General features: G+C 40.7%; 118 protein-coding genes and 1 tRNA gene (2 of these 119 only partly in view). 79 read left to right on the top strand and 40 right to left on the bottom strand.

Annotated elements, in window-relative coordinates; translation table 11 throughout:
* Positions 1 to 542, top strand: partial view of an adenosylmethionine--8-amino-7-oxononanoate transaminase gene (gene bioA, locus AC6JAD_RS04485; protein WP_461302337.1) — the 3' end only. The gene continues 724 nt to the left of window position 1, outside the view; 542 of the gene's 1266 nt are visible here — the last part of the coding sequence; its start codon lies beyond the left edge, outside the window; the stop codon is at positions 540 to 542.
* On the opposite strand, the gene AC6JAD_RS04480 is transcribed toward bioA, so the two are convergent.
* Entirely contained in the window at positions 539 to 973 is a 435-nt protein-coding gene (locus tag AC6JAD_RS04480) for a cytochrome c oxidase assembly factor Coa1 family protein (RefSeq protein ID WP_461302338.1), read from the bottom strand. The two genes, bioA and AC6JAD_RS04480, sit on opposite strands and share 4 nt — an antisense overlap.
* A gap of 67 nt (positions 974 to 1040) precedes the next feature.
* Between AC6JAD_RS04480 and AC6JAD_RS04475 the strand changes: the two genes are divergently transcribed.
* From AC6JAD_RS04475 to AC6JAD_RS04450, 6 genes are all read left to right on the top strand, one after another.
* Complete coding sequence (locus AC6JAD_RS04475) at positions 1041 to 2192, top strand: beta-ketoacyl synthase N-terminal-like domain-containing protein (RefSeq protein WP_461302339.1); 1152 nt, start codon at positions 1041 to 1043, stop codon at positions 2190 to 2192.
* Positions 2193 to 2257: 65 nt separating this feature from the next.
* Positions 2258 to 2833, top strand: coding sequence for a hypothetical protein (locus tag AC6JAD_RS04470; RefSeq protein WP_461302340.1), 576 nt, complete (start codon positions 2258 to 2260; stop codon positions 2831 to 2833).
* Between the two features lies 1 nt (position 2834).
* Complete coding sequence (locus tag AC6JAD_RS04465; RefSeq protein ID WP_461302341.1) at positions 2835 to 4235, top strand: flotillin family protein; 1401 nt, start codon at positions 2835 to 2837, stop codon at positions 4233 to 4235.
* Between the two features lie 69 nt (positions 4236 to 4304).
* Positions 4305 to 5396 (top strand): biotin synthase BioB, encoded by a 1092-nt coding sequence (bioB, locus tag AC6JAD_RS04460; RefSeq protein WP_461302342.1) that lies wholly within the window; start codon positions 4305 to 4307, stop codon positions 5394 to 5396.
* Positions 5397 to 5502: 106 nt separating this feature from the next.
* Positions 5503 to 6144: a fibronectin type III domain-containing protein gene (locus tag AC6JAD_RS04455; RefSeq protein ID WP_461302343.1), complete on the top strand. Its 642-nt coding sequence runs from the start codon at positions 5503 to 5505 to the stop codon at positions 6142 to 6144.
* 124 nt (positions 6145 to 6268) lie between these two features.
* A complete protein-coding gene (locus AC6JAD_RS04450; RefSeq protein ID WP_461302344.1) occupies positions 6269 to 7132 on the top strand; it encodes a cupin-like domain-containing protein in 864 nt (287 codons plus the stop codon).
* 18 nt (positions 7133 to 7150) lie between these two features.
* Here the strand turns inward: AC6JAD_RS04450 and AC6JAD_RS04445 are convergent, their stop codons facing one another.
* From AC6JAD_RS04445 to AC6JAD_RS04425, 5 genes are all read right to left on the bottom strand, one after another.
* Positions 7151 to 8125: a T9SS type A sorting domain-containing protein gene (locus AC6JAD_RS04445; protein WP_461302345.1), complete on the bottom strand. Its 975-nt coding sequence runs from the start codon at positions 8123 to 8125 to the stop codon at positions 7151 to 7153.
* A gap of 10 nt (positions 8126 to 8135) precedes the next feature.
* Entirely contained in the window at positions 8136 to 9110 is a 975-nt protein-coding gene (locus AC6JAD_RS04440) for a T9SS type A sorting domain-containing protein (protein ID WP_461302346.1), read from the bottom strand.
* 11 nt (positions 9111 to 9121) lie between these two features.
* The gene (locus AC6JAD_RS04435) at positions 9122 to 10123 is read right to left on the bottom strand and encodes a T9SS type A sorting domain-containing protein (protein WP_461302347.1); all 1002 of its coding nucleotides are present in this window, start codon (positions 10121 to 10123) and stop codon (positions 9122 to 9124) included.
* 10 nt (positions 10124 to 10133) lie between these two features.
* Positions 10134 to 11603, bottom strand: a complete 1470-nt coding sequence (locus AC6JAD_RS04430) for a M43 family zinc metalloprotease (protein WP_461302348.1) — start codon at positions 11601 to 11603, stop codon at positions 10134 to 10136.
* A 355-nt stretch (positions 11604 to 11958) separates the two neighbouring features.
* Positions 11959 to 12432: a regulatory protein RecX gene (locus AC6JAD_RS04425; RefSeq protein WP_461302349.1), complete on the bottom strand. Its 474-nt coding sequence runs from the start codon at positions 12430 to 12432 to the stop codon at positions 11959 to 11961.
* Between the two features lie 218 nt (positions 12433 to 12650).
* Between AC6JAD_RS04425 and AC6JAD_RS04420 the strand changes: the two genes are divergently transcribed.
* Positions 12651 to 13388, top strand: coding sequence for an energy transducer TonB (locus AC6JAD_RS04420; RefSeq protein ID WP_461302350.1), 738 nt, complete (start codon positions 12651 to 12653; stop codon positions 13386 to 13388).
* A gap of 82 nt (positions 13389 to 13470) precedes the next feature.
* Here AC6JAD_RS04420 and AC6JAD_RS04415 read toward each other — a convergent pair whose 3' ends face one another.
* Both AC6JAD_RS04415 and AC6JAD_RS04410 read right to left on the bottom strand, forming a co-directional pair.
* A complete protein-coding gene (locus AC6JAD_RS04415) occupies positions 13471 to 15015 on the bottom strand; it encodes an Rne/Rng family ribonuclease (protein ID WP_461302351.1) in 1545 nt (514 codons plus the stop codon).
* A 330-nt stretch (positions 15016 to 15345) separates the two neighbouring features.
* Positions 15346 to 15636 (bottom strand): HU family DNA-binding protein, encoded by a 291-nt coding sequence (locus AC6JAD_RS04410; RefSeq protein WP_461302352.1) that lies wholly within the window; start codon positions 15634 to 15636, stop codon positions 15346 to 15348.
* A gap of 136 nt (positions 15637 to 15772) precedes the next feature.
* On the opposite strand from AC6JAD_RS04410, the gene mutY reads away from it, so the two are divergent.
* The 9 genes from mutY to AC6JAD_RS04365 all read left to right on the top strand — a co-directional run bounded on the left by mutY (position 15773) and on the right by AC6JAD_RS04365 (position 22975).
* Positions 15773 to 16831 carry an A/G-specific adenine glycosylase gene (mutY, locus tag AC6JAD_RS04405; RefSeq protein ID WP_461302353.1) on the top strand — a complete coding sequence of 353 codons (1059 nt, stop codon included), beginning with the start codon at positions 15773 to 15775 and terminating at the stop codon, positions 16829 to 16831.
* Positions 16832 to 16896: 65 nt separating this feature from the next.
* Complete coding sequence (locus AC6JAD_RS04400) at positions 16897 to 17376, top strand: single-stranded DNA-binding protein (protein WP_461302354.1); 480 nt, start codon at positions 16897 to 16899, stop codon at positions 17374 to 17376.
* A 21-nt stretch (positions 17377 to 17397) separates the two neighbouring features.
* Positions 17398 to 18702, top strand: a complete 1305-nt coding sequence (locus tag AC6JAD_RS04395; RefSeq protein WP_461302355.1) for a gliding motility-associated protein GldE — start codon at positions 17398 to 17400, stop codon at positions 18700 to 18702.
* Positions 18703 to 18709: 7 nt separating this feature from the next.
* Positions 18710 to 19285: a gliding motility lipoprotein GldD gene (gldD, locus tag AC6JAD_RS04390; protein WP_461302356.1), complete on the top strand. Its 576-nt coding sequence runs from the start codon at positions 18710 to 18712 to the stop codon at positions 19283 to 19285.
* Between the two features lie 119 nt (positions 19286 to 19404).
* Complete coding sequence (locus tag AC6JAD_RS04385) at positions 19405 to 20307, top strand: DMT family transporter (RefSeq protein WP_461302357.1); 903 nt, start codon at positions 19405 to 19407, stop codon at positions 20305 to 20307.
* Positions 20308 to 20373: 66 nt separating this feature from the next.
* Positions 20374 to 20811 carry a DUF4199 domain-containing protein gene (locus tag AC6JAD_RS04380; RefSeq protein ID WP_461302358.1) on the top strand — a complete coding sequence of 146 codons (438 nt, stop codon included), beginning with the start codon at positions 20374 to 20376 and terminating at the stop codon, positions 20809 to 20811.
* A 122-nt stretch (positions 20812 to 20933) separates the two neighbouring features.
* Positions 20934 to 21638 carry a 50S ribosomal protein L21 gene (gene rplU / locus AC6JAD_RS04375; RefSeq protein ID WP_461302359.1) on the top strand — a complete coding sequence of 235 codons (705 nt, stop codon included), beginning with the start codon at positions 20934 to 20936 and terminating at the stop codon, positions 21636 to 21638.
* Between the two features lie 37 nt (positions 21639 to 21675).
* Positions 21676 to 21939 carry a 50S ribosomal protein L27 gene (rpmA, locus tag AC6JAD_RS04370; protein ID WP_461302360.1) on the top strand — a complete coding sequence of 88 codons (264 nt, stop codon included), beginning with the start codon at positions 21676 to 21678 and terminating at the stop codon, positions 21937 to 21939.
* A 154-nt stretch (positions 21940 to 22093) separates the two neighbouring features.
* Positions 22094 to 22975 carry a hypothetical protein gene (locus AC6JAD_RS04365; protein ID WP_461302361.1) on the top strand — a complete coding sequence of 294 codons (882 nt, stop codon included), beginning with the start codon at positions 22094 to 22096 and terminating at the stop codon, positions 22973 to 22975.
* On the opposite strand, the gene AC6JAD_RS04360 is transcribed toward AC6JAD_RS04365, so the two are convergent.
* The 3 genes from AC6JAD_RS04360 to AC6JAD_RS04350 form a co-directional block, all read right to left on the bottom strand.
* Positions 22976 to 23524: a DUF1569 domain-containing protein gene (locus AC6JAD_RS04360; RefSeq protein WP_461302362.1), complete on the bottom strand. Its 549-nt coding sequence runs from the start codon at positions 23522 to 23524 to the stop codon at positions 22976 to 22978.
* Between the two features lie 249 nt (positions 23525 to 23773).
* A complete protein-coding gene (locus AC6JAD_RS04355) occupies positions 23774 to 24340 on the bottom strand; it encodes an SDR family NAD(P)-dependent oxidoreductase (protein ID WP_461302364.1) in 567 nt (188 codons plus the stop codon).
* Between the two features lie 10 nt (positions 24341 to 24350).
* Positions 24351 to 26729, bottom strand: a complete 2379-nt coding sequence (locus tag AC6JAD_RS04350) for a TonB-dependent receptor (RefSeq protein WP_461302365.1) — start codon at positions 26727 to 26729, stop codon at positions 24351 to 24353.
* Positions 26730 to 26978: 249 nt separating this feature from the next.
* Here AC6JAD_RS04350 and AC6JAD_RS04345 point away from each other — a divergent pair, with 249 nt between their 5' ends.
* The 3 genes from AC6JAD_RS04345 to AC6JAD_RS04335 are packed head-to-tail and all read left to right on the top strand — an operon-like array spanning position 26979 to position 29618.
* Positions 26979 to 28049 (top strand): sensor histidine kinase, encoded by a 1071-nt coding sequence (locus tag AC6JAD_RS04345; RefSeq protein ID WP_461302366.1) that lies wholly within the window; start codon positions 26979 to 26981, stop codon positions 28047 to 28049.
* The gene (locus AC6JAD_RS04340) at positions 28050 to 28802 is read left to right on the top strand and encodes a LytR/AlgR family response regulator transcription factor (protein ID WP_461302367.1); all 753 of its coding nucleotides are present in this window, start codon (positions 28050 to 28052) and stop codon (positions 28800 to 28802) included.
* A 48-nt stretch (positions 28803 to 28850) separates the two neighbouring features.
* Positions 28851 to 29618: a hypothetical protein gene (locus AC6JAD_RS04335; RefSeq protein WP_461302368.1), complete on the top strand. Its 768-nt coding sequence runs from the start codon at positions 28851 to 28853 to the stop codon at positions 29616 to 29618.
* On the opposite strand, the gene AC6JAD_RS04330 is transcribed toward AC6JAD_RS04335, so the two are convergent.
* Positions 29615 to 31618: an endo-beta-N-acetylglucosaminidase gene (locus AC6JAD_RS04330; protein WP_461302369.1), complete on the bottom strand. Its 2004-nt coding sequence runs from the start codon at positions 31616 to 31618 to the stop codon at positions 29615 to 29617. The two genes, AC6JAD_RS04335 and AC6JAD_RS04330, sit on opposite strands and share 4 nt — an antisense overlap.
* Positions 31619 to 31737: 119 nt before the next feature.
* Complete coding sequence (gene ahcY / locus AC6JAD_RS04325) at positions 31738 to 33048, bottom strand: adenosylhomocysteinase (RefSeq protein WP_461302370.1); 1311 nt, start codon at positions 33046 to 33048, stop codon at positions 31738 to 31740.
* A 74-nt stretch (positions 33049 to 33122) separates the two neighbouring features.
* Between ahcY and AC6JAD_RS04320 the strand changes: the two genes are divergently transcribed.
* The 10 genes from AC6JAD_RS04320 to AC6JAD_RS04275 all read left to right on the top strand — a co-directional run bounded on the left by AC6JAD_RS04320 (position 33123) and on the right by AC6JAD_RS04275 (position 40401).
* Positions 33123 to 33764 carry a 4'-phosphopantetheinyl transferase superfamily protein gene (locus AC6JAD_RS04320; protein ID WP_461302371.1) on the top strand — a complete coding sequence of 214 codons (642 nt, stop codon included), beginning with the start codon at positions 33123 to 33125 and terminating at the stop codon, positions 33762 to 33764.
* Positions 33764 to 34378: an HD domain-containing protein gene (locus AC6JAD_RS04315; protein WP_461302372.1), complete on the top strand. Its 615-nt coding sequence runs from the start codon at positions 33764 to 33766 to the stop codon at positions 34376 to 34378. The genes AC6JAD_RS04320 and AC6JAD_RS04315 overlap by 1 nt, the downstream gene beginning before the upstream one ends.
* The gene (locus tag AC6JAD_RS04310) at positions 34378 to 35073 is read left to right on the top strand and encodes a geranylgeranylglyceryl/heptaprenylglyceryl phosphate synthase (protein WP_461302373.1); all 696 of its coding nucleotides are present in this window, start codon (positions 34378 to 34380) and stop codon (positions 35071 to 35073) included. Before AC6JAD_RS04315 ends, AC6JAD_RS04310 begins: the two co-directional genes overlap by 1 nt.
* A gap of 1 nt (position 35074) precedes the next feature.
* The gene (locus tag AC6JAD_RS04305; protein ID WP_461302374.1) at positions 35075 to 35335 is read left to right on the top strand and encodes a hypothetical protein; all 261 of its coding nucleotides are present in this window, start codon (positions 35075 to 35077) and stop codon (positions 35333 to 35335) included.
* Positions 35319 to 35951, top strand: coding sequence for a nicotinamide riboside transporter PnuC (pnuC, locus tag AC6JAD_RS04300; RefSeq protein WP_461302375.1), 633 nt, complete (start codon positions 35319 to 35321; stop codon positions 35949 to 35951). The genes AC6JAD_RS04305 and pnuC overlap by 17 nt, the downstream gene beginning before the upstream one ends.
* Positions 35912 to 36472 (top strand): AAA family ATPase, encoded by a 561-nt coding sequence (locus tag AC6JAD_RS04295; protein WP_461302376.1) that lies wholly within the window; start codon positions 35912 to 35914, stop codon positions 36470 to 36472. The genes pnuC and AC6JAD_RS04295 overlap by 40 nt, the downstream gene beginning before the upstream one ends.
* Before the next feature lie 4 nt (positions 36473 to 36476).
* Positions 36477 to 38003, top strand: coding sequence for a DUF4301 family protein (locus tag AC6JAD_RS04290; RefSeq protein ID WP_461302377.1), 1527 nt, complete (start codon positions 36477 to 36479; stop codon positions 38001 to 38003).
* Positions 38003 to 38407 carry an alternative ribosome rescue aminoacyl-tRNA hydrolase ArfB gene (gene arfB / locus AC6JAD_RS04285; RefSeq protein ID WP_461302378.1) on the top strand — a complete coding sequence of 135 codons (405 nt, stop codon included), beginning with the start codon at positions 38003 to 38005 and terminating at the stop codon, positions 38405 to 38407. The genes AC6JAD_RS04290 and arfB overlap by 1 nt, the downstream gene beginning before the upstream one ends.
* 217 nt (positions 38408 to 38624) lie before the next feature.
* Positions 38625 to 38933 (top strand): hypothetical protein, encoded by a 309-nt coding sequence (locus tag AC6JAD_RS04280; RefSeq protein ID WP_497866047.1) that lies wholly within the window; start codon positions 38625 to 38627, stop codon positions 38931 to 38933.
* A 121-nt stretch (positions 38934 to 39054) separates the two neighbouring features.
* The gene (locus AC6JAD_RS04275; RefSeq protein ID WP_461302380.1) at positions 39055 to 40401 is read left to right on the top strand and encodes a sigma-54-dependent transcriptional regulator; all 1347 of its coding nucleotides are present in this window, start codon (positions 39055 to 39057) and stop codon (positions 40399 to 40401) included.
* Here AC6JAD_RS04275 and AC6JAD_RS04270 read toward each other — a convergent pair.
* Positions 40391 to 42850, bottom strand: a complete 2460-nt coding sequence (locus AC6JAD_RS04270) for a hybrid sensor histidine kinase/response regulator (protein WP_461302381.1) — start codon at positions 42848 to 42850, stop codon at positions 40391 to 40393. The two genes, AC6JAD_RS04275 and AC6JAD_RS04270, sit on opposite strands and share 11 nt — an antisense overlap.
* Before the next feature lie 382 nt (positions 42851 to 43232).
* Between AC6JAD_RS04270 and AC6JAD_RS04265 the strand changes: the two genes are divergently transcribed.
* Positions 43233 to 45623: a TonB-dependent receptor gene (locus AC6JAD_RS04265; protein ID WP_461302382.1), complete on the top strand. Its 2391-nt coding sequence runs from the start codon at positions 43233 to 43235 to the stop codon at positions 45621 to 45623.
* Positions 45624 to 45685: 62 nt separating this feature from the next.
* Here the strand turns inward: AC6JAD_RS04265 and AC6JAD_RS04260 are convergent, their stop codons facing one another.
* Positions 45686 to 46129, bottom strand: a complete 444-nt coding sequence (locus AC6JAD_RS04260) for a hypothetical protein (RefSeq protein ID WP_461302383.1) — start codon at positions 46127 to 46129, stop codon at positions 45686 to 45688.
* 178 nt (positions 46130 to 46307) lie between these two features.
* Between AC6JAD_RS04260 and greA the strand changes: the two genes are divergently transcribed.
* Both greA and AC6JAD_RS04250 read left to right on the top strand, forming a co-directional pair.
* Positions 46308 to 46784, top strand: a complete 477-nt coding sequence (gene greA / locus AC6JAD_RS04255; protein ID WP_461302384.1) for a transcription elongation factor GreA — start codon at positions 46308 to 46310, stop codon at positions 46782 to 46784.
* Positions 46785 to 47174: an HIT family protein gene (locus AC6JAD_RS04250; protein WP_461302385.1), complete on the top strand. Its 390-nt coding sequence runs from the start codon at positions 46785 to 46787 to the stop codon at positions 47172 to 47174.
* Here the strand turns inward: AC6JAD_RS04250 and AC6JAD_RS04245 are convergent, their stop codons facing one another.
* Positions 47175 to 47513 (bottom strand): hypothetical protein, encoded by a 339-nt coding sequence (locus AC6JAD_RS04245; RefSeq protein WP_461302386.1) that lies wholly within the window; start codon positions 47511 to 47513, stop codon positions 47175 to 47177.
* Between the two features lie 2 nt (positions 47514 to 47515).
* On the bottom strand, positions 47516 to 48673 hold the full coding sequence (locus AC6JAD_RS04240; protein WP_461302387.1) for a sensor histidine kinase: 1158 nt from the start codon (positions 48671 to 48673) through the stop codon (positions 47516 to 47518).
* Positions 48674 to 48772: 99 nt separating this feature from the next.
* On the opposite strand from AC6JAD_RS04240, the gene AC6JAD_RS04235 reads away from it, so the two are divergent.
* The 6 genes from AC6JAD_RS04235 to AC6JAD_RS04210 all read left to right on the top strand — a co-directional run bounded on the left by AC6JAD_RS04235 (position 48773) and on the right by AC6JAD_RS04210 (position 54396).
* Positions 48773 to 49612: a flavin reductase family protein gene (locus AC6JAD_RS04235; protein ID WP_461302388.1), complete on the top strand. Its 840-nt coding sequence runs from the start codon at positions 48773 to 48775 to the stop codon at positions 49610 to 49612.
* A gap of 20 nt (positions 49613 to 49632) precedes the next feature.
* On the top strand, positions 49633 to 50010 hold the full coding sequence (locus AC6JAD_RS04230) for a DUF3127 domain-containing protein (RefSeq protein ID WP_461302389.1): 378 nt from the start codon (positions 49633 to 49635) through the stop codon (positions 50008 to 50010).
* A 181-nt stretch (positions 50011 to 50191) separates the two neighbouring features.
* Complete coding sequence (locus AC6JAD_RS04225) at positions 50192 to 51646, top strand: zinc metalloprotease (RefSeq protein WP_461302390.1); 1455 nt, start codon at positions 50192 to 50194, stop codon at positions 51644 to 51646.
* A 67-nt stretch (positions 51647 to 51713) separates the two neighbouring features.
* Positions 51714 to 53087 carry a short-chain fatty acid transporter gene (locus AC6JAD_RS04220; RefSeq protein WP_461302391.1) on the top strand — a complete coding sequence of 458 codons (1374 nt, stop codon included), beginning with the start codon at positions 51714 to 51716 and terminating at the stop codon, positions 53085 to 53087.
* A gap of 199 nt (positions 53088 to 53286) precedes the next feature.
* Positions 53287 to 53931 (top strand): leucyl/phenylalanyl-tRNA--protein transferase, encoded by a 645-nt coding sequence (gene aat, locus AC6JAD_RS04215; RefSeq protein ID WP_461302392.1) that lies wholly within the window; start codon positions 53287 to 53289, stop codon positions 53929 to 53931.
* 123 nt (positions 53932 to 54054) lie between these two features.
* Entirely contained in the window at positions 54055 to 54396 is a 342-nt protein-coding gene (locus AC6JAD_RS04210) for a hypothetical protein (RefSeq protein WP_461302393.1), read from the top strand.
* Here AC6JAD_RS04210 and AC6JAD_RS04205 read toward each other — a convergent pair.
* On the bottom strand, positions 54393 to 54953 hold the full coding sequence (locus AC6JAD_RS04205) for a DNA-3-methyladenine glycosylase I (RefSeq protein ID WP_461302394.1): 561 nt from the start codon (positions 54951 to 54953) through the stop codon (positions 54393 to 54395). The genes AC6JAD_RS04210 and AC6JAD_RS04205 overlap by 4 nt on opposite strands.
* Before the next feature lie 77 nt (positions 54954 to 55030).
* On the opposite strand from AC6JAD_RS04205, the gene AC6JAD_RS04200 reads away from it, so the two are divergent.
* Complete coding sequence (locus tag AC6JAD_RS04200; RefSeq protein WP_461302395.1) at positions 55031 to 55642, top strand: thioredoxin family protein; 612 nt, start codon at positions 55031 to 55033, stop codon at positions 55640 to 55642.
* Here AC6JAD_RS04200 and AC6JAD_RS04195 read toward each other — a convergent pair.
* From AC6JAD_RS04195 to AC6JAD_RS04170, 6 genes are read right to left on the bottom strand one after another with little or no spacing between them, the layout of a single operon-like run.
* Entirely contained in the window at positions 55639 to 56346 is a 708-nt protein-coding gene (locus AC6JAD_RS04195) for a hypothetical protein (RefSeq protein WP_461302396.1), read from the bottom strand. The genes AC6JAD_RS04200 and AC6JAD_RS04195 overlap by 4 nt on opposite strands.
* Before the next feature lie 56 nt (positions 56347 to 56402).
* On the bottom strand, positions 56403 to 57095 hold the full coding sequence (gene truB, locus AC6JAD_RS04190; RefSeq protein WP_461302397.1) for a tRNA pseudouridine(55) synthase TruB: 693 nt from the start codon (positions 57093 to 57095) through the stop codon (positions 56403 to 56405).
* Positions 57092 to 57886, bottom strand: a complete 795-nt coding sequence (locus tag AC6JAD_RS04185) for an undecaprenyl-diphosphate phosphatase (RefSeq protein ID WP_461302398.1) — start codon at positions 57884 to 57886, stop codon at positions 57092 to 57094. Before AC6JAD_RS04185 ends, truB begins: the two co-directional genes overlap by 4 nt.
* A 3-nt stretch (positions 57887 to 57889) precedes the next feature.
* A complete protein-coding gene (locus AC6JAD_RS04180) occupies positions 57890 to 58150 on the bottom strand; it encodes a DUF3098 domain-containing protein (RefSeq protein ID WP_461302399.1) in 261 nt (86 codons plus the stop codon).
* 2 nt (positions 58151 to 58152) lie between these two features.
* Entirely contained in the window at positions 58153 to 58506 is a 354-nt protein-coding gene (locus AC6JAD_RS04175) for a hypothetical protein (RefSeq protein ID WP_461302400.1), read from the bottom strand.
* Between the two features lie 11 nt (positions 58507 to 58517).
* Complete coding sequence (locus AC6JAD_RS04170; protein ID WP_461302401.1) at positions 58518 to 59396, bottom strand: cell division protein FtsX; 879 nt, start codon at positions 59394 to 59396, stop codon at positions 58518 to 58520.
* Between the two features lie 110 nt (positions 59397 to 59506).
* Between AC6JAD_RS04170 and leuS the strand changes: the two genes are divergently transcribed.
* The 3 genes from leuS to AC6JAD_RS04155 all read left to right on the top strand — a co-directional run bounded on the left by leuS (position 59507) and on the right by AC6JAD_RS04155 (position 63406).
* Positions 59507 to 62362 (top strand): leucine--tRNA ligase, encoded by a 2856-nt coding sequence (leuS, locus tag AC6JAD_RS04165; protein WP_461302402.1) that lies wholly within the window; start codon positions 59507 to 59509, stop codon positions 62360 to 62362.
* Positions 62362 to 62628: a SemiSWEET family sugar transporter gene (locus tag AC6JAD_RS04160; protein WP_461302403.1), complete on the top strand. Its 267-nt coding sequence runs from the start codon at positions 62362 to 62364 to the stop codon at positions 62626 to 62628. Before leuS ends, AC6JAD_RS04160 begins: the two co-directional genes overlap by 1 nt.
* Before the next feature lie 88 nt (positions 62629 to 62716).
* Positions 62717 to 63406 carry a zinc metallopeptidase gene (locus tag AC6JAD_RS04155; protein WP_461302404.1) on the top strand — a complete coding sequence of 230 codons (690 nt, stop codon included), beginning with the start codon at positions 62717 to 62719 and terminating at the stop codon, positions 63404 to 63406.
* An 87-nt stretch (positions 63407 to 63493) separates the two neighbouring features.
* On the opposite strand, the gene AC6JAD_RS04150 is transcribed toward AC6JAD_RS04155, so the two are convergent.
* A complete protein-coding gene (locus tag AC6JAD_RS04150) occupies positions 63494 to 64864 on the bottom strand; it encodes a saccharopine dehydrogenase family protein (protein ID WP_461302405.1) in 1371 nt (456 codons plus the stop codon).
* A 69-nt stretch (positions 64865 to 64933) separates the two neighbouring features.
* Here AC6JAD_RS04150 and AC6JAD_RS04145 point away from each other — a divergent pair, with 69 nt between their 5' ends.
* Complete coding sequence (locus tag AC6JAD_RS04145) at positions 64934 to 65329, top strand: DUF423 domain-containing protein (protein WP_461302406.1); 396 nt, start codon at positions 64934 to 64936, stop codon at positions 65327 to 65329.
* A gap of 71 nt (positions 65330 to 65400) precedes the next feature.
* Positions 65401 to 67008 (top strand): phosphoenolpyruvate carboxykinase (ATP), encoded by a 1608-nt coding sequence (pckA, locus tag AC6JAD_RS04140; RefSeq protein ID WP_461302407.1) that lies wholly within the window; start codon positions 65401 to 65403, stop codon positions 67006 to 67008.
* Positions 67009 to 67087: 79 nt separating this feature from the next.
* Here the strand turns inward: pckA and AC6JAD_RS04135 are convergent, their stop codons facing one another.
* A complete protein-coding gene (locus AC6JAD_RS04135; RefSeq protein ID WP_461302408.1) occupies positions 67088 to 67837 on the bottom strand; it encodes a uroporphyrinogen-III synthase in 750 nt (249 codons plus the stop codon).
* 28 nt (positions 67838 to 67865) lie between these two features.
* Complete coding sequence (locus AC6JAD_RS04130; RefSeq protein ID WP_461302409.1) at positions 67866 to 68519, bottom strand: DUF4271 domain-containing protein; 654 nt, start codon at positions 68517 to 68519, stop codon at positions 67866 to 67868.
* Between the two features lie 139 nt (positions 68520 to 68658).
* Between AC6JAD_RS04130 and AC6JAD_RS04125 the strand changes: the two genes are divergently transcribed.
* From AC6JAD_RS04125 to AC6JAD_RS04115, 3 genes are read left to right on the top strand one after another with little or no spacing between them, the layout of a single operon-like run.
* Positions 68659 to 69390 (top strand): polyprenol monophosphomannose synthase, encoded by a 732-nt coding sequence (locus tag AC6JAD_RS04125; protein WP_461302410.1) that lies wholly within the window; start codon positions 68659 to 68661, stop codon positions 69388 to 69390.
* Positions 69387 to 70733: a dihydroorotase gene (locus AC6JAD_RS04120; protein WP_461302411.1), complete on the top strand. Its 1347-nt coding sequence runs from the start codon at positions 69387 to 69389 to the stop codon at positions 70731 to 70733. The genes AC6JAD_RS04125 and AC6JAD_RS04120 overlap by 4 nt, the downstream gene beginning before the upstream one ends.
* Positions 70730 to 71185, top strand: coding sequence for a DUF4296 domain-containing protein (locus AC6JAD_RS04115; RefSeq protein WP_461302412.1), 456 nt, complete (start codon positions 70730 to 70732; stop codon positions 71183 to 71185). The genes AC6JAD_RS04120 and AC6JAD_RS04115 overlap by 4 nt, the downstream gene beginning before the upstream one ends.
* Here AC6JAD_RS04115 and AC6JAD_RS04110 read toward each other — a convergent pair.
* Together AC6JAD_RS04110 and AC6JAD_RS04105 are read right to left on the bottom strand one after the other, a co-directional pair.
* Positions 71167 to 72174 carry an NAD-dependent epimerase/dehydratase family protein gene (locus AC6JAD_RS04110; RefSeq protein WP_461302413.1) on the bottom strand — a complete coding sequence of 336 codons (1008 nt, stop codon included), beginning with the start codon at positions 72172 to 72174 and terminating at the stop codon, positions 71167 to 71169. The genes AC6JAD_RS04115 and AC6JAD_RS04110 overlap by 19 nt on opposite strands.
* Before the next feature lie 37 nt (positions 72175 to 72211).
* Positions 72212 to 72862 (bottom strand): DUF2459 domain-containing protein, encoded by a 651-nt coding sequence (locus AC6JAD_RS04105; RefSeq protein ID WP_461302414.1) that lies wholly within the window; start codon positions 72860 to 72862, stop codon positions 72212 to 72214.
* A 152-nt stretch (positions 72863 to 73014) separates the two neighbouring features.
* Between AC6JAD_RS04105 and AC6JAD_RS04100 the strand changes: the two genes are divergently transcribed.
* Together AC6JAD_RS04100 and tyrS are read left to right on the top strand one after the other, a co-directional pair.
* Positions 73015 to 74166 (top strand): T9SS type A sorting domain-containing protein, encoded by a 1152-nt coding sequence (locus AC6JAD_RS04100; RefSeq protein WP_461302415.1) that lies wholly within the window; start codon positions 73015 to 73017, stop codon positions 74164 to 74166.
* Between the two features lie 64 nt (positions 74167 to 74230).
* Positions 74231 to 75526 carry a tyrosine--tRNA ligase gene (tyrS, locus tag AC6JAD_RS04095; protein ID WP_461302416.1) on the top strand — a complete coding sequence of 432 codons (1296 nt, stop codon included), beginning with the start codon at positions 74231 to 74233 and terminating at the stop codon, positions 75524 to 75526.
* A 124-nt stretch (positions 75527 to 75650) separates the two neighbouring features.
* Here the strand turns inward: tyrS and AC6JAD_RS04090 are convergent, their stop codons facing one another.
* From AC6JAD_RS04090 to AC6JAD_RS04075, 4 genes are all read right to left on the bottom strand, one after another.
* Positions 75651 to 76166, bottom strand: a complete 516-nt coding sequence (locus AC6JAD_RS04090; RefSeq protein ID WP_461302417.1) for a DUF350 domain-containing protein — start codon at positions 76164 to 76166, stop codon at positions 75651 to 75653.
* Positions 76167 to 76172: 6 nt separating this feature from the next.
* Positions 76173 to 77204 carry a hypothetical protein gene (locus AC6JAD_RS04085; RefSeq protein ID WP_461302418.1) on the bottom strand — a complete coding sequence of 344 codons (1032 nt, stop codon included), beginning with the start codon at positions 77202 to 77204 and terminating at the stop codon, positions 76173 to 76175.
* Positions 77201 to 78178, bottom strand: coding sequence for a LuxE/PaaK family acyltransferase (locus AC6JAD_RS04080; RefSeq protein WP_461302419.1), 978 nt, complete (start codon positions 78176 to 78178; stop codon positions 77201 to 77203). Before AC6JAD_RS04080 ends, AC6JAD_RS04085 begins: the two co-directional genes overlap by 4 nt.
* A gap of 88 nt (positions 78179 to 78266) precedes the next feature.
* Positions 78267 to 79967, bottom strand: a complete 1701-nt coding sequence (locus tag AC6JAD_RS04075; protein WP_461302420.1) for a T9SS type A sorting domain-containing protein — start codon at positions 79965 to 79967, stop codon at positions 78267 to 78269.
* Between the two features lie 209 nt (positions 79968 to 80176).
* On the opposite strand from AC6JAD_RS04075, the gene AC6JAD_RS04070 reads away from it, so the two are divergent.
* A complete protein-coding gene (locus tag AC6JAD_RS04070) occupies positions 80177 to 80860 on the top strand; it encodes a response regulator transcription factor (protein ID WP_461302421.1) in 684 nt (227 codons plus the stop codon).
* On the top strand, positions 80860 to 81903 hold the full coding sequence (locus AC6JAD_RS04065) for a sensor histidine kinase (protein ID WP_461302422.1): 1044 nt from the start codon (positions 80860 to 80862) through the stop codon (positions 81901 to 81903). Before AC6JAD_RS04070 ends, AC6JAD_RS04065 begins: the two co-directional genes overlap by 1 nt.
* Here AC6JAD_RS04065 and AC6JAD_RS04060 read toward each other — a convergent pair.
* Complete coding sequence (locus AC6JAD_RS04060; RefSeq protein WP_461302423.1) at positions 81877 to 82938, bottom strand: glycosyltransferase; 1062 nt, start codon at positions 82936 to 82938, stop codon at positions 81877 to 81879. The genes AC6JAD_RS04065 and AC6JAD_RS04060 overlap by 27 nt on opposite strands.
* Positions 82939 to 83052: 114 nt before the next feature.
* Between AC6JAD_RS04060 and trmB the strand changes: the two genes are divergently transcribed.
* From trmB to AC6JAD_RS03990, 14 genes are all read left to right on the top strand, one after another.
* Positions 83053 to 83733, top strand: coding sequence for a tRNA (guanosine(46)-N7)-methyltransferase TrmB (gene trmB, locus AC6JAD_RS04055; protein ID WP_461302424.1), 681 nt, complete (start codon positions 83053 to 83055; stop codon positions 83731 to 83733).
* Between the two features lie 31 nt (positions 83734 to 83764).
* Entirely contained in the window at positions 83765 to 84391 is a 627-nt protein-coding gene (locus AC6JAD_RS04050; protein ID WP_461302425.1) for a LysE family transporter, read from the top strand.
* Complete coding sequence (locus AC6JAD_RS04045; RefSeq protein ID WP_461302426.1) at positions 84391 to 84720, top strand: MGMT family protein; 330 nt, start codon at positions 84391 to 84393, stop codon at positions 84718 to 84720. The genes AC6JAD_RS04050 and AC6JAD_RS04045 overlap by 1 nt, the downstream gene beginning before the upstream one ends.
* An 83-nt stretch (positions 84721 to 84803) precedes the next feature.
* Positions 84804 to 85295: a T9SS type A sorting domain-containing protein gene (locus AC6JAD_RS04040; RefSeq protein WP_461302427.1), complete on the top strand. Its 492-nt coding sequence runs from the start codon at positions 84804 to 84806 to the stop codon at positions 85293 to 85295.
* A gap of 8 nt (positions 85296 to 85303) precedes the next feature.
* Positions 85304 to 85969: a hypothetical protein gene (locus AC6JAD_RS04035; RefSeq protein WP_461302428.1), complete on the top strand. Its 666-nt coding sequence runs from the start codon at positions 85304 to 85306 to the stop codon at positions 85967 to 85969.
* A 5-nt stretch (positions 85970 to 85974) separates the two neighbouring features.
* Positions 85975 to 88182: an autotransporter outer membrane beta-barrel domain-containing protein gene (locus tag AC6JAD_RS04030; protein ID WP_461302429.1), complete on the top strand. Its 2208-nt coding sequence runs from the start codon at positions 85975 to 85977 to the stop codon at positions 88180 to 88182.
* Positions 88183 to 88357: 175 nt separating this feature from the next.
* Complete coding sequence (locus AC6JAD_RS04025; protein ID WP_461302430.1) at positions 88358 to 89494, top strand: Mrp/NBP35 family ATP-binding protein; 1137 nt, start codon at positions 88358 to 88360, stop codon at positions 89492 to 89494.
* Between the two features lie 4 nt (positions 89495 to 89498).
* A complete protein-coding gene (locus AC6JAD_RS04020) occupies positions 89499 to 89741 on the top strand; it encodes a NifU family protein (protein WP_461302431.1) in 243 nt (80 codons plus the stop codon).
* Between the two features lie 65 nt (positions 89742 to 89806).
* Entirely contained in the window at positions 89807 to 90859 is a 1053-nt protein-coding gene (locus AC6JAD_RS04015) for an NAD(P)/FAD-dependent oxidoreductase (RefSeq protein WP_461302432.1), read from the top strand.
* 17 nt (positions 90860 to 90876) lie between these two features.
* Positions 90877 to 91206 (top strand): 2Fe-2S iron-sulfur cluster-binding family protein, encoded by a 330-nt coding sequence (locus AC6JAD_RS04010; RefSeq protein WP_461302433.1) that lies wholly within the window; start codon positions 90877 to 90879, stop codon positions 91204 to 91206.
* A 57-nt stretch (positions 91207 to 91263) separates the two neighbouring features.
* Complete coding sequence (locus AC6JAD_RS04005; protein WP_461302434.1) at positions 91264 to 92397, top strand: tetratricopeptide repeat protein; 1134 nt, start codon at positions 91264 to 91266, stop codon at positions 92395 to 92397.
* A gap of 62 nt (positions 92398 to 92459) precedes the next feature.
* On the top strand, positions 92460 to 93653 hold the full coding sequence (locus AC6JAD_RS04000) for a helix-turn-helix domain-containing protein (RefSeq protein WP_497866035.1): 1194 nt from the start codon (positions 92460 to 92462) through the stop codon (positions 93651 to 93653).
* Between the two features lie 114 nt (positions 93654 to 93767).
* Positions 93768 to 94262, top strand: a complete 495-nt coding sequence (locus tag AC6JAD_RS03995) for a DoxX family protein (protein WP_461302436.1) — start codon at positions 93768 to 93770, stop codon at positions 94260 to 94262.
* 11 nt (positions 94263 to 94273) lie between these two features.
* Positions 94274 to 95161, top strand: a complete 888-nt coding sequence (locus tag AC6JAD_RS03990; RefSeq protein ID WP_461302437.1) for a GIN domain-containing protein — start codon at positions 94274 to 94276, stop codon at positions 95159 to 95161.
* On the opposite strand, the gene AC6JAD_RS03985 is transcribed toward AC6JAD_RS03990, so the two are convergent.
* The 3 genes from AC6JAD_RS03985 to AC6JAD_RS03975 form a co-directional block, all read right to left on the bottom strand.
* Complete coding sequence (locus tag AC6JAD_RS03985) at positions 95154 to 96050, bottom strand: metallophosphoesterase family protein (protein ID WP_461302438.1); 897 nt, start codon at positions 96048 to 96050, stop codon at positions 95154 to 95156. The two genes, AC6JAD_RS03990 and AC6JAD_RS03985, sit on opposite strands and share 8 nt — an antisense overlap.
* 95 nt (positions 96051 to 96145) lie before the next feature.
* Positions 96146 to 97324 carry an acyl-CoA dehydrogenase family protein gene (locus AC6JAD_RS03980; RefSeq protein ID WP_461302439.1) on the bottom strand — a complete coding sequence of 393 codons (1179 nt, stop codon included), beginning with the start codon at positions 97322 to 97324 and terminating at the stop codon, positions 96146 to 96148.
* Between the two features lie 85 nt (positions 97325 to 97409).
* Positions 97410 to 98492 (bottom strand): aromatic ring-hydroxylating oxygenase subunit alpha, encoded by a 1083-nt coding sequence (locus tag AC6JAD_RS03975; RefSeq protein ID WP_461302440.1) that lies wholly within the window; start codon positions 98490 to 98492, stop codon positions 97410 to 97412.
* A gap of 80 nt (positions 98493 to 98572) precedes the next feature.
* Here AC6JAD_RS03975 and AC6JAD_RS03970 point away from each other — a divergent pair, with 80 nt between their 5' ends.
* Positions 98573 to 99877, top strand: a complete 1305-nt coding sequence (locus AC6JAD_RS03970; RefSeq protein WP_461302441.1) for an amino acid permease — start codon at positions 98573 to 98575, stop codon at positions 99875 to 99877.
* A gap of 3 nt (positions 99878 to 99880) precedes the next feature.
* A complete protein-coding gene (locus tag AC6JAD_RS03965) occupies positions 99881 to 100759 on the top strand; it encodes a dimethylarginine dimethylaminohydrolase family protein (protein ID WP_461302442.1) in 879 nt (292 codons plus the stop codon).
* Here AC6JAD_RS03965 and AC6JAD_RS03960 read toward each other — a convergent pair whose 3' ends face one another.
* The 3 genes from AC6JAD_RS03960 to AC6JAD_RS03950 are packed head-to-tail and all read right to left on the bottom strand — an operon-like array spanning position 100760 to position 102619.
* The gene (locus AC6JAD_RS03960) at positions 100760 to 101473 is read right to left on the bottom strand and encodes a tRNA1(Val) (adenine(37)-N6)-methyltransferase (protein WP_461302443.1); all 714 of its coding nucleotides are present in this window, start codon (positions 101471 to 101473) and stop codon (positions 100760 to 100762) included.
* Positions 101473 to 101997 carry a ribosome maturation factor RimM gene (gene rimM / locus AC6JAD_RS03955; protein WP_461302444.1) on the bottom strand — a complete coding sequence of 175 codons (525 nt, stop codon included), beginning with the start codon at positions 101995 to 101997 and terminating at the stop codon, positions 101473 to 101475. Before rimM ends, AC6JAD_RS03960 begins: the two co-directional genes overlap by 1 nt.
* A 10-nt stretch (positions 101998 to 102007) precedes the next feature.
* Positions 102008 to 102619, bottom strand: a complete 612-nt coding sequence (locus AC6JAD_RS03950; RefSeq protein ID WP_461302445.1) for a 30S ribosomal protein S16 — start codon at positions 102617 to 102619, stop codon at positions 102008 to 102010.
* A gap of 130 nt (positions 102620 to 102749) precedes the next feature.
* Here AC6JAD_RS03950 and AC6JAD_RS03945 point away from each other — a divergent pair, with 130 nt between their 5' ends.
* The 11 genes from AC6JAD_RS03945 to AC6JAD_RS03895 form a co-directional block, all read left to right on the top strand.
* Positions 102750 to 103562 carry a DUF6252 domain-containing protein gene (locus tag AC6JAD_RS03945; RefSeq protein WP_461302446.1) on the top strand — a complete coding sequence of 271 codons (813 nt, stop codon included), beginning with the start codon at positions 102750 to 102752 and terminating at the stop codon, positions 103560 to 103562.
* A 135-nt stretch (positions 103563 to 103697) separates the two neighbouring features.
* On the top strand, positions 103698 to 108050 hold the full coding sequence (gene dnaE / locus AC6JAD_RS03940; RefSeq protein WP_461302447.1) for a DNA polymerase III subunit alpha: 4353 nt from the start codon (positions 103698 to 103700) through the stop codon (positions 108048 to 108050).
* Positions 108051 to 108126: 76 nt separating this feature from the next.
* A complete protein-coding gene (locus tag AC6JAD_RS03935) occupies positions 108127 to 108825 on the top strand; it encodes a T9SS type A sorting domain-containing protein (protein WP_461302448.1) in 699 nt (232 codons plus the stop codon).
* A 321-nt stretch (positions 108826 to 109146) separates the two neighbouring features.
* Positions 109147 to 109467 carry a thioredoxin gene (gene trxA, locus AC6JAD_RS03930; protein ID WP_461302449.1) on the top strand — a complete coding sequence of 107 codons (321 nt, stop codon included), beginning with the start codon at positions 109147 to 109149 and terminating at the stop codon, positions 109465 to 109467.
* Between the two features lie 145 nt (positions 109468 to 109612).
* A complete protein-coding gene (locus AC6JAD_RS03925; protein ID WP_461302450.1) occupies positions 109613 to 110161 on the top strand; it encodes a ClpP family protease in 549 nt (182 codons plus the stop codon).
* Between the two features lie 109 nt (positions 110162 to 110270).
* Positions 110271 to 111200 carry a DUF58 domain-containing protein gene (locus AC6JAD_RS03920; RefSeq protein WP_461302451.1) on the top strand — a complete coding sequence of 310 codons (930 nt, stop codon included), beginning with the start codon at positions 110271 to 110273 and terminating at the stop codon, positions 111198 to 111200.
* 156 nt (positions 111201 to 111356) lie between these two features.
* Positions 111357 to 111430, top strand: a tRNA-Asp gene (locus AC6JAD_RS03915).
* A gap of 632 nt (positions 111431 to 112062) precedes the next feature.
* On the top strand, positions 112063 to 113514 hold the full coding sequence (locus AC6JAD_RS03910; protein ID WP_461302452.1) for an Lcl domain-containing protein: 1452 nt from the start codon (positions 112063 to 112065) through the stop codon (positions 113512 to 113514).
* A gap of 197 nt (positions 113515 to 113711) precedes the next feature.
* Positions 113712 to 114086: a hypothetical protein gene (locus AC6JAD_RS03905; protein WP_461302453.1), complete on the top strand. Its 375-nt coding sequence runs from the start codon at positions 113712 to 113714 to the stop codon at positions 114084 to 114086.
* 83 nt (positions 114087 to 114169) lie between these two features.
* Positions 114170 to 114952, top strand: coding sequence for a hypothetical protein (locus tag AC6JAD_RS03900; RefSeq protein ID WP_461302454.1), 783 nt, complete (start codon positions 114170 to 114172; stop codon positions 114950 to 114952).
* Between the two features lie 276 nt (positions 114953 to 115228).
* Positions 115229 to 115343, top strand: partial view of a M43 family zinc metalloprotease gene (locus AC6JAD_RS03895; protein WP_461302455.1) — the beginning only. The gene runs 1007 nt beyond the window's last position; only the first 115 of its 1122 coding nucleotides appear in the window; it begins with the start codon at positions 115229 to 115231; the stop codon falls past the right edge of the window.

Genomic DNA, 115343 nt, shown 5'->3' with positions numbered 1-115343 from the left:
TTGGTAAAACAGGAAAGCATTTTGCATCCCTTCATTTAGAGACACTACCAGACATTATTTGCTTAAGTAAGGCACTTACAGCTGGAATGGCACCTATGAGCATAACCAGTTGTTCACAAAAAGTCTTCGACGCTTTTTTGGATGAAGAGATAGCCAAAGGATTCTTTCACGCCCATACGTATAGTGCTCATCCACTCGGATGTGCGGCAGCTATAGCCGGTATTGATTTACTTACTTCAGAAACCTTTCAGAAAGATATTCTTAGGATTACCCAATCGCATAAAGAGTTTATCGAAGAGGTTAAAACGCACACCAAAGTTAAGAATGCCCGATCCCTTGGGGTTATATTGGCCATCGATCTCGCATTAGAAATGGATCGTTATGGTTCCCTACGAAATGAAATGTACCAATACTTCATGAACCAAGGAATATTCCTTAGGCCATTGGGAAACACGGTATATGTGTTGCCTCCGTATGTGATTTCCAATTCTGAGTTGGAAAAGATCTATGATGCCATATTGGGGATGTTAGAAGCCATTTAGTCCAAAAACTCCTGATCCTCCAATAGATTTATGACTTGGTCTACTTCGTCCAAATACACATTCATGTTACTGTAGGTCCAATTGTCTCCACGACCTCGCCCCTGCACGGTTAAGGTCCCTTCTCCTTTTGGACCTCGAATAGGGATGGTAAAATCGGCTTCACCAAAACCATTAGTGTAGTTTATGCTGCCATTCATCATTCCATGGCTTTCTAGGGGTTCCCCCAAAAATTCAATGACCTGTGGATTTTGGTTCGCCATTTCCATAGCATCTTCATAAGCCTGCGATTCTGTCATCATACTAGTGATCCCAAAGAATAGCGCACCAAAGAATGCAATGAATAGGATAATAGCAACAAGGCATCCTCCTACTGGCACCACCCAAGGCCAATTTCTTCCAAACCAACTTTTTCTTTTTGTAGTTTCCTCCATGTTTTTTCCGTTTTTACGTATTCACAATTTTCAGAACCCTTATTTTTGCTGAAATTACCAAAAAATCTTGCAACATCCCATTTCAATTACTGGTATCGCATCTGTTTCTGCTCTAGGGATGAGTCTCGAGGAAGTGTGGAAATGTTACAAAAACGCATCCCCTGTATTTACTTCCAAGAACATTTCAGGAGAGCGAATCGCTTTGTCAAAGGTTACTCCAACCATAGAAGAAGAACTTGCCCAGTTGAAGCTATCCCATTCTGCCTACAAGAAATTGGATCGTTCCGTCCTATTGGCCATTTTGGCTTCACGAGGTGCGTTTCCAGACCACCTTTCCGATAAGTCTGTAGGGGTTACCATAGGCTCTTCTAGGGGAGCCACCGGATTGTTCGAAAAATACCACGAACAATTTCGGTCTAAGGGAAAAGTATCTGCGTTTTCTTCACCTACCACAACGTTGGGCAATATTTCATCCTGGGTAGGGCAGGACTTAGGTGTTCGTGGAATTCATGTAGGGCATTCGGTTACGTGTTCAACAGCATTGCACGCTTTACTCAATGGTATTGCTTGGCTCCAGGCAGATATGGCAGAGGCCTTTGTGGTGGGCGGAAGTGAAGCGGCACTTACACCGTTTACCTTAGCCCAGATGCAGGCTATGAAACTCTATAGTAATTCAACCGAAGATTTTCCATGTGAATCCCTTCTACTGGATAAGAAGAAGAACACCATGGTGTTGGGAGAGGGAGCAGCTGTCGCTGTGATTGAAAAAGGAGAGATCAAAAATCGAATGGCCACAATTTTGGGATATGGATTTGCTGCAGAAGAAATTGCCCACGGCAGTGCTATAAGTGAGAATGCCGAATGTTTCCAGGAGTCCATGAAGCAGGCACTCGATCGATCCGGCCTAAAACACGTAGACGCCATAATCATGCATGCCCCAGGAACCGTGAAGGGCGATCAGGCCGAATTTAACGCAGTGAAGGAAGTGTTCCGTAACAAATTGCCGCTATTAACGACCAATAAATGGCTTTTGGGACATACCTTCGGAGCTTCAGGTATGATGAGCGTGGAAATGGCCGTACTCATGTTGCAACAAAACGAGTTCATTCCCAATCCCTTTTATTCTAACGATATTCCAATTAAAAAACCCCTGGAACACATTATGGTAAATGCCGTAGGTTTTGGTGGGAATGCGGTGAGCATTATTGTTGGAAAATAGGAAGCCGCTTATTTGTAACGACTTTAAAAAGTCATTATCTTTCAGTACTAACTAAATTAATTTCTATGGGCGATTGGTTTACTGCGTTAAGTACCTTTGAAAAGGTATATTGGATCACAGCCATTGTGGCTTCGGTTATCTTCCTAATCCTTGTAGTTCTTACCTTCATTGGAGGGGAAATTGAAGACACAGGAGATGTAGATGCTGAGATCGATGGAGATTCAGGTATTGGGTTTCAATTTCTTTCCTTTAAAAATTTAATGGGCTTTTTCACCATTTTTGGATGGACGGGAATTGCATGCCTTGAAGAAGGAATGTCTAAGGGAATGACCATTGCAATCTCTGTGGTCTGCGGACTACTAATGATGCTAGCAATGGCAACCCTGTTTTATTACTTGGGGAAATTGACCAGCGATGGTTCCCTAAAGTTGAAAAATGCAAAGAATAAAGTAGGGGAAGTATATCTTACCATTGGTGCTAAGAGATCCCGAATAGGGAAGGTACAAGTGCAAGTACAGGGAACCCTTAGGGAGCTAGATGCGCTTACAGATGAGGACCACGACCTAACACAAGGTGAGGTGGTCACTGTAACACAAGTTACCGACAGCGGAATATTAATTGTAAATAAACACACTAGCTAATATGTTAACACTACCATTACAATTGGAGGGCTTTGCGCCGCTCCTGGCAATTGGATTTGCCATCTTATTTTTCTTCATCATTATTATCACCTTTATAAGAAGGTATAAACGATGTCCCTCAGACCGTATACTAGTTGTCTACGGAAAGGTGGGTAGCGGGAATTCCGCTAAATGTATTCATGGTGGGGCAGCCTTCATCTGGCCCGTGGTTCAGGACTACGAGTTTCTGGATCTTACACCAATATCTATCGAGGTAAATCTAATAAATGCTTTGAGTAAGCAGAATATTAGGGTAAATGTACCTTCCCGATTTACGATTGGGGTCTCTACAGAGCCCGGTGTTATGCAGAATGCTGCTGAACGATTGTTGGGTCTTGGCCAGCAAGAAATTCAGGATTTGGCCATGGAAATTATTTTCGGGCAGTTGCGTTTGGTTGTAGCCTCAATGGATATTGAAGAGATTAATTCCGACAGGGATAAATTCTTGAGCAATATTTCTGCCAGTGTAGAATCTGAATTGAAGAAGGTAGGATTAAAACTCATCAACGTAAATATTACCGATATCGTAGATGAATCTGGTTATATTGAGGCACTTGGTAAGGAAGCTGCAGCGCATGCTATCAATGCCGCTAGAAAATCTGTGGCAGAAAAGAACAGGGATGGTTCCATTGGGGAAGCCAATGCAGTTCAGGATGAACGTACCCAAGTCGCAGCTGCCAATGCGAAAGCTGTAGACGGGGAGAACACTGCAAAAATCGAGGTAGCTAACTCTAATGCGAAACGCCGCCAGAAAGAAGCAGAAGCAGAGCGCGTTGCGATTGCTTCCGAAAAAGTACAGGCGGCAAAAGCATTGGAAGAGTCCTATATCGCCGAAAAAGAAGCAGAAATTACCCGTGCTGAAAGAGAGCGTAGTACGCAACTTGCAGATATCATCGTTCCCGCCGAAATCGACAAGAAGAAGGTGGAAATAGATGCGGAAGCTGAAGCAGAGAAAATAAGAAGACAGGCAAAAGGAGAAGCAGATGCAATCCTTTTCAAGGCGCAGGCCGAAGCTCAGGGTATTTTTGAAGTATTGACGAAGCAAGCAGAAGGGTTGGATAAGATCGTTCAGGCTGCTGGAAATAATTCTCAGGATGCAGCGCTATTATTGATAGCCGATAAGCTGCCAGAATTGGTGAAACTTCAGTCCGAAGCGATCAAAAATATTAAGATCGATAAGGTAACTGTTTGGGAAAACGGAAATTCTAAAAACGGTAAAACGTCCACATCCAATTTCATTTCTGGAATGTACGGTTCGGTGCCACCATTGCAAGAAATGTTCAATATGGCTGGAATGCAACTTCCGGACTATTTGAAAGGCAAAGAAATTCAAGATGCCGAGGATATTTCTGAAGAAGAATAGTATTTTTGTCATATAACAAATCAAAAAACAGGCCTGCAGGTGTTACCTTGCAGGTCTTTTTCAAAGCTTATGAGTGAGATAAAGCACAACTGGACAAAAAAGGAAATCCTAGAAATTTATAACAAACCTATGATGGAGCTGCTCTACGAAGCCGCTTCGGTACATAGAAAATTTCATGATCCCAACACGGTTCAGGTGTCTACCTTACTCTCAATTAAAACGGGAGGTTGTCCCGAGGATTGCGGCTATTGTCCACAGGCTGCCAGGTATCATACAGACATAGAAGGAAACGATTTAATGACGGTTTCCCATGTAAAAGCACAAGCCCTTCGTGCAAAAGCAAGCGGTAGCTCTCGGGTTTGTATGGGTGCTGCTTGGCGGAATGTGAAGGATGGAGAGGAATTTGATCAGGTATTAGAAATGGTGCGTACCATCAACAAACTCGATATGGAGGTATGCTGTACGCTGGGAATGATAACCGAAAACCAAGCAAAACGTCTGGCCGAAGCAGGATTGTATGCTTATAATCATAATTTGGATACTTCAGAAGATTACTATACCGATGTAATTTCTACGCGGGCGTATCAGGACCGATTGGATACCATAGGAAATGTACGTAAGACAAATGTAACGGTTTGTAGTGGCGGAATTATTGGTATGGGCGAGGCTGTCGAAGATCGCGCGGGCATGTTAGTCGCACTTGCTTCTCTAAGTCCTCAGCCGGAAAGTGTGCCAATCAATGCATTGGTGGCGGTAGAAGGAACCCCAATGGAAGATCAGGAACCCGTATCTATTTGGGAAATGATTCGAATGGTGGCTACGACACGTATTACGATGCCGCAAACCCAAGTACGTCTTTCTGCAGGCCGTACCGAAATGAGCCGTGAAGGACAGGCCATGTGTTTCTTTGCTGGTGCTAATTCTATTTTTGCAGGGGATAAGTTGTTGACTACGCCCAATCCCGATGTAAACGAGGATATGGAAATGTTCGAATTATTAGGACTGAACCCTCAGAAACCTTTTGTTAAAAAGGCACAGCCGGAAACAGTAGAAGCTAATGAATCCCAATACCAAGGTATGGGAGAAAAGCCGAGGTGGACCCGTCCAGGCCATACCATAGATCGCAACGAAGCAGCAAAAGCGAAGGCTGCGACCAAATAGTTTCCTTTCCAAAATTTATAGCTCATTAGAGCGACGTACAATTTTTAAGATAATTTTTACGTTCTAGGTACCTGCCAAACATTACCTAATCTTAAAACCTGTACTTATGAAAAAACTGCTCTGGTTGGCAGTGGCTTGTGCGTTTTTGTTTGGCTGCTCCAACGATGATGACTCCAACAATACCAATAATAACTGTTCTAAAGCAGAAAACCTTTCCATAGACCAAGTAAATAGTAATTCGGCATTCTTTAGTTGGGATACAGGCGGAGAATCTGCATTCGAATTTGAATATGGGCCTAATGGATTTTCATTGGGAACCGGTCAAGTAGTTCAGACTTCGCAGAATGAGTTTCTTATTGAAGGCTTAGAGCCTTCTACCACATATGAAGTATTCCTTCGCTCCAATTGTGGTAGTGATGGTTTTAGCGATTACATTTCCGCTCTTTTTCAAACACTGGAAACCGTAGACCTTTGTAATACTCCAACTAATTTGGCGTTGGTTACAGTGAGTGAAACGACCATAGAATTGACATGGGATGAAAACAATGAAACCGATTGGCAAGTTGAGTTCGGGACCATTGGGTATATCCCTGGTACAGGAACCGCTCAGAACTCCAGTGTTCCCAATTATGAAATCACAGGGTTGCTTCCCGGAACCACATATGAAATCTACGTTCGTGCCGATTGCGGCACCGATGGATTTAGCGAATACAGCCAGCAGTTGGTGGTAACGACAGATGGCAATTAACTAGCTATCGATTTTGCCATGTGCCCGAGCGCAGTGGAATCCGCTATGGTTCCCTGCGCTTTTTTGTTGAAGGAATTTTGCAAGTCATTTTCGTAAAGTTTTGTAATTTGCCCTACATTTCATTATGCAGTTACAAGAAATAGATAGGGTATCTTCCATCACCAAGGAAGAATTCATAAAAGATTATTTTAAACCGCAAAAGCCTGTCATCATAGAGAATTTTGTGAATGACTGGCCTGCCATACAAAAGTGGAATTTGGATTATATGGCACAAGTAGCAGGCGATAAGATAGTTCCTTTATATGATGATCGCCCTGTTCGACATGATGAGGGATTCAACCAAGCACATGCAGAAATGAAGATGAGCGAATATGTGGAATTGTTGAAAAAAGAACCCACTCGCTATCGTATTTTCCTTTGGAATATATTGAAAGAGGTGCCCGAATTGCAAAAGGATTTCTCCTATCCCGATTTTGGATTGAAATTGATGAAAGGTCTTCCTATGTTGTTTTTTGGAGGGGAAGATAGCTATACTTTCATGCACTACGACATTGATCTGGCCAATATATTCCATTTTCATTTTCAGGGAAGGAAACAAGTCATCCTGTTCGATCAGAAACAGAATGATTACCTCTATAAAATACCCCATTCCTTAATTGTTCGGGAGGACATCAATTTTGCGAATCCCGATTACAACAAATGGCCGGCTTTAAAAAAGGCTGAAGGATTCGTTGGGCATTTGGAACATGGTCATGTACTGTATATGCCAGAGGGTTATTGGCATTATATGCGATACCTAACCCCTGGATTTTCCATGAGCTTACGGGCCATAGCCAGAAACCCGAAAAACTTGGGTCGCGCGGTCTATAATATTTTCTGGATGCGCCATTTCGATAATATGATGCGAAGGTGGAAAGGCCAGGCTTGGATAGATACCAAGAATGAAAAAGCGATTGCCCGAACGCATAAAAATTTAGGGATTTCCTAAATATCTGCGACTACCTTTTTACAGTTTCACAAACTTTTTGGTGGCCATGCCCTTATCCGTTTGTATGGACATAAAATATACGCCCGGGCTCAGGGAAGACACACCCAATGAAGTAGTCCCTTCCTTTTTAAGGACCCGTGCCCCTTGTACATTGTAGATGGAAATTTCCTTAATGGAGATTCCCTGCAATACTTCCAAGGATAGTTCATTTCGCACGGGATTGGGATAAAGGCCAATGTTTTTTTCCAAAAACCCTGCTACGCCCAGTTCGCAATCGTCGGTAATGAGCGGGTCGTTCTCAATGATCCAGTTGTCGTAGGGAGGGTCGGTACCCGCGATCACGGCGGCGGGATCGTCCACCTGTACGCATTGTAAATTAGGGACACCCTCTATTCGTAAAAAACTGATATTACCGTTGTTTCCGTTGCTTAGGTTAACGGCAATTAAGTCATCCATAAAATCCAATCTAAACGAACTTCCAATATTTGTGTTATTGGAAAAATCTAAGTGAGTGATTTGAGTTCCGCTAATTGAAATGATCTCCAAAAGCGTATTGTTGCTAAGGTCCAGTTCGGAAAGATTGCTCGGATATTCCGTTGTGTCCAGATTTAGATTAATTCGTTCAAGATTTAGATTATTATGTAAATCTAAGTCTTCTAATGTTATAAGATCAAGAGAAAGACGTTTTAAACTTTGGTTTTCGGACAGGTTCAGGGTGGTTATATTCAATTTTAACAAATCCAGAACTTCCAGGGACGCAAAATCCTGTATCCCTGTCAAATCCTGGGTGCCGTTTTCTAGGATGATCAGGGAGGTTTCATCGGCAATGTCTGCCGTTAGTACCTGCCCATTCACCTCGCCGTCGGTATCCATTCCAGCCGCAATTAAATGACTTTCAAATTGTGGATCGGGTATCAGGGTGATCTGGGCCTGTAAGGGTAAGCCCATGGCCCCAATGATCAGGGACTGCCAAAGCGTTCTTGCATTTACCATAAATATCGGGTTACAGTTTCACAAACTTTTTGGTAGCCATGCCCTTATCTGTTTGTATGGACATAAAATATACGCCCGGGCTCAGGGAAGATACACCCAATGAGGAAGTCCCTTCCTTTTTAAGGACCTGGGACCCCTGTACATTGTAGATGGAAATTTCCTTAATAGAGATTCCCTGCGATACTTCCAAGGATAGTTCACTTCGCACGGGATTGGGATAAAGGCCAATGTTTTTTCCCAAAAACCCTGCTACGCCCAGTTCGCAATCGTCGGTAATGAGCGGGTCGTTCTCTATGATCCAGTTGTCGTAGGGAGGGTCGGTACCCGCCATCACGGCGGCGGGATCGTCTACCTGTACGCACTGCAAGTTGGGAACATCCTCTATTCGTAAAAAACTGATATTACCGTTGTTTCCATTGTTAAGGTTTACATGGGTAAGGGTTTCGGAATCTCCTAAATTAACATTCCTAAGGTTTGGACTGTTGGAAAGGTCGATTACAATAAAACTATCACCGATACTTACCTCTTCCAGAAGAACATTTTGGCTCAAATCTATTTCTGAGATATTACCCGGATAAGTGTCCGAGGGAGAACTTAATGAAAGAATGAGTTCAACTAGATTAGTGTTCTGGGTTAGGTCTAGGGAATCAAGGCTTAGGTCATCAAGTGAAAGGCGTCTTAAATTGGTGTTCTGAGATAAATCTAAATTCGATATATCCATTTTCCATAGATCCAGTACCTCAAGTGCTTCAAAATCCTGTATCCCCGTCATGTCCTGTATACCAAAGCACAGTATGCCCAATGAGGTTTCATCGGCAATGTCTGCCGTTAGTACCTGTCCATTTATTTCTCCATCTGTATCAATACCAGCCACCACCAAAAAATTCTCGAAGGCCGAATCCGGGATTAAGGTGATCTGGGCCTGTAAGGGTAAGCCCATGACCCCAATGATCAGGAACTGCCAAAGCGTTCTTGCATTTACCATAAAAAATCGGGTTACAGTTTCACAAACTTTTTGGTGGCCATGCCCTTATCCGTTTGTATGGACATAAAATATACGCCCGGGCTCAGGGAAGACACACCCAATGAAGTAGTGCCTTCCTTTCTAAGGACCCGTGACCCTTGTACATTGTAGATGGAAATTTCCTTAATGAAGATTCCCTGCAATACTTCCAAGGATAGTTCACTTCGCACGGGATTGGGATAAAGGCCAATGTTTTTTTCCAAAAACCCTGCTACGCCCAGTTCGCAATCGTCGGTAATGAGCGGGTCGTTCTCAATGATCCAGTTGTCGTAGGGCGTGTCGGTACCCGCGATCACGGCGGCGGGATCGTCCACCTGTACGCATTGTAAATTGGGATTGCTTTGAACCCTTAAAAAAAAGATATTACTATTGTTGCCATTTTTTAAGTCTAAATAATTCATAAAACTTAAATTGCTTAATCGGACCTCTGAGAGATTAGTATTATTGACTAAACTCAAATGACTAATTTTTGTTCCATTAATTAAAATGTCTTCCAAGTCACTATTATTGCTTAAGTCTAATTCCGATACATCGCTTGGATATTGCGCTGTGTCTAGATTTAAAGAAATTTCTTGTAGATTCAAATTATTACTTACATTAAGATTTTCCAATGTAATGTTATCCAGCGATAGGTCCCTTAGATTGCTGTTTTGGGAAAGGTCAAGATTAGTAATGTTCAGTTTTAGGAGATTGAGAAGCTCTAGGGACGCAAAATCCTCTATCCCTGTCAAATCCTGGGTACCGTTTTCTAGGATGATCAGGGAGGTTTCATCGGCAATATCGGCCGTTAATACCTGCCCATTCACCTCGCCGTCGGTATCCATTCCTGCGGCAATTAAATGGCTTTCAAATTGGGGGTCGGGTATAAAGGTAATTTGGGCGGTTAGGGGGGCAAAAGTCCCCAAAAAGCACCAAATCCATAAAGCATTCCTGCCAAGTCTTAATTGCTGTAAAATCATTAGAACTCGTTTCATCTCTTCTAAGTTACTCATTTTCTTTTAAAATATTTACTTCGTCAATGGTGCCGTCTGCCTTGTTTTTCTTAATGTTATAGAGTCCGCTGTCTAAATCGTCCACTAAGGCAGGATTGTTAATTTGGGTAGAATCCTGTGGGACTATGGTAACATTGGTATTAAAGACCCCATCGTTAAACAGGGTAATGGTCCCGCCAATAATGGGCGGGGTAAACCAATTGTCCCAACACCGCCGTACGGTCTGTGGGTCGCCCAGCATTTCTGGCACCTCTGCTATGCTAATGGCCGAATGGTTGGGGTGTGCAATGCGGCTGTAGTCGGTTTCGTCGGGGAAGATGGTCAACAGGCTGGTATTGGTATAGGAAAAATTGGTGTCCTCATAGTCCGTAGGCTGTGGGCATTCGCATTCGCAGGCCACAAAGCGGTAGGTAAACCCAGGCTGGAACAGGGGAGGCTCATTGCCCAGATAGGGAAAGTAGGGCGCGTAAAACCCTGCATAGGGCTCGTACAAGGTGGAGATGTCGTGGTTCTCAATTTTGGTAATGGTGGGATGGTCGTTCAATACATCTATATGCAATCGCATCCGTACTACTTGTCCGGGGGTGAACTGGCTTTGGCAGGGCCAGCTATAAGACATAAAATTGGTTACCTCGGGTTCGTAATCTGCATAGGGCCTACCCGTTTCATCGGTGGCCGTGGTATTGGTATAGAGACAGGTATTACTGTCGAAATCGACGTCCCCTTGCATCCCTTCTGGGGTGGCAAAGGTATCTATGATATAATCTCCCTTGTTATGTGCATTGTAGTCCGGATCATTGGGGTCCCGTGTTACATTCTCACAGGAATTGTCATCGGCACCACAATAAAACGTATGCTGTAGGTTAAAGAAATGCCCCACTTCATGAGTTAATAAGATGGGAGAAGGATAGGTGGTTGAATATAAAGAATGGTCTGTGACTATAATTCCAAAGAGTCCATCATTTTGATCATCCTGATAAGCTCCTGAGAACAGAAGGTCGTCAATAGAATACATATTTATGGTGCCAGTTTTATAATTAGAACTCTGTTCCAAATAATTTATGAATTCTCCCGGAGTTGGATTGCCCGTGGGCATGTCTGGATCGGTATTGATAACTCTAAAATTACTGGCATTGACCTGGCTCTTACCATCAAACTTAAAAAAGATGTTAAAGGCATTAAAGTCCTTGTTAAGGTTAGCCACCACCCCCAGCATTTGCTCCAGGCTAAGGGCATCCGGGTTATCGCCGTTATCGAATGCCACATCCCAAAAGTGGATCTTAAGTACATAGGGTTCTGCAGTGGCAAAGGACTCCATGGTTACGTTTTGGTTTTGGGTGGCAAAAATACCCTCAAAATAAGGGTCTATGTCCACAACAGTGTTACATAGGTCATTTTGGGCCTGCGCCAGTTGTATGCAAAGCATAGTCATGGCCCCAACGAAGAGATTCCATCTTTTCATAATAGATTGTTTTAAAATTTCGCAAATAGAAATTGGGACGCCGAGGCGTCGATTAAAGGGAAGTACTCTAAATGTAGGAGAAATTTTTTAAAAAATGGCAGGTTTGGCCCTGCTATTTTTGGTGTTTGCGGCTATGTGCTTGATTACCAATCATAAAAAAGGGTAAGAACATGTGAAAACACATCCTTACCCAAATACTAAGCTGGTTTGCTATCAATCTGCTAATTACCAAATCACCTACGGTGATAAACCGAAAGCTTGTTTAAAGATAGGTAAGAATGAGCTTGTTAAGTAAGGGAAAACCCCCAAAATTTCTAAGGTTAATCCGTGTATTTCAGGCTTAAATGAAGGAAACTCACGATAGTTCGGCTACCTTTTCCCAAATTAGGGAAGATTCCCAGCCACGGTACAATAAATAATCCACTAGTTTTTTCCTTTTCCGTTGTTGGGATGTTTCACCTTCCAATTGCACCCATCGTTTTTCGGCAAGTTCATGAAAGCTCGTTAGGTATTCCGAATCCTCTATTTCCTTTAGTGCCAGTGTAATGTTGTATTGGGAAATGTTCCGCAGTTTCAATTCGCGAACAATGCGATTCTTCCCCCATTTTTTAACCCGAAATTTTCCCCTTGCAAAGGATTGGGCAAATCGCGTTTCATTTAAATAGTTTTCGGTGATAAGATCATGAACGATGAGGTCTATGGCATCTTGTATCATGCGCATTTCCTTTAGCTTGGCAATTACCTCCTTATGACATCGATCCTGATAGGCACAATAGCGCTCCAGCCTTTTTTTGGCTTCTGTTACGGTATATGTCTTTTGTCCTTGCACCTAGCTAAGATATTTACTTTTACGACATTCTATGCCGGCTTTGGATAGACTTCTTTCTTTGCTCTTGTGGACGTTTGGGGTAAAGGATAATGTAACTATTTGATATGCATAGCGGTAAGGTGATAATTATCATTGTTTCCTGGTTTTGTTGAAAGTAACTTTTCATAAAGTTTGAAGGGACTTTGTCTTAAAACCTATAAAACACTAATGCTACAATTATGGAACTAAAAAAGAACCCAAGTGTCGACCTAAGTCGTTGGAGCAACGTTTTCTTTCTAGTCGGATTTGCGACTATGCTATTTATTTCATGGAGAATGTTGGAATGGAAGTCTGTGGATAGAGGTACTGTAAGCGATAACATAGAGGTAGTGCAAAATGATTTGGAGCTAGATGTTCCTATTACCCAACAGGTAACGCCGCCACCTCCGCCACCTCCACCGCCCATGGCAGCGATGCCACAAATTATTAATGTAGTAGAAAACACTGAGGATGTAGAGGAATCGGTTTTTGAGTCTTCCGAGGCTGACCAGAACCAAGAAATCGTCGAGATTGAAAGTATCGAGGAAGTAGAAGAGGAGGAGGAAATCCCCTTTGTGCCTTTTGCTGTTATTGAGGATGTACCCATATATCCAGGCTGCGAATCGCTACCTTCCAATGAAGAGAAAAAGAAATGCTTGGCAGATAATGTAATGGCTTTCGTTCAGAAGAAATTCAATACCGACCTGGCTAATGAATTGGGACTGGAAGGACGCCAACGCATAAGTGTACAGTTTAAGATAGACCGTCATGGACAAGTGATTAACGTTCGTGCTAGGGCACCACATCCACGTTTGGAACAAGAAGCGGTCGCTGTGGTTGGCTCTTTGCCTAAGATGATACCAGGGAAACAGCGTGGAAAGCCAGTAGGGGTCTTATATGCACTACCTATACTTTTTCAGGTAGAAGTAAGTAATTAGTATATATCACAAAAAAACCCTCTGTAACATTACGTTACAGAGGGTTTGGTATTTTATAGTCCAAGGTACTTAGAACCGAGGTCTATTTAATCTCGTTACCATCTTTATCATGAAAGTGATACTCGAGGTATGTGTAAGCATCTCTAGGTAAAATTTTGACCCATTTTTTGTGCTCCATGAACCATTTGGTTCGCACAGATGGAAAGCCCTTTGTTAAAAAGGCTGCTATAAAAGGATGTGTGTTTAGTGTCAACTTTTTATAGTCTTTCTTGAAGATTCGTTTTAACTCCTCTTCCATTTTTTGCACCAATACGATCGGAGCTTCCACTTCGCCGCCTTCTCCATTATTTGGATTTTCTTCGCGGGTCTTAATGTTCACTTCGGGACGTACCCGTTGGCGCGTAATTTGAACCAAGCCAAATTTACTTGGGGGAAGAATCTTGTGCTTCGCTTTGTCGTCTTTCATTTCGTCCCTGAGAAAGTTGTAAAGTGCTTTTCGGTTTTCGGGTTTCCCCATATCGATAAAGTCTATGACAATAATTCCACCCATATCGCGAAGCCTTAGCTGTCTAGCTACTTCGCTGGCCGCAATCATATTAACTTCTAATGCGGTTTCTTCTTGGGTTTTAGACTTATTGCTTCTGTTACCACTATTTACATCTATCACATGAAGTGCTTCGGTGTGTTCTATAACCAAATAAGCACCTTTTGCTCCAGAGACGGTTTTACCAAAGGAAGTTTTTATTTGTCTTTCGATTCCGAATTTCTCAAAAATGGGAATCCTTGAATCGTAGAGCTTAACAATATTCTCTTTTTTGGGTGCAATTTCTTGCACATAATCTTTTATTTGTACGTAGAGGTTTTCGTCGTCTATATGAATTGCAGAAAACGAATCGTTAAAAACATCCCTAATAATGGATGCCCCTCTGTTTAACTCTCCTAACACCTTTGAAGGGTGGTGCGCTCCCCGTAGCTTTTTGCACATCGCGTTCCAGCGATCTACGAGATTTTGTAAATCTCTATCCAGTTCTGCTACTTTTTTGCCCTCGGCAACAGTTCGTATGATTACGCCAAATCCTTTAGGCTTAATGCTATTAATTAAGCGTTTTAGCCTGTCTTTTTCTTCTCGGGTTTCTATTTTTTGAGAAATAGATACACGATCTGAGAAAGGGACCAATACAATATAGCGTCCGGCTATGGAAAGCTCAGAACTAATACGTGGTCCTTTTGTGGAAATGGGCTCTTTTACGATTTGTACGAGAATGGATTGATTGTTTTTAAGGGCATCATTAATGCCTCCATTTTTATCAATCTCTTTCTCAAATGGGAAATTTTTTAAAGAGTAATCTCTTAATTTACCTGTGCTTACACGTTTTACGAACTTGAGTAAAGAAAGAACTTTAGGTCCTAAATCATGGTAATGCAAAAATGCATCCTTCTCATATCCAACATTTACAAATGCTGCGTTGAGTCCAGGAACCGTTTTCCGTATTTTGGCGATAAACACGTCGCCTACAGAGAACTTGTTGTCTTCCTCTTCTTTATGAAGTTCGACTAGTTTTCCATCTTTTAAAAGGGCAAAATCAACTTCTTGTGAACTGGATCTAATGAATAATTCGTAGCTCACGTTGCTTGATTTTTATCCCGCACCCATATTTGGGTTCCGGAATGGATTAAACAATATTTTATCACAGGAATTTTAAAGTCCGAATGGTATCGGACCGGGTAAAACCTGTAGAAATCAAAGCTTTTGGCCTTAATTTCGTTGTCAAAGAACGATTAATAAGTTAGTTTCCTAAAAGAAAAAAGTAGTTAAAAACTACTTCTTCTTGTGGCGGTTAGCGCGACGTCTTTTCTTGCGCTTGTGCGTTGCAACCTTATGTCTTTTTCGTTTTTTACCGCTTGGCATATTGATTTTTTTATGGAAGTCCCACAAGGTTGTGGGACCGTATTGTTATTACTTTACTTCAACGTTAGTCTTAACTCCTTCCACAAATACTTTAGCAGGTTTGAATGCAGGGATGTTGTGTGCAGGAATTTTAATTGTTGTGTTCTTCGAAATATTTCTTCCGGTTTTTTCAGCTCTTTTCTTGATGATGAAGCTTCCAAATCCACGTAGATATACGTTGTCTCCGCTTTCAAGAGAATTTTTTACCTCGTTCATAAAGGATTCAACTGTAGCTTGAACGTCTCCTTTTTCCATTCCTAATTTTTCCGAGATCCTCGCTACGATATCTGCTTTTGTCATTCTGTTAAGTTTAAATTAATAAATAAGTGCAATCAAATTGGGTCGTTTTTCAAGACGGCAAATATAAACATTTTACTTTCAAATAATCAAATCGTAATTGGTTAAATTATAAATAGATAACACTTACATTTACCAGATGCCAAAAAATACGACTTTTTTCGCTAAAAAACTCATTTTGTGGTATTTACAAAATGGGAGAAATCTACCGTGGCGGGAAACCAAAGATCCCTATTACATTTGGCTCTCCGAAATTATCCTGCAGCAGACCCGCGTGGCACAGGGGATGCCATATTATCTAAACTTTATCGAAACGTTTCCAACGGTTTTCCAATTGGCCGAAGCTCCCGAAGAAAAAGTGCTAAAACTATGGCAAGGTTTGGGGTATTATTCCCGTGCCAGAAATTTGCATTTTTCGGCCAAATGGGTGGTGGATAAATACCAAGGGGTTTTCCCAGATACCTATAAAGAATTACTTTCCCTCAAAGGCGTAGGGGATTATACCGCAAGTGCGATTGCCTCTATATGCTTTAATAGACCCACGGCAGTGGTAGATGGCAATGTGTACAGGGTCCTTTCTAGGGTATTCGGAATAGATACACCAATAAATAGTACACAGGGGGTGAAGGAATTTAAAGAACTCGCCCAGTTGCTCATAGATACTTCCCAGCCGGGAACGCATAACCAGGCGATAATGGAATTTGGTGCGCGTCATTGCGTACCCCAGAATCCAGATTGTGCCAATTGTATTTTTAGTTCTAACTGTTCGGCCTATTCCAGTAATAGGGTGACAGGGTTGCCAGTAAAAATTAGAAAGAATAAAATAAAAACGCACTACTATAATTATATTATTCCCCTAAAGGGTCGGTCCACATTTTTAGAGCAGCGAAAGGGGAAAGGAATTTGGCAAAACCTTTACCAATTCCCTTTAATAGAAAGTCCAGCTATGGTAGATGCTAAGGAGCTCAAGATGTTGTCGGGGTATGAGCTCTTGTTCCAAAAGTTTGAGATAAAGGACATGACACTATATAATCACGAGGTCATCGTGCATAAACTATCTCATAAGCACCTGCACACGAGGTTTTGGATTGCTGAAGTTGAGACGTTGGAAAATGGCATTGAATTTAACAACCTTGAAAATTATCCCGTACCTATACTCATCGGAAATTTCATCCAAGCATTTGAAGCATTCAATTGATAAAAAAACGTATATTTATTTTTACAAAACATACTTTTGCATAAACCTATTTTTATATTAAAATCATGAGCGGAACATTGAACAAAGTCATGCTAATTGGGCACACGGGAGATGAAGTGAAAATGACTTATTTTGAAGGAGGAGGTTGTATCGGTAGATTCCCTCTGGCAACCAACGAAACCTACACCAATAGAACCACAGGAGAACGAATTAATAATACGGAGTGGCATAATATCGTGGTGCGAAACAAGGGAGCAGAAATCTGTGAAAAGTACCTTAAAAAAGGGGATAAAGTGTATATAGAGGGTAGGATTAAAACCCGAAAGTGGCAGGATGAACAAGGTAATGACCGCTACAGCACAGAGATTCAGTGTACCGATTTTACCTTCCTTACCCCAAAGAATGAAAGTAGTATGATGGGCGGAGCCAATCCTGCACAAGGATCTGTACAAGCTGCCAAACCCGCTGCCCCAGCACCATCCCAGCAACCGGCAAATCCGGTTCAGGAACCCATAGGGGAAGAGGATGACGATTTGCCATTCTAATGTTTAACAAAATCCACAAAATTGGATCCAGAACCTCCTAGTCTACTTTATATTTCCTTACTGAGCCTTCCTCAGATTACAGGCATCGTTTTCTTATTTGTGTTACTTATATGTTCGGCACTTATTTCGGGTGCTGAAGTGGCGTTTTTCTCACTAACCCCTGCCGATTTCGATACTAAAGAAGGGAAACCTTCCAGGCGTCTGGAGTTAGTTGAGAAGTTGTTATCCAAACCCAAGAAACTGCTTGCCACCATTTTGGTTGCCAATAACCTTATCAATATTGCCATTGTATTGTTATTTGCGACCTTGTTCGAACCTTATTTTGAAAGTATTGCCAATGAATATCTTAAATTTGGTCTTAAGATCATAGGGGTCACCTTTTTAATACTTTTATTTGGTGAGATACTACCTAAAATATATGCTAGCAGAAACAAGATTTCTTTCTCTACCTTCATGGCATACCCCATTAATGTATTGAGTACTTTGTTCAGTCCATTGAGCAATCCCATGAGATCTATTACCCTGTTTATGGAGGATCGCTTTGGAAAGCGAAAATCCAATATAAGTGTAGATCAATTATCGCAGGCATTGGAGCTTACTTCGGAAGAAGATACTACGCAAGAAGAACAAAAAATATTACAAGGGATTGTCACTTTTGGAAACACTGATACCAAGAATGTGATGCGGCCAAGGATAGATATTTTTGCTTTGAGCGAAGAATCCCCTTATACCGAAATTATGCCAGAGATTATCGCAAAAGGCTATTCGCGTATTCCTGTCTTCAAGGAAAGCATAGATCATATTACAGGAGTACTATACGTAAAGGATTTACTTCCTCATTTAGACAGAAAACAATTCGATTGGGTGTCACTGAAACGGGAGCCTTATTTTGTTCCAGAGAACAAAAAGCTGGATGATTTGCTCAATGAATTCAAAGATCGTAAAATGCATCTGGCAATTGTGGTCGATGAATATGGGGGCACTAGCGGATTGATTTCCCTAGAAGACATAATTGAAGAGATCGTAGGTGAAATTAGTGATGAATTCGATGATGATGACCTAGAATTTTCAAAGCTCGATGACACAACTTACGTGTTTGAGGGCAAAACTCCAATAAAGGACTTTTATCGAGCCATAAAACTGGAAGATAGTGAGCCTTTCGAAACCGTAAAAGGGGAGGCCGAAACCTTAGCGGGATTCTTGTTGGAGATTTCTAAAGGATTTCCAAAAAAGAAGGAGGTAATAACCTTCCACAATTATTCGTTTACGGTAGAAGCTTTCGAGAACAAGCGAATCAAAAGAATTAAGTTGTCCATAAATCCATAAATAGAAGATGTTGAACTTTCGAGCTTTTCTGGGAGTAATCCTAACAAGTACATTGCTACTGTGTTTTTCGGCCTGCGGAGATGAAGTGATCGTGAAACCAGCATCCAAATTACGGCTGGAGTACGATATGGCAAACTATGGTATCGTTAAGGGGGACTGTCCCTATAGTTTTGAGAGGAACCAATCGTCTAATCTGGTTGAGAAAGGAAACTGTGGTGTTAACCTGGTGTATCCTGGCATGAAAGCAACTGTTTATATGACGTACCAGCCAGTGAAAGAGGGTAATCTCACCAAATTGCTGCAGGATGCACAAAAACTAACGTATGACCATACGGTAAAAGCCAATGAAATTTTTGAACAGCCGAGGGTGGATTCCATTAATAAGGTATATGGTATGTTCTATATGATAAACGGAGATGCAGCTACACAGTCCCAGTTCTATGTAACCGATAGTACCAACCATTTTATAACGGGATCGCTCTATTTTGAATCGAAACCAAATTTCGATTCCATTTACCCTGCTGTAGTGTATTTGCGGGATGATATAAGAAGGATCATGGAAACAATTTCTTGGGAAGAATAGGCAAGCAACCCCTTTAATAACTCGGTATCTAAACTAGGTGATCCGGGATTGTTAAAATTATATTAGAATTAGTTAAAGGATTCTAATTAATCCTCAACTTTGTTCCTCGAAAATCGACCATGAATAACTACACACTTAAGTGGGTTTATCTTATTGTCCTTTCCATTATTTGGGGGAGCTCTTTTATACTTATTAAGAAGGGTCTTGTGGGCCTAACCGATTTTCAGCTAGGTTCCTTGCGAATTGTCCTTACCTCCATTTTTCTGTTCTCTGTTGGTTTCCGTAGCCTAATGCAGATAGGCAAAAAAGATTGGATTTGGGTGGTTATTTCTGGCTTCACTGGGACTTTTTTTCCGTCGTTTCTGTTTGCAATTGCACAAAACCATATAGATAGTGGGGTAACCTCTATTCTTAATTCAACTGTTCCCTTAAATACATTGATAGTAGGTGCACTTTTGTTTGGTATTGGAGTGGCCAAAAGACAAGTATGGGGCGTGTTCATTGGACTTTTAGGAACTATTCTTCTCATACTCGCGGGGATTTGGATGCACAATAATGGCACAGTGGAGAGTTCAGGAATTACTAGGAATCATTGGTATGGAGGCCTTATTCTAATCGCGACTATTGGCTATGCTTTTAACGTGAATATTATCAAAAAGTATTTGAGCAATGTGAGTGCACTTGCCATTACAACAGGTAATTTCTTGTGTATTATTGTGCCTGCTTTTGTCATACTGTACTATACTGGTTTCTTCGATACAATTATGCAGGATCGTCAAATGCAAATTTCATTTGGGTATGTGGCCATTCTCTCGCTTTTCGGAACCGCAATGGCAAAAGTGATCTTTAACAAACTGGTGCATATTGCCAGTCCGGTATTTGCCTCATCCGTAACCTATACCATGCCGTTGGTTGCCGTCATGTGGGGAGTTGTAGATGGGGAACGATTTAGTTGGTTACAATTAATTGCTGCAGTCATTATTCTCTTCGGGGTATATCTTTCCAACAAAAGAGTGAATTAATAGGCTCTATTTCAGTGGTTTCTGAAAATTTTTACCGAAATTTAAGGGAACCAAATTCTTGTTCTTATGGGAAAGTACTATGTCAAATACGGCTTTGGGATTGCGGTAATCCTTATTGTATATTTTTTGCTAACTAACCTAATGGGCTTGCATAAATATCCTGTGTTAAGCGCACTTAATGGTGTGATCATTGGTGGGGGTATCTTTTTTGCGTTGAAGAATTATAAGGCAAGTATGGTAGAATTCAAGTATCAGGATGGGTTTCAGTTGGGTCTTTTTACGGGGGGATTGGCAACTCTTGTTTTCGCTGCTTTTATGGCATGCTATATTTTCTGGATAGATACACGCTTTGCCGAGGCCATACTCGATTCTTGGAACCTTAATTTCAATAAGGGCTCCCTCATCCTTATTATTTCCTTGATTATTATGGGTTTTTCTACAACTTTTGTGCTTACGTTGGCCTTTATGCAGTTGTTAAAGGAGTCATGGAACCCAAAACATTGAAAAACACTGTTTTTAAGGCTAAATCCTTTTGTCAATTTCATTTTTACAATTATATTTGCACCCGCTTTTGCTGTAGGGTAGAAGCTTTTGATTTTTAAAAAACCATTATAAACGTTTACGCTATGTACGCAATTGTAGAGATAGCAGGGCAGCAATTTAAAGTTGCAAAAGACCAAAAAGTCTTTGTGAACCGTTTGGCCGTGGAGGAAGGTAAAAAAGTCGCTTTCGACAATGTACTTCTTATCGGTGACGGAGACAAGGTTACTGTTGGCGCCCCGGCTATAGACGGAGCTCAAGTAGGAGCAAAAGTCGTTAAGCACCTAAAGGGTGATAAAGTTATTGTTTTCAAAAAGAAAAGAAGAAAAGGATACCGGGTAAAGAACGGTCACAGACAATCACTTTCTGAAATCATCATTGAAAACATCGTAGCCTCTGGAGCAAAAAAAGCAGCTCCTGCTAAGAAGGCTGCCCCTAAGGCAGAAGCTAAAAAGGCTGAGCCAAAGAAGGAAACAAAAGCTGCTCCAAAAGCAGAAGCTCCAAAGGCAGCTCCTGCTAAAAAAGCCGCTCCTAAGAAAGCTGCTAAAGGAGATGATCTTAAGAAGATCGAAGGAATTGGTCCTAAGATCGCTGAGACACTAACCGCTGCTGGTATTGCAACGTTTGCAGATTTGGCAAAGGCAGATCTCAAAAACATTACAGAAATCATTTCTGGAGTTCGTGGAAACCATGTGCCAGATACTTGGCCTCAGCAAGCTCAATTGGCTGCCGATGGTAAGTGGGACGAGCTTAAAGAATGGCAAGATAAATTAGACGGTGGAAAAGCGTAAGCAACCACTAAAGTATAACTTATAAAACCGAAAAGAGATGGCTCATAAAAAAGGAGTTGGTAGTTCCAAGAACGGTCGCGAATCAGAATCGAAACGCCTAGGGGTTAAGATTTTTGGTGGTCAAGCAGCTGTTGCTGGAAACATCATCGTTAGACAAAGAGGAAATACACATCACCCAGGTGAGAATGTATATGGTGGAAAAGACCATACGCTGCACGCCAAAGTGGACGGTATTGTGAAATTCACCAGGAAAAAGAATGACAAATCTTATGTTTCTATTGTTCCTCACGGGGAAGCATAGAACGGAGAAGATATAGTTTAGAAACCCCTAACCATTGGTTGGGGGTTTTTTTATTTTCTCACCTTTTGCTCACGGTTCTTCAATTAAGGGGTTTTTCCCCTTCAGTATTACGCGAAATAATGTTTATACTTGTAATCCGATTTTATAACATCAAATGAGAGCAACGATACTTTTCGGAATTGTAAGCTGTCTTTTCTTTCAAGGCCTTTGGGCGCAAGAAGAAGAGTACTCTTTCGATGGTGTTATTAAATTAAGTGATATTACCCTATATACTTACAAGGTCTATTTCTATGAAGAGAACGGAGTTATAGAGGGGTATTCCGTAACAGATCAAGACGGAGGCTATGAAACCAAATCATTGATTTCGGGAACTATAGATTACAAAACCAAGTCTTTCACATTTCATGAAAGTCAGATACTTACGGCAAAATCACCTATCGTAGAGGACAAGTTCTGTTATATTCATTTTACGGGGACTTTTAGAAATGAGACTGAAGGGCAACATATCCGCGGAAGGTTCGACAGTAAATATTTAGATGGCGAACTATGCATAAACGGGCAGATAGAGTTATCGAATGTAGGGCCCATTCTGAAAAAGAAAGAACGTCCCAAAGTTGATATTGTGGGAGAGATAAAGTCCCAATCGGCCATTAAGCAAAAACAAAAGGATTTAGTAAGTAAGGCCAATAATGTTAGTATTAACACCGTAGCCACGAATGAAGTATTGCACGTGTTCAGCAAAGACGAAGAACTTTCTATGTTAATTTATGATGAGGAATTGGCAGATAATGATAGAATCGATTTGTCCATAAATGAGATTCCGGTGCTCATTGATTATGGGGTTACTAGACGTTCCCGGAAAGTAAGGATAAAGATGGATCGCGATCGTGTTGAGGTAAAGATAACGGCCCTAACCAACGGAATTATCGGAAAGAATACCATTCGTTTCGACATTACCGATAGCAATAACCTGACCCGGACGGTCACTAACTTAGATGTGGGGGAAACAGCTACCCTGGTCTTTTTGAAACAGTAATTATTCTTTTAAAATATCCCTGATGATCTTTAAGTGATGCTCTGTATGCACCTCTAGGAACCGAAGCGAATTTCCCCGAGCAATGATCCCAAAAACAGGGTGTTCAAAATGGGCATGCTCATCCAATTGAAAAGCCATTTTTACATTTTCCCTAGCTTCTTTCAATTGCCGATACAATGCTTCCTTTTCAATTATTTCTGGGGGCAGCACGGCTGTAGGCGATTGTGCCCTTCCCCGTGGAATATAATTTAGGGTTAGGGACATAACACGCGGCATATTGAAACTCGAATTGAAATCATCTGGATTGGAAGCTTCCATGGCATCGTAAATTCCATTGATTGTCTTTAGGGTATGATCCAAATGCCATGCAACTGGTACTTTCGAGACATCTATATTGATTGAATCCTGATATAGGATATTGGCCTCAATTTTGTTAAGGGAATCGTCTAAAAATCCGATGTCGTTCACTTCCATATTACAATTTACAAACGTGGCACCGATGGTGATTAATAGTGCCAATGCGAATAAGCTAGTTTTAAATCTTTGCATATTTTTTCTGATGTTTTGTCATACCTCCCATAACCAAACTCATAATTTTTACTTTCCCCCATCGAGGAACGGTTCGCAGTCCGAATAGGAGCAGTTTGGTGAGACTCCCTGGATACAGTACGGTCTTTTTACCGAGAGACTTCAATATGGGGATTGCTATTTGGTCGGGAGTTAAGGCCTTGTTCATCTGTAAATTGGCTCTTTCCGAAAACCCAGTTTCGACTGGTCCCGGAGCTGCTACAAGAATATCTACTGGGTGTTTTTTAATTCTCCTGCCAAACCTTCGCCTAAAGTTTGTACATAGGCTTTGGTCGCTGCATAATGAGCGGCATTAGGAACACCTTGAAAGGCAACAATTGAGCTCAATAGAACAATGGCACCCTTGTTTTGCGCTTCGAATTTTTGGGCAAAATAATGAGAAAGAACAAGGACAGCACGGCAATTTACATGGAGCATATCTATTTCGGTTTCCAATTGGGATTCGATAAAGGAACCGGATGTTCCGTAACCTGCACTAAGTACGACAAGACCAATGTCATAGTCCGTGGCGGCTTTCATTACCTGTTCATAGGAACTCGATTGCGAAAGGTCAACTGCAAGAAAGTTGGCTTGAACCCCGAACTCGGATTCCAATGTATGGGTCATTTTTTCCAGAACATCAATTTTTCTCGAAATAATTAGGAGATTAAACCCTGCTTCTGCAAGTTGTAGGGCAAGAGCCTTACCAATGCCGGAGGTTGCCCCTGTAACCATTGCCCAAGACCCATAATTTTTCCTAAGCCTATTTTGCTCTTTCGTCGCTAAATGTTTCGCCATGATATTTGTTTTAAAATTCGAATCTATACCCAAAGTCAGGGAAGAATCCTATTTGATCTACTTGATCTACGCGGTTAGTCAATCTATTGTATCGTCTAACAAAGACGTTTTCATTATTAGTCACATTTTGAAAATCGAAATAGATTTGATGCGACGTTTTCTTCGATTTGCTATTTATTTTTATACCTGCTTTGACGTCCCACCTTAGATAACCATCATACTGTTCACTGAATGCAATGTCTTCCTGAAGAACTTCAAATCCGGCAGCTTGTGAAGCTTCAAGGTCTACTGGGGTATAATATCGGCCTCCGGAGACTGTAAATCGAGTATCGAAGAAAAGGACATTTTTCTTAGCTTTTCCTATGGCGAACTCCCTTCCCGCCAAGGCATTCACAACATAACCATTGTTGAAAGGGGAGTTTCTTTCTATGCCATCACTACCTTCGTATTTGCTTTCAAAAAATGAGGTAGTCAATAGGCCATAATAACCACCGCTAAAGAATTTCTCAATAGTGATTTCAATCCCTTGATTGAAACCTGTCCCCTCACTGACTAAAGAAACACGATCATTGTCAAAATCGAAATCAGCACCTTCGGTTAAGGAAGAATAACTAGAGGGAAAGGCCTCTACAGCTGCTTTATCAATGCCCTGATAGTATACTTCTAACTTTCCGCGCCAACTTTTGGCGAATCGAGTATCGTATCCTAGCACAAAGTGATTGCTGCGAACAAAATCTAAATCAGTGTTGGTTTGTTGCAACGTGCCATTTACGTTTTCATTAAGAAAGAGAAGTGGTAATGAGACGGGCTGATGGTGTAATCCATACCCTAAACTCAATTGGTGCTTGGGGGCAACTTTGTAGTTTATAGCTGCACGGGGTTCAATTACGAATTGCTCATTTAAGGTGCTGTATTGCCCGTGCAGTCCGGCATTTAGGGTCAACTTTTCAGTAAGACGAAACTGTCCCTGTGCATAGGGTTGTATTAAAGTGAGGTTGTCATCAACATCTAAGAAAGTAAATAAGTCGGGATCTCCATCATTATTTAGATCGGGTTGCATCTCACGGTCTTTTTGTGTGACATCAATTCCGAAAGCTTCCACCAATATCCCAGTTCGAATTGTACTTTTGTTATTCAATTTTGCATTGAACATTGTGGAAGCACTAAATCTGGTTTCAAGGTTATCTGCCTCAGTATAGCGAAGTATGCGCTCTTCGGGAGTATCCTTATCTATAAATCTATCTTGCTTAAAATCACTTCCGCTATACGACCCTGCCAGTACAGTTCTTACATAGGAGTTTTTGGAAATGTTTATTTGGTGTTTCAGTCCTACCACTCCAAATCCAGATTCGAAAAACGAATTCTCATCCTCTGCAGCGAACAAATCATTTTCATCAATATCGTCGCCAAGGAATTCAATATCAGAAAACCCTAGAATCCCAAAAAGGGAAAAATTACCCAGCTTGCTCTTGCCAAAGTCAATATTGAAGGATATATCATTGTAATTGGGGGTAGCAGAAGTACCTCCAGCACCAACGCCCAAAAGACTGATCAAGGAATAACGACCGGAGATTAGGAAAGAACCGTTATTTTTTCCAAGGGGTCCTTCTGCCATGGCTTCTACTCCCGTGAAAATTCCCGCTTGTGCTGTAAATTCGTAATCGTCTTTGTTCCCTTTTCTAAAACCCAGGTCGAAAACCCCGCCCAGGGCATTCCCATATTCGGATGGAAATGCCGAGGTTAGAAAATCGGAGTTCTTGAGGAGGTTAGGGTTTAATGCGGAAACAGGGCCGCCAGTGGTGCCCACAGCCGAAAAATGATTCGGACTGGGTATGGGGATGCCTTCTAAACGCCACAATAGCCCTGTAGGCGAGTTACCTCTTACAACAATGTCGTTCCTACTATCATCCGGAGCAGAGACCCCAGCGAAGTTAGCTGCCAAGCGTCCAACATCGCTACGACCACCAGAAAAGCGGTTCACTTCCTCCAAACTAAATTGTCGGGATGAAATGGTGGCTAATTTGTTCACAGATAGATCTTTATTGGTAGCCGTAATGACCACTTGATCCAATTGATCGAAGGCTTCAATTAAATTTACTGTTACGACAGCATCCTTTCCGGTAGTAACCACAATATTGGGTAGTGTAATACTTTCGAACCCTACATAGCTTATACGAATACTTTGGCGGCCAACAGGCACATTTTCCAGTCGGAAGTAGCCGTCAAAATCTGTAATAACACCTGTGGCTTCTACACCTAGAAGTTCGACTGTAGCGCCATTAAGCGGGGATTCACTTTGCGTGTCGAGCACAATACCTTTTATCACACCCGTTTGAGCGAAGGAGGCAAGACTTACTAAAAATACAATGAGTTGGATTCCGTGTTTCATTTTTTTGAATTTTAGCCAAAAGTGCGGTGCTTCGTATCGTGGGCCAATAGAAATTAGTTGGATTGTAAAATTGCGTATTGAATTGGCATTGTAGTAGGTCTATTGTAATGGCACCTTATATTCCCTTTGAAAACAATTCAAGTGGAAAATGAACAATTCAGTCTCCAATATGACAGTTTAGGGGTTCCCGTTTATTCATTTTACGGTTCGTTTTATTACTTTGTTTATTGATCCAGTATCTTTATGGAAATGAAAAAGAAGAGAATACAAAAAACCGCAGTTCGTTTTCTCATTGTAAACATTGTATACTTCCTTGTTAAGTTAACTATTGAGCACGACAACGAGGAACCGGATTTTTTCCATCCGGAATCACTTTTCTATTATTCTTCGGCCATTGTACTTTTTTTCAGTACCTGGGAAATCAACGATTGGCTCATCAATAAATATCAACATAAAAAGGGGGTGTTACTACCACGTGATTATTCAGCTATTATCGGTTGGACATTGGCGATTAGTACACCACTTACCGCTCTGTATTATTATGTAGGCATATTTCATTTGAATCATATTTGTGAATTACATGACGGTGATCCTTGGCTGCAATGGCGCATCGATTTTTTTAGGGCTATGTTATTGGGCGTGGCTGTCATCTTTTTTAATGTTTTCTACCATGCGGTATACCAGAAGCGGGAATTGGAAAACAAAATGACAGCCCTTAAAAAGGAAGTAGTAACCTCAAAATATAAGTCGCTAAAGAGTCAGATAAGTCCGCATTTTCTGTTCAATAGCCTGAATACACTTACCAGTTTAATGTACGAAGATCGGGACTTGGCTTCTGATTTTGTTTCAAGATTGGCTTCCTGTTATCGGTATATTTTGGATAACCGCGAAGAGGATTTGGTTTCTTTGGAAAAAGAACTCAATTTTCTGGATTCCTTTATGTTTATGATGAATGTGCGCCATGAAGGGGCTCTACATATTAAAACCAATATCCAGATTACTACCACGGAATACCTTATCCCCACTTTAACCCTACAGATGCTGGTTGAAAATGCCATGAAGCACAATTTTTATTCTAAGGAGAAGCCCATGGAAATTTTAGTCGAAACAAGAGGCAAACAACGGCTGGTAGTACAAAACACTTATCGAAAGCGCGAATTGAAAGAAGAGTCAACCGGTTTGGGGATTCAGAATATAAAGAATCGATTTGCCTTTTATACTTCCCAAGAGGTGTTGGTAGAGGAAGGGAATGGCCTATTTAGGGTAGAAATACCCTTATTGCCCAAAGATGTAAAGGACATTAAAATGATAGTTTCTTAAATGAAAGCAGTAATTGTAGAAGACGAGGCCATCGCCTCAAGACGCTTGGCTAGCCTAATTGGTGAATTGGCTCCTGAAATGGAAATCGTGGGGCAGGTCACTTCCGTGGAAAACGGAAACCACTGGTTTGCCCAAAATAGCATGCCCGATCTTATTTTTCTAGACATTCAATTGAACGATGGTTATGGTTTTGATATTCTTGATAGTTTGGATGATCATCCCCCGGTCATCTTTACCACAGCTTATAATGAATATGCCATACGAGGCTTTAAATATAATGGGATAGATTATTTACTGAAGCCTATTGATAAGAATGATTTAAGGGATGCATTGTATAAATTTCGAAAGAACAGTGTACATGTACCCACGGAAACTGCCAAGATTGCCGAATTGAAAAAAATATTCTCAAAGGAATACAAGAAACGGTTTATGGTAAAGGTGGGGAACCACTTTAATACTTTTGGTGTGGAGGATATCGCTTATTTCAAAAGCCATGAAGGGCTCATTTTTCTTCATTCACATACAGGACAGGAATTTCCCATAGAATATTCCATAGATCAGTTGGAAGATATTTTGGATCCCGTTCAGTTTTTCAGGATCAACCGTAAGTTTATGGTTTCCGTTAAGGCGGTTCAGGAGATCCATACCTATTTCAATAGCCGGTTGCTATTAAAGTTGCAACCCAAAGAAGAGGGACAGGTCATTGTTTCCCGTGAACGGACCAGTAATTTTAAGCGCTGGTTGGATTTGTAAATTAACCAACTGTTTGAAATATCATGACGTCACACTCGTTAATCAGTTGTGAGACCGTTACTACTATTACTGTTTTTATTCCCATTATCTGTTTTTGGACAGGAAGTTCCCGAGGTCAAAACCATCCATGTCTACGTCGCACTTTGCGATAATGAAAACCAAGGGATCGTACCTGTGTCAAAATCTTTAGGGAATGGGCAAGACCCCAAGTCCAATTTGTACTGGGGAGCTCTCTACGGAGTGAAAACACATTTCAAGAGAAGTGCTCAATGGGAATTCATACAAACGGTTTCATCAGAAAATCCCCATATACTGGAACGGGTACTCTTTAAGCATCGCAGCACAAATACCTACCTGTTGGCCGATGCCTATGATGGGAAATACATTAAGAAGACCACCATCGATTTTCTCAAGGCAGCTGCGGGGGATCATAAGGAAGTCATTTCGTATAAAGGAAGTTCTTTGCACTTTGGAGGTGGAGCAGGTCTTATATCCTATATAGGACATGATGGCCTGATGGAATTCGATCTAGAAGAATCCTTTAAGCCATGCGATGAAGAAGAAAGGGATGCAGTGATATTGGCATGCATTAGCAAGGCTTATTTTGAGCCCTATCTTAAACTCACCAAAGCCAATCCGTTGGTTTGGTCTACCGGTCTAATGTCGCCCGAAGCCTATACCCTTGAAGCAGCCATAGAAGGGTGGATTGCCAAGGAAACCGATATCCAAATACGAGAACGTGCCGCACAAGCCTATCACAAATACCAGAAATGCGGTATTCGCGGTGCCCGTAATTTATTGGTAACTGGCTATTAGCGCACCAGCACCTTCTTTGTGACCCTTCTACCTACACCATCATTAAATTGGATGAGATACATTCCTGATGATAGTTCACTTGTAGAAAGACGGTATACTTTTTCGCGCATGGTATGGGAAGAAAGTAATTGCCCTTGCAGGTTGAACACCTCGAAATTGATAGCTTCGTCATTGGGCAAGGTAGACTGAATCGAGATTTCATTCAAATTAGGATAGGAAACGATCAACGCTTCCTCCAATCCGACTCCAACATCTGTGGTAGAGAGCGGTTCCCCATTGTGTACCTTCAGGTTTCCAATATTGATAATATAACTGGCATCGGCAATGACAGGTCCATCCATCCGTACTCCAATGGTAGCCAATTCCCTGCCTGCAAAAGCCCCAAGTAATCTTGTTAATTCGTTCCATTCACCCAGAACATTACTTGTAACATCCAAGGCAATGGTTTCACCTGGAGTATCCGCAAAGGTTAAAATGAGAGCCAAGGTATATTCATCTTCAAAATCCTGGATACGGTATACGATATCTATCTTACTATCGGAGGAAAGCGTTAGGTTCGTTTTGTAGAGTAGTAGGTCATCTGGGGTTGGACTTACTGGATCGCCCTCAATACGCAGGGATGAGCCTCCATTATAAGCGATGTCGAAATCCCAAGATGCATTAAAGAAAGCACCTTCCGAAAAGGCGAACTGCCAAGTGGGGAGGATATCCTGATCGTTTAAATTATGCCAGGGATCGGTACTGGTCTCTACTCCTTGTTCAAACTTTTTTAATCCATGTCCCGTATTGAAATTGGTTTCAAAAGGCATTTCTGAAATCGTAGATGCAGCAGGAATCCAGTTTGCATAACCCTTAAATCCAGAAGGATCTTCCGTTGCGGGATTGCGATCTGCTCCGGAAAACATATGACGTTCTTCACTATAAAAGTTTGCGTAATCCGTAGGGTCGTTATTGAAAATACTGTACTGATCATTGTTGAAAATACAATTGGGGGCGAAAAGCCCGAGGGACGTATACGGTGTTTCAGGATCTTCGTGTAACCACCCCATCCATGCATTGCCTCCCGTTTCGAAAGGCGCCTGATTCCTTCCTGGCCATAGATCCACCCCGGTAAATACTTCGAATTCTGATCTTCCAATTTCCCCAGCTCTGGTTCGGGAAGCTATAGGCGGCGGGGTCCCCCCCCAGAAGAAATTGATAAAAATGTTACTGCTTACCCTTTGCTCGAATCCGTTTCCGGGATCGCCGTCTTCATCGTTTTGTACAAACGGGCTGTTATTTGCGTTCAATCGATCTTGCCAGTCCACATTGCCGTTCAACAACATGGCATCATACCACATCACATCTTTTCCGACTGCTTCGACCGCCGTGGTAAGGTCCCTAAGGAACTCATACATCAATTGTCCGGTAGCGGAATTGGTATTGGTTTCTTCATTGATAAACCAACCATCGAAGTTGTAGTACTCCATAATTTCGACCATGATGGGAACGACCAAAAAATCCCCATTTCCATCTTGTTCCAGGAAATTTTGAAGAATTGCCGTAGATCCTCCGAACGCATTGGGCGCGAAAAAGACATTGGCGTAAACCTTAACCCCATTTTTGTGGGCTGCATTTACCCATGGAGCGGAGGGCAATTGTATGTTTTGTTCGAAGGTGCCGCCAAACCAAACAAGCTTATCGATGAAGGACCAATTGGTAAAATTATACAAGTTAAATTGATCCTGCTCCTCACTATAATTTGCAAAATTTCCCATTCCATCGGGTAGGTATGCAATTTCCATATCATTGCTTAATGAAGGGTTAAATTGGGTATCTGTATTAACGAAACGCGGCAATAGCTCTTGAGTAGCAATTAAAGCATCGTCTGCCGTTGGCCCGCCTTGTGTCCAGGCTTTTAATTCATCTACGCTTAGCACATATGGAGGTGCCACAGTAATTTGTGAGAATGCAATAAAACTTGTGAAAAGGAGAACAATAAAAATGTAATTTTTTTTCATGGGAATATGGTTGAATCGATATAAAGGTACTATTTAAGTACGAATTAACTTGATTGGGAAAAACAAAAAACCCCTGCCAAACGGCAGGGGTCTCTCATATCTAAAATCTAATGTCTCTACTAGTATCTGTAGTACTCAGGTTTGTAAGGCCCTTCCACTTTTACGCCAATATAATCGGCCTGATCGGTACGCAGTTCGGTCAACTCTACACCAATCTTGGCAAGGTGCAATTTGGCTACCTTTTCATCTAAGTGCTTTGGTAACATATATACCTTGTTCTCGTAGTTTTCAATGTTGTTCCACAATTCAATTTGAGCCAAAGTTTGGTTGGTAAAGGAATTACTCATTACAAAACTTGGATGTCCCGTAGCACAACCTAGGTTTACCAATCGACCTTCCGCTAAAAGAAGAATATCTTTTCCGTTAAGATTGTATTTGTCTACTTGAGGTTTGATCTCGATCTTCTCGCTGTTGGAATTCAACCAAGCAACGTCAATCTCATTGTCAAAATGTCCAATGTTACATACAATGGTTTTGTCCTTCATGGCTTCAAAGTGCTCTCCACGAACGATATCCTTGTTTCCGGTTGTTGTAATTACTACGTCAGCATTTCCAACTACAGTTTCAAGGCGTTTTACTTCAAAACCGTCCATAGCAGCCTGAAGCGCACAGATAGGGTCAATTTCCGTAACGGTAACAATAGAACCGGCACCTTTAAAAGAGGCGGCAGTTCCTTTACCTACATCACCATAACCACAAACAACCACGCGTTTTCCTGCCAACATCACATCGGTAGCACGACGAATCGCATCTACTGCACTTTCTTTACATCCGTACTTATTGTCGAATTTAGACTTGGTTACACTATCGTTTACATTAATCGCAGGCATCGGTAACGTTCCCTTTTCCATACGTTCATATAAACGGTGAACTCCAGTAGTGGTCTCTTCGGACAATCCGTTGATTCCTGAAACCAATTCTGGGTATTTGTCCAGTACCATATTGGTAAGGTCACCCCCGTCGTCTAAAATCATATTCAATGGCTCTCGATTTTCACCGAAGAACAAAGTTTGTTCAATACACCAGTCAAATTCTTCATCATTCATTCCCTTCCACGCATACACAGGGGTTCCCGCAGCGGCAATAGCAGCAGCAGCCTGATCTTGGGTGGAGAAAATGTTACATGAGCTCCAGGTTACTTCGGCGCCTAGTGCTTGCAACGTCTCGATCAATACGGCCGTTTGGATGGTCATGTGCAAACATCCAGCAATTCGGGCACCTTTAAGTGGTTGCTCATTTTTGTACTCTTCTCTCAACGACATTAAACCGGGCATTTCGGCTTCTGCCAATTCAATTTCCTTACGGCCCCAATCGGCTAATGAAATATCTTTTACTTTATACGGTACGTAGGGTACAGTTTTCGTAGACATATTGTTATCTTTGAAATGTTATGTTTATCTGAAAAATTTCAGATTGCAAAATTACGGAATATCCCTGTAAATAGATGCCTCTTTACAAAACAATAACAGTTAACGATCGAACTAAAGTCCTCATTTGGAAGATAGAAGAATCCTTTGAAGCCCTTTCTGAAGGCATTTCCCTAACAGATCATTGCCAATCCCGTGTAAATGGAATGAAAAGCGACCTTCATAGAAGGGGGTTTATGAGCGTACGACATTTATTGATGGAAGTAGGTTATACAGATCACGATTTGTATTATGATGAAAAAGGCAAGCCTCACTTAAGAGATGGTAAGAAGATCTCCATTACCCATTCCTATACTTTTTCCGGGATTATTGTAAGTGAAGATGAGGTTGGAATCGATATTGAAATGCAACGATCCAAGATCCTTAAGATTGCCCATAAGTTTACACCCATTGAGGAATACCGGACATTGGCAAATGATGACGCCATTATGAGGAAACTTACCATGGTTTGGGGTGCAAAAGAAAGTTTGTACAAGAGTTTTGCCGAAAAGGGAGTCAGTTTTTTACAGCACATCTATGTCTCCGATTTTAGATTGGACGCCCTAGAGACTACTGCCGATGTGAGTTTTGAAGGGAAAAATGAAAACTACCATGTTTGGTTTTTGGAATTCGAAGGCTTTACGGGTGCCTATGCAGTCATTAATAATGGACATGGATAATGGAGTGGTTAAAACAACGTTTCTATGAGCTTATGGCAAGGTACACGGAAGATGTATCTTATGTGCAAGACTGTTGGCAAGAATTGGAAACCCTGTACTCGCAGCCTTCACGGCATTACCATAATTTGAATCATGTGAACCATATGATAAATGGTTTGGAAACCTTCAAGGATAAAGTAGTTCATTGGGATACGTTACTGTTTGCTATCTTTTATCACGATGCCGTGTATCATGTGAAACGACAGGATAACGAAATAAAAAGTGCGGACCTCATGGAAGAACACCTTGGAAGAACCTCTTTTAGTAAGATTTCAATGTGCCGTCAACTTATAGAAGCCACTAAACGGCATGAAAGTTATGATGATGATATGAGGGTATTGATGGATTTAGATTTGGCCATTTTAGGACAGGATAGTGACGATTATAATAGGTATGCAAAAAACATCCGAAAAGAGTACAGCGTGTATCCTGGTTTTCTATACCGGAAAGGACGGAGAAAAGTGCTGAAGCATTTTTTGGAAAAGGATCGAATATTCAAGACCGATCATTACTCGAAAACCCTTGAGGGTAAGGCTAGGGAAAATCTTAATAGAGAACTTCAAACCCTTTCTTAATGACCTTTTTCGAATCAGTAGTACACCAAATAAATGACGGCAAGGAGCTACTGGCCGTTCTAGTGGACCCTGAGAAGTTTGCGGTAGATCAGGCTGCCTCTTTTTTAAGAACATTGCCAGTTGAAGCCACACATATTTTTGTTGGAGGAAGCACGGTGCCAGAAGGTAAAACCGAAGAAGTTATTGAGGCGTTGAAGGGATGCACTTCCAAACCTATTTTTATTTTTCCGGGCAGTCATGACCAAATTGCCGGGAATGCCGATGCACTTCTATTCCTTAGTTTATTGTCCGGTCGTGACCCCGAATATTTAGTCGGTCAACAAATAAAGGCAGTTCCCAAATTGAGGCACAGTACGCTAGAAGTGATCCCCACGGGATATATTTTATTAAATGGAGGAAACGAATCCGCAGTTCAAAGGATAACTGGTACCTCGCCACTTTCCCAGGAAAGCATTCAGGAAATAGTAGATACAGCAAAGGCAGGAGAGCTAATGGGTGCCAAGTTCATTTATTTGGAAGCTGGGAGTGGAGCCAAGATTCCAGTTTCGGAGGCCATCATCAAAGCGGTAAAAACAGATCTTGCGATTCCACTCATTGTTGGGGGTGGTATCCGAACTAAAACACAAAAAGACAATGCATACAAAGCAGGGGCCGATATGATAGTTATGGGCACTGTTTTTGAAAATGAAATTTAATATGGATATATCGGTAGAACTAACATTAACACCTTTACAGGACGACTTTGAACCTCCAATTATTGCATTTATTAAAAGCCTTCGGGATTCAGGGCTTACTGTGTTGGAAAACCCTCTAAGCACGCAAGTGTACGGAGACTATGATACGGTTATGGGCCTGCTTCAAAAAGAAATGAAGACAGCATTGGCAGCAATGGAGAGCGGATTGTTGTATATGAAAATCGTAAAATCGAACAGAAGCGACTATGAACCCCATTTTTGATTTTCTTTTCGGGCAGTATGCCGAATATGAAACACTAGATATTATCCTGGAAATAGTTGCCGTCATTTTTGGCTTGCTCTCAGTCCTATTTTCGAAACAAAATAATGTGCTGGTCTTTCCGACTGGAATGATTAGCACTGCCATTTTTGTATACCTTTTATTAAAATGGACCCTGTTAGGAGACATGATGATTAATGGGTACTACTTTATCATGAGCGTATATGGATGGTACATTTGGACCCGTAGGGTAGATGAAGATCAGGTGACCCCTATTTCAAAGACCACTGAAAAGGAAAAAGTATATTCATACGTCATTTTTATTTCCACCCTAGTATTTGTGTATCTCGTGTATACGGGATTCGATAAGTGGAACGATTGGACTGCTTATGTAGACACCCTAACCACAGCTATCTTTTTTGTGGGAATGTGGCTCATGGCACGAAGGAAAATTGAAAACTGGATCTACTGGATTATCGGTGATATTATTTCTGTCCCATTGTACTTTTACAAAGGATTTACGTTTACCTCTTTACAATATTTTATCTTTACGATTATTGCCGTATACGGCTATCTCGCATGGAAAAAACACTTAGACAACACCCCAGCGATTGCCTGAAAATTGTGCTATTTGGGCCTGAATCCTCAGGTAAGACGACTTTGGCAAAAGCATTGGCCCAAATTTATCAAACCGAATGGGTGCCCGAATACATGCGTGAGTATCTTCAGGAAAAATGGGATGTTCACAGGGAGCTTATAACCAAAGAAGATCTTATACCTATTGCCCAGGGACAAATAGAAAGGGAAAATGAAAATGCCTCCCGAGCAAATTCGTACCTTTTTTGTGACACGAATTTGCGAGAGCTAAAGGTGTACTGCGAATACTATTACAAAGGTTTTTGTCCAGAACCTATTCTGGAAGCCTGTAGAAATGAAAATTATGATCACTATTTTCTTACACAAATCGATGTTCCGTGGGAAAAAGACGACTTAAGGGATAGACCCGATGATAGGTCTACACTATTTCGTACTTTTGAATCGGAACTGATAACAAACCATCTTCCATATACCCTTTTGGAGGGAACATTGGAAGAACGAATTCACACAGCATCCCAAGTCCTTCATAAACTTAAAAAATAGCTTAATGCTAACCGAAAAGGATATAGATCAAATAGAAGCCCACGGACTTACCCTACATAAGGTTTATAAACAATTGGAAACCTTTAGCCGTGGAATCCCCTTTGCCAACGTAATAACTACCGCTTCCTTAGGAAATGGAATTCAAGCAATAAATGATGATGCCCAAAAAGGGCTCGAAAATTACTATGATAGTAAAAAGGATGAACTGGATGTGGTAAAGTTTGTACCCGCCTCAGGTGCAGCGACCAGAATGTTCAAATTCTTGCACGAATTTTTGGATAATTTTGATCCCGAAAAGGATGTGTTTAGAACCTATGTAAAAAATAACCCTAGCCAAGACCTCGAAGCCTTTTTTTCATCATTGAGTGATTTTGCATTTGTAAATGAGGTGCGGAAGAAAGTGAGGGAGATGTACCCCGATTACAAAAAATCCTCCAAAGGAAAAAGGTACTATTGTTTTGCGAATGCCATGTTGAGCAAAAAAGGGCTCAACTTTGGGGATAAGCCAAAGGGGCTCATTCCATTTCACCGGTATAAAAAATATGCCACTACGGCATTCGAGGAACAACTTATTGAAGCTGCGGGTTATGCAGCGGTAAAAGATGATGTGTATCTTCACTTCACCTTTTCGGAAAAGCATGTCGAGTCTTTTAAGGATGAATTCAATGCGGTTCGAAGTAGGGTGAGTAGAAAAACAAAAAAAACCTACCATATTTCCTATTCTTTTCAGAATAAGGATACCGACTCTATTGCGGTCACTCCAGATAATAAACCCGTCAGGGATAAAAAAGGAGGGCTTATCTTCCGTCCTTCTGGTCATGGAGCGCTACTTCATAATCTAAATGAAGTGAATGCCGATGTGGTGTTCATTAAGAATATAGATAATGTGGCCGCCCAAGAATACAATACAGAAATAGGCTGTTACAAGAAAGTATTAGGGGGTAAACTATTGCAATTACAATCCAAGATATTTGGTTACCTCAAAAAACTGCAAGGAGAGGTAACATTAGATGAGGTAAAGGAAATACAATCCTTTATTTGGAACGATTTGGACGTTAAGGACATTCCGCATGGTATTTCGGCTATGATCGAATTTCTAGATCGCCCATTGCGTGTGTGTGGTGTGGTTAGAAATACCGGAGCTCCTGGAGGTGGTCCTTTTTGGGTTAAAAACAGCGAAGGACAGGTATCCCTTCAAATTGTTGAGAAATCTCAAATAGATGTTGGTAATGAACGACAGCAGGGTATTGTAAACGAGGCTACTCATTTTAATCCAGTAGATATCGTGTGTGGTCTTCGCAATTACAAAGGCGAGAAATTCGATCTTATGCAATTTGCCGATCCTCATACTGGAATTATTGCTGAAAAATCCGAAAACGGAAAACCCATAAAGGCATTAGAGCTTCCAGGTTTATGGAATGGCGGTATGGCACATTGGAATACCATTTTCGTTGAAGTTCCCCTCATTACCTTCAATCCTGTTAAAACCGTGAACGATCTTCTTAAAAAGGAGCATCGTCCCAATGCCTGATGCAAATAGACGTACTTTTAAAAGAACTATCTTTTAGGACCGCCAGAAGCAGTGGCCCAGGAGGGCAACATGTTAATAAAGTAGCGACCAAGGTTGAAGTGCTTTTCAATGTATGGGATTCTCATGCCCTTACCGAAACAGAAAAGGACTTGTTAAGAGAACGATTGGCACATCGCATTTCTGATAAAGGAATTTTGGTCGTTAAAGATGAGTCTACCCGCAGTCAGCATAGGAATAAGACGGCGGCTATCGACAAATTAATAGTACTTCTTCGGGAAAATGTAAAAGTTCGAGCGCCAAGAAAGCGAACAAGAGTTCCAAAAAGTGTGATCGAAAAGCGCTTGAAGTCGAAAAAGCAAAAAGCGCTTAAAAAGCAAAATCGCAAACCGCCAAAAATGGAATAGGTTTACATAAAGTGTGTAAATACTACACACCTTGTATACAGTTTTATACACTTCCCTTTCTTTTTAAACAAATCTTGAAATTATTTAAATAATTGATAATCAGTTATATGAATGAAAGTTTTGTGCTTTGAGAAGTTTGGTATCAATTTTTCTATATACTCCTCGAAATGAACAATGAAAATTTAGATTATCCCCACAAAACAAAAATTAAATCTCTATGAAAAAGTTAATGATCGCAACAGCGATAATTCTGGTAACACTAACCTCTATCAATGCCCAATCATCTGTACAGGACACTCCATCAAAAGCGCAAGTTGCCTCCTCACAAGATGATTATAAAGAAGTAAAGGTGTCTGAATTGCCCCAAGCTGTAAAGGATGCTGTCGCCAAAGACCTCGAAGGCGCTACAGTTTCTAAAGCTTACGCTAATGAAAAAGGTGAATTCAAACTAGTTGTAACCACTGCCGATAAGTTAAGTAAAACATTGTATGCCAACAATAAAGGTGAGTGGATTAAAAAGCAGTAAGCTGCAGGTATTTTTAGATTCAATACTTCGCATGGGTGCCCTTAGGGGCACCCTTTTTTTATGATAAATTTTACGTTGTCCAAAGGTATACTTCTTATTTTTACGGAGTTATAACAAACCTATGGCCGATACAATCTTAATCCTCGAAGATGATATCGCCTTCTTAAAAATGCTGTCTACCTTTCTGGAAAGGAAGGGCTTTGCCGTTCAGGGGGTTTCCTCTATGGCAGAGGCAGAAGGAAGGCTATTGAAACACTCTTTTTCCCTGCTCATCACCGATCTGAAGCTGCCAGATGGCTCTGGACTTAGTATTTTGGAGTACACCAAAAAAATGTCGCCATCTACACAAGTGATCCTCATGACGGGTTATGCAGAAGTGGCCTCAGCTGTCGAAGCAATAAAAAAAGGGGCCATAGACTATATTTCCAAACCTTTCCGCCCAGAAGAACTTCTAATGATAATGGAACAGGCAAAGTCCGTGAAACCTATTCTGGTAGAAGAAAGGGTGGGACAAACACTTGTAGTAAAAGAGGAGGAAAGGAAAACAGGCTTTGTCGCTGGTATCAGTGAAGCCTCAAAGAAGTTCCACCAATACCTAAAACTGGTCGGGCCTACCGATATGGGTGTGCTTATTCAAGGAGAAAGCGGAACTGGTAAGGAAGTCGCTGCTCAGGCAATTCATGAATACAGCCATAGAAATGACAGCAATTTTGTAGCAGTAGATTGTGGCGCTATCCCAAAGGAAATAGCGGCAAGTGAGTTTTTTGGTCATGTAAAAGGAAGTTTTACGGGTGCAATTCATGATAAGAAAGGACATTTCGAAGCAGCGGATGGAGGTACCCTTTTCTTAGATGAAGTAGGAAACCTTTCATATGAAAATCAAGTGCAATTGTTAAGGGCCCTTCAGGAGCGTAAAATAAAACCTGTAGGAAGCAATTCAGAAATAGAAGTGGATGTTCGCATTATTTCAGCAACCAATGAGGATCTTTTAGACGCAGTGGCCAAGGGTAATTTTCGAGAGGATTTGTACCATAGACTGAACGAATTCTCTATCCAGATCCCTTCTCTTTGTGAGCGAAAAGAAGACCTTTTTCTATATACGGAATACTTCTTAAGCCAAGCGAATGACTCCCTTAATAAAAATATTCTTGGATGGTCCCCGCAGGTAGAATCAGCGTTTAGGAGTTATGATTGGCCCGGAAATCTAAGGGAACTGAAAAACGTACTAAAGAGAGCGGTATTGTTAACACAGGGCACACATATAGGTTTGGATGCAATTCCGCAGGAAGTTTTGAACGGTTCGGCACCTAAAGAAATAAAAAATTTTTCCAAAGGTTTCAATGAAAAACAGTTGATTATAAATGCACTGGAAGAAACAGGAAATAATAAATCTAGGGCTGCCCGTTTACTGAACATTACACGAAAGACGTTGTATAATAAAATGGAGTTGTACGATCTTAAGCTGTAACACGCTGTCTGTTTTTAAGAGCGTGCTGTAATTTTTGCACTTCCATTTTAAGATTAGCGAATAAAACTTCCATCTCAGACTGCGAGGTTTCCCCTTTGGCACAATGCTCCATGGTTTCGAGTATCGGATTAATCTTCTTCGCACTCAGTTGCCTGCACATAGTAAGCATGCGGTGAGCCGTATTGGCCAAAAGAGGGCAATCGAAACTTGCAATGGCCTGCTCTATATGTTTCATGTCTTTTTCCGTTTGCTTATAAAAAATGTCAAGCACTTCATTTACACTTTCTTCATTATTGAGGAAGGATTCTAAAAATGACAGGTCATAAAGGGAATGAGATGGGTTCTGAAAAACCTGGAGTTCGGGGAGATGTGTTTCAATTCTGTTTAAGAACAAAGGGCTTAATGCTGCGATCAACTGATTTTTACTAAATGGCTTTTGGAGCATTTCTGTAAATCCAGATTCCAAGTACACCTTTCGGGGATGTTTTCGCGCTCCAGTCATAGCAATGATTGGTTGATTTTTATAGGACTCCAGCACACCATTCTGCAATTGCTTTACTACCTCAAAACCATTGGTGGTGGGCATTTCGATATCCGTAAGGACAAAGTCGAAACTCAAGGGGGTTGCCTTAAGGAGGTCTTTAAATGAAGTAAAGCCAAATCCTTCAATATTGATTTGTGCAAATAGTTCCTTGAGCAATTTGATCATCGATGGGTCGTCGTCTATAATAACCGCTCTCAAATTACCGTTGAGCTCAACTGTTGTGTGTTTATAAGGAGATACTTTTTTTGCGGTCGTTACTTTCAGCGGTAAGGTGAAATAGAAGGTACTACCTTCACCCAACGTACTTTCAACCTGCAGTGTGCCACCTAGCAATGTGGCTATCTTTTTTGAAATGGCCAATCCAAGTCCACTTCCCCCGAATTTTTGGAAAGTATCGCTTTCCGCTTGGGTAAATTCCTTGAAAATAAGTTGCTGTTTCTCTTTCGAAATCCCGATCCCAGAATCATTCACGGCAATTTCAACCTTATGGATGTCTCCTTTCACCTTTAGCACATTTGCCGTTATTTGAATGTGACCTTTTTCGGTGAACTTAAAAGCATTGCTCACAAGATTGTGAATGATTTGTTGAATGCGAAGTGGATCACTTTCAAATACCTTTCCTTCCAAGGACTCATCAATATATAGATTGAGGTCAATGGGCTTTTCTATATGAAGGTCTTTAGACGCCTTGGCGATCTGATGAAGCAGGTTTTCCAAGGAAAAAGGAACCTTATCTATAGAAAGTTTGCCTGCCTCCAATTTGGAGAAATCTAATAGATCATCGACCATCTTGCTAATAAAGTGGGCACTCGAAGTGATTTGTTGGGCATAGTTCTTCTGCTTTTCTGAAAGTGGGGTATGTGTAAACAGTTCGGAGTAGCCAACAATGGTATTTAAGGGTGTCTTCAGATCATGGCTTACGGTCGCCATTAATTGATCCCTTGTTTTTAGCACTTCTTCGGAGTATTGTTTTTCCGTTTGTAATTTTCGTTTGAGTCGTTCCGCCCTGAAAAAATCCATTAAAATTAGATATGAAAACAGACCAATAACTGCAAGTCCAAGTACGGCGGCAATACGAAGTACTTTTCCTGTCTTTGCCTGCGAAGCCATTCGCTGTTGGTCTTCCACGTACCGATTGCGATTTACCTCGGCATCGAAATCGGAAATCATTTCCCGAAGACGATACGAAATGTCCAATTCATTTTGCAATAGTTCGTTTTCTTTCTCCTTGAGGGCCTTTCGGGTAATTGAATTCTCCCTTTTCGCCTCCAAAACAATATAACGGGATATCTTCACTAAACTATCTATAGTGATACTATTGACCTGTATCGTGTCGAATCCTACATTGGTTTCGGTGAAATAATCGGCCCATTTGGCCCATGCCTTGCGCTCGGCATATGAAAGCTTATTTGGGTTCTTTATGATATCCTCGATATAGAGTCTGCCAGTCTTTCGATCAATTTTCTTGAACTCGCGAAGTATGTCGTCCAATGAGGTATCCTGCTCACTGGTGAGTTTTAGTACCCTTAGCTGTTCAATATTCTGGATTTTTCGTTGAAGTAATACCTTGATACTATCCAATTGAACTTTTTGGGAGGAATCTGCAATGAGGGATTTCAGGGTGTCTATTTTCTGATAGAGGGCATCACTCTTTTTTAAGTATTGATCAAAATCTCCTTGCTTTTGGGTGAGTAATGCAATACGGGAGAAGCTATCGGTTTCATACACTTCATTAATAAGTGTTCCCGTTTCAATGATTTTTTCCGTTTCGGGTTGATCGCGCGATGCTGCAATGTATGTTTGGTATTCTGTATATAGGAAATAGCTCACTACCACTGCCAGAGCACCAAGTACCAGGTAGCTTACAATAATCTTTAGGGGAAAACGGGTTTTAGGCTTGTTCACTAGTTAAATATACAGATTATCAGCATGTTATACAATTCAAAAATGCCAAAAAACTTACCCATTTTTGCTTTTTCAATAAAAAACTCTTTCGTAGTTTTGTCCCGCATCTCAAAGGGGTGCTGTTTTTCAAGAACAACTTCTATACTAACAACAAAGACCGGTATTTGTTGTTTAGTTGGGAGTTAAGAAAAATGGCTGAGATTATACCCATGGAACCTGGGCGGGTAATGCCGCTAAGGGAAGCCAAAGAGTTGCAGACGAGCATCGTTTTGCAACTAACTGGGCGCTGGCCGGCAGGCTGAGATAGTCCTGTTGCCGGATTTATTAATTTATTTATAACCAAGAATAATAACCCCTTTTATTCGTAACTAATCTTTTACGAATGAAAAAGTTATTTTTTTCTATTTTTTTGGGACTCACCACTATGCTTGTGATGGGTCAAGAATTTACCGTGTCTGGAGCGATAACCGACGAAACGGGAATACCTTTGCCAGGAGCCAACATAATTGTGAAAGGCACCACGATAGGTACAAGCACTGATTTTGAAGGTAATTACAAGCTCACACTCGAACGAGGGAGCTATGTTCTTTTAATCGATTACTATTCATACAATGGCCCTGAAGAGGTAAGGCTAAATCTCTTTGGGGATACTATTCTGAATTATCAAATCGGCCAGAGGGAAGTATTGGACGAAGTATTCCTAAGTGCTGTTCGGGTATCTGCAGATTCGCCCATTACCCACACCAATGTGGATAAGGAAGAACTCAGTAAACGAAATTTGGGTCAAGACCTTCCCATTCTATTAAATTACCTACCTGCCGTCGTTACGACCAGTGATGCCGGAGCAGGCGTGGGGTATACCGGAATTCGTGTCCGTGGAAGCGATGCGAGTCGTGTAAATGTGACCATTAACGGCATTCCCTACAATGATTCCGAAAGTCAGGGAACCTTTTGGGTGAATCTTGGCGATTTTGCTTCTTCGGTGGAGAGTTTACAACTTCAGCGAGGGGTAGGGACTTCAACCAACGGATCTGGTGCTTTTGGTGCCAGTCTCAACATTTTGAGCGATGGTATCCAGGATGAGGCTTTTGGTCAATTGTCCAACTCTTATGGTTCATTCGATACCTGGAAACATACTGCAAAATTCAGTACGGGGTTATTAATGGACAAAGTAGAAATCGCAGGCCGTTTTTCAAAAATTGAAAGCGACGGTTATGTAGACCGGGCATCCAGTGATCTTAAATCCTATTTCTTACAAGGCGCCTATAAAGGGGATAATACCTTAATAAAAGCCTTGGTTTTTGGGGGTAAGGAAATTACGTACCAGTCATGGTTTGGGCTCGATGAAGCAACCCTCGAAAGTGATCGCACCTTTAATCCAGCAGGGGCACGTTTTGATGCGGAAGGTAATTTAGATGGATTTCACCCGAATCAAGTGGATAATTACACCCAAGATCATTACCAAGTTCTTTGGAATCAGCGGTATGATAATAATTGGAGCACCAATGTTACCCTAAATTACACGTATGGGAGAGGGTTTTTTGAAGAGTACGAGAATGACGCAGATTTGGCTTTTCATGGATTAAGCAATGTAGAAATTGGAGGACAGACCATTTCGGCCACCGATCTCATTCGTCGTAGATGGCTGGACAATAACTTCTATGCAGCCAACGCAAACGTGAACTATAAAAATGATAAATGGGACACGAGCACGGGAGTGTTTTACAGTTACTATGAAGGGTTACATTTCGGAGAAGTCATCTGGTCAAGATTCAATACAGATGGTGAGTTGGGAGATCGATATTACTTCGGGACGGGCGACAAGCACGAATTCAACGCTTTTTCAAAGGCGACCTTTAAGGTAAATGAAAAGTGGAGTGTGTACGGTGATCTACAGGCACGCATCGTAAACTACAAAACGGGAGGTCTTACTAGCGACAAGATTAATTTATTGGTAGATGAGACCTATGAGTTCTTTAACCCGAAATTCGGGGCTAGTTTTTCTTTAAACCCAGCAAACCAGTTGTATTTCTCCTATGGACGCGCCAGCAGGGAACCAAGAAGAAGCGATTTCGAAAATGGGGTGACCAAAGCTGAGAAATTGGACGATTATGAATTAGGATGGCGATTCAATGGTGAAAAAATTCAGGTAAATACCAATGTGTATTATATGGATTATCAAGATCAACTGGTGCTTACAGGTGAATTAGATGATGTAGGTGCCCCTTTACGGGCAACAAGTGGTAACAGTTATCGATTAGGATTGGAAGTAGATGCAACTGTTGAATTGGGCACCAAAGTAGTATTACGCCCGAACATTGCTGTAAGCAGTAACAAAAACGTCGATTTTGTAGCCAATCAAGACGGAGCTTTGGTAAATCTAGGCAATACCAATATCTCCTTTTCCCCGTCCATAATTGCTGGAAATAGTTTGGAATATGCTCCTATTAGTAACCTTAGGCTTGCATTTTTATCTAAGTATGTAGGGGAGCAGTATATGGGAAATATCGATAGTGATGTATCCAAATTGGATAGCTATTTCATCAACGATTTTAATGTAAACTATACGATTGAAAATGTACCTTTTGCCAGGTCTATCGTACTTTCTGGGTTGGTGAATAATCTATTCAATGTAGAATATGTGTCCAATGGATATTTCTTTACATACGATGATGATTTCAGTAATCCGGGAACGATTACAACCATTGAAGGAGCAGGGTTTTATCCTCAGGCAACTATCAATTTTCTGGTAGGTGCCACCATCAATTTTTAAACCCCATATGTAAAAGTGATTACTAAAGGCGGGCTTCTTGTAAGCCCGTTTTTTTTATGCAATTAATTTGAAATTGAAATCACGTTTCCACTTTTCTGTACCTGATACTGAAGCATGGGAAAAAGATCTTGATCACTTTCATGCAGTCCGAACAAAGCTAGGGCATACGAATTTTCATCATCCGAGCACGGACATGTAGCTATAATACCATTGAGATCCATTCCCGAACATCCGTTAGGCACATGATTGGGATCACTTAAATCGTAAGCGAATATCTGTGTAGAGCTCTGTCTGTATACTGCAATTCCACGGATTCCCTGTCCGGGGAGCACAACCGTATTGCCATCGAAATTCAGTGGGTTGTATTGGGGAAGGTTGAGGTTCAAATTAAGGTTCACCAAAGGAGGGGTAAGGTAAGGATTGTTGTCATTCCCGTTTCCATTATCATCTCCATTACAGGAAACCAAAAGTAGCATTAAAGCCAAAAGTGTAAAAAGTTGTTTCATAGCAGTGATTAAGCCTATTGCGAAAGTACATAAAATCGGGAAAAAACTAATTTTTTGTATATTTGTATTGCAAATCCCGTCCCGTATGGGATTTTTTGTGTTTAAATGTAAGAGCTTGGTTATTTCAAGCGCTTATATAGTATCAAATAACGTGTATGTATACACAAACGATGAAGTTATGAGTAAAGTATCTTATTATACTGCGGAGGGGTTAAAAAAACTGAGGGATGAATTGAACCATCTTAAGGATGTGGAGCGCCCTAAAGCTTCACAAGCGATTGCCGAGGCTCGTGATAAGGGTGATTTGAGTGAAAATGCGGAATACGATGCTGCCAAGGAGGCACAAGGCCTGTTGGAAATGCGTATATCAAAATTAGAAGAGACCCTATCGGGTGCACGCTTAATTGACGAATCCCAGTTGGATACGTCTAAGGTATTGGTGCATTCTACGGTGAAAATAAAGAACCAAATGAACGGAATGGAAATGACGTACAAATTGGTTGCACAGAGTGAAGCTGACCTTAAACTTGGAAAGATTTCTGTAGATTCGCCAATAGGTAAAGGTTTGTTAGGAAAAGAAGTAGGGGATGTTGCCGAAATACAGGTGCCAAATGGTATCATGAAGTTTGATATAATTGAAATATCCAGGGATTAAGTGTCTTCAATTTTTACAAAAATCATACAAGGTGAGATTCCATGTTACAAAGTGGCAGAGGATGATCATTTCATTGCCTTTTTAGATATCAATCCCAATGCAAAAGGACACACCCTTTGTGTCCCAAAAAAGGAGATCAACCGTATCTTCGATATGGAAGAAGCACATTATTTGGAATTGATGCGCTTTTCCCGAAATGTGGCGAAAGCTTTAGAAAAAATAGTTCCTTGCGATCGAATTGGAGTTTCGGTCATAGGTTTGGAAGTGCCCCATGTTCATGTTCACCTTATTCCCATAAATGAAATGCGGGACATGACCTTTCAACATAAAGTAAAACTTTCTCCCGAAGAAATGACTTCCCTTGCCCAGAGAATCCAGGAATCCCTTTAACTATTTGAAATAATAAATTAAGGCGGCCAGGATAATAGCGTCCAACAAAATGATAAAATAGGCCAGGGGTTTTAATTTTAAACCCGTACCTATGGGTTTTGCCAACTTCTTGTGGTATTCGTACACCCTTTCGATATCTTCTGTCCATTTTACTGGAAATATCTGCTGATTGCAACTATGACAATAAAGCTTTTCCTGTATTTCCTTAGTGGCCTTGCTATAAAACTTGTTTTCGTTTTCGGTTTGGGAAAAGGAGAATTCCAATCCTTCGGTAGAATAACACTCCGGACAGTTATTGTTAATTCTTGAAGTATGCAGTAGATGCGTTCTTATTTCCATGGTTAACGGGTATAGGCAAGTGCCATTTCAAACGTAGTTCCTTGGTCTTTAGTGCTTTTTGCCACGTATATTTTTCCTCTATGGTACTCTTCAATAATGCGTTTTGCAAGGGAAAGTCCCAGTCCCCAACCACGTTTTTTGGTTGTAAATCCAGGTTTGAACACCTTTTTATGATCCCGCTTGGGAATCCCTTTCCCCGTATCACTAATACGCACAATAGCATATTTTCCTTCCTGTCTTACAATTTCAATGGTAATTTTCCCCTGTCCCTTCATGGCGTCAATCCCATTTTTCACCAAATTTTCAATAGTCCATCCGTACAATTGAGAATTTAGTTTAACAGGAATGGAAGCATTGGGCACTTTTAATTCGAATTCTATCAGTTTCGAACTTCTACTTTTCAGGTAATCGAACGCCATTCGCGTTTCTTCAACGATATCAACCTCATCTAGATTAGGAACAGAACCTACCTTCGAAAAACGTTCAGTAATAGTTCGCAGGCGTTCTACGTCCTTCTCCATTTCGGTGATATAGCTTGGATCCACGTTTTCTGTTTTTAGAATTTCCGTCCAACCTACGAGGGATGATAATGGAGTTCCAATTTGATGTGCCGTTTCTTTCGCCATTCCAGCCCACAATTTATTTTGTTCTGCAGATTTTGAAGTTTGGTAGAAAAAATAGATGGCTACAAAAAGCAATATGATAATCAGTATAAGTGCAGCAGGGTAGTATTTAATTTTGTTTATTATAGGGGAATTACCATAATACAATGTAGAAAGCACCTCTTCCTTGTACGTAATGTCTATGGGTTTATACTCTGTCTTGTATTTTATAATTAGTTGTTTTAACTGAATGGTATCCGAAGCATCTAAGTCTTGAAGGTTTTTTAGATCATAGATGTTCTCTTTGTAGGTATGCAAAATCATGGGGGTGGTTTCATTTTTGTTGATAATCTCCAACAAGAAACTCCCTTCATCGCCCGGGGCATTTGCCTCAAGATTCTGAAGCTCTTCGAATGCTGCCGCCCAGATTTCCATCTTGTTACGCTCGTTTTCCTTCAATTGGTTAAAAAACTGAGTGGTGTTCCAAATGACGAGACCAATAATGAAAATGGAAATAATAATAAAGAACCAACGGGTAAGCGTAGATTTGCTAGGCATATAGAGCTGCTTTTTCAGTTTTAAATATAATGGAAATCTGTTAATATTATTGTGTGTTCAAATTTTTAGAACACAGGGGCTTTGGGTACATTTGCAGGAATGTTACGAATAGATCCAAAGGAAATTTCAATACCGCAATTACATGGGTACTTGTTGGGTGCTGTGGCACCTAGGCCCATATGTTTTGCCAGTACTGTGGACAAAGAAGGGAACGTAAATCTTTCCCCTTATAGTTTCTTTAATGTATTTAGTGCAAATCCACCTATCATGATATTTTCACCAGCACGTAGGGTGAGGGGAAATACTACTAAGCACACCTTGGAAAATATACTCGAGACCAAAGAAGTGGTTATTAACATTGTGAGTCATGCCATGGTGCAACAAATGAGTTTATCCTCTACCGAATATGCCAAGGGAGTGAACGAATTTGTAAAAGCTGGGTTTACAGAGGTAGCTTCAGATAAAGTAAGTCCGCCGAGAGTTGGAGAAGCTCCTGTGCAGTTTGAATGTAAAGTGAACGATGTTATTGCATTGGGAAATGAAGGAGGCGCAGGAAACTTGGTGATTGCAGAGGTGGTACAGTTACATGTGGACGAGTCTATTCTGGATGCAGAAGGGAAGATCGATCCGTATAAAATTGATACGGTTTCACGATTGGGAGGGAACTGGTACAGTCGTGCCAAAGAAGGGCTTTTTGAGGTGGAGAAACCTTTGCGAACCCTTGGAATTGGTGTGGATGCATTGCCTGAAACCATTAGATTGAGCACTGTACTCACCGGAAATGACCTAGGTCAATTGGCTAATGTAGAAGTATTACCAGTGGGAGCAGAACATTATATTGCCGATTCCCATATACAACATGAAAGAGCTCATAAATTACTGGAAGAAGGGCGTGTAGACGATGCATGGAGCGAACTCCTAACCAAATACGATAATTAAGAATAAATAGTAAGATACCGATGGAAGTACAAGGAAAAATTAAAATGATAGATGAGACCAAGACCTATGGAAACAATGGGTTTCGTAAAAGGGAATTGGTGGTTACCACCGAAGAACAATACCCACAACACATTATGATTGAGTTCGTTCAAGATAAAACGGACCTGTTAAACCAATTCCAGGTGGGGCAAAATGTGAAAGTAAGTATCAATTTAAGGGGACGGGAATGGGTTAACCCACAAGGAGAGACTAAATATTTCAATTCCATTCAGGGATGGCGTATAGAAAACCTAGAGCAGGCAGTTAATGCTCCAGACATGCCACCAATGCCTCCGGCAGATGCGTTCGAACCTGCTACCGATTTTAATGAAGAAGATCACGATGATTTGCCTTTTTAATTAATGACAAATTATTGCATTGCATAGTAAATCCTGCCTTCTTGGTGGGATTTTTTGCATTTATACAATTTAGGTATTCGATTATGAGATACAATTAAGCACATATACAACGGGCATTGTACATACCACTTTTAAGTAGGAAGTTAGTAGAAATAAGTTACTAACCTTAAAATGATATGCTATGAAAACAGTATTTACATTGCTAGTGGTTTTTATGTGTGGGATGACGGCATCTTCCCAAAAAAGTGAGCCATGTCCGGTAAAAAAAGGAGGAGATCGCATGATCGACGAAGAAGACTATAGCCATTCTATTGATCCTGAATATTTGGCAAGTTTTGAGCCAGTAGTTATTAATATTTTCTTTTGGGGAATTAACAGGGATGATTCCTTAAACGAACCAACGGTAACCGAAGAATCGGCACTTCAAAATGTGGCCAACATCAATAAAGAATTTAATCAATTCAATATTTTCTTTAAGTACTTGGGGTATGATAATACAAGCTTCAATTCGACGGCACATTATGTAGGATCTCCGTTGTTGGATATTTGGACGCATGCAAGGGATAATGACCTACAAGTGCCCAACGCATTTAACGTGTACGTGCCTGGAGCATTGCAATCTGGAGGGGGACAAGCACTTGGAAAGCCTTCAAGGATTTTAGCGGTAAATAAGTCGGGTTTTAATGCCTATACCCATACCATACTTCATGAATTGGGACACTGTCTGGGGCTTGAGCACACGGAGGAAGATTACGATGACACGACAGATTGTGAAAGAGTAACCCGAAATCCAGCAGATATAGCTTTTAACGCAGATAGTGCAGGAGATTTTGTAGTTGATACGGCGGCAAAACCACGGTTCTTAACTGGAGGTGGAGGAAGTACAGTTATTTTTGATTTAGATCTCACCAATTGTGTATATATCGGGAATGGCTCGGACTGTGGGGGAACACCCTATCAAATATTTGAGGATGATGTGCGAAATTATATGTCTAAGGGAGCCCAACCATATCCGGGAGCAGGATGTAATGACCGATTCTCGGTAGGTCAAAAAATCAGAATGTTGGAAACCATCGAATTGGATGCGGAACAAACTATATTCTTTCAAAGAATTTATCCGGCCTTGACCACAGTTGCATCCCTATACGAACCCTACGATGGAGATTACACCCTTGGAGGTGGATTTCCTAACCCTCCTACATTCCAACCTGGATTTGATTACGAATTCGTTGAGTGTAGCTGTTCCAGTATTCCGCAATCATGTGATGATCCATTACCATATCTAGACACTTCTTTCCAAAATTTAGGTACAGTAATTAGTACTATTGGTGCCAATGAAAGCAATTTTTCGAATATCGTGCATCCAAACCACACGGCCATTGTAATTGAACAATTAGATGACCCACAACCAAGAAGATGTTGGGATAACAATAGCTCTGGGCCTTCACCTATTGGGGGTAGTATCATTAGATTTAAGGATGACCTCTTTAATTTAAATATTTCAAGAAACGAACTAAATGCCACTCAGGTTTTGGAAGGAAACTTTTTGAGGTCTTTAGAAAAAGGATTGTACAAAGTGGAAATTTATTATGATAACGGAACGGTTAATGAGCGTGTAATTTATATTCAGAAGTAAACAGGGTATTAGTAACCTTTATCATTAAATCCCGCCCTCGTGGTGGGATTTTTTTATTTTTAACCCTATGAACATTACCCATTCCATCGAAACGCTGTTTAAGCGATTTTTGCCTTCCCCATTTGCCATTGCTATAATTTTAACTGTCGTGACCATGCTATTGGCCTGGATATTTACGACGGCACCGGAAGGGGAAAACGGTTTCTTGGCGGTACTTTCTTATTGGGAAAGCGGCGTGTGGAGTAATGGACTATTGGTTTTTGCCTACCAAATGATGCTTATTTTGGTATTGGGACATATTTTGGTGTTGAGTAAACCCATGAATGCCCTAATTCAAGGGTTGACCAATTTCGTAACCAATACGGCCAATGCCGTAGTTTTGGTGAGTACAACGACCATGCTGGTTTCATTTTTCAATTGGGGACTGGGTCTTATATTCGGAGCTATATTGGCCAGAAAGGTAGCCGAATCTGCACAGAACAGGGGATTTAAGATAAATTATCCGCTGGTAGGTGCATCGGGTTATGTCGGACTCATGATCTGGCACGGAGGTATGAGCGGATCTGCCCCTTCAAAAGTTAGTGAAAGGGGTCATTTGGCAAGTTTTATGAATCAGATGGATCCTTCGTTGCAAGCACAATTACCCGATCTTATTCCCTATTCAGAGACTATTTTTAGTGGTTCCAATTTATTTTTGTTTGCCATTCTGTTGATTTTGGTGCCGCTTTTCCTGTCTTTTCTGGCTAAACGATTGCCTGCCACAGAAACAAATTTGCCTGTGTATAAAGCTTGGACCCCAGAGGGCAAATCATTTAAGGGCGCAGAGCGTATAGATTATTCCAAATGGGTTGGAATTGTTTTTGGGGCCATCGTATTGGTGGCATTTTTTTATCAGTATTTCGATAACCTGACTCGTTATATCATTACCCCAAATATGCTCAATCTATTCATGCTGGGATTGGCACTTATGCTACATGGTAGTTTTGCTAGCTTCTTAAATGCAGTAGAGGAAGCCATTAAGGGTGCCTCGGGAATTCTTATTCAATTCCCATTGTATTTTGGAATCATGGGGATTATGAGTGGTAGTGGCATGGTAGGGCAAATATCCGATTTCTTTGTTTCCATAGCGAATGCAACGACCTTGCCCTTGTTTACCTTTTTTAGTGCAGGATTAGTCAACATTTTTGTACCAAGTGGAGGAGGACAATGGGCAGTGCAGGGTCCTATCGTAGTAGAATCTGCATTGAAATTGGGGGTGCCATTGAACAAGGCGGTTATGGCTTTGGCGTATGGAGATCAAATAACAAATATGCTACAACCATTTTGGGCCTTACCGCTATTAGGAATCACAAAATTAAAGGCCAAGGAAATTCTTCCCTATACGTTGTTGCTCATGTTGTTGGGTAGTGCGGTATTCTTGTTGGGACTTTGGTTACTTTAAAATAAAACCCCACCGATATTAATTTTTGACGTTACTATCAGCGAGGTTAGTTTTGGGTTAGGTACCGTTTTGATAAATTCAAATAACAATGATGAATAAAAAGTTTAGCCGGTATCAAAACAGTTTCCTAAATTTCCTAAAAATTCCGCATAATTCAAACCATTTTAGCTGCTTTAACATTCTTTTTTCCTGAAATACAATGATTTATCTCTCCTCCGAAATAGAGTTTCCCACTCCAGAAAATGCTTCAGCAGAAGGTCTGCTCGCTATAGGTGGGGATCTTTCCCTTGACAGATTGATACTTGCCTATCGTTCAGGGATATTTCCATGGTATAGTGTTGGGGAACCCATTTTGTGGTGGTCGCCGGACCCACGAATGGTTTTATTCCCTGAAGAGTTAAGGGTTTCAAAGAGTTTCAGCAAGATTTTGAGGAAAGAACAGTTCAGAATTACCTACAATAGTCATTTTCCTGAGGTCATTAGGCAGTGCGCTCAAAAGAATAGACCAGGGCAGGAAAGTACTTGGATTACTGAGGAGATGATAGCCGCTTATACACTTCTTCATGAATTTGGTCATGCCAAATCTGTAGAGGTATGGGAAGGAGACGAGATGGTTGGGGGACTTTACGGAATTGACTTGCCAGAATATAAAATGTTTTGTGGGGAAAGTATGTTTAGTCATGTGAGCAATGCTTCGAAGGTAGGTTTCTACCATTGGGTCCAGGTATTAAAAAAGAAGGATTATCATCTTATAGATTGCCAAGTATATACGCAACACCTTGAAAGCCTTGGAGCTAGGGAAATTTCAAGGAGAGAATTCTTAAATTTTCTGGAAACCCCTTAAGAATCCAATGAAGAGGGGTGAAATTCCTAAATTTTCTTTAAAAACAGTGCTGTTCATCGAATAAATTTGTTTTTTAAGCACGTATTCAACACATTAGCATCAGAATTTTCCCAAAAATTACTTATGAAACGTATTGCCCCCCTATTATGTATGCTATGCCTTTTCTTGGCTCCGCACCTTTCTGCCCAGAATAATCCCAAGACCAATGTTAACAAGGACATTGATGTCGCTAAGGTGTATGAGCAAGTTGTGAAGGAAGGTTACGGAACCCCCGAGATTTATTTAAAATTGGCTAACGAATATTATTTTCAAGGGAATTATATTGCCGCAAGGAAGTGGTTTGAAAAAGTATTTGAAACAGAAAAACCAACTGACAAGAAGATGGTGTTTCGATACAAGCAGACCCTCAAAGCATTGAAAGTGCGTCTTGAAGGAAATCCACACTTAGCCATTCTAGATAATTAAACTTCAGAATACCGAAAACAATCGACCACATGGTCGTTTACCATTCCAGTGGCTTGCATATGGGCATACACTACTGTGGTGCCTACAAATTTAAATCCGCGCTTTTTTAGATCTTTGCTAATCGTATCGCTTAATGGAGTATTGGCGGGAATGTCCTTCATTTCCCCAAAGCTGTTTTTTATGGGTTTTCCATCTGTAAAACCCCAAATATATTTACTAAAGCTGCCAAATTCCTCCTGTATTTTCATAAAGGCCTGTGCATTGGAAATAGTAGCCCTCACTTTAAGTTTGTTTCGAATAATTCCTGCATCCTGAAGTAAGGAATCTATCTTTTTATCATCGTATTGTGCAATCTTTTTATAATCGAAATGATCGAAGGCCGCTCGAAAATTTTCACGCTTTCGCAGCACGGTAATCCAACTTAATCCCGCTTGGAAAGTTTCGAGTATTAGAAATTCGAATAAGGTATCATCGTCCCGCACAGGAACACCCCACTCTTCATCATGGTAGGCTACATATAAGGGATCTTCTCCACACCAAGCACATCTTTTTTTCATTAATTTTTAGTTTTTGGTTGCGCCGAGTGAAGTTAGTAAGATTTCAATAATTTTACGACTTATATCCTATGGAAATAATGACAAAAACCTCAGATAAAATTGAATTGGTAAAACAAGGCCTTAGCAATTCAAATTCATATACATCGTATAGAAAATTGGTCGAAGACCATGTAGAAAGTAAAACAAGTACGGGCCCAGACCAGACCGAAGCATTAGCCCAATATACATTGCTGAACCATTCCCGAATGAAACGATTGGACAAAACCGTGAAAATACCAGATGGGATACAACAGAAGTTTGAAAACTTTTCAGGAAAGCAAACGTGGTTGGTGCTTACAGAAAGTTGGTGTGGTGATGCTGCTCATTCTATGCCAGCTATGAATAAACTTGCAGCGCTTTCGCCCAATATTGAATTTAAGGTCCTCCTTAGGGATGAAAATGTACCGTTAATGAACGAATTCCTTACCAACGGATCCTTATCTATCCCTAAACTAATTGTGTGGGATCATGAAAAAGAAGAAGTTGTTGGAGATTGGGGCCCAAGACCTTCCATAGCCACCGAGATGGTAAACGATTTTAAAGCGGAGCATGGGGCACTTACAGCAGAATTCAAGAAAGATTTACAAGTGTGGTACAATAAAGATAAGTCACAGAATATTATAGCAGACCTAGCAGGTTTAATACCCTAGTTCTGTCCCGGGAAAACATAGGTAATGGTGCCCATCTGCTTTGGCTTATCAGCTTTGGTAGTAAAACTTGCTTTGTTGGCATATTCTAAGGCACTTTCTATCAGGCAACCATTTGTTGTAGTTGAGCTAGCCTTGTTAAAACTAGCCTTAATAACCTTTCCTAGGGCGTTCACTTCTATATTGATAACTACGGCACCACCGCTATCACAGGTATAAACAGGATTTCTAAGCGAGAGGGCTTTTCTTCCGTTTAAAAGATAACTTATTGTTGTTTTCCGGTTTATGCCAGTAGCACTTGCCTGAGTAGTGTTTTTTTCAGGCTTGTTGGCAAGTCGCTCCTTTACTTTTTGCAGATGATCCTTCGCTTCTGATAAGGCAACATCGTTGGAGTTTGAGCCATCAGACAGATTATTCTGGCTTTCAGAGGGATCGGAAATATCTACTTCCTCCGCATTCCTTTCGTTTTCTAGCTCTTCAATGAACTTCTCCGCTTCATTGTAGGCAGAGTGTGTTTCAATCTCCATATTCTCTGTAGACACTACGGCCAAATCTTCCTCCAGCAACTCTTCAGCGTATTCTACGGGCATAGCGCTTTCCTCAATGGGTTCCTCTTTGTTAAGCTTCACGCTTACCATTAGCAATACCAAATTACCCACTAAAAGACTGGTAATTAAGAAGGCCCGATAGGAATAATTGAAGTTCATAGGGGCAAATTGATCATTTTTTGGAAGTTGACAAAGGTTTTTAGTAGGATTTAACGTTAAGAATCCCTTAGGTTATTCTCGAAATTGGCTACGGAAACCGCATCTTTTACATCGAAATCCCCAATTTTGGTGCGCCTCAATGCAGATAGATGCGCCCCGTTATGCATGGCCTTGCCAAAATCATGCGCCAACGAACGAATATAGGTTCCTTTACTGCATGCCACCCGAAAGTCGACATTTGGTAAATCGATGTTCGTAATTTCAAATGCAGAAATATGAACGGTCCGAAATGGTATTTCCACTTCTTTCCCTTCACGCGCAAATTCGTACAAGCGTTTTCCATCTTTTTTTAAGGCAGAAAACACTGGGGGTTGTTGTTGAATATCCCCGATAAACTGTTGTGCCGTTTCATGAATTTGTTCTGCAGTTATACTTGAGATATCAAAAGTATGATCCACTTCAGTTTCCAAATCGTAACTCGGCGTAGTAGCCCCTATGGTGAAAGTACCAGTATATTCCTTTTCCTGGGCTTGGTAGGTTTCTATTTTCTTGGTGAATTTGCCGGTGCACAAAATCAATAACCCAGTGGCAAGCGGATCTAAGGTCCCTGCATGCCCCACCTTTATTTTTTTTAGGTTGAATTGCTTGCGAATGAGCCAACGTACTTTGTTAACCACCTGAAAAGAAGACCATTCCAATGGCTTATCGATTAGAAGCACTTGCCCTTCTTTAAAATCTTCGACGGTCATACGGCCAAACTAACGATGATGGCTGCGATTCCAACCAATAGGCAGTAGATCGCAAACCAGCTTAATTTACTTTTTCTTACCAGGGCAATCATCCACGTACAGGCGAAAAGCCCAGCTATGAAAGCAGCAATGAAACCTAGCCCCAAGGTGGTAAAGTTGGCGGAATCCGTACTTAGATCACCACTAACAATGTCCTTGGCAATTTTTCCGAAGATTAATGGAACGACCATTAAAAAGGAGAATCGAGCTGCCTTGCTTTTATCATTCCCAAGTAAAACGGATGTGGAAATAGTGGCGCCGCTTCGTGAGATTCCGGGAAGCATGGCAATGGCTTGTGCGATCCCAATGACAAAGGAATTTTTATAAGATACTTTCTTTCCTGTATTCTTGGCTTTGTCTGCTAACCATAAAAGAATGGCCGTAATGATAAGCATGACCCCTACGAACGCAATATTTCCACCAAAAAGTGCTTCTAATTGCTCTTCGAACAGTACACCTATGACAACGGCTGGAATCATGGAAATGATAATTTTCAATGAAAATCGGGTTTCCTCGTTCCATGTAAATTGAAATAGGCCTCGAATAATAGTGAAGACATCCTTTCTAAATACAACCAAGGTGCTTAAAGCGGTTGCAAAATGAAGGACCACGGTAAATAGAAGGCTTTCTTCGGGCACGGATTGATCGCCCAGAATGGCTTTTCCCAATTCGAGATGTCCGCTAGAGGAGACCGGAAGGAATTCAGTTAAGCCCTGGACAATGCCCAAGACAATAGCTTCCCAAGCATCCATAAATTACTTTTGTTTGTGTGGATTTAATAAAATGGCGTACACCTGAAAACCAAAGCCTATAAGAACTAAGGCCGGGGCCAATCTAATTCGTCTCCAATTGTAGATTTCTGGATTAAAAATATTGGGATCATCACTACCTCCGCCGGCCATTAGAATAAAACCCAAAGCAATAAAAGCTGCGCCAATTAGCATGAATTTGTAATTCTTCTTTTCAAAGATGAACATGGTGCTCTTTGCTTGTTCTTTTCTTTTTTTCTCTCCCATGATTATTCGAATTCAGTAAATACTATTTCGTCCCGGCAAGTGAGCTGGGCAATATGATTGCTTGTCACTGCGCCAAACAGTTGTTTGGGTAGGTGCAAGGTAACCTTTTTATTTTTAATTTTTTTCTTTATCCCTTCGATCGTTAGCCCCTGTTCCAGCCCACGATTAATATAGTAGAAGTCTCCATTTGGGGCGGCAACCATAATATCTTTATCGCCACCTTCATAAACCTTGGATGCAGTTATTTCCAAGACTTCGCAATTTTCGGGCTTGGGGTTTACAATGACCCAACTGTAGAGTAAAAGAGGGATAAGAAATACAAGAAACAATGCGATATACTTAACAGCTTTTTTCATTCCGCGGAAATTTAATAATACAATTCGTCTGTCCTTAAATTAAGGAAGCGTTGTGTAGCAAAAAAGGTGCTTATCCATGTAATGACAATTCCAACTACAAGCAGAAATACAAACAAACCAGCTACGAGTACCGTATTGTCCATTAACCCTAATTGAGGCCATTCCTTATCTAAAAACAACAGGACTAACCCCACGCCTATCATGGCCAAAACGGAACCAAGAATTCCCAATCGCATACTCTTCCAGATAAATGGACGGCGAATAAATCGTTTAGTTGCACCTACCATTTGCATTGTTTTAATAGTAAAACGCTTGGAGTATACCGAAAGACGAATGGAACTATTAATTAGTAATACTGCAATGATTAGAAAAAGGGCACTGAATACCAAAACCCAAAAACTGATCACTTTTATGTTCTTGTCAAATAGTTCTACCAATACTTCATCGTATTCCACTTCTTCCACAAAGTCCTTGGTGCCTATTTCATTAGCTATTTCCTTTAGCTTTTCGGAAGAAACAAATTCGGCCAACAATTCAACATCAATACTGTTTTGTAATGGATTATAGCCTAAGAATTCCAAGTAGTCCTCACCAATGTCCTCCGAATGCTTTTCGGCGGCCTCTTCTTTAGAAACATAGGTGGCCGATTTGGTATATTCGGCCATTTCCAAACTTTGCTTAAGCTGATTGATCTCTACATCGTTGGCATTGTCCTTCAAATAAATGGATAAAGGGATCTGTTCCTTGAAATAACGGGATAATTGATTGCTGTTAATTACAAATAAACCCAAAAGTCCCAGAAGGAAAAGCACTAGCGATATACTTATTACCACACTGAAGTAAGAAGAAATGAGCCTGCGTTTTTGATATTTTTCGAAAGAAGTTGCCATATAGAATGGGATAAAAATACAACGATTTTTGTATCTCTCACTTACTAACGTTCAAACTTTTCTCTTTCGTACAATAGGCGTAAATTTGCCACTTCTTAGAAAGCAAGACAATGAGCAAGTATCACTTTAACGAGATTGAAGCCAAATGGCAAAAGCATTGGGCCGAAAATGGGACCTTCCATGCTAAGAACGATAGCGATAAGCCCAAGTACTATGTGCTGGATATGTTTCCTTATCCCTCCGGCGCAGGGCTTCATGTAGGGCATCCACTCGGATATATTGCAAGCGATGTGTATTCACGTTTTAAAAGGCACCAAGGATTTAATGTCTTGCATCCTATGGGCTATGATAGTTTTGGGCTTCCGGCAGAGCAATATGCCATACAAACCGGACAGCATCCTGCCGATACCACCAAAGTGAATATTGAGGGAGGTTTCGACAAGCAGGGAAATAAAATTGCAGGCTACAGAAACCAGTTGGATAAAATGGGATTCTCCTTCGATTGGAGTCGCGAAGTCCGTACCTCCGATCCGGAATATTATAAATGGACCCAATGGATATTCATTCAATTGTTCGAAAGTTGGTACTGTAAGGATCATGAGAAGGCATTTCCCATTTCCGAATTGGTAAAAGTATTTTCTGAACAAGGAAATGAAATTTTGAATGCAGAATGCGATGCCAATGTGTCAACATTTACCGCAGAGGAGTGGAATTCGTATACCAAAAAGCGCCAAGAACAAATACTTCTAAAATATAGATTGACCTATCTGGCCGAAACTGAGGTCAACTGGTGCCCAGAATTGGGTACGGTGTTGGCCAATGACGAAATCGTAAATGGCGTTTCCGAGCGCGGGGGCTATCCGGTGATCCGTAAGAAAATGATGCAATGGAGTATGCGAATTACAGCCTATGCCCAGCGTTTATTGGAAGACCTTGACAAAATAGACTGGCCGCAACCCTTAAAGGACACCCAGGCTAACTGGATTGGTCGCTCCGAAGGGGCTAGCGTCACTTTTAAAGTACAAGGGTCCGATCATTCCATTGAAGTATTTACCACCCGTCCCGATACTATTTTTGGAGCCAGTTATATGACCTTGGCTCCCGAACACGAGTTGGTGGGCGAAATAACGACCATGGAGCAACGCTATGAAGTTTCACAATATGTAGAGGCTACGGCAAAGCGTAGTGAACGGGAACGGATGGCCGATGTAAAAACCATTAGTGGGGTCTTTACAGGTGCATATGCAGAGCATCCTTTTACCGGAAAACCCATCCCTATTTGGATTGGGGACTATGTGCTGGCTGGCTACGGAACCGGAGCCGTGATGGCTGTTCCTTGTGGGGATCAACGTGATTACGATTTTGCTAAGCATTTTGGAATTGATATCCCCAATATTTTTGAAGGGATCGATATTTCCGAAGAGGCCTTTGCCGATAAAGACAACACCATCATTGCAAATAGCGATTTCTTAAATGGGTTGAACTACAAAGAAGCAACCCAGAAGGCAATCGAGGCGCTTGAAGAAAAAGGACAAGGAGAAGGAAAAATAAACTATCGCTTGCGTGATGCTGTTTTTTCCAGACAGCGCTATTGGGGAGAGCCTTTCCCAGTATATTATAAGGATGGGTTGCCTCAAATGATCGATTTGGAACATTTGCCATTGCATTTACCGGATGTGGAAAAATACCTGCCTACCGAAAGTGGGGAACCGCCCTTGGGTAGAGCTACCGTTTGGGCTTGGGATACCAATAAGAATACAGTAGTGAGTAATGAGATGATAGATCACGAGTCTATCTTCCCATTAGAGCTGAATACCATGCCGGGATGGGCAGGAAGTAGTTGTTATATGTTCCGGTATATGGACCCAAAAAACCCAGAAACTTTGGCATCTCAAGATGCTATGAAATATTGGGGTAATGTAGACCTTTATATCGGTGGAAGCGAACATGCCACAAGTCACCTATTGTACAGTCGCTTTTGGGTAAAATTCCTGTACGATCGAGGCGTGCTTTCTGTAGACGAGCCCGCCCAAAAGTTGATCAACCAAGGGATGATTTTGGGAACAAGCGCATTGGTGTACAGGATTTCTGGAACGAACACCTATGTGTCCGTTGGCTTAAAAGAGGAGCATGATGTAGAAGAAATTCGAGTAGATGTAAATCTTGCGAATTCCTCAAGTGAATTAGACCTTGAAGGCTTGAGAAATTGGCAACCGCAATACAAGGAAGCCGAGTTCATTCTTGAAGATGGAAGGTATATCGTGGGGCATGAAGTGGAAAAAATGTCTAAAAGGTGGTTTAATGTGGTAAACCCTGATGACATATGTGCTCAGTACGGAGCCGATACCCTGCGCCTTTATGAAATGTTCCTAGGGCCATTGGATCAGGCAAAGCCATGGAGCACAGCTGGAATTACAGGAGTGCATTCCTTCCTTAAAAAACTTTGGAAATTATATCATGGTGGAGCCGATGGTGCCTTTACCGTATCCGATGATGCACCCACAAAAGACCATTTGAAAACCTTGCATAAGACGATCAAGAAAGTAGGGGAGGATATAGAAAACTTCAGTTTCAATACCTCGGTATCCACATTTATGATTGCGGTAAACGAATTAACGGCCCAGAAATGCAATAGCAAGGAAATCCTAGAGCCTTTGTTGGTGCTAATTTCGCCTTATGCACCTCATATTGCTGAAGAACTATGGAGTCTACTTGGGCATTCGGAAAGTATCTCAACTGCTACTTTTCCAAAGTTTGAAGCATCCCATTTGGTAGAGAGCAGTAAGGAATATCCCATTTCATTTAATGGAAAAATGCGCTTTAAGCTAGAATTGCCTTTAGATATGAGCAAGGAAGATATTGAAGCAACCGTTTTGGCACACGAACGAACCCAGCAACAATTGGCAGGGCGAACCCCTAAGAAGGTCATTGTTGTGCCTGGCAAGATCATCAATATTGTAGGGTAATGGAGTTCAATTCCATAGAGCTATTGGGTCTTGTGGCAGCGGCATGCACCACGCTGGGATTTGTGCCACAGATGTATAAAACATGGAAAACCAAAGATGTAAGTAGCTTATCCCTCCCTATGTATTTGGTTATTTGTACGGGGACTATATTATGGTTGCTATACGGCTTGCTCATAAACAGTACCGCTGTAATCATTGCCAATATTGTGGCCGTGGTATTTACTTTGGCATTGGTGTTGGCCATATTTCGCTATAGAAAGCACTAGTCTTTTTTGACGCTTTGTCAGTTTAAAACCTTCGGAACCATTTTTGCTGAATTTTAGGTATCTTTAATACACCTAAATTTTAAAAATTATGATGGGATACTATATACTGGCAGGAGCCCTGTTTCTAATAAGCAGCTATGTCAGTAATCGTTTAAAAAGTAAATTTAAGAAGTACTCCAAGATCCATTTGCGAAATGGGATGAGTGGAGCAGAAATTGCCCAAAAGATGTTGGATGATCATGGCATTCGTGATGTACAAGTAATTTCGACCAAAGGGCAATTAACAGATCATTACAATCCACAGAATAAAACCGTTAATCTCAGTGAGGTGGTTTACTCACAGCGCAATGCGGCTGCGGCTGCGGTTGCTGCTCACGAAGTGGGCCATGCAGTGCAGCATGCTACTGCTTACAGCTGGCTGGAAATGCGGAGTAAGATAGTTCCTGCCGTAGGAATTGCGAGTAAGCTATCCAATTTTGTGATTATGGCGGGGATAATTTTATCGGCAACTGGCAGTGCCTTTGGAGCTAATATTTTCCTCATCGGAATTGTGCTTTTTGCTGCAACTACTGCATTTGCCTTCATCACCCTACCGGTAGAGTTCGATGCCAGTAAGCGGGCACTGGTTTGGTTACAAAAAGAAAATATGGTAACACAGGAGGAACATGCTGGGGCAAAGGATGCATTAAAATGGGCTGCACGCACCTATGTAGTGGCAGCTTTGGGGTCCTTGGCAACCTTGCTGTACTTTATTATGATTTTTATGGGAAGGCGTTAACTGCTGGAACAGAATGGAAAAAGCCGATTCTTATGTTGAGAATCGGCTTTTTCTTTGCTATGAAACCAAGGTTTCTGAAAGTGCTCTTCAACCCGAGACATTATTAGGGTTATACCCTAAGTAATCGGCAAAGTTTTCTTTAAACGTGACACCATATTCTTCCAATTCCTTAAGTATAGGCTCGTACACTTCTTTGGAAATTGGGATTTGCACCCCTGGTGTGGTAATTTCTTTATTCAGAATGCGCAGGGCAGCCATTGCTACAGGAAGTCCAACCGTTTTTGCCATGGCAGTATAGGTTTGGTTTTCACCAATAACAACCATATTGCTATCAATCTGTTTTTTCATTCCGTTTAATTCGTACCCAAATTTGTGGTACATCACGATCATGTCCTTGTCATCTTCCTTCAGAGTCCATTTGTCCATCAATATTTTCTGAAGTGCCTTAGCAGGGGAAGCATCTTTAATGCCGATTTTCTTTTCAGCGTTAAAGAGGTCTAACTCTAACAATTTGTACCACATGAGATCATCCTGATCAATTTTTAGGGCATAGCGCGTTTTTAATTCCACAGAATCCGTAGGTGAGTAAGGAAGAAAGAGATTGATAAAATCCCTATAAGATAAATTTTCAGAATCAGGAATGGTATAACTATCATCAGTCATTCCCAATTGAACAAACATATTCCAAGCCTTACTAAATCCAACTCGACGCATGGTTCCACGGTACAAAGTAAGGATGTCCTCTAAACCATAAACACTGCGATATTTCAAGGAATTTCTATTGGCATACGCCTCAAAGCGTCCATGGCCTTCAATATCCAGGAACTCCGTTCTACGAAATAGTTTGTGGTACGGAATATACTTATACGTACCTTCTTGTATAAATTCGGCAGCACCACCTTGACCCGCTACTACAACGTTTCTCGGGTTCCATGTAAACTTATAATGCCATAGGTTGTCATCGCTTTCAGGAGCAATAAGACCACCAGTAAACGATTCGAACAGCAACATTTTTCCACCTCCGTCCCGAATACGGTCAATAACCTGCATGGCACTCATATGGTCTATCCCCGGATCAACCCCGATTTCATTCATAAAGACCAAACCTTTCGCTTTTGCCTCTTCATCCAGGGACTGCATTTCTTTGCTCACATAGGAAGCGGTAACCAAATGCTTTCCGAACGAGATACAATCCTTGGCTGCTTCAATATGAAAACGAGCTGGGAGCATGGAGATAACCAAGTCTGCCTCTTGAATTGCTTTTTGACGATCCTCCTTATTGAAAACATCTAAGTAAATCCCTTTGGCATTGGAATGCCCTTGGGTATACTTTTGTGCATTTTCTTCCGAAAGATCCCCAATGGTAACAAAGAGACTTTCCGCTTGTGATTTGTCCAGTAAGTATTTGATGAGGCTAGTGGCAGAACGGCCAGCACCGATGATAAGAATATTTCGCATCCGTAGTTATTTCGTAAATTTGTCCGTCTTCATTCGGTCGTGACGAATGTACTAAATAGCGCAATACCTATGAATAAATTCGATAAAAAAATTCTCATCATTTCCTCCTTATTGGGAGCCCTAACGGTGATCATTGGTGCATTTGGAGCACATGGGTTAAAGCAAATGGCCGACGCTCAGTCTGTTGCTAGTTTTGAAACCGGGGTGCGTTACCAAATGTATCATGTCATAGTCCTATTCGTAGTAGGCTGTGTGCCTTTTATTTCTGAGAAAGGAAAAAAATGGGTTTTTCGATTCTTTCTTCTCGGGATCCTCTTGTTCTCGGGGTCTATTTACCTTTTGGCACTCAAAGAAGTACTGCCAATTCCCTCAAAAATTTTAGGTCCCATCACGCCATTGGGAGGTGTGGCTTTTATACTGGGTTGGTTGCGACTTGCATTCGATTTCCGTACGTTAAAATCGTAAGAATTCTACATAATTTTCAGGGCTATCTCTATTAGTTTTTTTACTTTTGCCAACACAACAAAAACTAAAGTATGGTGGATAACAGCCAAACTACGAAAACGATTTCGCTTACATCTTACGGAATCAATGCCTCGAAAGTTCATTATCAACTTACCTCTAAACAACTTCACGCCGAAACATTAGCCAAAGGACAAGGAAAAGAAGCAAGTTCTGGTGCAATTGCTGTGAATACGGGTGAGTTTACGGGAAGATCTCCTCAAGATCGTTTTATCGTGAAGGATGATATCACCAAGGACCGAATTTGGTGGGGAGATATTAATATTCCTTTCGATCCGGAGAAGTTTGATGCTCTGTATGATCGTATTACCGAATATTTGAATGGGAAAGAAGTATATGCGAGGGACTGTTTTGCCTGTGCGGATCTAGATTATAGACTCAATATCCGGGTAATTAATGAGTATCCATGGAGCAATATGTTTGCTTACAATATGTTCTTGCGCCCAGACGAAGAAGAATTGGAAGGTTTCGACCCGGAATGGGTGGTTGTTAATGCACCTGGATTTATGGCAGATCCAGAACGCGATGGAACGCGTCAGCACAACTTTGCCATTCTTAACTTTACAAAAAAGGTGGCCATTATTGGTGGGACTGGATATACAGGGGAAATTAAGAAAGGGATTTTCTCTTCTTTGAATTTTATACTACCCGTTTTCAAGAATACCTTGCCTATGCATTGCTCTGCCAATGTAGGGGAAGATGGCGATACTGCTATTTTCTTTGGTTTATCCGGAACTGGAAAAACGACATTATCTGCAGACCCTAATAGAAAACTTATTGGTGATGATGAACATGGTTGGACCGCGGAAAACAGCGTATTTAATTTTGAAGGGGGATGCTATGCGAAGGCTATTGATCTTTCCGAAGAAAATGAACCAGATATTTATAGGGCTATTCGACCAGGTGCCATTTTGGAAAATGTAATTATGGACGAAAATGGAGTGGTAGATTTCAGTGATATTTCGATTACACAGAACACACGTGTGAGTTATCCCATATATCATATTGATAATATTAAAGTACCTTCGATAGGATACAATCCTAAGAATATATTTTTCCTAACTGCGGATGCTTTTGGTGTGTTACCACCGATTTCCAAATTGTCGCCAGGCCAGGCTGCGTATCACTTTATAAGTGGATATACAGCAAAGGTGGCAGGAACAGAGGCGGGAATTACAGAGCCGGTACCTAGCTTTTCGGCATGTTTTGGAGCTCCATTTATGCCATTGCATCCCACAAAATATGCAGAAATGCTAAGTGCTAAGATGCAAGAGGCGGGAGTACATGTATGGTTGGTAAATACTGGATGGACCGGAGGTCCTTATGGTGTGGGTACACGGATGAAACTAAAATACACCCGTGCCATGATCACTGCTGCCATGAATGGTTCTTTGGAAGAAGCCAATAAGGACAATTACCATATCCATTCCGTTTTTGGGGTACAACAACCAAGGACATGTCCTAATGTGCCTACTGAGGTGTTAAGTCCAAGAAAAACTTGGAACAATGACGAGGGCTACTACGAAACTGCCTTTAAATTGTCCAATTCCTTTAAGGAAAATTTCAAAAAATTCGAATCTTACGCCAATGATGAAATCATGGCGGGAGGACCCCTTAAATAACAAACCGCTTACCATAATAAATATAAAAAGCCCTGCAATTTTGCAGGGCTTTTTAATTAGGGTTGTGTTAAACGAAACTTTATTTCTTTCCGTTTACTTCCTTAATATATTTTTCTAATGCCATCGTCATTGATGGGGTTTCGGGTGTGGGTGCCTGAATATCTACGATAAGACCTTTTTCAGTGGCAGCCTTTACCGTAGTATTTCCGAATACGGCAATACGTGTGTCTTTTTGTTCAAAATCTGGGAAGTTTTCGAACAATGACTGAATACCACTAGGGCTAAAGAATACAAGAATATCGTAATATACATTGCGAAGATCACTAAGATCGCTCACAACGGTTTTATAGAACGTCGCTTGCTTCCAATCTACACTTAATTCGTTCAAAATTGCCGGAACCGTTGGTTTCAGCTTATCTGAAGAAGGCAACAGGAAGGTCTCTGTTTTGTATTTTTTTATGAGTGGTGAAAGCTCGGCAAAAGTTCGCTTTCCTACATAGATTTTACGTTTTCTATACACTACATACTTCTGAAGGTAAAAGGCAACGGCCTCGCTCTGGCAGAAATACTTCATAGTGTCTGGAACTTTAAAGCGAAGTTCTTCGGCAATTCTAAAGAAATGATCCACAGAATTCCTACTGGTAAGGATGATAGCCGTATACTGGCTTAGATCAACTTTTTGGGTACGTACCTCTTTACTGGAAACACCTTCTACATGAATAAAAGGTCTAAAATCTATCTTCACCTTTTGCCTGTCGATTAGATCGAAGTAAGGGGAATTTTCAATTTTAGGTTCCGGTTGGGAAACCAAAATAGTCTTCACTTTCATAAACAACTACATTTGTTAGTATCCTCCTTTAATCGAGTATTTTATACAAGATAATGAAGGGTGCTATTTCGAGAGCGCAAAGATACAAAATAAAATAGAAGAAATGCCTTAAAATTAGATTTGCGTTTCTTTTATAGCTGGAAATTAGGGAGATAACGAAAAGGACTACGATAGAACCTATGTAAACCCACAAAAACACTGGGTCTAGTGGGATAACGTAGAAAATCAAAACACTGAAAATTAATGCCAAAAGTGATATTAAACTGGCATAACTTAATTTCTCGTACAAATAGCTGTTCATGACCGACTCTAAATGGAAGATATGAGCTATCATTTTTTCGATAACATATTTGCCCAGAAGAAAAACGGTAACCCCCGTAAGTAATTGAATGAATAGCCAAGGATTCAATGCATTGCTGTTGGATGGACTATGACGTATTATGAGATAAATAAATAGTGAGAAAGACACTATCTGAATGGCAAAAAGAAATACATTAAAAGGATGTTTAATTTCATATCCCTTTCCTTGAAGTGCAAAATACTTGTCCGTTAAAGGTAGCATCATGAACTCGTAAAACCTTCTGGGATATAATGACCGCACCAATGCAAGTATGCCAAATAGACCCACTAAAAGGAACGTGATCCAATCCAAATGTTCTATGGTTCTTAGGCTGTAATCCAATGGGCATTTATTTATGAGCGAAAATACCGAAAATAGGGCAGTTATTTGCTATACGGATGCATGATAAAATTTTGCTAACTCCCATTATTTTTGGTCTCAATTTTTAAAAAAGGGGTACTTTTGCGTTAAAATGGGTCTTATGGCAGATGCCTTAGTGGTCATCCCTACATTCAACGAAATTGAAAACATTGAGAAATTGCTTCGCAACGTATTTTCGTTGCAAAGAACGTTTCACGTATTGATTGTAGACGATAATTCGCCGGATCTAACGGGGCTAAAAGTGAAGGAAATTCAGAAAGATTACCCCGACGCTCTTTTTTTGGAAGAGCGCAAAGGGAAATTAGGTTTGGGGACTGCTTATATTCATGGCTTTAAATGGGCTTTGGAGAGAAGTTACCAATATATTTTTGAGATGGATGCCGATTTCTCACACAACCCCAACGATCTTTTGCGACTTTATAATGCCTGTGAAAAACATGGAGCCGATGTGGCAATTGGCTCTCGTTATGTTAAAGGGGTAAATGTTGTTAACTGGCCCATGAGCAGGGTACTTCTATCATGGGGAGCTTCCAAATACGTTCGATTTGTAACGGGGATGCCCATTCATGATACCACAGCAGGATTTATTTGTTATAAGAGACAGGTTTTAGAGCAAATAGACCTTAATAAGATTAAATTTGTTGGGTACGCATTTCAGATCGAAATGAAGTTCAAGGCCTACCTAAAAAATTTCAAGATTATCGAAGTACCGGTAATTTTTACAGATAGAACGAAAGGAGAAAGTAAAATGAGCTCCGGTATAATAAGCGAAGCCATTTTTGGGGTGATTTCCATGAAGTGGAAAAGCCTTTTTAAAAGAAAGGATGTATGACGAATACAATACTGATAAAAAACGCACAAATTGTAAACGAGGGAAAAATCTTTGAAGGAGATGTACTCGTTGTCGATGATAGAATAGCTGAAATTGGAGAAAGTATTAGCGCAAAATCTGCCGATACCAAAATCATCGAAGCAGATGGTTCATACCTTATTCCAGGAATGATCGATGACCAGGTTCATTTCAGGGAACCAGGGCTAACACATAAGGCCACCATAGAAACAGAATCGAAAGCGGCAGTTGCTGGCGGGATTACTTCTTTTATTGAAATGCCTAATACCGTTCCTCAGGCGACGACTATCGAGTTGCTCGAAGATAAGTTTGCTAGGGCAGCTGAGACTTCTTGGGCGAATTACTCTTTTATGTTTGGAGGCACCAATGATAATTTGGAAGAAATACTTAAGGTGGATGAGACCAAGGTTGCAGGCCTTAAATTGTTCCTAGGATCTTCTACTGGTAATATGCTGGTAGACGACCCCGATGTATTGGAAGAAATCTTCAGCAAAACCAATTTGCTTATTTCTGTACATTGTGAGGATGAAGCCACGATAAAGAATAATTTGGAAAAGTTCAAAAGTGAGTACGGAGATGATATTCCTATTGCTTTTCACCCAGTAATTAGAAGTGAGGAAGCATGTTATTTGTCATCCTCTAAGGCGATAGAACTGGCAAAGAAAACAGGTGCGCGGTTGCATGTATTTCACCTTTCTACCGAAAAAGAAACACATTTGTTCAATAATAAAATTCCTTTATCGGAAAAAAAGATAACCGCCGAAGTTTGCATTCATCATTTATGGTTCACTAACGAGGATTATGAAGAAAAGGGAACCAAGATTAAATGGAACCCTGCGGTAAAAACACAGAAGGACAAGGATGGACTGTGGAAAGCGTTACTCGATGATAGGATAGATGTTATCGCTACAGATCATGCACCGCATACCTTAGAGGAGAAAGATAGCGTGTATACAAAGGCTCCCTCTGGTGGGCCATTGGTACAACATGCTTTGGAGGCACTTTTTGAAATGCACCATAAGGGGAAAATCTCTGTGGAGAAAATCGTGGAGAAGACGGCCCATAATCCAGCAATACTATTTCAGATTAAAGATAGGGGATACATTCGTGTAGGATATAAAGCAGATTTGGTTTTAATAGATCCAAATGCGCCTTGGCGGGTTTCAAAAGAAAACATTGCCTATAAATGCGGATGGTCACCCTTTGAAGATACTACCTTTACTTCTAGGGTAATGTGCACCCTAATCAATGGAAATATTGCATACGAAAACGGAAAGTTTCCCAACCGTACCATAGGAGAACGCCTAACGTTTAACCGAGGATGAAAAGAGCCTTTTTCATAGTCGGACTTTTAACAATGGTATCCTGTCAGGATGTAAAGAAACCAGAACCTCCGGACAATCTTATTTCCAAGGATAAGATGGTCGAAATTTTATCCGATGCTTATATAGGTAATGCCGCAAAAAGCATCAATAATAGAATGTTGCGAACCAAAGGGGTGTACCTGGATTCCGTTTTGTACAAAAAATTTGGGATTGACAGTCTTCAGTTCGCCCAGAGCAATGCCTATTATACTACCGATTTGAATACATATGCAGATATACTCACTAAAGTTGAGGAGGCTTTGGTCGTAAAAAAAGTGCTAGCAGATAGTCTTCACAATATTGAGAAAGAGGAGGTGATGCGTAAAAAAGATAGTGTAAGAAAAAGGGATAGTCTTAGGGTGAATGGCACTAAAGGGCAGCTTTCCGACCCAATTCAGGACTTAGAAGAGTAGTTTTTGCATACCCGTTTTATGGTCTCTTCCAACGGGATGAAAGAAATGTTCAATTCGTTTCTAATTTTCTCAGAACTATAGGTGGTTATGGTTGAAAGGGATTCCACCGAATTTTTATTAAGCCTTCTAGATTTTCTTAGTATAAAACTGAATAGACCATCAAGGTAACCCAACCATGTAAGTGCTCTTTTGCTCAGATATTTTTTAGGTTCTGGAAGAGAGAAACCTTGGGACAAAAGTGTCAAGAGCTTTCGATAGGTCGCATTGTGTGCAACAAGGATATAGCGTTCATTAGTAATTCGCTTGTTTGCCAATAAGATCATGGATTCCACTACATCCTTCACATCAATAAAACCGCTTCCTCCCGAAGTATAAAACTTCATTCCTTTAGAGGCTTTTGTGAAAATCCGACCGCTTCCAGAATTCCAGTTCCCCTCACCCAAAATAATACCCGGGCATACTATAACAGCATTTAACCCTTCCTGTATACCTCGCCAAACATGCATCTCTGCTCCATATTTGGAAATGGCATATACGTTGTTGTTTTCTTCTGGATTCCAATGAATTTCCTCATGAATGGGACGGTCATCCAATGTGGATCCAAGTGCGGCAACAGAGCTTACATGGCATACGTGCTCAATATTATTGGTAAGGCATAGATTAACAACATTGGCGGTTCCACGAATGTTAATGGATTTCAATAGTTGATAATCCTTTGCTCTAAAACTGATAAATGCTGCACAATGAAAAACCTGTGTAATTCCTTCGAAGGCATTTTCAAGCTTTGGAAGGTCGGTGATATCTGCTTCGACCCAATCTATAGATTCAAATAATTGGGAAGCATTATGGGCGAAATAACCGAAGATTTCTTCAACCCTTTTTAGATTACTCTGCTTGCGATGTGTGGCACGAACCCTATGTCCGTTCTGGGTTAAATGAAGCAGCAAGTGTGCTCCCACCATACCTGTTCCGCCCGTAACTAGAATCATTGGGCTAAGGTAATGTTTCTTAAGTAAATCGTTGTTTTTACTCGTATTTATTCAGCAGTCCAAAATCGAAGGGAGTCCAATAAGAAGCCTTTAGTCCACTTTCCTTAAAACCACTATTTGCCCAAGAATTGCATGTTTTTATGAATGAGTAACTTCCTATCGCCCTGTAAAAATTATCATTGTCCGAATATCCTGTACCAGGTAGTTCAATTTTGTTTCCATTGGCATCCAGATTAAAAGAAGCCAATATGAACTTATTCAATTCCTTCATTTTATTTGAGTCGATAGCAACTTCCACCCAATGGGCACGACGATACCTGTGCCTAGTTATATGCATTAAGGTAGGACTCTCCAAGAACATGGCTTTAATAGCGGTGCCGAATGTAAGGTCACCCCAAGTAGGTGTATGTAAATAGAAATTTTCGTCTCCCCACCCAAAGGCTAGGTACTTTTCATCTTCCAAGAAAACTAGGTCTTTAAGCAATGCTTCATCCATGCTTTCCCTTGGAATAACAATATCCAGATGCACACCATTTGTACTCAAAAAGATGGAACCGGTATTGCGAGCAACTTCAGGATTTTCCTTGTTAACAGTAATGGCCGACAATAACAGAGAGATCAGTACATAGCATATGGGTATTGCAATGATGAAGCCTAAGAACTTCAATATTTTTTTAAGCAGTCTCATAAGATCGAATTTACGTATGGATTAGTTCGCCGATGAAGCCACAGGAATTGTGCCAATTTAACAAGAAGTCTCTTGGTTCTGAAGGAATAAAAGTAGGCAATGAATAAGATTTCGTATCTTTAGAGGGCTATGAAAACCAGAAAAATCAGAATATGAAACTGAAAATACTCACCCTATTTTTACTTTTAATAGGATCTACGGTATGCTCACAAATCGTGAATATACCCGATGCCAACTTTAAAAATGCTTGTGTTAATTTCCTAGTGGTCGATACCGATGGAGATGGTTCCCCAGATGCCGATGTAGATACGAATGATGATGGTGAAATACAGGTGAGCGAGGCAGAAGCTGTGGAATTCTTTTTCCCGAGGAATTCGAATATAGTTTCACTTCAGGGCATTGAAGCATTTGTAAACTTAAGAACATTGAATTGTGCCCAAAATCAATTGGCTTCTTTAGACGTTACTCAAAATGTGCTCTTGGAAAATCTGGCATGTTTTTTTAACGACATACCAGAATTGGACATTTCGACCCTGACCAATCTAAAAACTTTGGATTGCGATTTCAATGAGCTTACGGAATTGGATGTTTCGTCGAATATTAATTTGGAACGATTGAATTTCCCTTTCAACCAACTATCTAATATAGATCTCTCGCAAAACATAAATTTGATCAATCTAGATGCGGAACAAAATGATTTTACCGCAATTGATATTTCCCAGAATCCGAATTTGGAAGTGCTTTCCGTAGAAAGTAACCAAATAACTTCTATGGATTTTTCGCAGAATCCCTTATTGCGTGTTGTCGACCTCCATGATAATTTAATTGTGGATATAGATATGTCTGCCAATACGACTTTAGATAAACTTTGGTGCTATGACAATGACTTGGCATCCCTTAATATTAAGAATGGTAACAATATGGCCATTTCTTTACTTAACGCAACCAATAACCCTAATTTAACCTGTATACAAGTGGACGACCCCGTTTTTGCTGCTGGACAAGGTGGTTGGAATATAGATGCCACTGCATTGTACAGTGAGGATTGTGTATTGGGAGTTAATGAATCTGAAAAATTTGAATTAGCCATCGCTCCCAATCCCGTTGCTAATAGGTTGCAAATTGAAACCAATGGTGCTTTGCGTTCTATTGCCGTGCAGATTCACGATGTGCTAGGAAGACAGGTGTACGTAAATAAAGGCGTTTATGAATATGTGGATATTTCCCATTTGAAATCGGGACTGTTTTTTTTGACTTTGACTTCAGAAAGTGGAAAGCTTACAAAACAATTTATTAAGGAGTAGCTTTTTTACATTACACTTTTCTCTTTAGGGGCATCCCACTATCTTTGCGCAAATTATAATTGCGATGCCAAAAAACTTTGTAGAAGAACTTACTTGGAGAGGTATGATTCATGACGTCATGCCAGATACTGAAGACCATCTTAATGAAATGATGAGGGCAGCCTATGTGGGGTTCGATCCTACTGCAGATTCCCTGCATATTGGAAATTTGGTGCCTATAATGCTTTTGGCACACTTTCAGCGTTGTGGTCACAAACCGATAGCGTTGGTCGGTGGAGCAACTGGAATGATTGGTGATCCCTCAGGTAAATCGGCAGAGCGCAATTTATTGGATGAGGCGACGCTAAGGCACAATCAGGAATGTGTAAGAGCACAACTTTCCCAATTTTTGGATTTTACTTCGGGAGAGGCCAACGAAGCCGTGATGGTGAACAATTATGATTGGATGAAGGAATTCAGCTTTTTGGATTTCATTAGGGATGTTGGGAAACATATCACAGTGAATTACATGATGGCCAAGGATTCGGTCAAGAATCGAATTTCCAGTGAAAATTCTGAAGGGATGTCCTTTACAGAATTTACGTATCAATTGGTGCAAGGGTATGACTTTCTTCATTTGTTCAAAGCTCAGGACTGTACCCTTCAATTTGGCGGAAGCGACCAATGGGGAAACATTACTACCGGAACGGAAATGATTCGTAGGATTGGGGGAGGTAAAGGATATGCGTTAACCTGTCCTTTAATTACCAAAAGTGATGGGAGTAAATTTGGGAAGAGCGAAGGAGGCAATGTATGGTTGGATGCCAAAAGAACCTCACCCTATAAATTCTATCAGTATTGGCTGAACTCCAGTGATGAGGATGCCGAAAAATACATTAAGATTTTTACATTTCTAGATGAAGAAACCATCAAGGGCTTAATCGAAGAGCATAAAGAAGCACCTCACGTCAGAATGTTGCAGAAACGCTTGGCTAAAGAGGTGACGATTACGGTACATGGTAATGACAATTACGACAATGCTGTAAAAGCTTCGGAAATTCTCTTTGGTAAATCTACCAGCGAAGATCTTAAATCCCTTGATTCTGAAACCTTCTTAGATGTATTCGAAGGTGTGCCTCAGGCCCAATTAACCTTGCCGGAACTGGAAAACGGACTGGATGTTATTGGTGCGTTGGCTGAAAAGACAGGCTTCCTAAAATCGAATGGTGAGGCACGAAGGGCATTAAAGGAAAATTCCATTTCGGTGAATAAAGAAAAAGTCGGGGAAGGGTACCAACTAACCCCCAAAGATCTTATCAACGGAACATTCATTCTTTTGCAACGGGGCAAAAAGAACTATTTTGTAATTCGGGTAGAATAAAAGAAAACCCCTTGCAGGTGCAAGAGGTTTTCAAACTAACTAACCAACCAATTATGAAGGATCTTAACATCCCTTTTTCATAACACTGGTTAAGTCGTAGACGTTATTCATTCCTTACAAGTCACTATAAAAAGTTTGAAACTTCCGGATATGGGATAAGCGAACTTATTAAAAGAGCAATACTGCCTTTCACTATTAAAGTAATGCTCAGTAAGGTAGCCACTACCAAAATAGCCACAGAGATATTGTTATCCTTTATAGCCTGAAATTCGTTGATTCCCCTTGTTAGAATTGAAAACAGCAGGAACACGGAAGCATTGATAATGACCGCAGCCAGAAACCCGATCAATAAATAGAGTCCTCCATATTGAATAATGGTGCCCACGTCGACAGCATCTGTTTGAGTGGTCGAAAGCCGCACCATATTGGTTATAGAAGGAATGATTTCACTTAATATAAGACCAATTGAAAGCACGATCCCCGAGGTGAAAACCGTAAAAGCGGTATTTCCATCTTTCAGATTTATGTTTTTAAAGAAAAGCCGGTGCAAAATGCTGTAGGAAACATAAATGATAACTACCGAAACCAGAATTGCCAGTATGATTTCAAAAAGTGCCAAGGTAAATAGTTTGTCGTTCATTGTTTTTTATTTACTGGTTAAGACCACATCCCAGTATGAGATATCGTTGAAATTTGAAGGGAGTGAACCCGCTTCGTAATATTTTGCGGTGGTTTCCCAAACCACGTATTTTTTTCCTCTGTATAATTTACTCAATCCCTTAGAGGGAAGGTTGATTCCTAGTATAGAGTGTCTATAATGTGAACTATTTAATATGGCCACATCGTAATTGAAATGTTTAAGCACAGAATAAATTAAAACCGTTCGGGTATCGCAGTCCCCTTTTAGATTTTGAAGGAAAGCGACAGGGTTTTGTATGCCATAGGGGACATTACCCATACAGCAGTCGGGACAATCCTCTAGGATTCTTTTTATGGAAGGTTCATACATATGAGCCTCTTGGCATTCATCCTGGAAAATGAAAGAGTAGGGTATATCCTGTATACAACTTACCACCATTTCGGCAAACTCCATTTGGTTGAGTCGCTTCTTTGAATGGATTTCCTGAAAAGTGTTCATTACCAAATCCAAATACGGGCCATCCTTTTTTTCGATGTATTCGTATAATCCTCCCCAAAAATTTCCTTTCCCCGATGGTCTGTATTGCAGTATGTGTTCCCTTAGATCGATGAAATCCCTTTCCCTTACCATAAAGTCGCCAAAATAATCATTGCCATAGTTGTCCCTCCAAATCCTATGGCTGGAATACACCGATATGGTGTCAGATTCTTCCACTAAGGTACTTAGGGCAACCCCTTCCTCTACTTTAAAGTTTGTCTCTTCCAAGTCTATTTTAAGGGTTTCCAAAAAATAGCTTCCTATGAACTTGAGGCCATAAAAAATGACACTGATCACAACTAAGTTGGTAAATATGCTTTTCCATGAAGGCCTCCCGACCAATCGCACTAACAGGAATCCTGTTACAACGAGTCCAATGATAACCGAAGGTTTGCGCGGAAGTTTAAGGACCACCTCCAGAAAAACCCACCCAAATAAGCTAAAAGCCCCAAAAAGGATGAACCAAAGACAACCATTGTTTTTTTGCTTGTTTGTGTTCATAAAGAAACCATGAGGTTACAACCGCGCACGTCACTCGTATCAAATCTACCTAAAATTTCGAAACTACCATCAGAATGATTCTTGCCTAAATCCTGTGTGGCGATGAAAGAGCATGAGTATAGGTTGGCAAGATCAATTACATTAATGCCGCCGGTTTTTCCTACTACTTGAGAAAGGGCATCTTCGGGATCCCTAGTGTAGATTCCCATCCATGGAGGGCATTCAAAAATGCCATTGCCATTGGAGTAAGCTTGGGAAAGCAATTCGGTCATGCCGTATTCACTATGAATATGAGAAACGCCGAATCCATTTTTAAGAATGGCATGTAGTTCTTCCCTCACCATTTCTTTGCGTCTACCCTTCATGCCTCCCGTTTCCATAATAACGGTATGTTCTAGGTTGAAGCTGTGGGATTCTAGAAAATCCAACAGGGCAAATGAGACCCCAATTAACAGTGTTTTCTGTCCTTTTTCTTCCAAGTTGTCAAGGGTAGCTGCCAAGGAATCAAATTCGTTTAGATAAAAACCACTTTCTGGATGCCTACTCATTTTTATCAATGCATCGGCCATATACACAAGCGAAGAACCTTCCCGCTCCAAGTAGGAGGGCAATAGTGCCAAGATTGTCCAGTTTTCGGGAGCGCCATATCTAATTTTAAAACCTTCCAAGAAGCTTTTCTCATACAAATGAGTATGGGCAACAAGATGGTGGCTGGTAGCTTTTCCTGTCGTTCCACTGCTTGTAAAAGTGATTTCTGGGGTGTTTCCTTTTGCAATCACTTTTTTGCTTTTGAAAAATTCTATAGGAAGGAAAGGTATTTTCCCTATTGAATTTACTTCTTTCGGATTCGTTTGCAGAAGGTTACAAAACCTTTGGTACACGGGAATATGTTCATACTGCCAGCGAAAAACCTCTAGGGCAGTAGTTTCGAAAATTTGTCGGGATTGTATTTCGAAAATTCTATTTTCGATCATAACGAATCTGGTGAACAAAGACAAAAGTAACCATAAAAAAAGCTTCTGCCAGCGGCAGAAGCTTTTCTGAATTATTGGAGTTAAATGATTATCTCACGATAAGCTTCTTCGTAGAAGAAATACCTTCCTGTGAAATTTTCACTAAGTACATTCCACTCGTTAGTTGAGAAATATCTAAGGTGTTGCTGTTCAATGTAGTTTCAATTACTTGCTTTCCTGAGATATCGAAAACAGTTACAGCTTTCTCACCGCTCAATTGTGAAACAATATTAATTTCGTTTTGAGCAGGATTTGGATATAAACTAAATGCGTTGGCATTACTGTCTTCAATTCCTAAGGTAGTAGAAGCGTCCTCGTTGTCCCGTGCAGTAATATAGTGTCCGCCATCATCTTCTCTTTCTGTTATAATACCAGCAATGAATACAGCAGTGGTAGGAACATCCTGCCCAATATAATTGGCATCGAAGAAAGTAGTTCGGAAGTTGAAAGATCCGTCACCATTGGTCAAAGGATATACAGTTCCTACTTCCCAGAAAGGGTTAGGTCCTGCTCCAATGTTTACCGCTGGTGTAATGTTTACATATTCAGACTCATAATCGTCAGGGTTGTTGTTTAAATCGGTGATCGATACTTCCTGCGGTGTAATCGTATTACCTGTACTAGAAGGTGCTCCGGGATCTGTAACAGGTACGAATTGCATCATTCCGTTGAAAGAACTCAAAGTACCAATGATTCCAGTGATTCCGTCACCAATAGCATACGAAGTAGTAATATTACCTGAAGTATCATCAATTAAAATAGCACCAGTGGCATCTTCGATGAACTTTTGGTTTCTGAAGTCCTGCTGAAATGTCAATAAAGCTTCACCAGTTAACGTGTACACGTTTCCTTCAACCGAACCTCTTAAGGTAGCTATATCTGCTACGTTCGATCCTGGATCGCAATCTGGAGCGTTTATCGTGTTCGTGATATTACAAAGAGTACTTGTTACACTGTAATCGAAATCTACACCTTCATTTACGCCAGAAATAATGATTTCACCAGTTGCCTGCGAAGAAGGGTCATCACCTGAAATAGTTCCTTCGGTAGAAGAGATCGTATAGGTTTCAGTTCCTCCTCCTTCAAAATTCAAAGTAGTTGTATACGTATCGGTTCCAGATGTAATCGCGTCACAAGTTACATCTACCACAAAAACGTTCAATGAGCATACTGCACCGCAGTCAATGTTATCTGCTCTTAATGTAGGTGCCCCAACACAAAAAGTATCTCCACTACCTCTTTGAATAGATTCGATATCCTTGTTTCCATTGGCATCCTCATTGTACTGAACACTTAGGCCCAATCCATTAAGCAATTCTGTATCGTCATCATCATTGGTGTCATATACAATAGCATCTACTAAGTTCGTTGAGGTCACAAGGGTACCATCAGGAAAGTTTGCAGCACTGTCTTGGTAAATAGCAATGGCATCAGCACCATTTTGAATAGTATTGTCGGCGCCTAAGGCGATATCTACTCCAGGCACTGCATCACTTCCTATGATTAGGAATCCATTACTGTCTGTAGTAAATCCATTCAAATCAACGGTGGTGTAACTAGCATCTCCATTTCCGTTGTATAATACCACAATGTAACCATCTAAACTCTGGCTTGGGTTCTGCGACAATAGCTCGATGAACTCCATAGTGTCGGTAGAAGTCTGATCGGCATCAACCTCATTGATCTTCACCACTTGGGCAAAAGTAAAACTTGCACAAAATAAGGCAAGTAAAAGGGTAATTCTTTTCATTAGTTATGATTTTAATTAGTGCTACAAAGATAGAAATAAAACCTAGGAAAAAAGTAGGGTATTGCAGCTTTTACATTAGCATAATATGATTGGACTTTTTTTTATAAATTGTTGCTGCAATGTTACTTAATCGTTAACATCTAGCCTTATATTCGGGGCACGTTTTATAATGGACTATATTTAGCTCGCTGAACACGTAACTTTCAAACATGAAGAAAAAGCACACTAAGATTTTATTGGTCGACGACGAACCGGATATCTTAGAAATTATTGGGTACAACCTATCAAGCGAGGGATACCAGATTTACACTGCTGAAAATGGCCTGGAGGCTATTTCACAAGCCAAAAAGCAAAAACCCCACCTTATTATACTAGACGTAATGATGCCCGAAATGGATGGTATCGAAGCCTGTGAGAAACTAAGGGCAATCCCGGATTTATCTGAAACAGTGATTACATTCCTAACAGCTAGGGGGGAGGATTATTCTCAAGTTGCCGGTTTTGAAGCCGGAGCGGACGATTATATAACCAAGCCGATAAAGCCTAAGGTATTGGTGAGTAAGGTGAAAGCCCTTTTAAGAAGATTTAAGGAGGGCGATGAACAAGACACCAATATTAAACTAGGGAATCTTGTAATAAATAGGGAAGAATACAAAGTACTAAAAGGGAAGGAAGAGATCATTCTCCCACGAAAGGAATTCGAATTATTGGCTCTATTGGCCTCGAAACCGGGTAAGGTTTTTAAGCGTGAGGACATCTTGGATCGAGTTTGGGGCAATGAAGTTGTTGTTGGAGGAAGGACTATTGACGTACATATTCGTAAATTGCGGGAGAAAATTGGTGACGAAAGATTCAAAACAGTAAAAGGTGTAGGCTATAAGTTTGTAGTTTAATGGCCAGAAACTTTAAGAGAACATATAAATTCGCGGGGTATACCTCGACGTTCCTAACCGTCTTTTTAACACTCATTCTGGGTGTTTTTTTTTACGTGCATGGAGGCATTAGCTATTGGTTTTTGCTTTTGTTCTTTGGCCTTTGCTATTCGTTCTCTTTTTTCATCATCCAGTATCGTGTCGAAAAATTCATTTATAAACGTGTAAAACGCATTTATGACGATGTAAAGTTGTTGGACGCCTCTACTTTTGATAGGAGGCAGGTTACGACCGATATGGAGACGCTTACCAAAGAACTGGAACGCTTCGCAGAAAATAAAAAACTCGAAATTGAAACATTGAAGGTGAGGGAGAACTATAGAAAAGAGTTCATGGGGAATGTGTCACATGAACTAAAAACCCCTCTGTTTACGGTACAGGGATATATTCTTACCTTATTGGATGGCGCCATGAAGGATAAGAATGTCCGAAAAAAATACCTTCAAAGGGCAAGTAAAGGGGTCGAGCGCCTCATTTATATTGTAAAGGACCTGGACATGATCACCAAACTGGAAGTAGGGGATCTTATACTTTCCCGCGAGGATTTCAATATTATTGAATTGGTGCAGAACGTGTTCGACTTACTGGAAATTAAGGCTCAAAAGAAGGGAATAACACTAATCTTTGATATTGAATACGACGACAGCATTATGGTAAATGCTGATAGGGAGCGTATGCAGCAAGTATTGACCAATCTTATTGAAAATTCAATTAAATACGGCAAAAAAGGGGGGACTACAGAAGTAAGCGTAGAAGATTTAATAAAGAATAAAGTAATCCTGAGAGTTACAGATAATGGGGAAGGGATAGAAAGTGAGCATATCCCTAGATTGTTCGAGCGCTTTTATCGTGTAGACAAAAGTGGCTCCCGTAAGGAAGGGGGGAGCGGATTAGGCTTGGCTATTGTTAAACACCTCATTGAAGCCCACAGCGAAAAAATCTATGTAGAAAGTCAAATTGGGATTGGCTCGGAATTTTCATTCACTATGGAAAAGGCCAAATAGTTTTTCGTAATCTATTTCCGTTTTAAAAGACCTAAGCCCACTGTAAAGGGGAATCTTGTTCAATTGCTGAAGAGTAAATTGATCCTGTTTACAGGACGGGACAATTCCTTTCTGCTTTAGTTGTTTGGCAAGGTATTTCTGTTCGTATTGGCCGGGAGTGGGTATGAAGAACGCATCTTTTTCCATAGCGGCAAGATCCATAATGGTGGTGTAACCCGAGCGGGAAATTACCAGTTTACTTTCATTGATGCTTCTCTCTAGATCCTTGCTCTGCATGAAATTTACAATCGTGATGTTGTTTTTTGAGTATATTTTGTTTTCTTCTTCAACCACTCCTCTTACCAATAGCACTTTTTGGTCACTATCCATAAAGCTATCGATCATCTTTACTTCCAATAAGGTGCGTTGAGGTTCTGGTCCAGAAAGCAATAGGAGCACGTCGTATTTTAGGGTCGCTTCTTTTTTCTCCATTCGACTAAGGGCCCCAATATATTTAACTGGAAAATTCAATTCTTTGGGGTGGCCTAATTTTCCTGTAAGATTCACAGGATCATCAACATCTGGAACCCAGCACTCATCGAATTTCTTTATTATTTTTTGGTGCATTTTACTACTAAGAAATGAAGTATTGCCGCTTAAAACATTTAGTTGGTGCGTAATAAAAACCGAAGGCACTTTTTTGTTTCGCACTCCCATCCGGTTATCACTAATGATCCCATGTATTTTTTTCTCCGATACCAATTGCTTCACAAGGCGTTTTTCTGCAGTGATTGTTTTCTTTATTTGGGGTAGTTTTAGTAACATGTTCATTTTAAACCAAGCTCCTTTTTTCGGGTACGTAATATCGTATGAAGGCAATTCAACGAAAGGAAGGTCTGGGAATTCCTTGCGAAGAATTAATAGGGCGCCTCCGTCGCTACCCAAAAGGACGCCATATCCAGCCTTAAGTAAGGCCCTAATAATAGGGATGCATCGGGTGGCATGCCCAAGACCCCAATGTAATGGGGCAACCAATATGGTGTTGCGTTTTTTCAAGTGGATGAAATTGTAATTATATTCATGCAATTCATGATAAAACAAAGGTAATGATTCTAACACCCCACTAATATTTCCTTAATTTTACCGAAATTTTAATCAAGTATTAAATCTGTGGGAAGCAAGAATAAACTTAAGCGGTTTAAAGAGAACGAAACCTTCGGTAATGTGATACAACCCTCACGGGAAGAGGTCACAAATGGAGATTTTATCCTGAAAGGGAAATGGGGTTCAGATTTTTTTAAAAATAAAAATCCCATCGTTTTGGAGTTGGGTTGTGGTAAGGGTGAATATTCTGTAAGCCTGTCACGAAAATATCCAGGGAAAAACTTCATAGGTGTGGACATAAAAGGGGCCCGGTTTTGGAGGGGTGCAAAAACTGGCATAGAAGATGGTTTGGACAATGTTGCTTTTTTGAGAACACAGATAGAACTTATTGAAGGTTGTTTTGCACCTAATGAGGTGGATGAGATCTGGATAACGTTCCCGGACCCACAAATTAAGTACAAGCGTACTAAGCACAGACTCACTAACAAGGTGTTTTTGGAGAAGTATCGGAATGTATTGAAACCAGGAGGGTATATTCATTTAAAAACTGATAGCGAATTCATGCATGGGTATACTTTAGGGTTATTGCATGGTTTGCAAGAAGAGATTCTCTATGCCCACCATGATGTTTATGGAAGTGAAGGCTCACCTCCCGAGGTTACCTCCATCCAGACATTTTATGAATCCCAATATCTAGAGGTTGGTAAAAAAATAACCTATATCCGATTTCGGTTACGTTCCGAATAAATCTGTATATTCACGATAACAAACTAACCGAATGTCTATCCTTTCAAATTTTCTTATTGGCTTTATAGCGGCTTTAATCGGGGTAATCCCTCCAGGATTATTGAATATGTCTGCTGCGAAAATAAGTATGAAACAAGGGCGTAAAGTGGCGATGCTATTCTCTATTGGGGTTAGTATTACCGTGTGTATACAAACGTTTATCGCCTTGCTTTTTGCTAGGTATTTAGATATGCACCCCGAAGTGGTAGATATACTTCAAAAGGTAGCCCTTGGGATTTTTCTCTGTATCACGGTGTATTTTTTCTTTATCGCAAAAGACACCAGAAGGGAAGTTCCCAAAAGTGTAAAAAAATCGAAGACCAATAGATTTTTTTACGGAATACTGTTGGCAGCCCTTAATTTATTACCCTTACCCTATTGGGTTTACATAAGCATCACCTTTGGAGCATTCGGCTGGTTCTCTTTTGATCAGATCGAACTTTGGGCAGCTGTAATTGCATCAGGCTTAGGCACATTTGTGATGTTAGCCATGTATGCTCAATTCTTTCGTAAAAAAGAAGATGGTCCGTTGTTCAACTTCAATATGAATTATGTCATTGGCTTGCTTACGGCTATCATTTCTGCGATTACTCTAATTAAAATTGTAAACGCAATCTAATGGCCGAGGAAAAGAGCTTTTTCGAAAAGGTATATGACGTGGCAAGGTTAATTCCCTATGGAAGGGTAACGAGCTATGGAGCCATAGCTCGCTATATAGGTGCCGCAGGAAGTGCTAGAATGGTAGGATGGGCAATGAATGGTGCGGGTAAATACCCCGATGTTCCTGCTCATAGGGTGGTTAATAGAAAAGGACTTTTAACAGGGAAACACCATTTTTCGGGCACTAATTTAATGCAGCAATTGTTGGAAAGTGAAGGGGTAGAAGTAGAAGAAAATGCAATCCAGAATTTTGAGGGAGTGTTCTGGGATCCAAGCAAGGAGCTGTGACTTTAATCTCTTATTAATCTCAAGTTAGTTTTTTTATTGATGGATTGGTTTTATATTGCGAAGCCAATCTACATCTTACTGCAATGAAGTATGTATTTAGTTTTCTTGGTTTTATGCTTGTGGCCGTAATGTTTGGCCAACAGGCACAGCGGACCAGTATGGGTATGAGTGGAGGTACTTATACCGTGGAAAATGGAGAATCAAGAATCTATGTGTCCCAAAGCGTAGGTCAGGAAGGGATCATTGGAAGTTTTCAAGGATCGGAATATGGGGTACGCCAGGGATTTCAACAACCTCCTATCCGTATAGTTTCTATATCACAAAATGATAATGCCCTCGATGCCGTTGTCTACCCAAATCCGGTAGCAACTGTGGTTACCGTAAAATTTAATGAAGCAGTTCTGGGTTCCATTCAAGGGAAACTATTTGATGTTTCAGGGAAAGAGGTGTTTTATAAGGAATACGACCCTATGCAAACACTTACAATCGATTTATCTCACTTGCCAGTAGGGACCTATATCCTAGTTGTAGGAACACAGGGAAAGCAATTTACATCTCGCCTTATCAAAAATTAATACTCTAAATGAAATACTTTTACTTAATCATAAGTTTATTAACCATTTCCACGAGCGCTTTACAGGCTCAAGAATTATTTGTTGAAGGAGGAAAGTCTATCACCTCTTTTTCCTTTCAGGATGTTTTTTCTGATGAATTGGATAATTTACGTTCTACCAATCATACTTACATAGATCTCGGATACAGGGGAAAACTTTTTGGAGAACAGGTTCAGTTCATTGGAGGGTTGGGGTTGCACACCTATGGGTCAATAGGAAGTGATAATAGCCAGAATACGTATTTCGAGTGGGAAACAACCTATGCTAGTATACAGGCAGGTATAGATATAAAGGTGATAGAGGCTAATCGCTTTTCATTTCATGTAAGGGCTACAGTAGCTCCAGAATTTTTAATGAGCGGCACAAGGGTTCTTAACAATGAAGTGTTAGATATAAGAGGCAGGGAGGATTTCGATACTCCCATCATCTTTTTAAGGGGAGCGGCTTCTTTCGAATATAAAATCAACAGTACCATGGCGGCTTTTTTACAGTACCGATATGGTCAGGGAACCCAATTGGAAAAAAGTGCCTCAGGAGGAGAGCTCACCTATTTCTCCCAGGACTTTGGATTGGGGCTCATTTTCAGTATAAAAAATGGAGAGTCTCAAGGAGGGACATCTCAAGATAATCAGTAAGGAAGATGAAGAATATACTATTTATAATTGCATTTGCTTTCGCAGTCACTGCGCAGGCTCAAACAGACGGAATAAATTATCAAGCCGTTATTATTAATCCAGATGCGCAACAAATCCCGGGGCCTGATACCACGGGAACTGTATTGGCAGAAGCTGATATTTCCTTGCGATTTACCATTTTGAACGAAGATGGTTCCGTGGTGTACCAAGAGGTTATGGAAACCACTACAGACCCTTACGGAATGGTAAATGTTTTTATAGGATCGGGAACTGCGTCATCCATTAGTGATTTTAACCAAATAAATTGGGATGGAACCCCACGTAACCTTGCTGTAGAGCTTGATATGGGTCGTGGTTTTGTTTTCCTAAGTATGGAAACACTCACGTTTATTCCACAGGCATATCACAGAAACATTATTGCAGATGGCGATTTAACCGTTCAGGGAATAGCCACTTTTAATAGTGATTTTGTGATTGAAGGACAGACGACCATCAATAGCGGATTGGATGTTGCTGGCGATCTCAACGTTGGGGAAGACCTAACGGTGACCGAAGATTTGAATGTTGGAGAGGATATCGTGGCAGGAGATGATTTAACGGTAAATGGCCGTACCGACCTTAATGGAAACTTATTTGTAAATAACGAAAGCGTTGCCATATTGAGCGGAAGGCTCGAAGTGGGAAAAAATGCAGTAATCGAAGATGTACTGGCTGTAGGAGGAGGAGCTTCCATTGGTGGCGATATAGATGCAGGTAGTAACTTGAGAGTAGTAGGAAATCAAACCATTGGCGGTAGATCCAATGTTGTGGGAAGCCAAGGTATTGGAGGTGATCAGACCGTAAATGGACGTCAGATTATTGGAGGCGACTCTAGGGTGGAAGGAAACCAGACTATAGTAACGGATCAACAAATTAATGGAGAGCAACTTATTCTGGGCAACTCAATTATCCTAGGGGATACATCCGTAGAAGGAACCATGGAAGTAGGGGACGCACTTAATGTATCAGGTCCGGGTAATTTCAGTACCGATCTTACCGTGGCACAAGAATCAAACCTTTTAGGCACACTTACCGTTGAAGGCGAAACTGCTATAAATGATGATGTAGCTATCTCGGGAGACCTTGACTTAACAGACTTTTTAACCGTAGGCCAAGGAGGTTCGGTAGGAGGTAACTTCGATATCTTCGGAAAAGCAACGATTTCTCAATCACTTAAGGTAGATGGCACCACAGTGCTAGAAGGAACATTAAAAGTAAACAATGGCAGTGAATCATTTTTGAACGGTCCACTTCAAGTAGACGGTCGTACAGATTTCAATAATGCTGTTTTCGTTACCAATTCATCGCCTACCACTTTAGAAGGAACGCTGGATGTTGTTAAGGATGCGTTCTTCGGGGATGATGTAATTATTGATGGAACGCTTACCGTAAATAATAATTTAACACTGGACGGTCTTAACGTTAGTGGAAGTAGCAGCAATCATATTGCGACATTCGAAAACACCGGAAATGGTGGTGCCGATGGGATTGCTATTCAGATAGATACTCCGCAACTTGGTTCAGAAAACCGCTTTGTCACATTTTATGGGCAAAACGATTATGTAGCTGGTAAAATTGAAAGTTATGAAGCAAGCGGCATTGGCTCTGGACAGGGAGGTGTCGTTTATGGTTCTACTGGTGCAGATTATGCCGAATGGTTAGAAAAGGAGAATACAGAGGAGGATTTTAGAATTGGTGAAGTAGTAGGAATTAAAGGAGGGAAAATTTCACGCATAACAGAAGGTGCAGATCATGTACTTACCATTTCCATGGCACCAATTGTATTGGGAAATATGCCGGATGAAACACGTAAAGATGATTTTGAAAAGGTTGGGTTCATGGGTCAAGTTCCTGCAAGGGTAAAAGGACAGGTGCGTATAGGAGATTATATCGTCGCTTCCGGAAATAATGATGGGTATGCAATGGCTGTAAGTCCAGAAGATATTGGAATTGAGCACTTAAAAAGAGTGATTGGAAAAGCCTGGTCTGCTTCCAACAAAGAAGAATCGATCATCAATGTTTCTGTGGGATTAAAAAGCGGGGAATGGGTTCGTATTTTGAAGGATCAAGAGACTCGTATAGAACGATTGGAATCTAAATTGAAGTCATTGGAAAATCTATCAGAAAGATTACAGAAGATGGAATCCAAGATGGATGTTATAGATATGAATTAGATCTTTGCGAAGACAAACATATTGAAGAGCCTATTCTTTTAGAATGGGCTCTTTCTTTTATACCCCTATAAATCATTTCAATGGTTCCTTTTTATATTACCAAATCTACACCGTATCTTTGCATTTAGAATAAGTCTAATTAAAGACATATCAACATAATTGCTTTGTGAACTAGATGAAATTCAATAAAAAAGAAATACTAAAAGCACTAGAAACCATCACTTTGGCGGGAGAAGGTGCAAATATGGTAGAAAGTGGTGCTATTCAAAACGTGATTACTTTCGCCAATGAGGTGATCGTGGATCTGAAGATGAGCACTCCTGCCATGCATATTAAGAAGCGGGCAGAATCCGACATCATTAATGCCATTAAAGAGCACATTTCCCCGGAAGCCGATGTGAAGGTTAATATTAAAGTGGAGGCCGCTCCTCAAACCCAAAACCCCAATTTAATTAAGGGGAAGCCCATTCCGGGAATCAAAAATATCATTGCCGTAGCTTCAGGAAAGGGAGGAGTCGGAAAATCTACCGTAACTGCGAATTTGGCCGTGACCCTATCAAAAATGGGATTCAAGGTCGGAGTTTTGGATGCAGATATTTATGGTCCTAGTATGCCGCTCATGTTCGATGTGTTCAATGAGCGACCTTTATCAGTTAATGAAGGTGGAAAGAGTAAAATGAAGCCAATAGAAAACTATGGGGTCAAAATTCTCTCCATTGGGTTTTTTACAAAGCCCAATCAGGCAGTAATTTGGAGAGGTCCAATGGCATCAAAAGCACTGAATCAATTGATTTTTGATGCTGCCTGGGGCGAACTTGACTTTATGCTGCTAGACTTACCTCCAGGAACAGGGGATATCCATTTAAGTATCATGCAGTCCCTTCCCATAACCGGAGCGGTAATTGTAAGTACCCCCCAGACTGTTGCCTTGGCCGATGCCAGAAAAGGAGTTGCCATGTTTCAACAAGAAAACATTCAAGTACCCGTGCTAGGTGTAATTGAGAACATGTCCTACTTTACACCAGCCGAATTGCCCGATAATAAGTATTATATTTTCGGAAAGGAAGGAGCGCATAACTTAGCGGAAGATCTGGAAATTCCCTTTTTAGGAGAAATTCCCTTGGTTCAGAGTATTCGTGAAGCAGGAGATGCAGGTCATCCAGCAGCTTTGCAAACTGCTACACCTATAGAACAAGCTTTCGAAGCAGTCACAAAAAGGGTGGTAGAAGAAACGGTTCGAAGAAATGACGACCTACCTCCGACGGAGGCGATAAAAATTACAACTATGGCCGGCTGTAGTGCCGTAAAATAAAACTATGAGTAAAGACGAGTTAACTCAAAAAGTAGAAACTGCACTTGAAGAAATACGACCTTTTCTGCAAAGTGATGGTGGTGACATTTCATTACTGTCTATTGAAGACGGTAAGATTGTGAGAGTACAATTGCAAGGCGCCTGTGTAGGTTGCAGTGTGAATCAAATGACTCTCAAGAGCGGAGTTGAAATGACCATTAAAAAACATGCTCCCCAAGTAGAACAGGTGATCAACGTAGAAGGCTGATAACGATCATATTTTGTGTATTACATTCCCTATATTTTTGCCGTTAAATTGATTCTCGTATTGGTATGATTAAAACCGATATTCTTATAATTGGAGCTGGCCCCACAGGATTATTCACTGTTTTTGAGGCTGGTTTATTAAAATTGAAATGTCATCTTATCGATGCCCTTCCTCAACCTGGAGGCCAATGCGCCGAGATTTATCCCAAGAAACCAATTTACGATATCCCTGCATTTCCTGAGATTCTAGCCGGTGATTTGGTCGATAATTTGATGAAACAGATTGAGCCGTTTCAGCCAGGATTTACCCTAGGTGAGCGGGCCGAAACAATCGAAAAACAAGAAGACGGCAGCTTTATAGTTACCACCAACAAAGGAACACAGCACCAAGCACCCATTGTTGCCATAGCGGGTGGTTTGGGAAGTTTTGAACCAAGAAAACCCCCTATACCTGAGATTTCACGATATGAGGATCATGGTGTAGAATATATTATTCGCGACCCAGAATTATATAGGGATAAAAAGGTTGTTATTGCAGGAGGTGGGGACTCTGCCTTAGATTGGAGTATATTTTTAACCGATGTTGCTTCACAAGTGACTTTAATTCATAGAAGAAATGAATTTAGGGGTGCCTTGGATTCTGTGGAAAAAGTGCAGGAATTAAAGGATCAAGGGAAAATAACCCTCATTACCCCAGCAGAGGTAAAGGATATTTTAGGAAAGGATAGAGTTGAAGGCGTAGCGGTTAAAAAAGGAGAAGATACCTTAACATTAGAATGCGACCATTTTATTCCACTTTTTGGTTTAGCACCCAAATTGGGTCCCATTGCCGATTGGGGCTTGGAAATTGAAAAGAATGCAATTAAAGTGGATAATTCATTGGATTATCAGACGAATATTCCCGGAATATATGCCATTGGTGACGTAAACACCTATCCTGGAAAACTAAAACTTATACTTTGTGGCTTTCATGAAGCTACGCTAATGTGCCAAAGCGCCTACCAACGAATCTATCCAGATAAGAGATATGTCATGAAATATACAACCGTGGGCGGAGTAGAAGGTTTCGATGGTTCCAAAAAAGAGGCTCCAAAGGCTGTTGTGAAGGCTATTGAATAATAAAGGACGAAGCATTCTTGAAAGATATCACCATACATATTACAGATAGGGAGGGAACCAAGCATGAAGTGCTAGCGCCAACCGATATGAATATGAATCTTATGGAGGTCATTCGCTCATATGAATTGGCGCCAGAAGGAACCATAGGAATTTGCGGAGGCATGGCCATGTGTGCATCCTGTCAATGTTATGTGCTCAGTGAACATGAGTTACCGGAAAGAAGCGATGATGAAGAAGCCATGTTGGCCGAAGCCTTTTTTGTTGAGGACAATAGCCGTTTGGGTTGCCAGCTCCATATTCATCCGGAACTACATGGATTGGAAGTCCAACTTGCTCCAGAAGAGTAGATTTTTCTTACAAAAGTTTAAAATTGATATATTTGGGAACCAACTAACTATGTTATTATGGCCTCCCGCCTCATTCTATTGTTGCTTTTTGCGGTGACCTTCTTTCCATTGTGGGGGCAAGATGCTATGATCGATAGCCTGCAAAAAAGGTTAAATGAGGACTTGTCTCAGGAGGATAGGGTTCGTGTTCTTACCAATATAGGTGTACGGTATAATAATAAGCAGGTTTATTTCGATAGTGCATTTTACTATACCGAAAAAGCTTTTCTGTTAGCTAAGCAATATAACTTAGAGAAAATGCAAGCCAATACCCTATTCAATTTAGGGATTATTCATAACTCCATAAACGATTACTCAACTGCAATTTCCTACTACGAAAAATCTAAAGAAGTAATTGAAAGATTGGGATTAACAGGCCCCTTGGGAAATGTATTGAACAACATTGGAGGTTGTTATTTCGAGTTGTTTGAATACGATACTGCTATTCGATATTACAAAGAAGCCCTGACTATTGCCGAAGAACAGGGAGATTTAAATAGTGTCGCAATAGATTATATGAATATTGGGGAGTCCCTTTATAAGAAAGGGGATCTTCAAGGGGCTAAACTGAATCTTGAAAAGGCAATTGAGATCATTTCCACCGGAGATTTTGACCCTGCCACAGTACATCTGTTCTATGGAAGAACATTATATGCTTTGGGCGATATGGAATTGGCCAGGATGGAAGGTGAAAAGGCTTTACAAATATCTGAAGGGGAGGGAGACACAAGATATATTGCAGAGTCTAGTGAGCTACTAGCAAAAATATATGTCGAACTAGATGATTTTAAGTCTGCACACAAGAATGAACGGAAGTTTCGAATTTATAGCGATAGTCTAAATACAGCGAAAGAGATAAATGAAATAGAGAAGTTGAGACTTAATTTGGAGCTACAGGAAAACAAGGAGCAATTGGCTCTTGTCATGCAGAGAACCAAGTACCAAAACATCATTTATATCTTGGTCTCTTTTGTGGCTATTATACTTGTCATTCTGGTATTTCGCCAACGTAAGATTGTAAAAATGACCAAGGAAATTCATACCATTCAGAAACGATTGGTAGGACAGGAATTAGATAAACGGGAGTGGAAAAGAAAAAACCCGAACGTCTCTTCTTTCGAAGCCGCACGAAAACAGGATGAAGAAATATAACTTCCTAAACACCTGTTGAAAAACTTTCTAATTTATCCTCTTATATTTCCTATTTTTAAGGAATGCTAATCCAAATTCCACTCACCTTTCCAAGCTTTAACCTGTATAGCACACCTTTACTAATATTAGTGTTACAAGGATTGGTTTTTGCCGCGCTATTATTTTCTAGATACTTTTCAAAAAAGAACATATCCGACCTGTTATTGGCTACTATCCTGTTGATTACCTGTTACCACCGCACAACCTATACCATAGGTTTTATGGATTGGTATGACACTTACAGAAACACCAAAATAAACTACTATCTCATAAATATGGGGTTGGTATTTGCACCCTTACTGTATTTCTATGTGAAGAGTATTACTGTTTCAGATTTTAAGTTCCAAAAGAAGGATATCTGGCATTTTATCCCATGGGGGATCTACTTTGTACTGAAAATGATCGTTTTGATTTATGATGCGCAACAACCAGGGTTCTCCGAAACACAGAATGGCCCCTTGGTGGTGAACTTTCAATGGAAGTATATCGACCCTTTCCATAGTCTCTTGCTCTATTCGCAAATGTTATTATACCTAGCTTTTACTTTTCAACTTTTTTATCAGTATAGGCGGAATATTCAGCAATTCTTTTCTAATGCCTTCAGTTTGGAATTGAATTGGATGCGGAATTTTTTATTTATATATGCTGCGCTTTTTTTGTATGATTTAGGGCAGACCATAGTAAATATGGCTATTTCCGAATTAAGTTGGACCCAGAAATGGTGGCTTCACTTTTTCAATGCCTTGGCGATTATTTATATAGGTGTAAAAGGATATTTTACAGATACGGGGAGATTAAAAGGGCTTCAATTCAATGGAAGCCAACAACTAATGGCACAGGATGCCCAAACCTCGGATAGAACGAAGAAAAATAATGATGACCTAAGTGGCAAGGTGTCCAAAGTAACCCAGTATTTCACAGAAGAAAAGCCGTACCTAAACCCTGAGCTCAATCTGTTAAATCTATCGGAAGCGCTTTCCATGAATAGGGCCGAACTTTCTGAAGTGATTAATGTAGGTTTTGGTAAGAACTTCAATGATTTTGTGAATCAGTATCGCGTAGAGGCTTTCAAGGAAAAGCTGGCAGATGGGAAACACCGTCAACTTTCCTTATTGGGAATTGCCTTTGAATGCGGTTTCAACTCCAAAGCAACCTTCAATAGGGTATTCAAAAAGCTTACCCAACAATCTCCCACACAATACCTTTCTTCCCTGTAAAAAGCACCTTTTGGGACGGCTCAAATCGTATTTGAGACCTCTCTAGACTATTTGAAGCGCAGGATTCGTGCTTGTTTTTCAATTTTGAACCGTTGAACCAAAAAAACAAGAACGATGAAAAATTTAGTCTACAGAATTATTAAACCTACACTTCAAAAACATTGGGCGGCCGATTTGGTCTTTGCGGTTATGCGCTTTATTTGCGGTATGCTCCTCGCAATCGATTTTGGGGCCAGTAAATTCGGGATGCCCTGGACCCCAGATGATAAGAATCTCTCCCTTTTTCAAGTAGTCGATTGGTTTCCACAGGATGTGGCAGCTTATGGTGGCCTCTTCGAAGCATTTCCCGTTTTCTTTGCTTGGATGGGAGCTTTTAGTGAAGCCGTTGGAGGATTGTTTTTAGCATTGGGATTAAAAACGAGGGTATTTGCCTTTCTAATTATGTGTACCATGTTGGTAGCTATCATTTTTCAGAAATGGGGACAGGGAACTTGGGGGATGTTGCCGGCCTTTGGATTTCTTTGGATTTCCGTATACCATCTGTATTTGGGCTCCGGGCGCTTTGGTGGCGACTATCTTATTTCAAAATTCACTTTCAAGAAATCTTAAAAACAAAAAAAATGAACAGACTATTCGTATTGCTATTTCTTGTTGCGACAACAGGGATAGCCCAGATCAAGGGAAATAAAAACATGACCACGGTGACCATCCTCACCGAAGAAAACCTAGTGAATTTGGAAATGGAATTGTATGCCAAGGTTTTCATAGATATGTCGGCATCTTCAGAGTACGTAACCATAACTGGAGATAGCAACCTCATTCCGTTAATTGATACCGAAGTGGTTGATGGCAAACTAAAGCTGACACAGTTAGATTGGATACAACCCTCGCAGGATATTAAAATCTCCATCGGTGCACCTAATTTAAAAAGGCTTCAGGTCGGAGTGCATGAAACAGTCTACATAGAAAATGTATTTTCCGAGGATCTTAACCTAATGGCATTAATGGGTAGTATTGTTGCCAAGGGCAAGGTGAACCATATATCCCTTGGGATAGAAAACGGAATAATAGATGCATCCCAGCTTAAAGCAAGTACTGTTAACGTGAATATTTGGGGAAGGGGCAAAGCAACTGTGAATGCTTCCGAAGTTTTAGAAAGTAAATTGAGTTCCAGTGCCACACTGGAGGTGCTAGGAGAACCAAAAACCATAAAAGGGGATACCAAAAGGGCGCAGGGTAAGTCGAATGAATTTAACTTTGAGTCGGCAGAATATATAACGTTTAAAATAAAGAACAACTCTTGGAATCGCCACAATTTTGTAGTTGTAGGACCCAAGAAGGATGGGAGTACATTTAGTTATGGGTTTCCTATGATGCCAGGAGCTACCCGAAAGGAACGCTGGACCATTGGTACAAAAGTGTACAAAAAATCGAAATTGGGAATCCGAAAGTTGTTGGTAACCATTACTGAAAGCGATGAAGGTGCAACCGTAGAATTGTTTAACTAACTTGATAATCGGATAACTTCTCGGGGCCTTCCAATAATTTCCGAATCACTCTTAAGGTGCCGTCTTGGGTCGTGGCAATTTGCCATTTGATCAATGAGATGGCACCATTTTCAATTTCCATACCCGTAATACTTCGGGGATGGACACAGCTACCATCATTAAATAAAGGAATTTCATGAGGCTCTGGGAAACGGGGCCTATGGGTATGTCCCGCTATGGTAATAAGGTTGTCGTTTTCTATGATCCATCGTTTCAACCTTTTTTCCACCTTAATAAGTTCCCTATAATTCTTTGCCGGACTCGTAGGATCACCAATACCAAATACCTGCAGTTGACGCCATAGGGCACGAACCATAAATCGGTTAAACTTCCATCCATGATAGTTCATCCAATCGGCTTGGTGTCCGTGTAGCATGAAGAGCTCTTGTTTGGTTTCTTCATGCTGTAATACCAGACCTTCACTAAAGGTAATATTAGGAAACAGGGGATCTTCCTTTCCTGTGACCTTATTAAAATAGGTATACAGATGCTTCTTTACATAATTCTGATTCTTATACACCATATCATGATTTCCCAATAAACGGAAGAGGCGGTTTTCCTCAAAGAATCGTTGCATGAGCTCGAACACATTCTTGTGCGCCTCCAAAATTGATTTGAAATCGATGTTCTCCCATAATTCATCACCATCACCTAATTCACAGTAGGTAAATCCTTCGTTATAATAATGTTGAAGGGCATGGAAATAGATATTTCGGTTATTGGCAAAGTCATCGGCAAAACTGTTATCTCCGCGATGGCAATCACTGAAAATGATAAATTTTGAATGGTCATTAAAAGAAATCCGAGGGGCAGTTTTATAAGCTTTGGATATCCTTTTTCTTGAAGACATGAATTTTTTGTTTAAATATACGATATGTCTTTCAGAAATTGCGGGAATAAAAAAGGCCCCGAAAAGGGACCTTCTATTGTTTTAGTAACCAGTGGTTATTTGAACGCACTGTGTCCAGTAATATCCAATCCAGTAATCAATAAGTGAATATCATGAGTTCCTTCGTAGGTAATTACACTTTCAAGGTTCATCATATGGCGCATGATACTATATTCGCCGGTAATTCCCATTCCACCTAGAATTTGTCTGGCTTCACGGGCTATTTTAATCGCCATGTCCACGTTGTTTCGCTTGGCCATAGAGATCTGTGCCGAAGTCGCACGACCTTCATTTTTTAACTGCCCCAAACGGAACGCCAATAATTGTGCCTTTGTAATTTCGGTTATCATTTCGGCTAGTTTCTTCTGTTGAAGCTGGAATGCTGCAATGGGCTTACCAAATTGTACACGTTCTTTTGCATAGCGCAAAGCCGTATCGTAGCAATCCATGGCAGCACCAATTGCTCCCCATGCAATACCGAAACGGGCCGAATCCAAACAACCAAGAGGTGCTCCCAATCCAGATTTATTGGGCAATAGGTTTTCCTTAGGAACCTTTACATCTTGAAAGATCAACTCTCCTGTGGCACTTGCACGAAGGGACCATTTGTTGTGGGTTTCGGGAGTACTGAATCCTTCCATACCACGTTCTACAACCAAACCGTGAATTCTACCTTCCTCATTTTTTGCCCAAACAATGGCTACATCACAGAAAGGGGAATTGGAAATCCAAAGCTTCGCCCCATTCAGTAGGTAATGATCACCCATGTCCTTGAAATTGGTTACCATTCCACCTGGGTTACTTCCAAAATCTGGCTCTGTTAAACCAAAGGAACCCATCCATTCACCGGTGGCTAACTTAGGTAGGTATTTGTTGCGTTGCGCTTCATTTCCGTATTTCCAAATAGGATACATTACCAAAGAAGATTGTACGGAGGCCGTAGATCGTACCCCACTATCTCCTCTTTCTATCTCCTGCATGATCAATCCGTAGGAAATCTGATCTAATCCGGCTCCTCCATATTCGGCAGGAATATATGGGCCAAATGCACCAATTTCCGCCAATCCTGGAATAATGGATTTTGGAAACTCTGCTTTTTGGGCAGCATCCTCAATAATGGGGGATACATCACGCTTTACCCAAGCTCGGGCAGCATCACGAATTAGCTTATGTTCTTCGGTTAAAAGATCGTCCAGAAAGTAGTAATCTGGTGCTTCAAATAAGTCGGGCTTCATCTATATAAATTTTTGGTTGTCAAATTTAATTATTGCAGACGAATAACTCATTTAATTAGAACGAAATATTTGAAGAAATTATAAATTATTTGTTCAGGAAATCTGCCAGCAGACGATGAAAATGATGTACTCCTTTTTCACGTGTGGGAGAAAACCGTCCAGCCTTGTAAAAAGTGGAATTCACTCCTTTTTGTACATTTTCGACCACAAATTCATCTTCCCGTTCTACTTTTTCGAGTGCACTTCCTGCCCCATTGTCCAATTTTGATGGATCGTATACATAGGAGATAAATGAGACTTTGGTTCGGGAAATATCAATGGGTTTTACCACATTAATGGAGAGTCCCCAAGGATAAAAATTGAACATCATATTAGGGAAGACCCAATAGTAATAGGCCGCTACGTTCTTTCCATAGTCTATATGGCCTTCGGGTAAATCGAATACTTCGGTAGCCTCATCGGTGTATCCAATTTGAAGGTTGCAATATTCGTATACCTCGGTGGTATAACTTCCATAATCCAGTGCCTTGTTCAAGTCTTCATGTACGAAAGGTATGTGAAATCCTTCCAAATAATTATCGCAATACAATGCCCAATGAGCGTGTACTAGAAAATCCTTTGATAGGACTTCATTAAATGAAAACTCTTCCAATGGTAAAAATCCCACGCGCTCTTTCATTTTGGCAATGATCAAAGAAAAATCAATGTCCGTATTCAAGCCTACAAATAGAAGTGGCCCCCATTTTTCCAAAGGAAATTTATGCAGATGATCGCAGGGTCTAGGAAAATCTTCCGCTTCATCAAACTCGGGCATGCTTTCAAATTTTCCATTCAAATCAAAACGCCTTCCGTGGTACATGCAGATAAGCCTTTTGGACTTTCCGGGATGCAAGGCAACCAGATTTCCTCTATGTGTACATACATTGGTAAGGCAACTAATAGCATCGTCTTCATTTCGCGTAAGAAGAAGGGGCTCGGTTAGGTAATTTTCAAGAAGAACAAAAGGGTGAACCGATTGAGGTAGCCTAACCAAATTCTCATCACCAATCCATTGCCATGACTTCAGGAATATTTTCTCCTTTATAGCATCAAAAACCTCCTGATCCCTATAAAAGGAGGCGGGAAGTGTCTCTGCTTTTGCGATATCTGGATGAATTTGGAATTTCATATGGATAGAGCTAATAAGTGTATATTTAGCATTCCTTAAATGTAAGTAATTAATACGTAAGTCCTAAAAATTCAGAGACTATGGGCAAAGAGCCACAAAAAATCGGACTTATTATTACCACCTCATTGGTTGTCGGTAATATGATCGGTTCGGGCATTTTTGTCTTGCCGGCAGCACTGGCTTCTTATGGTAGCATTAGTTTATTGGGTTGGATTTTTACAGCTGCTGGGTCCTTGGTACTTGCCAAGGTATTTAGCAACTTCAGTAAGATTATTGTCAATAAAAGTGGGGGCCCATATGCATATGCCAAAGCAGGTTTTGGCGATTTTATCGGATTTCTGGTTGCCTGGGGATATTGGGTGTCCGTCTGGATTACCAATGGAGCCATTGCCATTGCCATTGTTAGTGCTTTGAGTTTCTTTTTCCCTGTTCTAGAGACAAATCCCGTCTATTCCATTAGTCTTGGTCTTGGCTTTATTTGGCTTTTTACTTGGCTGAACTCCCTTGGAATAAAAGAATCGGGAAAAATACAAGTAGTAACGACCATCTTGAAGTTATTACCCCTGCTATTTGTGATTATTGTAGGTATGTTCTTTTTCGATAGTTCCAATTTCCCTGCGTTCAACGAATCTGATGATAGCACTTTTGATACACTTTCTGTGGTTGCCACGCTAACCTTATTTGCGTTCTTAGGCCTTGAGAGTGCAACCATTCCAGCAGCTAATGTAAACGAACCAGAAAAAACGATCCCCAAAGCGACAATGCTTGGGACCATTATTACGACCTTAGTCTATATTTTTGGTACGGTGGTATTGTTTGGGTTACTTCCGGTAAATGACCTCATGAATTCTCCGGCTCCCTTTGCTGAAGCAGCCAAATTAATTGGAGGCGATGCTGCTGGCTATTTTGTAGCTGGAGGTGCGGCAATCGCTGCCATAGGAGCGTTGAATGGTTGGATTTTGGTGATGGGTCAAATTCCCATGGCAACTGCTAAGGATAAACTCTTTCCCAAAGTGTTTAAAAACGAAAATAAGAAGGGCACTCCCATTATGGGATTGTTGATAGGAAGTGTATTGTCATCTTTTGTAATGCTCATGAACTATACTGAAGCACTGGTAAAGCAGTTTGAATTTATGGTGCTGCTCACAACTTTGTGCTGCTTAATCCCATACATATTTACCGCAGCTTCCTATGCATTGGTAAAAATTGACTCAAAAATGCAAACAAAGGGGAGGCTCAATACGATAATACTTTCCTCACTTGCATTTGTCTATGCCATGTGGGCCGTTTATGGCTCTGGAAGTGATACGGTTTTTTATGGTTTTTTATTACTATTGTCGGGAGTTCCACTTTATGTTTTCATGAAATGGAACCGCAAACCTTAATTCATGAAAGAAACACATCATTCAGAATATTTAACGCTCAAAACGGTTTTTATCAAACCCGTGGAACACGCATTTGTTTCCGATAATATTCTGGCCGAACAATGGAAGCCATTAAATTACCTATCAAAGCCAGACTATGTCAAAGCGCAAGGGGAATATTCAATTTTTGAAGACATATTGCTTCGATCTGGGGTGCAAATCAAGCATTTTGACAAAGATGACAAATTGATGATCGATTCCATCTATTGCAGGGATGCGTCCATTGCTACGGATTTTGGAATGATAATATGCAATATGGGAAAGAAGGGAAGAAGAAATGAGCCTAACTCACAAAAGCAGGCATATGTTAGGCAGAATATTCCAATTCTTGGGGAAATAACAGCCCCTGGAACCCTGGAAGGTGGGGATGTAGCGTGGTTGGATGAAAAGACGCTGGCCGTTGGTCATACCTACCGAACAAATTATGAGGGTATTGCCCAATTGAAAAATATGCTTGAACCTAAAGGAATTGAAGTGTTAGTGGCAGAATTGCCGCATTATAAGGGAACAGAAGATGTGTTTCATTTAATGTCCATATTGAGCCCAGTGGACAAGGATTTGGCAGTGGTGTATTCTCCACTCATGCCTATTGCTTTTAGAAACGAATTAATTGGGCGTGGTTTTAAGCTAATTGAGGTTCCGGAAGAAGAATTCGAATCTATGGGTTGCAATGTCCTAGCGGTAGCACCGAGGAGATGCATTATGGTCGAGGGTAACCCAAGAACGCAAAAAGCTATGCTGGAGGCAGGTTGTAAGGTTTCCGTATATCGAGGGGAACATATTAGCGTCATGGGTGGAGGAGGCCCTACTTGTCTAACACGTCCCATGTTAAGAGGGAATTGATTACATCTTTAGATAAAAATCCTTCACCAGTTCTATGTATTCCGGGGTGTATTGATGCCTACTTGTTTCAATAATTAGTTGTTCCGGAATTACCTCTTTTTCATGGAATGAAAACTCCATAAGGCTTCTTTTTTCTTCAGCATTGGGACTGCCTTTAACACGGCATAGTCTGTTTAGGAATAGATGGTGTTCTTTTGCCAATGCTATAAATGCCTCTTCTTCCTTTCTAGGCAATATTAGTGCGAAACGACCTTCTTTAGCCAATAAGTGTGCGACACAAACGATCAAGTGCTGAAATGGCAAGGAATCTACGAATCGCGCCGAATTCCTGGAGGTGTCATCACTTTTAAAGTCTTCGGAATAAAATGGAGGATTGGAGATAATTAAGTCATAGGTGTCATCTATCTCACTAGCGAATTCCTGAACCGAGGCGTGGTAACAAAAGAGGCGATTGCTCCAAGGGGAGTTCTCAAAATTTTCTGAACATTGTTCGTAGGCGTCGTCGTCAATTTCTATGGCATCAATAGTTTCCGAGTTACTTCGCTGTGCCAATTGTAATGCAATAACGCCAGTCCCGGCCCCGATATCCAAAGCGCTATTGGGGGAGTGGTGCAATGAAGCCCATGCACCCAATAACACCCCGTCCGTGCCAATTTTCATAGCGCATCTGTCCTGATGTACGGTAAATTCCTTGAATTGAAAAGGTGCGTTCATTACAGATAGAGTTCGATGAGTCCATCTGGAGCTTCTAGGATGATCTCTTTCTTGGTGCGATCTACCTTTTTAATAATGTCATCATTAATGGGGATAAGAACTTCAGTGCCCTGGTGGTCAATTTCCAAAAGATGTTGTGCCGTGGAGTCGTTTACTGCTTTAATCGTTCCCAATTCGCCAAATCGAACATCAATGGCAGTAAACCCGATAATTTCGTGGTAATAGAATTTATTTCCGGTAAGTGCAGGCAGAAGGGCTAGTGGCAGGTAGAGTTCCTTTCCCAATAAAGCATCCGCATCTGCTTCGGTGTCTACCTCTTCGAACCTAATCCGAAGAAGCGAACTTTTATGAAGTGACAGTTGGTCAATAAAAAATGGAATCAAATTTTTGTTGGTTTCAACAAAAACAGATTCCATTTTCAAAAATTGTTCGGGATCGTCGGTATCTAATTTTACCAATACCTCGCCCTTAAAACTGTATTTTTTTACGACTTTGCCAACGAAGAAACAATCCTTCTTTTGCATCGCAAGGAAATTACTCCTCTTCTTTGGCAGTTCCTTCAGCGCTTTCGGCTGCTGCTTCAGCACCCTCGGTCGCAGCTGCTTCTGCTCCTTCTGCCGCTGGGGTCGCTTCTGCCGCTTCAACAGCTGCTTCAGCACCTTCTACGGCATTTTCAGCACCTTCTTCCACTTCTGGTTGTGGAACACTGGCAGCGATTCTAGCTTCATTAACAGCTTTTTCAGCTTCCAATGCATCCGCTTTCGCTTTTGCTTTGGCGTCTGCTAATTTTCCTTTTTTGTTGTCAACCGCTTTTGCTTTCTCTTCCAACCAAGCATTGAATTTTTCGTCAGCTTGTTCTTCGGTTAAAGCACCTTTTCTCACTCCTTCTGCAAGATGTTTCTTCAACATAGCTCCTTTGTATGAAAGGATAGCTCTTGCTGTGTCCGTAGGTTGAGCTCCATTTTGAAGCCATTGTACGGTACCATCTAAATTAAGGTTGATTTCCGCTGGGTTAACGTTCGGATTGTAAGTTCCTAATTTCTCTAAGTACTTACCATCTCTTTTTGAGCGACTGTCTGCCGCTACGATCCAGTAAAAAGGTTTTCCTTTCTTACCGTGTCTTTGTAATCTAATCTTTACAGGCATAATAATTAATTTTTGGGGTACACGACCCCGGTTTTAATTTGAGTGCGCAAATGTACTATTATTTTGCTTTAAAATTAGGTAGATCGAACTTTTATTTTATATTTGTTGCAACCTATTTATGCAAATTACCATGAGAAGACTAATTCTACTAGGATTATTAGTAGCAGTTTGTTTTATGACAGCCTGTGAAAGTACCGAAGACAACAGCCCCGCTCTTCAAGGTCAGATGGAAGATTTTTTCTACAAAGCAACTGATGTTCGGGCAAAACAAAACGAAGATGGGACGTATACCATTCAAGGTATAACCCAAAATGAGACATTAACCCTTCATTTACGAAGCGGACAACTTTTAACCTATCCATTGGGTGAGGGCAATGCAAGTTATGCAACCTACGAAGATGGCTTAGGTAATACGTATACGACATCGCCCTATGGGTCTGGAGAAATAATCCTTACAGATCGTTGTATCTCCTGTGGCTGGCTTACTGGAAGTTTTAATTTCTCAGCCATACAAGAGGGTGTAGATACTATTTCAGTAAATAAGGGCTTCTTTTTTAAAGTTTCCTTTCTGGAAGGACAATTGCCTTCAGATATACCCACGGTTTCCGATGGTGTGATGGTTGGTGTTGTCGATGGCGTATCTTTTGAAGCGAACAGCGTAAATGCAGACCTTGCCAGTGGTTCTATTCGTATAGATGGACTTAAAGAAGGCAAATCCATTAAAATTTCAATTCCATCAGACGGTGTGTCTGGGAACTATACCTATCCTATGGACGGCTTTTATGCTGCCTATGTGGATAATGGAGTAGAGGACCCTGCAGTTTCAGGACTCATATCTATTAATTTTAATGATACTGCTACCCGAAAAGCACGTGTATTTTTCTCTTTTGTTACCGAAAGCGGTAAACAAATTACGGAAGGAAACACTAGGGTAGACTATTAAACACTTAAAGCAATTGAAAAAAGCCAGGTTTTTGCCTGGCTTTTTTTGTTTATAACTGATCGTGTTTTGTGTACAACTTTCGGAAGGGTATAAGGGTCAGATTTCTTACTTTTACTCCATTCACGATAAGTCTTTATGTATTTAATTTTCGATACAGAAACCACAGGGTTGCCTAAAAACTTCAATGCCCCGGTAACCGATACCGATAACTGGCCAAGATGTATCCAGATCGCATGGCAATTGCATGACGAGATGGGGAAGGTTGTATCGCATGAGGACTATTTGATACAACCGGATGGTTTCGATATTCCTTACGATAGTGAACGTATTCATGGAATATCTACCGATCTGGCGCGTGAACAGGGAATACCACTGGAAGAGGCCTCCATTCGCTTTGCTGAAGCGCTTGCCAAAGCGAAATTCATCGTAGGGCAAAATGTTGGGTTCGACGTGAACATCATGGGATGTGAGTTTTACCGATTGGGAATGGATAACCCAATGCCCGATATGCTGGTATTGGATACCTGTACCGAAACCACTGCACAACTCTGCCAGATTCCTGGAGGACGTGGTGGAAAATTTAAATTACCCACCCTAACAGAATTGCATCAGTTTCTATTCGATGCCCCATTTGCCGAAGCGCACAATGCAACCGCCGATGTAGAGGCAACCACCCGTTGTTTTCTCGAATTGGTTCGCAGACGGATATTTACGGAAGAAGAACTGGATGTAGCACCAAGTTATTTTGAAGAATTTTCTAGGGAAAATCCTCAGCCCATTAAGTTCATTGGGCTTAAGCACATCAACTTAAAGGCCGCTTCCGAGGAGATTAGAAAGGCACTGGAATCGGAAACTGAAACTGAGGAAATCTCTTCCGAAGAAATTGAGGAGAACATTGCAGTACTGGAAGAACTTCCTTTTGCGCATTTACATAACCATTCCCAGTTTTCTATTCTCCAGTCAACCTCATCCACTAAGGACCTTGTAAATGCAGCCATTGCCGATGGTATGCCAGCGGTGGCATTGACTGATAGTGGTAATATGATGGGTGCGTTCCATTTCACCAAAGCAGTAAACGATTACAACAGGTCGTTAGAAGAAGGTGAGCAGGATAAAGCGCTAAAAGCCATAGTAGGGTGCGAGTTTTTCGTGTGCGAAGATCATGAAAACAGATCCGTAAAGGATAATGGGTATCAGGTTGTGATGCTGGCCAAGAATAAGAACGGATACCACAACTTGGCCAAAATGGCATCGATAGCCTATACCAAAGGATTTTATTATGTTCCGCGTATTGATAAAAAAGTAATTGAAACGTATAAGGAAGATATTATCGTGCTTACTGGAAGCCTTTATGGCGAAGTGCCTTCCAAGGTCCTAAACATTGGTGAAAAACAAGCAGAAGAAGCTTTGTTGTGGTGGAAGGAGACTTTTGGGGACGATCTCTATATTGAAATCATGCGCCACAATCAGGAAGATGAACAAAGGGTAAATACAACCTTAGTTGAATTTTCGAAAAAGCATGGCATTAAATTGGTTGCCTGCAATAACACGTATTACATTGCAAAAGAAGATGCCAATGCACATGACATTTTGTTATGTGTGAAGGATGGCGAAAAACAAGCCACTCCCATAGGAAGGGGTCGCGGTTATCGCTATGGCTTGCCCAATCAGGAATACTATTTCAAGAGTCAGGAAGAAATTAAAAAGCTGTTCCGCGATCTTCCGGAGGCTGTTGCCAATATATCAGAAATCATAGATAAGGTGGAGCCCTTTTCATTGGCAAGGGATGTGCTCTTGCCCAAGTTTGATATTCCGAATGAATTTAAAGTAGCCGAAGACGAAACAGACGGTGGAAAAAGGGGAGAGAATAAGTTTTTGCGCCACTTAACCTATGAAGGAGCCAAGGAACGCTACGGCGAACTTACCGATGAAATTAAGGAACGTCTGGATTTCGAGCTGGATGTTATTCGAAATACAGGTTATCCCGGGTATTTCCTTATTACCGAAGACTTCATTAGGGAGGCTAGGAATATGGGTGTGTCCGTGGGTCCCGGAAGGGGTTCTGCAGCAGGGAGTGCCGTTGCTTATTGTTTAGGAATTACCAATATTGATCCCATAAAATATGACCTCCTATTTGAGAGGTTCTTGAATCCTGATCGTGTGAGCATGCCCGATATCGATATCGATTTTGATGATGAAGGCAGGGGTAAGGTTATGGACTATGTGATCAATAAATATGGGAAGAACCAAGTGGCCCAAATTATCACCTATGGAACAATGGCTGCAAAGTCTTCCATTCGCGATACTGCTAGGGTGCTTGATTTACCGTTGAACGATGCAGATCGTATTGCGAAGCTCATTCCTAACATGACCAAGCTGAACAAGATTTTTGCAATGGATGATAAAACATTGCGTAGTAAGTTTAGGAGTGATGAGCTACCCAAGGTGAACGAATTACTGAATCTTTCTGAAGGAAGCGATTTGGAGTCTGAAACTATAAATCAGGCGAAGGTATTGGAAGGCTCTGTTCGTAATACGGGAATTCATGCCTGTGGGGTGATCATTACCCCAGATGATATTACCAATTTTGTTCCGGTAGCCACAGCAAAAGATTCCGATCTGTATGTGACCCAATTCGATAACTCCGTGGTAGAAAGTGCCGGGCTGTTGAAGATGGATTTCTTGGGATTGAAAACCTTGACCCTAATAAAGGATACCGTAAAGATTGTTTGGCACAAACATGGGGTAAAATTAGATCCCGATAACTTTCCGCTAGACGATGAAAAGACCTATGAGCTTTTCCAGAGAGGGGAAACCGTAGGTATATTCCAGTACGAATCGCCTGGGATGCAGAAACACATGAAGGATTTAAAACCTACTGTTTTTGCCGACCTCATTGCCATGAATGCCCTGTACCGTCCCGGTCCCATGGAGTATATTCCAAGTTTTATTAGAAGGAAGCACGGGGAAGAAGAGATCTCTTATGACCTCCCGGCGATGGAAGAGTACCTGAAGGAAACCTACGGTATTACGGTTTATCAGGAGCAGGTGATGTTACTATCGCAGAAGTTGGCAAATTTTACCAAGGGTGAAGCCGATGTGTTGCGAAAGGCCATGGGTAAAAAACAAAAGGCCGTGTTGGATAAGATGAAGCCAAAGTTCATTGAGCAAGCGGAAAAGAATGGTCATCCTGCAGACGTGCTCGAAAAAATCTGGAAGGATTGGGAAGCATTCGCTAGTTATGCCTTTAATAAATCGCATTCTACCTGTTACGCATGGATTGCCTATCAGACAGCCTATCTAAAAGCCCATTACCCAGCAGAATATATGGCGGCTGTACTTTCCAATAATATGAGCGATATAAAGCAGGTAACTTTCTTTATGGAAGAATGCAAGAGGATGGGACTGGATGTGTTAGGTCCAGATGTGAATGAATCGTTCTATAAGTTTACCGTTAATGATCAGGGTGCCGTTCGATTTGGGATGGGGGCCATTAAAGGTGTTGGAGGCAATGCCGTGGCCACTATAGTAGAGCATCGGGATGAGGGCAAGTACAGGTCTATTTTTGATCTGGCAAAACGCATCGATTTAAGGGCAGCCAATAAAAAGGCTTTCGAAAATTTAGTCCTGGCCGGTGGGTTCGATAGCTTTGGAACCCATAGAGCACAGTATATGCATGATGAAGGGGATGGTGTGTTGTTTTTTGAAAAGGTATTGCGGTATGCAGCTAAATATCAGGAAAGCCAGAATTCCAGTCAGGTGAGTTTATTTGGAGATGCTAGTGAGGTACAGATTCCCGAACCACAGGTTCCGCCATGTGAAGAATGGGGAACCATGAAAAAACTGAAACAGGAAAAAGAAGTGGTTGGGATCTATATTTCGGGTCATCCTTTGGACGACTTTAAAACCGAAATTGACAATTTTTGCAATGTAAAGGTGTCCGATTTTCATGAAATGGAACGCTTTGTAAATCGGGAAGTTTGCTTTGGGGGTATCGTGACCGATGTGCAGCATAGAGAAAGTAAGCAAGGCAAAGGCTGGGCGATTTTTACAGTTGAGGATTATGACGATAGTTATGAGTTCAAGATTTTTGGAGAGGAATACCTAAAGTGGCGCCACTTTTTAGTGCCTAATTCCTTTATTTATGCACGCGTATTTGTAAAGGAAGGTTGGGTAAACCGAGATACTGGGAAAAAAGGAGATCCCCGTATGCAGTACAATCATTTTATCATGTTACATGATGTTATGGAACAACAGGCCCGAAAGTTGACGATACAGATGAAGATAGATGAATTGGCCGAAAAACGCATAGCGCTATTAAAAGATCTTTTCCGTACCCACAAGGGGGACAAGCAGTTGCATTTTACCATGTATGATGTAAAGGATAAGGTGAAATTGAATATGCCAAGCCGCAAGACCAAGGTTGCCATAAGCAAAGAGTTGCTGGACGAACTAAAGGAACAGAAGGTTACCTACAAACTGAATTAACCAACCACCCCGTCCCATTTAAGGGGAAAGAGTCTACTTTTTTTAGTAATTTTAGTACAGATCAAAAATTTACGTGATGAAAAAACGAATACTCCTTTTAATAATGGGGCTGGTTTCGCTGAACACCTATGCGCAAGATCCTGAATTATTTGGGACATGGTATTTGTATGAAGTCACGGAAATTTATAAGGGATATAGGTATGTGGTTTCTGAAATAAATCCGCGTATTAGCCCATCGCCCACTTTAACAATTACGGAAGCGTTTGAGATGCATGCAGAAGGGGCGTGTAATACCTCTGATGCGACCTACGAGTTCGATGTAGAGTGGCAGACAATCCGGTATATAGATTCCGTCCGGACTAACGATGATTGCGATTTTCAAATGCATGAATTTTTTGAAGATGCATATTTCAGGTTTCTAGTCAGTGACCTGTGGTATAATCTGGTGTCTGATAGTCAGGGACTTACCCTGTATTTGGAGAACGATGCTTTGGGGTTTGCGGTCCTAAGAAACTATCCACTTTCTTCGGAAGATTATTCCCTGAACAATAGCATTGCCCTGTATCCCAATCCGTCTTCTGATACAATACAAATTAGCACAGAGCAATTTCAAATACAGACGCTAGCGGTATATAGCGTCACAGGTCAACAGGTTCTGAAACATGTGAATACCGATAATTCCATTGATGTTTCTTCTTTGTCCGCGGGCATTTACTTTCTAGAAGTTACGGCTGATACGGGAAGGCAGACCACCCTAAAATTCATTAAAAAGTAAACAGTCCCTTGACTTTTAAAGTTTCACAGAACATGGTTGCCCTTGGTTTGGCAGACGTTTTAAGGGGCGCTACACGTTTTGAAAATGGCTTCGATCCCCGGGCAGGGATGGAAGCGGCATCCTTTTGCTAAGGTTGGGTGCCCAAACCTAAGCGAAAGATACAGCGTACAGCCCGGTCGCTTGTGCCGCAGTGTGAGCTTAGGCGCAAGAGGGCCCGCACTATAGAAAAAAACAATCTGCCAATTAGTCAAAGCTATACTTTGGCTGTAAGTTTTGGAATAAAATTTGACTACTTTTGCGTAACATTTAAATAATAAAACAATGGCTTTAGAAATAACGGACGCAACATTTGAAGAAACTGTATTAAATAGTGACAAACCTGTAATGGTAGACTTTTGGGCTGCTTGGTGTGGGCCTTGTCGCATGGTAGGACCTGTAATCGATGAATTAAGCAACGAATACGAAGGGAAAGCAGTAGTAGGGAAAGTAGATGTAGATGCGAACCAGGAATTTGCTGCTAAGTTTGGAGTACGTAACATACCCACGGTTTTGGTTTTCAACAAAGGAGAATTAGTAGGCCGTCAAGTAGGGGTGGCTCCTAAAAATGTGTATGCCGAAGCTTTGGATTCACTTTTAAACTAGAAATGCAAAAATAGTTTTAATAAAGGCTCTCTATTGGGAGCCTTTTCTTATTTTAGTAAGCTGTCAGGTCGAGCGCAGTCGAGGCCTTTATAGAGCTAGAATTTAAGACCTCTCGACTGCGCTCGGGGGGACATCAAAATGGAATATGGAAAAAGTATATAAAGTACAGGACCAAATAGATAATGTCCTTTTAAAAGAGCGCAAAGTGTTCTTGTGGGGAATGGTAGATGACGACACTGCTAAGCATGTGGTGGACAGGTTGTTATACCTTGATTCCCTGAGCAATGAAGAAATTAAATTATACATTAATAGCCCTGGAGGCTATGTTACTTCTGGTTTCTCCATGTACGATACCATTAAGGCCGTGAAAAGCCCGGTGTCGACCATTTGTACGGGACTGGCTGCTTCTATGGGTAGTATACTCCTATCGGCAGGGGAAAAAGGAAGAAGGTTCATTCAGCCCCATGCGAGGGTAATGATTCACCAACCAAGTGGTGGTGCCCGTGGACCTGCTAGCGATATTGAAATCACCGCACAGGAAATCATTAAGACTAAGGAATTGAGCGCCCAGATTTTAGCCGACAACTGTGGTCAGACTTTTAATAAGGTGATGAAGGATTTTAACCGTGACCACTGGATGGGCGCCGAGGAAAGCGTAGAATACGGTATTGTGGATGGAGTTATAGAAGAATAATATTATCTGGCATCTCGATACAACCACGCGCACAGCGTGGTCACTCGATGCCCTAAGGTGATTAAGTATCATACGGTAAACGTGATGTATTGAAATCACCATTGTTAAAATGAATATAGAAAAAGAAATAAATGAGATAACTGGGTTTAAGAACCTGGAGTTATTGGCTACCCAAGTGGTAGAAGGGTTTATTTCCGGTCTTCATAAAAGCCCATTTCACGGGTTTTCTGCAGAATTTGCAGAACATAAGATTTACAACAACGGCGAAAGCACCAAGCATATCGATTGGAAGCTCTATGCCAAGACGGATAAATTATACACCAAACGGTACGAAGAGGAAACCAATTTGCGCTGTCATCTAATCTTGGATAACAGTAGCTCGATGCATTATCCTAAACTGAAGGAATTTCATATCGATTCACTCAATAAAATTGGGTTTTCGGCTTTGGCCATTGCTGCTATTATGAACCTATTGAAGCGTCAACGGGATGCTGTAGGGATGAGCATTTACAGCAATGCGTATGATTATTATGCCCAAGAAAAGGGCAGTGAGCGACATCACCATATGCTTTTGGCGCAATTGAATAAGGCCATTTCAAACAGGAGGAGTGAGGTAACTACCAAAACGTATACGCACCTTCATTTAATTGCGGAGAAACTGAAACGACGTTCCTTGGTATTTTTATTTACCGATATGTTTCAGACAGAAACTGAGGAGGAAAAATTGTTCGAAGCATTACAGCATTTAAAGTATAACAAACATGAGGTGGTGCTTTTCCATACCTATGATGGCAACAAGGAATTGGATTTCGATTTTTCGAATCGGCCAAAGCGTTTTGTCGATGTGGAAACGGGGGAGCATGTAAACTTATATGCCGACACGATCAAGGAGAATTACCAGAAGGCCGTGGAGGACTATTTTGGGGAATTGGAGCTCAAGTGTGGGCAATACCGGATTAATTATGTAAAGGCCGATATTAATAAGGGATTCAATAAAATTTTGACCACTTATTTGGTGGAACGGCAGAAGTTTGGATAAGGGTGCATTTTTTTTCTGAAAATTGTTTGTGGAATAAAAAAGACGTGATATATTTGCATCCGCCTTTGCAACCAAGGTTACTTGATACTGTAAAGGAGAAACAATTTCTTCGAAGCCCAACTGTTGTTGGGGTCTTTGTAAAAAGGCAAGAAAATTGGTCTGGTAGTTCAGTTGGTTAGAATACCTGCCTGTCACGCAGGGGGTCGCGAGTTCGAGTCTCGTCCAGACCGCAACGGATTCTGAATCTGGTTCAGAATTAAGATGTTGTGTTGTGACACAGAAATGTGTTACGTGGTTTAGAAATAGACCAATGAGAAGCTTATCCTGATGGATGGGCTTTTTTTGTTTTAATTTCTTTTCTTAAGCTAAAGCTAGACTCTCTGCTTGCTCGGTTATGGTGAAGGTAGGGTTTTTAACAAATTGTAATCTTTGCTTGTAGGTGTTAGTGCTTATATTTTAAGTACTGAGGCTTATTTTTTTTGATTTTTTCTTGTTCTAAACTTATACCCGAGTATTCGTTGCTAGCAACTGAAAAAACGGTTTTTGTTAAAAGGGGTGTAAATCTTATTTCAAAATGGATAAGAATATCAGGTTCCCTAAAAGAAGCCTCCTGGTTGAGTCACTTGAGACAAGTTTATATCTCATATTCAAGCACTTACTTAAATATTGTGGAGTTTGGATTTGCAGGAGTGCTTTCCTTTTATTTGTCTTTGCAAGTATGACATAGGTTGGCATTGGAACTATTAGTGCGGTATAGTGTGTTTTTGGAACCATATATTAGCGATCCTGTGTAATTAAACCTATCCAAACCAAATGAGTCAAACCCATTTCTAATGGACATAAATAAATCAAATAAAAAAAGATGATCTTAAGACTACTTTTTACATTTAATGTGTTGGTCTCTATAACTGTTTCTGCACAAATTACTTATCCTATAGTAGATACGGGTGTAAGTGATTTTTATAATAATAATTCAGTTATTTCCTCACCTGGGGAGGGAGATCCTTTTTACGGCCAGGATGCTACATATAATGGAAATCAACCCAATTATACCGACAATCAAGATGGAACCGTAACGGATAATATTACCGGACTTATCTGGCAAAAGAACATGGGTGAAAAAATATCTTATGATGAAGCAGTTGTCAAAGCAGAAATGATGACACTTGGGGGGTATAATGATTGGAGAATTCCAACTATAAAAGAACTATACTCGTTATCAAATTTCACCGGAAGGTGTTTTGGAGATATGGTAATAGATGAATTTATAGATACCAATTATTTCGATCAGCCTATAGGTGATACAAGTAATGGAGAAAGGGAGATAGATGCTCAAACATGGTCTCAAACCCCTTGTGTTGACCTTTTGGTAGCAGGTGATGTTTCCATTTATGGATATAATTTTCTTGATGGTAGATTAAAGGGTTATCCAATATATGATCCACAAACAGGCTCGCCAAATACTATGTACTTTAGGATGGTTAGAGGAGTATCCAATTACGGAATCAATAACTTTTCCAATAATAATGACGGAACCATTATGGATAATGCTACTGGGCTTATGTGGCAACAAGCAGATGATGGTAATACTTATGATTGGGAAAATGCTCTATCATATGCGGAGAATTTGACTTTGGGAGGTTACAGCGACTGGCGCTTACCTAATGCAAAAGAATTACAAAGTATTGTTGACTATACAAGAAGTCCCAATAGTACTTCCTCTCCTGCCATTAATCCATTGTTTAGTTGTACACCTATTATTGATCCCTACGGTGATTCGGGACAATATGGATACTATTGGAGTAGTTCTCCTTTACAGGATGGTCCAGAGCAGTATTCGGATGCAGTTTACTTTTGTTTTGGTAAGGCTCAAGGGCAAATGGAAATGCCTCCAGGCTCAGGAAACTTCCAATTACTTGATGTACATGGAGCGGGAGCTCAACGTAATGATCCCAAAACAGGAGATCCTAGCGATTTCCCTGATTATTTTGGACCTCAGGGGGATGTACGGTATGTTTTCAATTTTGTTAGATGCGTAAGAGATGTAAATTCAGTTTTAACAGTCAATGATACTAACGCAAGAAGCAGCATAAAGATTTATCCCAACCCCGCTTTATCGGTTCTTCACATTGAAAGCACAGGTGAACGTATTCATAAAGTTGAAATTATCGATTTAAATGGACAAATGATTAAAGTTATTAGTGACGTTACTGAATTGAAAAATATTGATATTAAGACACTTCCTTCGGGAGTTTACTTCTTAAAATTATATGGAGCCAATGGAAATACAATTAGGAAGATTATAGTTAAATAAATAAGTATATATGATTTACAGCCTATCCTGATGGATGGGCTTTTTTGTTTGTACTCAATTTACATACCATGCTATAGCCTTTAAATTATAGTGAACCAGTATTTTGAAATTTTATCGAATTAAGGGAAATCTGTTCGATTCCGATTTCCTAGCTAGGAATTTTGTAGCTTTATGAAATCCTGTTTAAACTATCGATTATGAAAACTTTAATTTTTCCAAATACAAGAAAAGCAATAGTACTACTCTTATTAACTATAGGTCTTATGGGTTCATGTAAGGAAGAATCCAAAAAGCAGGATGCCACCACTGATACACCCACGACCGTCACTACTGAAACATCGGCCGAAAAGACTTCAGATGCGAAAGGGGAAATAGCATTAAATCCGGCACATGGTCAGCCCGGACATCGATGTGATATTAAGGTAGGAGCGCCTTTAGATTCGTTGCCTGCAACCAGTAAAAGTGATACTCAAAGTGGCTCTCCAGTGATCAATACCGGGGAGGTTAAGCTTAATCCACCGCATGGTCAGCCGGGACATCGTTGTGATATTAAAGTTGGGGACCCTCTGTAGTTTTCAACGAAAGAACTTTTACTTTAAAAAAGAGATTGACCTAACTACTTGTTTTTTGTAATCATTTTTAAACCAATTTTAGCATGGCAAATTCTAAAGGGAATCGATACCCACTTTGGGCTATAGAAGTAGACGGCACCGTAGTAGCATACGACGCTATGGCAACCCGCCATAAAATGTCTCAAGCAACTTTCGCAACTCAAGTTTCTGTTAGTGATGATGGTACGGTGTGGATAGTGAGTTTCGATACTGATCCGAGTGGCGGAGGATTGAAAATCTTTTTCTCTAATGGAACCGATAAATGGCAGGAAGCAGAGGGGGAAGGACCAGGTGCAGTGAAAATTGCAGGAACGAGCAATGGCGATTGTGTAATACTGACGAGCGATTATGAATTGTATGCACTGAATCAAAAGAAAGAATACACAAAGCTGGATACAGGGGTTTACGACATAGACTGTGGCGGGGGTAATTTTTGGGCGCTAAAACCCATCAAAGAAGGGGGTGTTCCTGTGTTGCAATACTGTGCGGCCAATGCTCCTTTGCAGTGGAAAGTTTTTGAAGGAAACCTATCTCCAAGAAGTATATCTGTTGGTGCCTCGGGAGAGTGCTGGGCGTTGCTGGATGAGGTTCCTTATCAATTTAAATCCGATGGAAAGACAAAGAAAGCCGTAATTCCGGGAGCCACCATAAATGCCATGCAGATTTCATACAAAAATTATACTAATGCCATCTTATCGGCTACCGATGTTACGGACAAAGGAAACTTATTCCTTCAGTACACCGCTTCGCCCACAGTAGATCCCGTTTATTTACCTGTTAATGGGATACGTGCAAATAACATGGCTACTACGTATTATGTTCCTTAAATTATGATTTTTTACGGGTTTATATAGGCTAGAAGCCTTGCTTTCATGGTGAGGCTTTTTTGTTTTGAAATGAAAGTAGGCAACCCTTAATTAATCTATTTTGGATTCTTTAGTACCATTTAATCAAAACAATCGAGATTGTGTTTTTCAAATTCAGATGGTTGCATACGGGAACCGGCATTGCCAATTTCCACTGAGTGATATGTCCCAATTGGGATCCTTAGGCTGGCATTATTTTTGAATGTTCTTTCGGAAGTTTTCCAAAAATAATTGTTCATGAATAAAATTACCACACTACTTCTGGCTTCCATAGTGTTCCTTTCCTGTAACAATAATGATGATGGACTCACTACAGATAGGGTTGCAACTGAAATTAAATTAACAACCAATA

This window comes from Aureisphaera sp. (assembly GCF_059726885.1).
Note: the sequence above shows the minus strand (reverse complement) of the source record. Positions and strands in the feature narration are given on the sequence as shown.

Bases quoted from the DNA above. Each gene is read 5' to 3' on its own strand.
- bioB (WP_461302342.1), top strand. From the start codon at position 4,305: ATGAGTGAGATAAAGCACAACTGGACAAAAAAGGAAATCCTAGAAATT.
- AC6JAD_RS04175 (WP_461302400.1), bottom strand. From the start codon at position 58,506: ATGAAAAAAGCTGTTAAGTATATCGCATTGTTTCTTGTATTTCTTATC.
- AC6JAD_RS03985 (WP_461302438.1), bottom strand. From the start codon at position 96,050: ATGTCTTCAAGAAAAAGGATATCCAAAGCTTATAAAACTGCCCCTCGG.
- gldD (WP_461302356.1), top strand. From the start codon at position 18,710: ATGTTGAACTTTCGAGCTTTTCTGGGAGTAATCCTAACAAGTACATTG.
- AC6JAD_RS04480 (WP_461302338.1), bottom strand. From the start codon at position 973: ATGGAGGAAACTACAAAAAGAAAAAGTTGGTTTGGAAGAAATTGGCCT.
- AC6JAD_RS04100 (WP_461302415.1), top strand. From the start codon at position 73,015: ATGAAACTGAAAATACTCACCCTATTTTTACTTTTAATAGGATCTACG.
- AC6JAD_RS04440 (WP_461302346.1), bottom strand. From the start codon at position 9,110: ATGGTAAATGCAAGAACGCTTTGGCAGTTCCTGATCATTGGGGTCATG.
- AC6JAD_RS04030 (WP_461302429.1), top strand. From the start codon at position 85,975: ATGAAGAATATACTATTTATAATTGCATTTGCTTTCGCAGTCACTGCG.
- AC6JAD_RS04340 (WP_461302367.1), top strand. From the start codon at position 28,050: ATGAAAGCAGTAATTGTAGAAGACGAGGCCATCGCCTCAAGACGCTTG.
- AC6JAD_RS04135 (WP_461302408.1), bottom strand. From the start codon at position 67,837: ATGAAAGTGAAGACTATTTTGGTTTCCCAACCGGAACCTAAAATTGAA.
- trxA (WP_461302449.1), top strand. From the start codon at position 109,147: ATGGCTTTAGAAATAACGGACGCAACATTTGAAGAAACTGTATTAAAT.
- AC6JAD_RS04295 (WP_461302376.1), top strand. From the start codon at position 35,912: ATGGAAAAAACACTTAGACAACACCCCAGCGATTGCCTGAAAATTGTG.
- AC6JAD_RS04170 (WP_461302401.1), bottom strand. From the start codon at position 59,396: ATGGCAACTTCTTTCGAAAAATATCAAAAACGCAGGCTCATTTCTTCT.
- AC6JAD_RS03925 (WP_461302450.1), top strand. From the start codon at position 109,613: ATGGAAAAAGTATATAAAGTACAGGACCAAATAGATAATGTCCTTTTA.
- ahcY (WP_461302370.1), bottom strand. From the start codon at position 33,048: ATGTCTACGAAAACTGTACCCTACGTACCGTATAAAGTAAAAGATATT.
- AC6JAD_RS03970 (WP_461302441.1), top strand. From the start codon at position 98,573: ATGGGCAAAGAGCCACAAAAAATCGGACTTATTATTACCACCTCATTG.
- AC6JAD_RS04105 (WP_461302414.1), bottom strand. From the start codon at position 72,862: ATGAGACTGCTTAAAAAAATATTGAAGTTCTTAGGCTTCATCATTGCA.
- AC6JAD_RS04155 (WP_461302404.1), top strand. From the start codon at position 62,717: ATGATGGGATACTATATACTGGCAGGAGCCCTGTTTCTAATAAGCAGC.
- AC6JAD_RS03900 (WP_461302454.1), top strand. From the start codon at position 114,170: ATGGCAAATTCTAAAGGGAATCGATACCCACTTTGGGCTATAGAAGTA.
- AC6JAD_RS04025 (WP_461302430.1), top strand. From the start codon at position 88,358: ATGAAATTCAATAAAAAAGAAATACTAAAAGCACTAGAAACCATCACT.
- AC6JAD_RS04185 (WP_461302398.1), bottom strand. From the start codon at position 57,886: ATGGATGCTTGGGAAGCTATTGTCTTGGGCATTGTCCAGGGCTTAACT.
- AC6JAD_RS04320 (WP_461302371.1), top strand. From the start codon at position 33,123: ATGCCTCTTTACAAAACAATAACAGTTAACGATCGAACTAAAGTCCTC.
- AC6JAD_RS04200 (WP_461302395.1), top strand. From the start codon at position 55,031: ATGACAAAAACCTCAGATAAAATTGAATTGGTAAAACAAGGCCTTAGC.
- dnaE (WP_461302447.1), top strand. From the start codon at position 103,698: ATGTATTTAATTTTCGATACAGAAACCACAGGGTTGCCTAAAAACTTC.
- AC6JAD_RS04245 (WP_461302386.1), bottom strand. From the start codon at position 47,513: ATGGAAATAAGAACGCATCTACTGCATACTTCAAGAATTAACAATAAC.
- AC6JAD_RS03995 (WP_461302436.1), top strand. From the start codon at position 93,768: ATGAAAAATTTAGTCTACAGAATTATTAAACCTACACTTCAAAAACAT.
- leuS (WP_461302402.1), top strand. From the start codon at position 59,507: ATGAGCAAGTATCACTTTAACGAGATTGAAGCCAAATGGCAAAAGCAT.
- AC6JAD_RS04315 (WP_461302372.1), top strand. From the start codon at position 33,764: ATGGAGTGGTTAAAACAACGTTTCTATGAGCTTATGGCAAGGTACACG.
- greA (WP_461302384.1), top strand. From the start codon at position 46,308: ATGAGTAAAGTATCTTATTATACTGCGGAGGGGTTAAAAAAACTGAGG.
- AC6JAD_RS04005 (WP_461302434.1), top strand. From the start codon at position 91,264: ATGGCCTCCCGCCTCATTCTATTGTTGCTTTTTGCGGTGACCTTCTTT.
- AC6JAD_RS04305 (WP_461302374.1), top strand. From the start codon at position 35,075: ATGGATATATCGGTAGAACTAACATTAACACCTTTACAGGACGACTTT.
- pckA (WP_461302407.1), top strand. From the start codon at position 65,401: ATGGTGGATAACAGCCAAACTACGAAAACGATTTCGCTTACATCTTAC.
- AC6JAD_RS03990 (WP_461302437.1), top strand. From the start codon at position 94,274: ATGAACAGACTATTCGTATTGCTATTTCTTGTTGCGACAACAGGGATA.
- AC6JAD_RS04225 (WP_461302390.1), top strand. From the start codon at position 50,192: ATGAAAACAGTATTTACATTGCTAGTGGTTTTTATGTGTGGGATGACG.
- AC6JAD_RS04430 (WP_461302348.1), bottom strand. From the start codon at position 11,603: ATGAAAAGATGGAATCTCTTCGTTGGGGCCATGACTATGCTTTGCATA.
- AC6JAD_RS04115 (WP_461302412.1), top strand. From the start codon at position 70,730: ATGAAAAGAGCCTTTTTCATAGTCGGACTTTTAACAATGGTATCCTGT.
- AC6JAD_RS04070 (WP_461302421.1), top strand. From the start codon at position 80,177: ATGAAGAAAAAGCACACTAAGATTTTATTGGTCGACGACGAACCGGAT.
- AC6JAD_RS03960 (WP_461302443.1), bottom strand. From the start codon at position 101,473: ATGAACGCACCTTTTCAATTCAAGGAATTTACCGTACATCAGGACAGA.
- AC6JAD_RS04345 (WP_461302366.1), top strand. From the start codon at position 26,979: ATGAAAAAGAAGAGAATACAAAAAACCGCAGTTCGTTTTCTCATTGTA.
- AC6JAD_RS03905 (WP_461302453.1), top strand. From the start codon at position 113,712: ATGAAAACTTTAATTTTTCCAAATACAAGAAAAGCAATAGTACTACTC.
- rpmA (WP_461302360.1), top strand. From the start codon at position 21,676: ATGGCTCATAAAAAAGGAGTTGGTAGTTCCAAGAACGGTCGCGAATCA.
- AC6JAD_RS04000 (WP_497866035.1), top strand. From the start codon at position 92,460: ATGCTAATCCAAATTCCACTCACCTTTCCAAGCTTTAACCTGTATAGC.
- AC6JAD_RS04410 (WP_461302352.1), bottom strand. From the start codon at position 15,636: ATGACAAAAGCAGATATCGTAGCGAGGATCTCGGAAAAATTAGGAATG.
- arfB (WP_461302378.1), top strand. From the start codon at position 38,003: ATGCAAATAGACGTACTTTTAAAAGAACTATCTTTTAGGACCGCCAGA.
- AC6JAD_RS04360 (WP_461302362.1), bottom strand. From the start codon at position 23,524: ATGCAAAGATTTAAAACTAGCTTATTCGCATTGGCACTATTAATCACC.
- AC6JAD_RS04470 (WP_461302340.1), top strand. From the start codon at position 2,258: ATGGGCGATTGGTTTACTGCGTTAAGTACCTTTGAAAAGGTATATTGG.
- AC6JAD_RS04085 (WP_461302418.1), bottom strand. From the start codon at position 77,204: ATGAACACAAACAAGCAAAAAAACAATGGTTGTCTTTGGTTCATCCTT.
- truB (WP_461302397.1), bottom strand. From the start codon at position 57,095: ATGACCGTCGAAGATTTTAAAGAAGGGCAAGTGCTTCTAATCGATAAG.
- AC6JAD_RS03920 (WP_461302451.1), top strand. From the start codon at position 110,271: ATGAATATAGAAAAAGAAATAAATGAGATAACTGGGTTTAAGAACCTG.
- AC6JAD_RS04355 (WP_461302364.1), bottom strand. From the start codon at position 24,340: ATGGCGAAACATTTAGCGACGAAAGAGCAAAATAGGCTTAGGAAAAAT.
- AC6JAD_RS04220 (WP_461302391.1), top strand. From the start codon at position 51,714: ATGAACATTACCCATTCCATCGAAACGCTGTTTAAGCGATTTTTGCCT.
- AC6JAD_RS04260 (WP_461302383.1), bottom strand. From the start codon at position 46,129: ATGAAACAACTTTTTACACTTTTGGCTTTAATGCTACTTTTGGTTTCC.
- AC6JAD_RS04180 (WP_461302399.1), bottom strand. From the start codon at position 58,150: ATGGGAGAGAAAAAAAGAAAAGAACAAGCAAAGAGCACCATGTTCATC.
- AC6JAD_RS04330 (WP_461302369.1), bottom strand. From the start codon at position 31,618: ATGAAAAAAAATTACATTTTTATTGTTCTCCTTTTCACAAGTTTTATT.
- AC6JAD_RS04040 (WP_461302427.1), top strand. From the start codon at position 84,804: ATGAAGTATGTATTTAGTTTTCTTGGTTTTATGCTTGTGGCCGTAATG.
- AC6JAD_RS04125 (WP_461302410.1), top strand. From the start codon at position 68,659: ATGGCAGATGCCTTAGTGGTCATCCCTACATTCAACGAAATTGAAAAC.
- AC6JAD_RS04230 (WP_461302389.1), top strand. From the start codon at position 49,633: ATGGAAGTACAAGGAAAAATTAAAATGATAGATGAGACCAAGACCTAT.
- AC6JAD_RS03910 (WP_461302452.1), top strand. From the start codon at position 112,063: ATGATCTTAAGACTACTTTTTACATTTAATGTGTTGGTCTCTATAACT.
- AC6JAD_RS04400 (WP_461302354.1), top strand. From the start codon at position 16,897: ATGAGCGGAACATTGAACAAAGTCATGCTAATTGGGCACACGGGAGAT.
- AC6JAD_RS04385 (WP_461302357.1), top strand. From the start codon at position 19,405: ATGAATAACTACACACTTAAGTGGGTTTATCTTATTGTCCTTTCCATT.
- AC6JAD_RS04075 (WP_461302420.1), bottom strand. From the start codon at position 79,967: ATGAAAAGAATTACCCTTTTACTTGCCTTATTTTGTGCAAGTTTTACT.
- AC6JAD_RS04205 (WP_461302394.1), bottom strand. From the start codon at position 54,953: ATGAAAAAAAGATGTGCTTGGTGTGGAGAAGATCCCTTATATGTAGCC.
- AC6JAD_RS04050 (WP_461302425.1), top strand. From the start codon at position 83,765: ATGTCTATCCTTTCAAATTTTCTTATTGGCTTTATAGCGGCTTTAATC.
- pnuC (WP_461302375.1), top strand. From the start codon at position 35,319: ATGAACCCCATTTTTGATTTTCTTTTCGGGCAGTATGCCGAATATGAA.
- AC6JAD_RS03975 (WP_461302440.1), bottom strand. From the start codon at position 98,492: ATGAAATTCCAAATTCATCCAGATATCGCAAAAGCAGAGACACTTCCC.
- rplU (WP_461302359.1), top strand. From the start codon at position 20,934: ATGTACGCAATTGTAGAGATAGCAGGGCAGCAATTTAAAGTTGCAAAA.
- AC6JAD_RS04240 (WP_461302387.1), bottom strand. From the start codon at position 48,673: ATGCCTAGCAAATCTACGCTTACCCGTTGGTTCTTTATTATTATTTCC.
- AC6JAD_RS04110 (WP_461302413.1), bottom strand. From the start codon at position 72,174: ATGATTCTAGTTACGGGCGGAACAGGTATGGTGGGAGCACACTTGCTG.
- AC6JAD_RS04275 (WP_461302380.1), top strand. From the start codon at position 39,055: ATGGCCGATACAATCTTAATCCTCGAAGATGATATCGCCTTCTTAAAA.
- AC6JAD_RS04020 (WP_461302431.1), top strand. From the start codon at position 89,499: ATGAGTAAAGACGAGTTAACTCAAAAAGTAGAAACTGCACTTGAAGAA.
- AC6JAD_RS04420 (WP_461302350.1), top strand. From the start codon at position 12,651: ATGGAACTAAAAAAGAACCCAAGTGTCGACCTAAGTCGTTGGAGCAAC.
- AC6JAD_RS04065 (WP_461302422.1), top strand. From the start codon at position 80,860: ATGGCCAGAAACTTTAAGAGAACATATAAATTCGCGGGGTATACCTCG.
- AC6JAD_RS03935 (WP_461302448.1), top strand. From the start codon at position 108,127: ATGAAAAAACGAATACTCCTTTTAATAATGGGGCTGGTTTCGCTGAAC.
- AC6JAD_RS03945 (WP_461302446.1), top strand. From the start codon at position 102,750: ATGAGAAGACTAATTCTACTAGGATTATTAGTAGCAGTTTGTTTTATG.
- AC6JAD_RS04310 (WP_461302373.1), top strand. From the start codon at position 34,378: ATGACCTTTTTCGAATCAGTAGTACACCAAATAAATGACGGCAAGGAG.
- AC6JAD_RS04465 (WP_461302341.1), top strand. From the start codon at position 2,835: ATGTTAACACTACCATTACAATTGGAGGGCTTTGCGCCGCTCCTGGCA.
- tyrS (WP_461302416.1), top strand. From the start codon at position 74,231: ATGCCAAAAAACTTTGTAGAAGAACTTACTTGGAGAGGTATGATTCAT.
- mutY (WP_461302353.1), top strand. From the start codon at position 15,773: ATGCCAAAAAATACGACTTTTTTCGCTAAAAAACTCATTTTGTGGTAT.
- rimM (WP_461302444.1), bottom strand. From the start codon at position 101,997: ATGCAAAAGAAGGATTGTTTCTTCGTTGGCAAAGTCGTAAAAAAATAC.
- AC6JAD_RS04145 (WP_461302406.1), top strand. From the start codon at position 64,934: ATGAATAAATTCGATAAAAAAATTCTCATCATTTCCTCCTTATTGGGA.
- AC6JAD_RS03965 (WP_461302442.1), top strand. From the start codon at position 99,881: ATGAAAGAAACACATCATTCAGAATATTTAACGCTCAAAACGGTTTTT.
- AC6JAD_RS04350 (WP_461302365.1), bottom strand. From the start codon at position 26,729: ATGAAACACGGAATCCAACTCATTGTATTTTTAGTAAGTCTTGCCTCC.
- AC6JAD_RS04150 (WP_461302405.1), bottom strand. From the start codon at position 64,864: ATGCGAAATATTCTTATCATCGGTGCTGGCCGTTCTGCCACTAGCCTC.
- AC6JAD_RS04090 (WP_461302417.1), bottom strand. From the start codon at position 76,166: ATGAACGACAAACTATTTACCTTGGCACTTTTTGAAATCATACTGGCA.
- AC6JAD_RS04160 (WP_461302403.1), top strand. From the start codon at position 62,362: ATGGAGTTCAATTCCATAGAGCTATTGGGTCTTGTGGCAGCGGCATGC.
- AC6JAD_RS04035 (WP_461302428.1), top strand. From the start codon at position 85,304: ATGAAATACTTTTACTTAATCATAAGTTTATTAACCATTTCCACGAGC.
- AC6JAD_RS04455 (WP_461302343.1), top strand. From the start codon at position 5,503: ATGAAAAAACTGCTCTGGTTGGCAGTGGCTTGTGCGTTTTTGTTTGGC.
- AC6JAD_RS04120 (WP_461302411.1), top strand. From the start codon at position 69,387: ATGACGAATACAATACTGATAAAAAACGCACAAATTGTAAACGAGGGA.
- AC6JAD_RS04235 (WP_461302388.1), top strand. From the start codon at position 48,773: ATGTTACGAATAGATCCAAAGGAAATTTCAATACCGCAATTACATGGG.
- AC6JAD_RS04015 (WP_461302432.1), top strand. From the start codon at position 89,807: ATGATTAAAACCGATATTCTTATAATTGGAGCTGGCCCCACAGGATTA.
- aat (WP_461302392.1), top strand. From the start codon at position 53,287: ATGATTTATCTCTCCTCCGAAATAGAGTTTCCCACTCCAGAAAATGCT.
- AC6JAD_RS03950 (WP_461302445.1), bottom strand. From the start codon at position 102,619: ATGCCTGTAAAGATTAGATTACAAAGACACGGTAAGAAAGGAAAACCT.
- AC6JAD_RS04265 (WP_461302382.1), top strand. From the start codon at position 43,233: ATGAAAAAGTTATTTTTTTCTATTTTTTTGGGACTCACCACTATGCTT.
- AC6JAD_RS04195 (WP_461302396.1), bottom strand. From the start codon at position 56,346: ATGAACTTCAATTATTCCTATCGGGCCTTCTTAATTACCAGTCTTTTA.
- AC6JAD_RS04210 (WP_461302393.1), top strand. From the start codon at position 54,055: ATGAAACGTATTGCCCCCCTATTATGTATGCTATGCCTTTTCTTGGCT.
- AC6JAD_RS04435 (WP_461302347.1), bottom strand. From the start codon at position 10,123: ATGAAACGAGTTCTAATGATTTTACAGCAATTAAGACTTGGCAGGAAT.
- AC6JAD_RS04290 (WP_461302377.1), top strand. From the start codon at position 36,477: ATGCTAACCGAAAAGGATATAGATCAAATAGAAGCCCACGGACTTACC.
- AC6JAD_RS04365 (WP_461302361.1), top strand. From the start codon at position 22,094: ATGAGAGCAACGATACTTTTCGGAATTGTAAGCTGTCTTTTCTTTCAA.
- AC6JAD_RS04080 (WP_461302419.1), bottom strand. From the start codon at position 78,178: ATGATCGAAAATAGAATTTTCGAAATACAATCCCGACAAATTTTCGAA.
- AC6JAD_RS04280 (WP_497866047.1), top strand. From the start codon at position 38,625: ATGAAAAAGTTAATGATCGCAACAGCGATAATTCTGGTAACACTAACC.
- AC6JAD_RS04380 (WP_461302358.1), top strand. From the start codon at position 20,374: ATGGGAAAGTACTATGTCAAATACGGCTTTGGGATTGCGGTAATCCTT.
- AC6JAD_RS04445 (WP_461302345.1), bottom strand. From the start codon at position 8,125: ATGGTAAATGCAAGAACGCTTTGGCAGTCCCTGATCATTGGGGCCATG.
- AC6JAD_RS04450 (WP_461302344.1), top strand. From the start codon at position 6,269: ATGCAGTTACAAGAAATAGATAGGGTATCTTCCATCACCAAGGAAGAA.
- AC6JAD_RS03980 (WP_461302439.1), bottom strand. From the start codon at position 97,324: ATGAAGCCCGACTTATTTGAAGCACCAGATTACTACTTTCTGGACGAT.
- AC6JAD_RS04045 (WP_461302426.1), top strand. From the start codon at position 84,391: ATGGCCGAGGAAAAGAGCTTTTTCGAAAAGGTATATGACGTGGCAAGG.